Origin of the sequence: Fluoribacter dumoffii NY 23, from assembly GCF_000236165.1 — a bacterium.
Classification (GTDB): Bacteria; Pseudomonadota; Gammaproteobacteria; order Legionellales; family Legionellaceae; genus Legionella; species Legionella dumoffii.
Genome location: NZ_CM001373.1, coordinates 1,840,148 through 1,955,490, shown reverse-complemented (window position 1 = coordinate 1,955,490; position 115,343 = coordinate 1,840,148). Strand labels below are relative to the sequence as shown.

The window sequence follows — 115,343 nt, the reverse complement described above, 5'->3', positions numbered from 1 at the left end:
TTATTTATGGCCTATGATTTTATAAAAAAACTGGGCCCTTTTTTCCCAAGATGGGTAAATGCCAGAAGTTTGGAGCATACAGCCCCTGATGTTTAGGAAACTGTCTCGATGCCAGAGATGTCATTGGACATGCAACACATCCTCTGTAGGAATTTCTGGAAATAATCCGCGCACATCATATAACGCATCATATTGATGTGCGTACTACCCAAATAATCCCCCAACGTTCTTAATGTCATTTTTATTGCTTCAAAGTCTATTCAAATTAAATGCAAATGATAATCATTATCATTGACATTCGGCTTTTATCATGTAATGCTGTTCTAAAATTGCTTATTAAAATGGATAAATGATGATTATGTTTGATGAAATGAGCACGAGCTTACAGTCACACGATATATCATTAAGGTTCTGCGCCAAATGTTTAAAAAAATTTTGCCCCAGTACAGAGCAAGTAAACTCTGATATGGTGAGATTTTTTGTTCCTACTCTGGATGCATTATTTAGAAATCATTTCGCTTATATTGAGTTACCAAAAAAAATGGTTGATATAATCTATCATATTGAAGAGCATTCCAGTATTGACTTATCAGAAATTGCTAGGGTGTTGCATGTTGAGCTGGGGGATTTACCATCCTCTGAAAGAAAGGAGGAGATAAAGTCATTTTACTCCTATTTTTTATTTTATTGAGCAGCGTAAAAAAATTGATGTGTAAATATGTGTAATTCTTAGCGAAAATCAGTGTGCTAACTCCATACCAGACCTGTTACAAACTACGTCATTTGCAACGGGATTCCACGCATCTCGACTGTAATGTCTTTTGTTTTAGCACTCTCCAGAAAATTGTTGATAACCTCCAGCACATCCTTATCGATGTATTTTGAGCGGGTCCCGTCAATGATTACAGAAGCTTTGGGTGGAATTTTTCGAAATTGATGAATGATGCTCCCTTTATTTAAAAAGGACACTTCCTCAGCTAACTCCACGTGGTAAATTATGCCTTCTTCCATAACGATGCTGGTATCGTGTGAATTTAAATAATGGTTACGTAAAATAATAAAGAGGGCTACTGCAAAGCCAATGCTAATACCAAAAAGTAGATCAGTGGCCACAATTCCGACTACGGTAACAATGAAGGGTAAAAATTGCTCCCAGCCTGCTTTAAACATTTCCCTGAACACAGAGGGTTTCGCTAATTTATAGCCAATAATGACTAAAATTGCGGCCAATGAAGCTAGTGGAATCTGATTTAAAATACCAGGGATGCTGAGCACACAAATTAAAATTAGGAATCCATGCAAAATTGCGGATAACTTTGTTCGCGCTCCAAAGGTAATATTAGTGGAACTGCGTATAATTACCTGCGTGATAGGCAGCCCTCCAATTAAACTGGAAAGCATATTTCCCAATCCTTGTGCTTTTAATTCTCTGTCTGTGGGGGTAACTCTTTTATAAGGATCCAGTTTATCAGTGGCTTCAACGCATAGTAAAGTTTCAAGGCTGGCGACCAAAGCGATAGTGGCTGCTATTTTATAAACCTCTAGGTTAGTAAACTGATGAAAATCAGGTAACGTGATTACTTTGCTCATATTGGCAACCCCTTGGAATTCAGGAATTTGCACGAGCTCAGTAGGCTCTAAATGGAACGGGAGCAATCCATTTTTGTACAGCCAGGATAGTAAAAATCCGCATAAAACGACTACCAATGGAGCTTGTAACAGTTCAAAAAGCTTAAATCCCTTATTTAGCAGAAACTGCCATAACAACATTATAAAAAGCGACACAATGCTTATAATGACTACTCCATAATTGATGTGCTCAATCGCTCTTTCAATATAAAAATATTCGAGCCGACCATCGCCTAAATCAGTTAAAATAGGGGAAATATCATAGCCAATCAAATGAGGAATTTGCTTTAGAATGATGATGATCCCAATCCCCGTAAGCATCCCTTTAATTACCGCAGAGGGGAAATAATAAGCAATAATCCCTCCCCGCAAAAATCCGGCTACTACCTGAAAGATCCCGGCAATAAATCCTGCAAATAAAAAGGCTTCCCAAGATCCCAATGATTTCTGAGCCCCGAGTACTATTGCCACCAGCCCGGCTGCCGGACCACTGACCCCCAATGGGGATCCGCTAAGAAAGCCAACAACGGAACCACCCACTATTCCGGCAATTATTCCTGAAAACAAAGGAGCTTCAGATGCCAATGCAATGCCCAGGCATAAGGGTAAAGCAACAAGAAATACTACAATGGATGCTTGTAGATCATATTTGATACTGGAGAATTTTCCTTTTATCATTCAGCCTCCCTGTTTTATTCCCTTATTATAAACAAAAAATCCCATAATTTTCCTAAAAAGGGTGGGATGAAGACCTCCTATCTGAATTTAGATGCCTAGGCCATTTTTATCAAGTTTATTTCAAACTTTAATACGCACCTTGAACAATTTTAGCGTATTGAAAAAGGGTCAGTTTGTATTTAGGGCAGGTTTCTTTCGCTTCATTTCAAATGAAATTTCCCCTCCTCGCTCCAGGATAGCTGTCTTTACTAATTTAAGATCATTGGTTCCGTTTTGCAACCGTAACGATTGCAAGATGTCATTGACAGTAACCCGGGTACAATCCAGATTTTTCTTAACCAATTTTCCATTTTTAATGAGAATAATTTTTTCTCCCTTGATGTATTTCCCGATTTTATGACTTTTATAGGTTAAAAAAGCCATTATTTTATACATTACCACTATAATTGTGCAGACAATAACGGAGGGTAAAAGAGGAATATTATTGACAATAGCTTCCCCTAAAATCGCACCTAAAATAATATAGATAATAAAATCCAGACACGTATGGCTTCCATAAAGGCGCGATAAGTTGGTGCGAAAAATAACAATCGCATATAAGGTAATTAAAATGCCCCGTAAATAAAGTCCATAATCAAAAATTTCGCTTATCCCTAAAAATTTTTCCATGGTTTTTCGGCTTATTTAACGTTTCCTAATTATAGGATGCCAGCGGCCGGTTTCTCAAATGAGATAATAATTTATCTCTCGATTGGATGAGTTTTTATTGTCAGTCACCACACTAATATCATGATGTGAGCTACTATAATTAAAATAAGGAAGAGCAATCCATGAGGAAAATCATGTTTAAAAGAATAGTCTTATTTCTCGCAACTAACCTCGCAATTCTCGTGGTAATCTCTTTTATATTGAGTCTGTTCAATATTGGGCCGTATCTGACCCAATATGGATTAAATTACCAAGCTTTATTAATTTATGCAGGAATTATTGGTTTTACTGGAGCATTTATCTCCCTGTTTATTTCCAAATGGATGGCAATTCATGCTTTTAATGTTCAAATAATTGACAAACCCAAAACTGAGGCTGAATTTTGGTTGATGAAAGAAATAAGGAATTTAAGCCAAAAAAGAAATATCGGCATGCCTGATGTAGGAATTTACGATAGCCCCGAACCTAATGCTTTTGCCACTGGGTGGAATAAAAATAAAGCGCTGGTAGCCGTTTCCTCTGGGTTGCTCAATACAATGAATGAAGAGGAGTTACAAGGAGTTCTGGGACATGAACTCGCCCACGTCGCCAATGGGGACATGGTAACTCTGACTTTAATTCAAGGGGTAGTAAATACCTTTGTAATCTTTTTTGCCCGTGTTGCTGCATTTCTGGTGATGCAGTTTTTCAGAAGAGACGACGAGGAGGGGGTGCAAGGTGGTTTCGTTTACTATAGTGTTGCCCTAATCTTTGAACTGCTGTTTGGAATTCTCGCTTCCCTGATTGTAATGTGGTTCTCTCGTTATCGCGAATTTCGAGCAGACCGAGGCTCAGCAGAATACGTAGGTAGAGACAAAATGATAAAAGCCTTATACCGTCTGCAGGAACTTGAGGATAAAACGCCAAGAGATGAGCGGGCACCGGCATTTAATACTATGAAAATCTCCGATAAAGAAAGTTGGCTTGCTCTTTTTTCCAGCCATCCTCCTTTAAAAAAACGCATTGAGGCCTTACAACAATACTGATAATTTTTTATTAGGTCCTTGGCATTTTTAATCTTCAGGCACTCAAAGGTTATTGCCAGGGAAAGTGCCGAACAATGAAGTTTTTGTGATAATCATGGTGACCGTTTACTTTAAACTATTTTTTGTTACAGAGGACTTCGTTTAACGTACTTAAGTTGCCACATAAATTCCTGAGTTCAGACCTCCCAATGATTTTAATCGAGCCCGAGTGTGCTTTCATTCTCATCTTCCTCTTTTGTATTTACTTTTATGGTTCCATTTAAGCTTAGGGGGGATGTATAAGTGCCAGAAATCTGGGAGGTTTTGAAAAGCGAATAATGAGTCGGTAATTTGTAGGTTACGGGAGAGGGGGGAGTGTGGATCTTGAAAGCTTCTTCAATGGTCTGGCAATCTTCCTCGGTTTTTTCTTTAAAGTGTCCTACACCAATAACCCATAAATTAAAACTTTGAGGTACTGATTGGATCCAGGAATAAAATTTTCTTTCGCTTTCGAAGTAATGCTCCTCAAGCGGATAAATACATTTCCCCTGATTGAAATTTTTCTCAGTTAATAAAACCACCTGTTGAATTCCGAATTCTTTCAAGCGATCCCAGGCAGGTAGTTTCTCTTCCTCAATTTCAGTGAAGCCATGGTTGGGCTCAAGAATTAAACCCAATGAAGAATCATGCAGTTGCGGCGAATGTAATAACAATTCGTCCCGGGGTAAAGAATCCTGTAACTGATCCATAATTCTTATTTGTGAGGTTTCATCAGACACGATGGACAATTGCCAGATGCAGTCAATCCCATGCATATATAATGCATTTGCTACAGGCGCTTCATGCCCGGTAAAGTTAATGAACAATGTATGATCAAGGCCTTGACGGGCATCCAGTGCAGCTAAAACAGCAAGGGTAGTGTCTTTAATTTTTTTATCTATGGCTTGGGGGATGAAATGCCGGCCCTTAGGTATTACATCCGGCGAACTACTAAAATGAATATAATGTATTTCTGGGCCAAGTTTTGATAATACCTCTTCTGAGGGTTTTATCCGTTCTAATAATTTTTTTAAATTATGAATTGGTGACCGTCTGGATTCCTTATCTGGGTTTGAGTTGTTTTTTTGCACGGGGGGATTTTGTAAGGCCTTCATCTTTTCGGTAATTATTTTCAGTCGGCTTAATTCATCAAGAGGAATTAAGAAAGCATATTTCCCTTCGATGTTTTCTACGGGAACACCTAGAAATTTTTTAAAGAAATTATCCCTTAAAATATATTTATTATTTCTGCTTGCCTTGATGTCCTGCTCAACTGGGGTAGAAACCAACACGCGGTTTTCTGCTTCTAAAAATTCAATTTTATCCAGATAACAGTTGAAATCTGCTGTTTCGTCAATAACTGCATTTAAAGCGTCTATTATCAGCTTTACTTCAGGTCTCATAGGGTTTTTCATCCCGGAGTAGAATGCCTGGAGAGCAATAAATACACTATGGCTCGGACACTCTTGTGTGTACACTAATAACTATTATAGGATAAAAAACAAACAATCTTATCTCGCCATCTGTGAAATTTATACTAGAAAAACAGAAATACCGGATAGTCCGGGACTTTATCTTTTCCTTGGCTCTTCATATCCAAAAAGAGTTGCATGCTTCCCTGAATGCATCTTTTAGTATAATTTTAGGATAACCCACTAATCCACCTAAAACTCTTCAAAATGTATTTCGAATCAGATCAATTAATTTTTTCCCCCTCGGATCTTACTCAATTTATGGAAAGTCCCTTTGTCTCGTGGATAGAGCATCTTGCAGTGATTCATCCTGATTTGTTACCTGCACCTGATGAGAAAGATCAATTAATTGACGTATTGCAGCATTTGGGAAACCAACATGAGTTAGAGCTGCTCAGCCAATTTGAAGACCAAGCATGTTCTGTGGTTAATTTGCGTGAGCAGGCAAATTCCTATGAGTCTACCTTGAAGGCAATGGAAAATGGGGCAGATGTGATTTATCAAGCCCATTTACAATTCTTTCCCTTCCAGGGCTATGCGGATTTTTTAATTAAGGTAGCGGGTAAGAGCCGGTTTGGGGATTACTGTTATGAAGTTTGGGATACCAAGTGGGCCAAATCAGTAAAACCTGGATTTTTGCTGCAATTGTGTTGTTATGCAGAAATGCTCGAAACAATGCAAGGATCTGCTACGGAATACATCACTGTTGTATTAGGAGACAAGGAACAGAAACGCTTTCGCACGGCAGATTATTATTATTTTTATCAAAATCTGAAACAACAGTTTTTATTGGCACATCAAAATTTTGATCCGGCCTCCTGTCCTGATCCTGCTGCGTCTAAAAATTGGGGACGGTGGACTAATTACGCCCAAGAGTTATTAACCAAGGCAGATCATTTAATCCAGGTCGCAAATATTACCTCAGGACAAATTAAAAAACTGCATCAAGCAGGAATTAATACCATGACCGCTTTAGCCCAGGCAAAAATTTCCTCGATAAAAGGGGTTAAGCCTGAACGATTCATGCGTTTGCAAGCCCAAGCTAAAATTCAAAAGGAAAGCAGCGGAAAGGAAATTCCCTTGTATCAGTTGTTTTCTCATGTTCCAGGACAAAAACAAGGTTTGGCTTTGTTGCCGCCTGCATCCCCCAAGGATGTTTTTTTTGATATTGAAGGGTTTCCTCTGGAAGAGGGGGGCTTGGAGTATCTTTGGGGCATAACCTATTTTGATGAAAAGGCAAAGCGTCAGTATAAAGATTTTTGGGCACATAACCGCGAGCAGGAGAAAGCAGCCTTTCAAGCATTCGTACAGTGGGTATACCAACGTTGGCAAGAAGAGCCGCAGATGCATATTTATCATTATGCCAATTATGAAATTTCTGCCTGTCGCCGTTTAATGGGACGTTATGGGGTTTGTGAGGTGGAAATCGATCAGCTCTTGCGCCATGAAGTGTTTGTTGATTTATATAAAATTGTAAAAGCGTCCATGATTATTGGCGAACCTCGTTATTCCATTAAAAATATTGAGCATTTATACCGGGGCAAGCGAGATACGGCGGTGGGGTCTGGGGGGGATTCCGTAGTTGTTTATGAACATTGGCGAGAACATCCTGATGGGGAACATTGGCACACCTCCAAAATACTAAATGATCTCCGCGCCTACAATATGGATGATTGCAATTCCACGCAGGAATTGGTGGATTGGCTCAGGGAAAGGCAAAAAGAAGAAGGCATAATATATTTGGGTAACAGCGAACCTGTTGAAGTGAAGCCCAAAGAAGACTTGGGTGAGCATATCCAATTGCGCGATCGGTTATTGATGCAAGCAGAACATTTAAAAACAGCAGCGAACATGCAATTAGCGAAAATCCATTTAATTTTCGCCTGGTCTATTGAGTTTCATCGACGTGAAGCGAAACCTGTATTTTGGCGTATGTTTGAGCGATTGGGTTTAACCCGGGAAGAATTATTTGATGATATTGATTGTTTGGCTTATTGTCGGCGCACTCCCAAACTTCCTTATAAGCCGAGGCCAAAATCACGCAATTTAGCCTATGAATATTTTTTTGATCCGCAACAGGAGTTTAAAGGAAGTGCCAAGCAATATTATGTTTTGGGCGAAAAAACCGAAGGGGGGAAAACATTAACTGCGGCATATTGTGAAGACGATAGTGATTTGGAGCAGGGAATTATTGTTCTACAAATGCAAAAAGAGCCTACTGATCCAGTGACTTTAATCCCCAATGAATTTGTTGACCCTCATTCGATTCCCAAGGCAATTGCAAAGCAGGCCGCCGCATTTGAACAAGGGATGCTGGAAAACACTGCCCTACTTGATTTTTTGGGGAGAGCTTATCCACGAATTAAAGATCACCCCCCAGGAGCGCCTATAGCCCCAAGCCACCATCCGGATGAACGGTTAGCACAAATTACTCATGCGGTTTTAAATCTGAATAATAGTTATCTTACCTTACAAGGACCACCGGGAGCTGGAAAAACCTTTACAGGAAGACATCTGATTGCAGAACTGGTACGAAGAGGAAAAAAAATAGGTATTTCATCAAACAGCCATAAGGCAATCAATAATTTGTTGGTAAAGACTGCTGATTATTGTAACCAACAAGGAATAAAAGGTTTTTTTGCCTGTGCCCGAAATACCGATGGGCAAATTGACGATTTGAATATTACCCTACTGGATAATGAACAGATAATCGAATTCATTCAACCAGGGTGTGTTATAGGCACAACAGCATGGGGCTTTACCAGAGAAGAATTGGCAGATTCGTTTGATTATCTATTCATTGATGAAGCAGGACAAGTCTGTGTTGCCAATTTAATTGCGATGAGCCGTTCTACCCGCAATATTATTTTAATGGGCGATCAAATGCAGTTAGGGCAACCTTCACAAGGAAGCCATCCTGACGAAAGTGGTTTATCGGTATTAGATTATTTACTGCATACAACGCCTACCATTCCAGATTCTTTGGGGGTTTTTCTAGGTACTACCTACAGAATGCATCCGTCAGTCAATGAGTTTATCAGCGAGGCCATCTATGAAGGGAAATTAGAGACCGCACCTGGAAACGCCCAGCAGTTAATAAGTGTACCTGAGGGATATTGGGGAAGGTTGAATAAAGAAGCAGGAATTATTCCCATCCCCGTTTTCCATGAGGGCAATACACAAGCCAGTGATGAGGAAGTGGAGCAGATTGTATTATTAACCCAGGAACTTTTGGGTAGAACATTTAAAGAAAAGGATGGAGTTCAAAGAATCATCGGCTGGAATGATATTCTTTTTGTTGCTCCCTACAACCATCAGGTGAGTAAATTAAAAATTGCCCTTGGTGAACAGGCTAGAGTAGGAAGTGTGGATAAATTTCAGGGACAGGAAGCCCCGATTGTTTTTTTAAGCATGTGTACGAGTAATGTGGAGGAGTCACCGCGGGGCCTTAATTTTCTCTTTGATAAAAACAGGATCAATGTCGCCGTCTCAAGGGCCCAGTGTTTGGCGATTGTGGTGTATTCGCCTACACTATTGCAAGCCACTCCAACCAATGTTGAACAAATTGCAATGATGAATATTTTTTGCCGTCTGGTGAAAAACTGAATCCTTACAGCTACTATGCTCTCTTAAATTAAATCCTTTTATTTTTGAGCCAAAATAAGGGAGCAGTAGGAGAAAGGGGGTTTAGGCTCATCATTGGGTTGGATAATGGTAAAACCAATATCGTGTAACATCTGGCGATAGGCTGCAGTTGTTTTCATGACATTCGGGGTAAAATCATCATGAAAAATATAGCGATATTCTGAGGCAAGGCATCGATCATGATTTTCTTCTTTATAATATTCACAAATCCCTACAAAGCCATTTTTAGGTAGTGCCTGATAAGCCATTTTTAATAATTTTCTATCGGTCGCCTCATCCCAATCAAAAAGGACGCGGGTAAACAAGATGAGATCGAAGCCTTTAGGGAATTCATTTTCTTCTATGAAATTCCCTTCAATAACCCGGACTCGATCATTTAAATTTTTGGATGCAACCGTTCTTCTTGCCATTTGAGCTGGCATAGGCAAATTGTAAACTGCAGCTTTTAAATGAGGATGTGCCGTGGCAAAAGCACAAGCCATTGTCCCGTCGCCACCGCCTACATCAAGAACTGCTTTGATTTTATTGAAATTTATGTGCTCTAAAATACAGTTGATGGGTTGTTCTGCCGTCCTGTGCATCCAGTCTTCAAGCCATAACACCTCGGAATGTTTTTTGGGCGGCCAGGAAACACTGGTTTTGACTTTGCCATAACGCAATACATCGATCAGGTTTTCTTCCGAAGCCACCATCCAGCTCAAGAAAAAAAACTGCATTTCCCACCAGCGATCGCTGTGCATCAGTTTAATAAAACCCTCGGGAAGTTCATAGGCAGGTTGATTATCAATCATTATTTTTCTTAAAAAATGTTCGGAGGTGAGCAGATACAACCATTTTTTTGCCCGCAGCGGCATAAGTCCAAGTTTTTCAATAATATCCTGTTCCAAAACGTAGTAATTGTTTTCAAACAAAGCAAATACATTAAGGCTGAACATAGTTTCCACAAGTTTTAGTCGCGCCCCTTCTGCAAAGAGCGAAAAATAATTCGCATAAAAGTCGTAATTACCTTCTTCTGGTTGATTTGCGACTTCGGGTACATCCATGTTGTTTTGCAGGACACCCTCATTTTTGGAGGGCAGCCAGGATTTGAACCATGACATTATCATTTTTCAGGTGGATTTATTGAGGGAGTAATAAAAGCAAGCATAAAAAAGAAAAAGCTATTCCGCAATAGGCTGACGGCTTTACACATGAAGCAGATGAGATTATTTTTTCGCCAAAATTAAAGAATAATCAAGAGGATGCTTTTCCTCTGCATCGGCTTTGAGAGGAATTACTGTGAATCCAATATCATCTAACATGCTGAAGTACTCTTCTTTGGTTTTCATCACATGGGCTGCAAAATCATCATTAAAAAGATACCGATATTCGCAGGTAAAGCAAACATCGTGATTGTAATTCTTAAAAAATTCACAAATAGCGACCAGTCCGTTTTTGGGTAAAGCCTGGTAGGCCATTGTTAACAATTTTCTATTGACCTGTTCATTCCAGTCAAAAAGAACGCGTGCAAATAAAATGAGATCGAATCCGGTGGGAAATTCGTTGTCCTCAAGAAAATTTCCTTCGATGACCTGGACGCGATCGCTCAACTGTTTCGCCGCAATATTTTCTCTTGCCATCTGTGCTGATAAAGGCAGGTTGTATACCGCAGCTTTTAAATGAGGATGTGCTGTCGCAAAAGCGCAAGACATTGTTCCATCGCCACCGCCTACATCCAAAAGAGTAGTTACTTTTTGAAAATTAATGTGCTCCAGGATGCATTCAATGGTTGCGGTTGAAGTGTTTTTCATCCAATTCTCAAGCCAGTTTGCATGAGAATCTGTTTTTGGCGGCCAGGGGGCCGTTCGTTTGATTTTGCCAAAACGCAAAACATCCGCCAAGTTTTCCTCTTCGGTTTCAATCCAGCTATTAAAGAAAAACTGCATTCCCCACCACCGATGGCTGTGGATGAGCTTGATAAACCCGGGGGGTAACCGGTAGGCGGGTTGATTATTAATCGTTGTTTTTACCAAATAGCCTTCACTGCTGAGCAGATGCAGCCATTTTTTGGCTCTAATAGGCATTAACCCCAGTTTTTCAATAATCTCGCGTTCCGGAACTGAAGAATCATCTTCAAACAGGACAAACAAATTAAGGCCGAACATCGCTTGAATGAGTTTGAGCTTTGCCCCTTTGGCAATCAGTGAGAAATAATCGGCATAAAATTCGGCATTAGGTGAATTACTCTGCGACTCAGCTAAAGGAAGGTTTTTTTCTGGAGGTTCACTGATTGTGGGTTTGGTAAACCATGAGGTGATTTTTTTCATCTGTTTGTCAGTATTGGGCTGATAGAAGAAGCATAAAAAAGAAAATACTATTTCGCAATAAGAAAGAATAATATCAACCACATGCTCGTTTGTATTTTATCTTTGACTATTCATTAGTTCGTGCAGTTGAGTTAAAAGCAGATCATGTACTTTTTTCTTCATTTGCGTACTCAGCATCACTACAAAATGCGGACCCATATTATAGACTCTTAAAAAGGCCACTTTCTTTTTTCCCGAAACATTTGCCGAGTTCTCGGGCAGTGTCTCATTTATTGATTTGTCCCAGTCAATGTATTTGTTTTGGATGTATTCATCCTCGGTAATTTTATTAATGTAGGTATAAACCAATCGATAACGCTGATGTCGGGGGGACATAAACCGCTGATTGATAATTTCATTCTCCCATATTTCCACAAGCCGGGTATAACTCATATTTTTAAAATAAAGAGTAAAGTTGTCTTTGATTTGGGCGGCAAATTCTTGTGTGGTTAAATTTTTGTTATTGAAAAATACAGGCAACCCGGTGGCCAGATTGCCTATCAGCTCTTTGATATGGGGAATAGGTAAATTGCGGTTGGAAAAACTCATGTAAAAAAATAATTTATTTACCCCGGCTATTTGCGAAATCATTTGATGGAACACCAAAGCAAAAATAACACTGTAAGGGGAATCTTGAATTTGGTGTTGATGGGCAAACTGGTCTACCCATTTTTTTTCCAGGGTAAAACAGGTATTTCTATTTTCCAAAGTTCCTTGAAAAAGAGGTTCCAGGTGATTGTATTCATAAGGGTTAATTTGCGAGAGTCTAGTTTTTAGCTCCCTAAGAGTATTTTTAGTATGTTCCCGGAATTCAGCTGCCCGGTTCAGGGCGTTAATTTCCTCTTCTTGATTGATGCATTTTATTTCATGAGTTCCTTCGTATCTGCGAAAAATTTCTTCGCGCACTAATGCTGCAGACCATCCGTCAAGGGCGATATGATGATAGGCCATTATCAAAAAGTAATGATTTTTTTTCTTTTGAACATAAATTCTGACCAGTCGGTCGGCATGAACTGTTGTGATAAGGCGCTGCAGTTCTTTTTTTGAAAAGAATATAGGAGCTCTTAAATTAAAATCCGTTTGCATGCCGGCACTGACAAAGAAATAGTCAGAATCAATCCACTTTAATTTGCTGTTCAACATAAAGTGGTTGGCGAGGGTATCAGCGATAGCAATTTCCAACTGCCTTATATCAGAGATTCCTTGCAGACAAAGGGATGCTATAATACACAGACTTTGATCAAAATGTTCATCCAGCTCTTTGGAATAAAAGCCTCGTTGGAGCGGGTTTAGCATGACCTTATTTTGCGGGCTTGCATGGGTTAAGTTCAGCTCTACAAGGCAGGAACCAATGTCTGCGATTCGCATTTCATTGTGAATTTTGGCAACATCCAGCCATTTTCCAGTTATTCTCAGGAATTCCTCGGCCATTTCCAGATAATCAATCGATTCAAGACCTAAATCAACAATTTTCCTTTCGATATCAATAGGTTGTCTATCAAAAAAGCGTGTAAAATACTCAAATATAAATTTTGCATCTTGAGGAGTAAATTTTTTCTTCAATAAAAAATAATTGATTTTTCCACTCGATGTCAGCGGAATTTCCCGGGTAAAAATATATTCATTGGGATGCATGTAATTAGGAAAATGTGACTTGAGAAAAAATTTTATTTGCTTAAGGAGAGCGTCGTCAGGAAGCGTTTTTATGACCAGGTAGATTTTATTTTCATTTTCTTCATCGGAAAAAGTAATAAAATCCAGCTCTGGAAAAGATTTTTTTAAAGCAAATTCAAGCTCATCCAAATTAATAAGCTGAGCGTATCGTTTAATAAGACGTTGCGAGCGCGAACAAAAAAATAATTCTTTTCTCTGGTTTATTTCTTCGAGTTTGACAAAATCTTTGGTTCTCAGATAACGGCGGTTGTTGATGGTGATGTAGTGATGATGGGTCAGGTCTTCATCAAAGTACGCAGTGGATAATGCTCCGGCGATACATAATTCATAGCCTCTAGCATCTGGTAATAATTTATAATCACAGCCCGCTCTGAGTTGTCCCAGGTGAAGCCGTTCCTGTTCTGCAAGCGGTGCGTTTATCCTTTTGTAAAAGGGTAATAAGCATTCCGTGGAACCATATAAATTATAAAAAACAGTCTCAGTATTTATTTCAGCAAACCAGCGATTAATTGGCTCAATGTCGATGGGCTCACCGCTTAAAAGGACAAGACGCACGGGGAAGAGGTGGTGAAGCAGTTGGGTTCTTTTCAGCTGATTCATTAACAGTTTAAAAAAAGTGGGCGTCAAGTTAAGTACCGTGATCTGGTGATGAATGAGTGCCTTGGTCATCCATTGCAATTTGTTGGGGGAGTTGCCGCCAATAAAGGTGATGTTTGCTCCTGCAATCGCAGGTACAAACAGGGGGCGCAATGAAGCAATAAATGAAAGTTCTGAGATGAATAGAACGTGATCTTCCGGATTTATTCTGAATTCATCAAGACACCAGGATAAATAATTATGAATGGTGTGGTACTGATAATGGACTGCTTTGGGAAGGCCCATTGTTCCCGAGGTAAACAGTACAATTCCCGGGATGATGCAGGCCGTTTGCTGAATTTTCGGCAAATAATAAAAAAAGGTTTTATTCTTGGGCTGGAGCAGTTTGTTTTTAAACCCCTCGGCGAATTGGGTAATAAGGTGAGGGTGAATCCACAATAAATCGACTTGATAGGTCTTTAAATACACTTCCAGTAACTCGGATGAAGAGGAGGTATGTAGAGGGATATAAGTTTTATTGGACAGCACCAACGCATAACAGAGGCATAAGGCTTCAACGGAAGGCGGGCTCATGATCATGACTGAATGGATATTCAATTGTTCAATCCAGTCTATATAGTCCAGGATTTTTTCCAGACACTGTTCTCTTTTGAAAGTTGAACCCCCTTCAGTTAACGAAAAATTAGTGTCTGGAGCGAATAACTTCAGGGCTAAAGTTTTTGCCAGGTCATTCTGCATCGCATTGAGTGAAATCAACTTCATTTACCCCGTTTATCCCAAGATGATAAAGTAGCCGAGCTACTAAACCCTTTATTTTAAATTTTAGGGGGACTTTATGTGTTTTTCCAACCCATTAAAACGGCATCCAGTGACAAAAATCATCTGAAAATCGCCGTTTTTTTTTCGCAGTGTCTTTTTTTGTGCTATTAAGTTAAATAGAAAGCTCTTGAGATGAACATTCAGTTCTCAGAACTTGTTGGGGATCGATGAATAAGCAATAGAAGAAAAATTCAGTTCCATAAGAGTGGTACCTATCACACAAAAGATAACCAATACCTTGTTATAAGTCCCTATTATTGCTATTTTTTATTTTGGTAACAGCGCGGGAATTATGCCCCATGTGGAGTGTTAAGGTGGTAAAAAATAACCAGGAAAATAATGTAACCGATATTCTTAATGAACCTCTTGCAATCATTGGAATGAATTGCCAGTTTCCTGGGGTTGATTCAGATGTAGAAGATGTTGAGGCATTTTTCGCAATGTTGCTTAAAGGGACTTCGCCTATCAAAGAAGTGCCTAAAAGCCGTTGGAATGTTGACGAGTATTATGATCCGAATCGCGAGAGAGCGGATAAAATAATCGGCCGTAAAGGAGGCTTTCTCAATAATCCGCAATTATTTGATGCTCCTTTTTTCAAAATCTCTACAGTTGAAGCCAAACAAATGGATCCCCAACACCGTTTGTTTTTAGAGGTAGCTGTTCGCGCTTTAAACCATGCCAACATCACCCTTGGCTCTTTAAATGATACCCATACAGGGGTTTTTTATGGCACTTCCGCTCAGGATTACAGCCAATTAAATTATAAAGACCATATCGAGTTTAATGCCTATACGCAAATTGGGGCAGCAAGCAGTGCTGCGGCAGGAAGGCTCTCCCATTTTCTAAATTTAAAAGGCCCCAGCATGGCGGTGGATACAGCCTGCTCTTCTTCCTTGGCAGCACTTTATCTTGCTGCAACTTCATTAAGGACCAGGCAATGTTCGATGGCAATAGTCGGCGGGGTGCACCTGAATCTTTGTCCTGAAAACTTTATAGGGCTTACCAAAGCCAATATGTTGTCCGCCACGGATAAATGCAGCAGTTTTGATGTGCATGCAGATGGTTTTGTCCGGAGTGAGGGTTGTGGTGTTGTTATTGTCAAGCGTTTAAGCGATGCCTTGAAAGACAAGGATACAATTCATGCCCTACTTAAAAGCATTGTGATGAATCAGGATGGCGATGATGGAACCGTTCTCGTCGCACCTAACATCCAGGCACAAATTGCCCTGCATCAAGAAGTATTGGCGCAAGCGCATTTGACGGCAAATGATATTGATTACATTGAAACCCATGGAACCGGTACGGTTGTAGGTGATTCAGTCGAATTTAATGCAATTAAACACATCCATCAAGGATGCCATACCCAAGAGCAACCGCTGATTCTGGGTGCTTTAAAAAGTAATATGGGACACAGTATCGCCTCATCGGGGGTAGCATCGCTAATCAAAGCGATTGCTTCGTTAAAACATGAAACAATCCCGCCCAACTTGCATTATTCACAACCTAATAAAGCCATAGATCCGGAAAGCATCCCTGTGTTTTTCCCTATACAAGCTACACGCTTTAAGAAATCTACAAAGAAAAAGAGGTATGTACAAATATCTAACTTTGGTTTTAGCGGCACTAATGTCAGTGCCATCATTGAAGAATCCGATCATCTCCCCCCGCAGCCAACGGGCCCTGATCACAAACAAGCAAATTGTTTTGTCCTCTCAGCCCAGAGCGAGCATTCTTTAAAGCACCTCCTAAAGCAATATCCCTCTTATCTTCAAGGCACTTCGGCATCTTTGCAGGATATTTGTGTCACCTTAATCAATTGTCGCGACCATTTTAAATACCGTTGTGCAATAATTGCTGAGGATAAAGAGGATTTAGGGCGAAAAATTGCAGCGCAGGATTATGAAATCAAAAAAGCTGCAGTAAAAAAAGAGCCTCATGTTTTGAGGGATCTCGATGCGGTGCGAATTCAGGAAGCTTTTCTTAGCGGTTTTAACATCAAAATTGATGCCGATGAACTTGCCTCCAGGAAAGTTGAATTACCTCTTTATTGTTTTGATAGAAAGTCCTATTGGCATGAGCCGAGAAAAATGAATGTGCTTGACTCTCTGCGTCAACAATCCAAAGAGCAACAAATAGAATCAATCAAAGCACAGTTGGCAAAGCAAATAAAATCTTTTTTAAAAAAGGAATCGATCGAAGAAGATCAGGATTTTGGTTCTTTGGGTTTCAATCAGGAATCATTGGCAGAGCTTGAGCAAACTCTTTATGAGATGTTCTCTTATAAAATGCCGATTCCTGCTTTCTTGACCCTGGACAAATTAGCCCGGCATGTACAACAAGTCTTAATGCCAGAACCGGTATTTCGTCAACCCGCAGTTCAAGTACTCAACAACGAACCCATTGCAATTATTGGCATGAGTTGCCGTTTTCCCAAAGCAGGGAACATCGATGAATTTTTATCTTTATTGGAACTCGGCGAAAGCGGCATGTCTGATATTCCCCTGGAGCGCTGGGATAATGAAAAATTTTATGATCCAGACGTCAATGCTTTGGGACGACTCTACATCAAGCAACTGGGTTTAATCGAGAATATTAAAAATTTTGATGCGGATTTTTTTAATATCAGTCCCCGCGAAGCCAAACTCATGTCACCCCAATTAAGGGTCTTTCTGGAAACGAGTTATCATGCCCTGGAAGATGCCAATCTCCCCCTGTCTGCAATAAAGGACAGTAAAACCGGAGTTTTTGTGGGTTGCGGTACAAATGAGTATCCGCGATTATTGGCTGGCCTGGGTGTAGGTTTGGAAGATCTCAATATTTATTTCGCCACAGGTAATGTTTTAAATGCGATACCCGGTCGAGTGGCATATGCCTTTGATTTTCATGGGCCAATCCAGGCTATTGATACAGCATGTTCCTCATCGATGACTGCCATTCATGATGCATGCCTGAGTTTGCAAAATGGCGATTGTGATATGGCACTTGCCGGCGGTGTAAATATATTGTTGGCCCCAGACTCCAACATAACCCTTTCCAAAGCCAGGATGTTATCCCCTGAAAGCCGTTGCAAAACGTTCAGTGAGGATGCGGATGGTTATGCACGCAGTGAAGGATGTGGCGTGATTGTTTTAAAACGCTTAAGTTCTGCTTTGAAAGACAACGATACGATTCTTGCAGTAATCAAAGGGACCTCGATTAATAGTGATGGTAAGAGCGGTGGTTTTACCGTTCCGAACGGGATTGCCCAGGAAGAAGTAATCCGCAGTGCACTTGCTAAAGCAAAATTATCACCTGAGGAAGTGGATTACATCGAGGCACATGGTACGGGTACGCCGCTGGCCGATCCTATCGAAGCAAATACGCTGGGTAAAATTTTCAGCGATTACCACAGCCTCGAAAATCCACTTTATATGAGCTCGGTAAAAACGAATATAGGCCATTCCGAGAGTGCTTCTGGTGTGGCTGGCGTTATCAAGGCGGTTTTAAGTTTAAAAACCCATAAGTTATTCAAACACCTTAACTTTAAAAAATTAAACCCTGCCATTGAATTGAAGAATACAGTCATTCCCTTGGGTACCATGGAATGGCCTAAGAAAGAAGGTTTACGAAGTGCGGGTGTGAGTTCATTTGGATTTAGCGGCGCTAATGCCCATATCGTCTTGCAAGAAGCACCACCCGCAGAAACACAGGAGCGCATCCTCCCGCAGGAATCGTTATTGGTACTTTCTGCGAAAAGCAAAAAAGCACTTGAATTACTTTTAGTAAGTTATCAGAAATATCTTGCGAATACTCCTGAAGAGTTTGCAGACATTTGCTATACGGCGGCAACCTGTCGCAGTCATTTTTTATTTCGCACTGCCATTCAGGCGCGTACAGCGAAAGAGGCAGCCGCTCTTATGGAAAAAGGTGAATACACCATCCATGCAATTAAAAAGGAAAAAGCCAATCCATTTCCGTTGCAGCGCCGCGAATCCTTAGCGCAATTACAGTCGGATTATCAAGCAGGCTTTATGATTAACTGGGTTGAGTTCTACCAGTCATTCAATACCCAATTTAGGAAAGTGAAACTCCCGTTATACGAATTTGCCCGCGAAGAATATTGGTTTGAAACCAAAGATAAATTAAAAGATGCTCCTTTGCCTAAAGACTGGTGCTTTCAATTACAATGGCAGCAACAACCTTGTACTCGAAATAACCGTAAAAACCAGGGTAATAACTGGCTTCTCATTGGGGCGCCCCATCTTGCCCCCCGTCTTAAAGCACAGGGATTGGATATTGTTCTTGAGGATGAAAACCCTCCATTAGAGCAATTGGATGGGATTATTTTTGCAATGGGACTGGATGCGCCAACAACAACAGCTATTGAAACCAGTATCGAGTTTCAAAAGAATTCCATAAAAAAACTTTTAGCTGTGGTTAAAGAACTCGACAGTAAAGCCCTAGCTCCACAGTTGATTGTGCTCACAACCCAGGCGATCGCCGAGCTTGCAGCAGGGGAAATTAACCTGAGTAACAGCCCGCTTATTGGATTTTGCCGAACTTTAGTTTTGGAATTGCCGCAATTTAATACGGTCGTGATTGATGCAGAACAAACCGAGGATGAAAATTATCCCGGGTACATCGTGGATGAAATTAGGCATAATTACGAACAATGGTATGAACATGTAGTTGCTTATCGCGAGGGTAGGCGTCTTGTTGCCCGTTTGAAAAAAACCAAACTGTTGGATAGAAGGCGCTCTTTATACGGAGAAGGCCGCTATCTGATTACTGGTGGTTGTGGGGGATTAGGTCTGGTGACTGCCCAGGCTTTGCTTTCATCCGGTGCGCGGGAGATTATCCTTACCTCAAGGAATGCGGATAAACCTGCGATAAAAGAAGCCATCAAAAAAATTCAATACAATTATACCGGCCGCATCATCCGTACTGTAAGTGTTGATGTGACTGACAAAGAAAAAATGCGGCAGTTACTGGAAGAATTAAATGCCGATGGTTTGCTGAAAGGAATAATTCATGCGGCGGGAGCGGCGGTTAAAGCTTCCTTGCTTGACCATGAGGATAAAGATGTAGATTATCTATTTGCTGCCAAAGTCCAGGGAAGCTGGTATTTGCATGAGTTGAGTAAGCCTTTTGAGCTCGATTTCTTTGTTGTCTACTCTTCGATTTCCTCTGTATTTGGAAGTAATAAAGAATCTGTTTACAGTGGAACAAACAGTTTCCTTGATGCCTTAATTGCTGAACGTCAACGTTTGGGTTTGGTCGGAACCGCCATTGAATGGGGGCCTTGGGGCGAGGCAGGGATGGCGAAAAAACGCTCTCAGGATCAAAGTTTAAAAAACTCTTTAATGAGTAATGAACAAGGCTATACCTTCATTAAAATTCTTATCAACGATCAGATTGGCCACGCTGCCATTATTTCGCCCGAATACCTCAAGTTTATGCTGGATTTTGTTCCCAAGCCTGTACCTGCTTTCCATAAATATTTAGCCGATGAACTGATTGGGACAGAGCAAGCTGCCAATAAAGATTTGACGCCATGGCTTGATGACTATCTTCAATTAAATGAGGAAAACCGTTTCCAGGCCTGCAAAAATTTGGTGTGTGCGATATGTAATGACATTCTTGAAATAACCAATGCAGAAGACCTGGACGATGATGAAGGGTTTTTTGAATTGGGTTTTGACTCATTAATGATCACTGAGCTGGCAAGCAAGCTTAAGGAAAAACTGGCACCCACACTTAAAGTGACGGCTACCATAGGTTTTGATTATCCTTCCATCAACAAACTTGCACGGCATATGGAATCAGAACTTAACAGGCATCTGATTGCCAAACCTTCATCCAAAACGGAGACTGAACAAGAGGAAGATTCTATAGCCATTATTGGAATGAGCTGTACGTTTCCTAATGCCCCTGACATTGCCGCCTTTGAGGCTTTGCTTGAAGAGGGTAAAAACGGCATGCGTGATATTCCAATTGAGCGTTGGGATAATCGAAAATATTACGATCCGGACGTGGATGCGCCGGGAAAATCCTATGTGAATAAATTGGGCTTAATCGAAAATATTAAATGTTTCGATGCCAATTTTTTTGGAATAAGCCCGCGCGAAGCGAAATTAATGGAACCTCAGCAACGCATCTTTTTGGAATGTTCCTATAAGGCTTTGGAGAATGCGAATTATTTACCTGAGTCATTGCGCGGGAGTATGACCGGAGTATTTGCAGGTGTAGGGCCCAATGAATATTACGCGCAATTGGAAAAAGCAGGCTTCTCCAATGAAGAGTTAAGTGTTTATTCCATTACCGGAAATGTCTCCAATCTTATCCCGGGACGGGTAGCGTATACTTTTGATTTTAAAGGGCCCTCTATCAGTGTGGATACTGCATGCTCTTCTTCATTAGTCGCCATTCATTATGCATGTCAGAGTTTAAAAAATCGGGAAATTGATTATGCACTGGCTGGCGGGGTAAATGTATTGTTGTCGCCTGAGTCAAATATTACTTTATGTAAAGCCAAGGCTTTAGCCCCTGATGGTTATTGTAAAACTTTTGATGAACATGCAGATGGTTATGCGCGTGCAGAAGGCTGCGGTATCCTCTTCCTTAAACGGTTAACGGATGCCCTGCGTGATAAAGACAATATTCTGGCAGTCATTAAAGCGTCTGCCGTAAACAGTGACGGGCGATCTGCGGGATTGACTGTTCCCAATGGCAAAAGCCAGGAAGAAGTCATGATGAAGGCTTTAAGCCAAACTGACTTATCCAGTAGTGATATCAGCTATATTGAGGCGCATGGAACGGGTACATCCCTGGGAGATCCCATAGAAGTTCATGCAATCAACCAGGTTTATGGGAAGGGGCACTCTCAGGATAATCCCCTGTACCTTGGAGCAGTTAAAACCAATATCGGCCATCTTGAAAGTGCTGCTGGTGTCGCGAGTGTTATTAAAACCGTTATCAGTTTGCAAAAGAAAAAAATTTACAAATTGCTCCATTTTAAAAAATTAAATCCCCATATTCATTTAGGAGATATGCGCCTGCCCTTGCACAAAATTGATTGGGACACAGGCTCCAAGCCAAGATATGCAGGGGTAAATGCCTTTGGTTTTAGTGGTACAAATGCCCATGTTATTTTACAAGAACATCCTAAAGTCGCAGATCAAAAGACGACAGTTGAATCCGGCAAGCTCCAGTTAATGGTGCTTTCTGCCAATTCGCAGCCGGCCCTTGAGCATCTGGCTCAGGAGTATCAGCACTACCTGGCAACCACATCTGAAGAGTTTGGCGATATTTGTTTTACTGCAGCCACATGCCGCGATCATTATCCTTACCGCCTTGCTTTGGCAGCCCATGATGCCCAAGAAGCAAGCCAGATGCTAGAAACAGGCCAGTTTGCCTTGTCACATGGAAAAATCAGTACCCTTGATTTAGACAAGGAACCTGCACTTAGATCCGTGCTGACAGTTTACATGCAAGGTAAACAAGTCGACTGGGTTTTATATTTTAAGAACCAGGACTATGAATACAGGAAAGTAAGCTTGCCTAATTATGTGTTTGATTCTGTAGAATTCTGGATTGACAAGAAAACCTCTAACAAGACATCAGCCGATAGGGTCCATCCTCTTTTAGGGCAAATGTTTTCACTTCCCGGCAATGAATTTTTCTTTAGCAATAAACTGGATTTGGACCATGTAACCTATATCAACCAAAATTTTATTTTTGATAAGGTCATTTTTCCAGCTACGGCATTTATTGAGTCGGGATTGGCAGCTGCCAAACTTATATTAAAGCGTAATTCCTTTTCAATTGAAAAGTTTCACATTGAGCGTCCGTTGTATCCGAAACAAGATCAGGAGTTTCAAGTACACGTAAAACTGAAAAATGACCTCGAATATAAAATCAACATTTTTGCCAAACAAGAGGAAAATTGGCAGTTATATTCTGAAATGGAACTCAATACGCACGTACCGGCTATTACCGAATCCCTTAATATTAATGAATTAAAATCAACTGCGGATCGTCATTTTGAGGGCTCCCAAGTTTATGATTATTTCAACAAAAATGCCCTGTTTTATGGCGAAGAGCTGCGCGTTTTACAAGAGAGTTTTCTTCATGCGGAGAGTGTGCTTTCAAAAGTGGCAGTGATTAAAACCAATCAAGCCCTTGGCTATTATTATCCTCCTGTTTTGCTTGATGGCATTATGCAAAGTATTTTGCTGCTGCGAATGCATCAGAAAGAACACGCAACTTTTGTGCCTTATACTTTTGCCCGAATGACCACAATCCAGGAAGCGCCAAGAAGTGTTTGGATCAATGTAATTCAGAGAGTGTCCAGCCATGAGAATGAATTATGTTTTGATATCAAATTTTATGATAACTCAGGGTTACAGATCGGTGAGATTGAAAAATTTAAACTGAGAAAAGTGACGCAAAGCCATTTTATTCCCTATGAAGCCTATCTCCAGTACTTGTATCAACTCCGATGGAATCCTTTCAAATTTAACGTGCTTGTACAAACGCAAATGCCGGAGCTGCTAGTCATCTCCAATGACGTGGATAAAGCTAAAACCCTGTTAGGGGACCTGGATTATCAGTTAATCAGGAATGTCAACGAATTAGGTCCTATTGAAAATAAAAACATTATTTTTCTCTATCACCAGAGTCAATTTAACGACCTGTTTCATTGTTGCCAAATGATGTTCAAGTCACGGCCTAACCGTTTCATTCTGATTACAGAAAATGCCTATGCCATTCACCCCACAGATAAGGTCAACCCTTATCACACCATGGCTTGCGCTTTTTGGAAAACTTTTAGCAATGAGCTTGAACTGGGTAGTAATTATGCAATCGATTTAGGGGCTAATAGTACTTTGCCGGAAATAGTAAAGTATCTGTTTACTGGCAATAGTGTTGAAAATCAATTTGCAATCCGCGATGGGTATTATATTCCCCGTTTAAAGAAAACGCAGCTTGCAGCAAATCTTGCACAACAAGAGATGTTATTTAAAAGCGATGCAACTTATTTAATCACAGGGGGTACCGGTGCTTTGGCGAAAGCATTGATTGAGTATCTTATCCACCGAGGTGCCCATCATATTGTGATAACCAGCCGATCGGAATGCTCTCCCGAAACCAAGCTGATGATTGATCGTGCCCGGAAAAAACAAGTATTTATTAAACATTATCAAGCAGACGCCAGTAATTATCAGCAAATGGAGCACATCATTGCTGATATTGAACAAAGTTCCAACCGGCTTCAAGGAGTTTTCCACCTTGCCGGTATCGTCCGGGATGGTCTATTGGTGAATTTAACAGATGATGAGATGCAAAGTGTACTTAGTGCAAAAATGGACAGTGCCTTGATTTTGCATCAATTAACCAAAGATATTCCTCTAGATCTGTTTGTTTTATTTTCATCCTCAGCATCCGTACTCGGGGCACGGGGGCAAGCAAACTATGTTGCAGCTAATGGATTTTTGGATGGTTTGGCTTCCCTGCGGCAACATCAAGGTTTACCGGCGCTGACCATTAACTGGGGGCCCTTCCATTCAATAGGAATGACTGCAAATTTGGGACAGGCAATCCAGCAACGAGGGTTTACTTTATTAGATAGAGACAGTATTGATGTGCTTGATGTTTTATTAAAAAGCTCCTTGGTGCAAGTAGCTGTATGTCCTGTAAATTGGGATATTTATTTTAAATACGCACCCAAACAGGCATGGTTGGGAGATCTAATCAAGCATACACTCCCGGCAGATCAGCATTTTTTAATTTCTCTTCGCCAACATTCCAAGGAGGAATGTATCGCAATATTAAGTCAGGCATTGCGTGAAATTGCCATGGAGGTTTTAGGTCTGGATGATATAGAGCAAATCAAGGTTGATGATGGGTTGTTTTCTTTAGGCCTGGACTCACTGATGGCCATAGAAATTCGCAATCGCATTCATGATAAATTGCAATGCCCCACACTCAACCTGTCGATTGAATATTTTATTAACGAACCCAGTGTTGGCAAGATTGCGAAGAATATCGCCGATGAGCTGCATCATCTATTTGATTTTGAAAATAATACAGTACCCCAGGTGTCGGTAAATAGAGTAGGAGAAGAAGTCCCTTTATGTGATTTTCAATACGTTTTTTGGGTGCTCAACAGATTAGACTATCCCTATAATATCGGCACCCGCTTGCAAATTCAGGGAAAATTGAACAAGGATTATGTCGCCCAGGCACTGGATGCTGTTGTGAAGCAAAACAGTGCTTTCTGGTTGCGATTCGACAAGGAAAAGCCCACACAGGTATTAAATAAAAAGGGGCAGTTCGAATTAGTCTATAAAGATATTTCCCTAAATAATAAAGAAAAGGAGCTTGATCAGGAATTTCAAAGCAATATGAAGCGGGAAATTCCTCTCACCCGCCAACCGCTTATCGGGGTCTATCTGTACAAAATTAACAGTGATTTGCATGAGTTACATCTGATTATCCCCCACATTATTGTTGATGGCCCTTCATGCGATTTGATATTGAGCCAGTTTAAAAAATATTATCAGCAACTTGCGCAAGGCCAGCAATTGGTGTTGGAACCCGAAAAAGATTCTTACCTTAATTTTGTTAAAAAAAATAATCACCTTTATGCTGCCAATTTAAAACATAAAATTAATTTTTGGCAGAATTACAACAGGGGATTTAAAATGCTGTATTTGGGGCATAAATATTTTATGCCAGTAGAGAACCAGAAAAAGTATTTATACCATTACCCAATTGATTCACATCGGGCAGAACAATTCATCGAATGGCATCAAGCGAGAAATATCAATGTCAGTACCGGGTTGATTGCTGCCTGCCATCTCGTTTTTTATAAGCTAAGCCATCAGAAAAAAATTCCCTTTATCCAAATACACAGCGGCAGAGAGGGGAGTCAATTTAACTCTGTTGTCGGCATGTTCTCCGAATATAAACGCATAAATATCACCCTGGATGAGCGATTTAGTTTTACTGATTTTATTCGGTCAATTGAGGAGCAACAATTAAAGACCGCCACTTTTCAAAAGTGTTCCCATGTGATTAAAAACAGCGAGTTCAAAGACTCGGGATTAACCATCAGCCATTATTTATTTTATAGCTGGAACAAATTGCGTTTTGCAAAACAATTTAAAAAAACCAAACTGAATTCATTAATAGTTGATTTTTACCTGAAATATCTAAGTTGGGCAGAGGCAATTGGTTTTAATGCCTCGCTTAAAAGAAAATTGAATAAATTATTCCATTTGCATCTGCCTTTGCAAAAACCGGAACGGTTGCGAATCCTTGTGAATATTACGCCCTCGTTTTTTATTAAAGCAATTCCTGATATGGGTTTGACCAACCTTAAATTTCACTATGCAAATCACTTTGGAAGTGAAGACCGTCCTGTAAGCAATCGGTCTCTTTGGGTCTTGTTTTCCAAAAACCAGGAAGGGGAGTACCTCATTTCAATCAATGGCCCAGTCTCGGCGCATTGCAAAGATTTAATTGCACAGGAATTTAATAAGGTAATTGCCAAAATCCTGGAAAATGATGAATGGACCGTTGAAGAATTAATTCAAGGATAAGAAAAGTTAGGCCCTCTCTGACAGGAGAGGTATTCCTAAGGAGAAAAAGGAACTATGAAACCGGGACATTGTAATCACGAGCATCACCCCAGAAAGAATTCTTTAGAGGCAGAAAAAAACCATCAGGCAAGTCATCCCCACCTTAATCTGCCTCAGCATTCTGCCTCAGATGAGACGCTAAAAACCGGTATCTACACTTGTCCCATGCATCCAGAAATTCGGCAGGCGAAACCAGGAAATTGTCCGATTTGTGGTATGGCTCTAGAGCTTGAAACTGTGTCGATAGAACAAGAAAATCCCGAATACAAAAGCATGCAACACCGATTTTGGTTGGCACTTTTGTTAAGTATTCCGGTCGTGGTATTAGAAATGGGGAGCCATCTGTTTCAACATGTTCTTACGGCAAATCTCTCTGCCTGGATTCAATTTGCTCTGGCCTCCCCTGTGGTTTTATGGTGTGGTTTGCCTTTTTTCCAGCGGGGGGTTATTTCAGTCCAGACACGTCAGCTGAATATGTTCACCCTTATTGCAATGGGGGTAGGCGTGGCCTGGATTTACAGTACCATTGCTTTGCTATTTCCGGGTTTGTTTCCTATTGCTTTTCATCACCAGGGATTAATCAATGTTTATTTTGAAGCGGCTGCGGTAATTACTACTTTGGTCTTGCTCGGCCAGGTTTTGGAATTAAAAGCTCGCGAGCAGACAGGAGGAGCAATTCGCGCCTTATTGAATTTAGCCCCGGAACATGCTCGCCGAATTGATGTTCATGGTAATGATGAAGAAGTAACCCTTGATCAAGTTCGGGTCGGGGATAAGCTTCGTGTTCGTCCCGGCGAAAAAATTCCCGTGGATGGGCAGGTGCTTGAGGGACGCAGTAATGTAGATGAGTCACTGGTTACCGGTGAATCAATGCCGGTAAGTAAGGACATAGGTTCCAAAGTAATCGGGGCAACCATAAACCTGAATGGCAGCTTTGTAATGAGGGCGGAACACGTAGGCAGTGACACAATGCTGGCCCATATTATCCATATGGTAAGTGAAGCCCAGCGGAGCAGGGCCCCTATTCAACGTTTAGCTGATGTGGTTTCAGGCTGGTTTGTACCTGCAGTAATTTTGATTGCAATTGTGACATTTTTCGCCTGGTTTTTCTTGGGCCCGGAACCGGTTTTGAGTTATGGCTTACTTGCAGCAGTTTCCGTGCTGATTATTGCCTGTCCTTGTGCTTTAGGCTTAGCCACACCTATGTCTATTATGGTTGGTGTGGGTAAAGGGGCTCAGAATGGGGTCCTGGTTAAAAATGCTGAAGCGCTGGAACTTATGGAACAGGTTAAAGTGCTCGTTGTGGACAAAACCGGCACCCTGACGCTTGGCCACCCAAAATTAACCCAGATTATTACTGAAAAGGAATTTGAAGCAGATGAAGTACTTGCTTTAGCTGCCACAATGGAACGCCACAGCGAGCACCCCTTGGCAAATGCAATCGTTGCTGCAGCAAAAGAGAAACAATTGTCGCTAACCACGGTCGCAGATTTTGAGGCCATACCTGGAAAAGGGGTCATTGGTAAGATCAATGATTCACGCATTGCAATTGGGAACTTGCAGCTGATGCAAGAATATGGGGATACACCCAGCTCACTTAATGATAGGGCTGTTGAATTAAGGGCACAAGGTGCAACAGTCATGTTTATGGCTGTAGGCAGTAAAACAATTGCCATTTTGGCAGTGGAAGATCCATTGAAGCCAGACACATTTAAGGCCATAAATGAATTACAAAAGAACGGGATGCAAATATACATGCTGACTGGCGACAGTCAAATAACAGCGCAATCGGTTGCCGGACAATTGGGAATAAAAAACGTCATTGCAGAAATTATGCCAGATGACAAGCGGCGTATAGTCAGTGGTTTGAAAGATAAAGGTTTCGTTGTGGCCATGGCAGGAGACGGAGTAAATGATGCGCCGGCGTTGGCAAGTGCTGATATAGGAATTGCAATGGGCACGGGTACGGATGTCGCAATTGAGAGTGCAGGGATTACTTTGCTCCATGGCGACTTGGAGGGTATCGTGAAAGCGCGTCGTTTATCTTGCGCTACAATGAGCAATATACGCCAGAATTTATTTTTTGCTTTTATTTATAATGGATTGGGTGTTCCCCTGGCGGCTGGTGTGTTGTATCCGCTGACAGGGCTGTTATTAAACCCTGTTATTGCTGCCACTGCGATGGCATTGAGCTCTGTTTCCGTTATTGTTAATTCTTTAAGGTTACGGAAGCTTACCTTCTAGAGTAAGTTTAAGGCTATACCTGGAGTCCTTCTTTATGTCTTCTTATTGGAGTTTTTATGCCTAAAATCCTTATGAGTGCATGTCTTCTTGGCCAGAAAGTTCGCTATGACGGGGGGGATTGTTTGCAGCACCATCCTTTATTACAACAATGGATTAAAGAGGGAAACATTATCACTATTTGCCCCGAACTTGCTGGAGGATTGCCTGTTCCCAGAGCGCCGGCCGAGATTCAGGATAAAAAATCGGGCGCTGAGGTATTAAACCAAAATGCTATAGTAAAAACTGTAATGAATCAGGATGTGACTGATTGCTTCCTGCAAGGGGCGCAAAAAACACTGGAGCTGGTAAAAAAATATCACATAAGGGTTGCGGTTTTAAAAGCAAGAAGCCCGTCTTGTGGATCCGGAATGATTTATGATGGAACTTTTTCGCATACATTGATTCAGGGGGAAGGGGTTACTGCTGCGCTGCTAAGGGAGCATGGAGTACAGGTATTTGACGAAAACCATATTGATGAAGCATTACGTGCTGCCTTAGGATAAAAAACCAGCAATCTTCCATTTTACAACTACCCGATTTAGTCCTAATATTGAACAAAGAAATTAATTTCAAGGAGATTGGCCATGGAATATAAATGTCAAAAATGTGGAATGCGAGTAAAAAATTTAACCTGCGCGAAATGCGATACCCCTTTAGTCAGTGATGAAATCAAAACGGATAAAGGCAAAGTTCAAGTAGCAAAATGTCCTCAGGGATGCGGCCAGATTAAATCACCAACATGTTGTGGTCATGACATGGTATGCTCCGCTTGATTCATTCATCTTAAATTATCGAAAGCCGGATTAGCACTCCTAGTCCGGACCTATAAAATGTTTAAGGTAAACTTGCAAACAGATGGATTTGCAAATTCAGGACAAACCCGTATTTCATGCAATATTCCGCTGCATATTCATGATTGCGCTGGTTTTTTTCCAGGTGTAAAAGCCCTGGTTCCCAAAAGCTGACAGTTTCGTTAATTTCCGAGCGTTCTGCTATGGTGAGATCCCGCCCTTTTTCACGCATTGCTTGAGCACGTTGCGGCTCTTTCTGGTATCTGTTCATGGGGCTCACAAACACCTGCTTGCCGGTTTTTTCAGCCCATTCATGCGCCCATGCGGGTATTTCGCTGTAGGGTGTGTATTGACCATCTTCGGGTGCTGACATCACAAACTTTAAATAATCAGCGCGCTTCAACATTTTACTGTTAGGTTCTAGGTAGCGAATAACTTTCCCTTCTTTTTCAAGACACTTGGGACTGACAACCAAAGTTGTTTTTGCAGGGAGATCAGGAAGAATGGAAACACCATTTGATTCAATTTGAGTATATTGAAAATACGGTTGGGCTTGTTCTAAAAATGCGGATAAATTCCGCTGTAATGAAGGTTCACCGCCTGTAATCACCAGAACCATATTTTTTCCCAAACCCTGAGCCCAGGAGGGCGAGGTGAGATTTCGTGTTTGAAAAAAAGAGTGAATGACGGTGTCGGCTTCTTCCAGTAAGGAGGTAAAATCAATCCATTCCCCGGTATCAAAATAAGTATCACAAAAAGAGCACGCTAAGTTACATTTAGCCAAGCGAATGAAGTATGCAGGGTGACCACGAAATGGTCCCTCTCCCTGTAAAGTAAAAAAACGACTGGTAACAAAGAGTTCATCAGATTTCGCGTCATTAAAAAAGGATTTGCCCACCCGGTCATTCAACCCAAACATCAATATACCTTTCCTGTATAAAAACTCCTCATATTATACCCTATTATGGTGTAAAAGTGAGTGTTGATATTTTAGTTTATCCAAAGAGTGTGGCATTAGGCTTATTTTGTACGCTTGAAGTTGGAGGGCATCTGCCTTGCAGCATCCCGGAGGCACGAATGAGGTGCTATCAAAATGCAAATCAGGATTCTATCTTGAGTTATTTGCCCGCGACTGCATTAAGGCGAAACGTTTGAGTACATTCATTTTTTCTGATGCCAATTGATAAATTTTTTCAATTGTTTCCTGGCTAATTTGATTGAACAGAAATTTAATTTCATCCTGCTGGGATTTGGGTATGGGTTCATACCGATACGAACTAAGAATTTTTTTCATTGATTTTAAGTCAATTGAGTTATAGGAATAAAAATAATTGCGAGTATAGAGTTTCAAGGGAAAGGATGTATTTCTTATTCCGGAATTAAAATTTAATTTATTAAAGGGAAGTATATTGGAGCAGGAATAATGTTTTATAAAATTGATGCGATTGACATAAAAAAAATCCTGAGAAACGCCGCTCAACTTTCGGTTTACAATAGAGCAGTTAATCAGGGGAAGATCGAAACCCACATAATTGATGAACAGTAATTCAAAAACAGTTTCGATGTAGTGCTCCATTTGTCGCTCACGATGGCTTGTCAAGGCCTCCTGGATAAAATGATAGTCAAGGCCAATCCAGGGAGCGGTATCGTTATGTAAATACCATAGAATGTAATAAACCCCTTCCCATGGCCGGGTATAGTATTGTTCGGCTATTTTGTTTTGTAGTTTGCGAACCTCATGGACCAAAGATGGAGTAATAATGTAGGGAACTTTGGGTTTTAAACAAATCGCCATACCATTTGTTTTTTGATCATGAATGGCGAGTAATTCAATATTATGCACAGCAATCCTTATAAAACAGGTTAATATCTTGATAAGGTGAATAACATTTAAAAGTGTAGTAAAGAAATTGGGGTTTTACAAAAATTGCACAAATTTTATTATTTTTGACAATTTGACACCAATCGGATGTCTATTAATTTTGAAACGTGCTTCAGTTGATCACATAATTCGGACAGGGATTCTTTAGGTCCAGAGATATCAATAAGGTTGACGGCAATTGGCCCACGTGATTTATTTTCCATCTGTTCAATATTGAATCCAAGCTTTGAGATGTTCTGGGTAATTTTGCCCATAGCACCAGGAGTATTTTTGTTGATAGCCAGAAGACGGTAACAATGAGACACCTGAGTTCCAGAAAGAGAAATATTGGGAAAATTGACAGAATATTCGATAATTCCATATTCCAGATAATTGCAAACATTGCGAATCACCATTTCTGCCGCACTCTGTTCGGCTTCCTGCGTGCTTGCACCCAAATGGGGGAAACACAAGACATTAGGGTGTCCTGCGAGATTAATCGTTGGAAAATCGGTAATATAGCCCATCAAACGTTGATTATTCAGTTGCTGCAAAATGGCGTTTTCACATACTATTTGTTCGCGGGAAAAATTGAGCAAAAGGGTATCCGGTTTCACAAAAGAAATATTTTCTTCATTAATTAAGTGGGTAGTAGCGGTATTTAAAGGGATATGCAAAGTAATAATATCTGCATGGGATAGTAACCAATTCATATCCATCACTTTTTCAACCCCAGGCATTAATGCCAAGGCGTTAGTAAGGGTCATGTTGGTATCAAAACCCAAAACGTTCATCCCCAAGGCCAATCCGGCATTAGCCACTTTAACTCCTATATTACCCAACCCTATGACGCCCAGGGTTTTCCCTGAAATTTCATGCCCAACAAATTTCTTTTTCTTTGTTTCTATTTCCCGGTTTAGGAGTTGATTATTTTCTTTGGAGAGTTCGGTAATAAAAGAGCGGGTTTCATCTAAATGCCTGTAACCCATGATCATGGCTGCCATCACTAGCTCCTTGACTGCATTGGCATTTGCGCCAGGAGCATAAAATACAGGAATACCGAGCTTGGTAAGGACCTCAACAGGGATATTATCAGTACCTGTACCTGCCCGGGCTACTGCTTTTAAATTCCTGGAGAAAGGATGCCCATGTAATTTATGGGAACGTACTAAAATAACATCAGGCTCGATTGGGTTAATGCCTAATTGATATAGGTCGGGATGGAATATACTTAAGCCTTGGGGAGAGATATTATCAAGAACCTGAATAGTGAACATGGTCATTTCCCTTGATCAGAACCGCAGAATTGTTAATTTCTCTAAGCCCTTGTTCATAATAGGCAAGGTCTTGGGAAGGTAATTGTTGCAACTCGTCTTGCGTTAATCCCAAGGCGATTATTGGATAAAAGCTTGTGTTGGTGATATAAAAATCAGAGTGTTTTTTTACCCATTCTTTAGGGCTTAGGCCTGCAAAACCAATAAATCGGGTTACTGTTTCTCGTGCCTCCCAGTCACTCATTCCATCCCCCACTAATAAGGATCGTTCACCAGGACTCAGCACCGAGGCTATCTCTACAGCTTTTCCATTGGCTTTGGTCATATTGCTTTGTTTATCAAATCCAAAATACTTACCCTGCGCATCAAAATATACATCCACTGCAAGTACATGGTTTGCAGGCACCCCTAAAGCATGGGCAAATGGGACTACTGCCGCTTTAATGCCGGCTGAAATGATATAGGTCTTTTTATTCAAGCGATGCAATAACTGAATGAGTTCCGAAGCGCCAGGAGCAACATGTTGTATATAGGATGCAGCTAACTCCTCTACCTGGTTGCGGGTAGGTTGCACATAGACCAAACGCTGTTGATAATCCTTGGGGGTCATGCCCGTTTTTCCCATGCACCGAGCTGTAATCTGATGAACCTTTTCAGCAACGCCGTTTCTTGTTGCAAGGACATTAATTCCCTCAATGAGTGAGAGCGTACCATCACAGTCAAAGAAAAAAGAATCAATAGGGGCGTTTAAAGCCCAGGGATTTCTATTATCCATGAAGAATCTACCGTTATTTTCAAACGCAAATTCAATTACTTAAGTATAGATGTACTATAATCCATTTATTAAGGAGATGCCAATTAAGTGATACACGCCTGATTGGAATGCGGTGTCGAAGAAAGCAGAGCCAGGGAAGTGTGCATTATGTTAGAGATACTGACATCTTTTATTATATCCCTTCTGATTGGTTTTCTCATCGGTATTGAGCGCGAACGCAGTCATCCGGAAGGGGCCCAATTTATTGGTGTCCGAACATTTATCTTATTATCGGTTCTCGGAACTTTGATTGCCACCTTAAATCAAACGGGTCTTACAATTACGACAAGCGCTTTTGTATTTGGTATATTACTGCTCAATTATTTTCAAATCAGTACGAATCAACGTAAAAACAGTAATATAGGTGCTCTGACAGAAATTACCGGGGGGATTATTTTTTGTATTGGTTTTATGGTTCCCAGCTTGCCCTTAATTGCAATAACCCTGAGCGCCATCATTTTACTTATCCTTATTGAACGAAAAAGGCTGCATCGGTTGGCGCGGGAAAAATTCAAACCCCATGAAATGGAAACGGTAATTGTATTGGTCATTTTTACTTTGGGGATTTTACCGCTTCTTCCTGATAGAACCATTGATCCCTGGCATTTTTTTAACCCCAGGGCTTTTGGTTTATTGATTGCTACAATTGCCGGAATTCAATTGTGCGGTTATGTGGCCATCCATCTATTCGGCGAACGTATGGGGATTCCCTTAAGCGGTTTTATGGGGGGATTGGTTTCGAGTACTGCAGTGTTTGCCCAGGTTCATCAAACATTAAAGCGATATCCGCAGGCAATTCCTGCCATTTTAGCTTCCGGGCTTCTAGCCACTGTCGCCATGCTTGTTGATGTGCTTCTTATCATTTTTGTGGCCTCTCCCACATTACTTGTTTCCATAGTTGGGCCGCTCCTGGCAATGATAAGTACAGGAATTTTATTGGCAGTTATTCTGCTTTATTATCAGAAAAAAATAAATCACGATTTAACTCTATTAGCCAAGCCCCTGAATTTATTATCTATATTGCAAACTTCGATATTCATTGGATTCTTGCTGCTGCTTGTCGCAATGACAAAGCGAATTATTTCAATCAATTGGATCTTGTTGATTTCATTTTTGGGTGGATTGCTTGAAATTCACGGTATTTCACTAGCAACTGCCTTGCTTTATTTGGGCGATAAAATTGAGCTCGATCAAGGATGTTTGATGTTGTATACCGCCATTATGGCCAGTTTTATATCTAAAATAGTACTCTTATGGACTTTAACCCCTCTACGCTTTGCTCTGCAATCGACTTTATTATTAATGACAATGGGAGTAAGCGGCGGAATGGCTTATTGGTTTATGCTTTAAGCACAATGCATATGAAAATTATAAATTTCCTATAGCTCATGCGCTATTTACCAATTAATCCGGATTAAAAGGCTATACTTGAAATAAGGTAGGTTCAGGAAAAGGAATGCTCATGGATACCTATACTGCGGACATTCAACATCCCGTGACAATTCCAAGTAAAAATGTTTATTTGAATGGGTTTCTATTCATACCTGAAAAAGCTAAAGGGATAGTGATTTTTGTGCATGGAAGTGGAAGCAGTCGATTCAGCAGCCGCAATCAATACGTGGCCAATACCTTGAATGAGGGAAATTACGCAACCCTGCTCTTTGACCTGCTTACTTCCCAGGAAGATATTATCGATAATGTTACTCGTGAATTTCGTTTCGATATTCATTTATTGGCCTCTCGTCTTATTGATGTGATTCATTGGTGTACCCAAGAATTAGCTCCATACAATTTTCCAATCGGTTTATTTGGATCAAGCACCGGAGGTGGGGCTGCTCTTGTAGCAGCAGCGCAGGAGCCCAAATATGTGAGCGCCATCGTCTCACGAGGCGGCAGGCCTGATTTGGCCGGTAATTATTTACCTCAAGTCAAAGCCCCTACCTTATTGATTGTAGGAGGGCAGGATGAGGTAGTGATTGATCTTAATAAGCAAGCGATGGCGCAAATGAGTTGCCACCCCCAATTGCACATAGTCCCTGGAGCAACCCATTTATTTGAAGAGGCCGGAAAATTAAGCGAAGTCGCCAATATAGCCAAAAACTGGTTTGATCGATATTGTGGCGGAAAGTAGGGAGCGAGGAGGCTCTATGAATAAAGATGCTTTGCAAAAGCTAATAGATGAACTCGATAATACTGTAGTTCCACTGAAAGAATCCGATGAAAATTATGATGCAGTGCTTGAGCATATTGGGGATGCTCGTATTGTAATGATTGGTGAAGCATCTCACGGAACGCATGAATTTTACCAGGCCCGCATTAAAATATCCCAGCGGCTGATAAAAGAGCATGGTTTTATGGCGGTAGCAATTGAAGGGGATTGGCCTGACGCCCATCGTGTTCATCGTTATTTACAAGGTGAAGGAAATGCTGAACTTTGTGAACAGGCTTTGGATAATTTCCAACGGTTTCCCTCCTGGATGTGGCGAAATACTACTCTTCCGCCCTTTCTGAGCTGGTTACGAAAATATAACGATAATTTACCTGCCGCACAAAAAATTGGATTCTTTGGCCTTGATCTATACAGCTTGAATGCCTCTATACAAGCTGTAATTGATTTCTTAAGCAAAATCGATCCTGAAGCCGCGCAACGGGCAAAACAGCGTTATTCCTGTTTTGATCACCTGCATCAGGATCCGCAAATATATGGTTATTTAATTCATAGTGGAATTAAAAAGGCATGTATCCATGAGGCTGTAGCTCAATTAGTGGAACTGCAGCACCGGGCTTTTGAATACCTGCATCGGGATGGAATAGCAGTAGAAGATGAATACTTCTTTGCGACTCAAAATGCCCGCTTGGTAAAAAATGCAGAAAATTACTATCGCTCCATGTTAGAAGGGAGGGTTTCAACCTGGAATATTCGCGATCAACATATGGCGGAAACCCTGAATGTGTTAGCGGCTCATTTGGAAACACGCTTCAAACAGCCGGCAAAAATCATTATATGGGCGCATAATTCACATATAGGGGATTCCCGAGCTACCGAAATGGGAGAGCGTAATGAATTTAATCTGGGACAATTAGTACGGGAACAATATGACACACATTCCTATTCACTTGGTTTTTCCACTTATGAAGGGACAGTCATGGCGGCATCCGATTGGGGAATGCCGGGTGAGAAAAAACAAGTAAGGCCTGGATTACAGGGAAGTTTTGAGGATTTATTCCATCATTTAAAGCATAAGAATTTTTTCTTAAACCTGTCTGATAACAAGAAACTTGAAACTTATCTGGATATTCCTCGTTTACAACGCGCGATTGGGGTTGTGTACCTGCCGGACACAGAGCGTTATAGCCATTATTTTTTTACTCAATTGCCTTATCAATTTGATGGTTTAATCCATTTTGATTCTACACATGCATTGCAACCATTAAGCCAAGAACAGTTAATCTCCCATGAATGAAGAACGCAGGCCCTGGCGAAAGGGTAGGAGCTTGATTTGGTTTTATCCATTAACGCGGGTTTGCTATCCAGCACTGCGGCTTTGGTCTGTCACTGTTTTATATTCAGGGAAAGCAAATCTTCTTCGTTTAGCGTTTCTTTTTGCAATAATAAGGTTGCTCCTTTTTCTAAAATTTTGATGCGTTTTTTTATTATGTCTACCGCGTCATCAAATGCTGATTGGATAATTTTGCGAACTGCTGCATCAATCTCGCAAGCTGTTTCTTCACTAAATTCACGATCGTTATGGGGAAGGGTGGGCTCCAGAAACATTGAATGTTCTTTCTGGTAAGTTACTGGTCCTAGGTCTTTATCCATGCCATAACGCATCACCATGCTCCGGGCAATATCTGTTGCCTTGGCGAGATCATCTGCTGCTCCTGTTGAAAAGCGTCCAAAAACAACAAATTCGGCCGCTCTGCCCCCTAGAAGCACCATCATTTTATTTGTTAATTCTTCTTCAGTCATAAGATAGCGATCTTCAGTAGGACGTTGAATGGTATAACCAAGGCTGCCTATCCCACGGGGGATGATCGAAACTTTATGCACTTGATCCACGTTGGGTAGGGAGAGTGCTATCAACGTGTGCCCCATTTCATGATAGGCTACTGCTTTACGTTCTTCCGGATTGAGTAAACGGTTTTTCTTCTCCAAACCGGCGACAATACGTTCTACGGCATTAGTAAAATCATCCATGCTGACTGAGTCGGCATCATGACGAGTCGCAAGCAGGGCAGCTTCATTGACGAGATTCGCTAAATCAGCACCGGAGAACCCGGGGGTTAAGGCAGCAATTTTTTCCGCATCAACATCCGCATCCTGTTTTATTTTTCTCAGATGAACGTTCAATATTTCTATACGGCCTTTTTTATCTGGCCGGTCTACGAGGACATGGCGATCGAAGCGTCCCGCACGCAGCAATGCAGGATCAAGAATTTCCGGACGGTTTGTTGCGGCCAGAAGAATTAATCCTTCACTGGGATCGAATCCATCCATTTCAGACAGCAATTGATTTAAAGTCTGTTCCTTTTCATCATGCCCGCCGCCAATAGGATACGCGCCACGTGCCCTACCCAAGGCATCCAGTTCATCGATAAAAATAATTGCCGGGGCTGTTTCACGGGCATGATTAAACAGATCTCGTACTCGTGCAGCACCTACGCCGACAAACATTTCTACGAACTCAGATCCATTAATTGAAAAAAAAGGCACTCCTGCTTCACCTGCCACAGCGCGTGCGAGTAGTGTTTTTCCAGTTCCAGGCGGGCCGACTAAAAGAACTCCTTTAGGAATATGGGCCCCTATGCGGGTATAATGTTGTGGGTTTTTGAGAAATTCGACAACTTCCATGAGCTCGGCTTTGGCTTCATCCACGCCGGCAACATCTTGAAAGGACACATGGGTTTCTTTTTCCATGTACATTTTAGCTTTACTTTTTCCGACATCCAAAACGCCACCCGCCGCTGAACCCATACGTCTTATTAAAAAGCTCCATAATGCAAAAAAAAGCAGTGCGGGAATCACCCAGGACAACAACATGGTCAGCCATTTACTTTCAATTTGTCCATTGAATTTGACTTTTGCGGCTTCCAAGGCCGGTACCAGGGAGGGATCGTTAATACGCACAGTAGTGACTTGAGGTTCTTTGCCGCCATATTGTTTAATTTCATTTAGTTTGTCTTCAGGAAGGAATGTTGCTAAACCCTCCGTTTTCACGTTTGCAGTAATGTAATTTTCTTCAAGTAAGACATTGTCTATCTTATGGGCTTTCAAAAGTTTTATAAAATCACTGTAAGCAATATTGACTGGATGGGAAGCGAAAAAAAAGTTCTGGAATAGAATGAGAATCCAGAAAAAAATTAGAACATACCAGAGCGAAAACTGCCATTGTTTGTTTTCCACACGCTCTCCTAAGACTTTATTAATGAGTAGAAAAACGAACTGGTTTCATATAAGTATATACCTTTTATCCTACCATTATTTTAATGCAGCGTCTTATTTATCTCCTTAAATAATTTACACCCGTATAGGATGGGTATTAAATAGCCACATCGTTGGAATAACCGTTCTTTTGGATTTATACTAAAGTTGTTGAATATTAATTAGGCATATCTATATGTGTAATGATAAATTAGATTATAATGTTGTTTCTCCAAATTATGTCCTTGATTATCCCGACTCAAAAGATATTGAAGAATTCCATAAGCATGTGAATCACAATGATGCGATGGCGGAAATTTATTTTAAAGAGGGACAGGAGGAATTAGAGGAGGACACAATCAAGCTTTTGAAAAATAATGGTAAATATCAAAATAAAAAGCAAAATAGATATGATCTGATGCTTGTTGTGCGGGATCAGGGGAAAATGATTGGCTTTATCGAATTGAGATTAACACAGGATTCCAATTTTATATCCCAACTGTTTAGTGTATTTGTAAGTGAAAAGCACCGCAATCAAGGACTTGCCAGTTTAATGATAGTGCATGCCTTTGATTTTTTTCAAAGAACAGGACTGACAGCGATGACAGTCAGTCCTACGATTGATTCGCTTGTCGTTTATAACAAATTTGGTTTTTATCCCCTCGGCTATGATGATGTTACCATGGAAAAATGGTTTAAAAAAACTGAGGAGGAGCGGCTCGACCAGCTAAAAGAGGAGTTCTCTGATCTCTTATTGAATTTGAGTAAAGAACCCTGCCAGGAAGTCTTTGGAAATCAATGCGAAAAATCTACCAAATATCGTGGCTGCTTTAACGTTTCTCCACGGGTATCAGAGGATGCAAAAACCAATGTACTAAATTGGAGAAAAAAACCGAGTTCCCCCCCGTTAATTTCAAACAGTGACCTTGGTGTTTTACATCCCTCCGAGGATACCAAAAAAAGAAAAGCTGAAACTGAAGTGAGGGAATCCGAATCTACAGAAGAAACCACCAAAAAAAAATCGATACATAACTGATGGGGATTTCATGTATCTGGCCTGGCATGACACGGTACAACTTTAAATCTGCCTCTGCGTTCATCAATGAAACGAAACATCCTGCAATTTTTGGATTTAAGGCTATTATTTGAAATAGGAAGTTTTGCTCTGAGGTTAAATTCATTATGTCATCCGTAATGCCTCCATATCGTATGTTCCTGTGCGGTGATGTCATGACAGGAAGAGGGATTGACCAAATCCTCACTCATCCTTGTGAACCACAAATTTATGAATCATATGTTAGGGATGCACGTGATTATGTGCGGCTTGCAGAAGACATCAATGGCAAAATTCCACTTAAAAACAAAGGAGCATATGTTTGGGGAGATGGACTAGAAGAATTAAATGCAAGAAGGCCTGATTTTCGTTTAATTAATCTGGAAACATGTATCACAAAAAGTAATACCCCATGGCCCTATAAAGGGATAAATTACCGTATGCATCCAAAAAATATCGATGTCATTACTTCAGCACATATTGATGTGTGTGTTTTGGCAAATAATCATATACTGGACTGGGGTAGAGAAGGTTTTCTAGAGACCTTGGCGACCCTGGATAACGCTCGGATTAGCTATGCGGGTGCAGGGAAAAACTTGGAAAAGGCAATTGCGCCAGCAATTCATTTTGTACCGGGTTTCAAGGGCAGGACACTGGTGTTTTCAATGGGACTTACTTCGAGCGGGATTTTCAAAGAATGGGCAGCGACAAGGGAGCGACCCGGGGTATGGTTATTGAGCGACTTGGGCAAACACACCATAAATCAAATAAAAAGTGTCATTGAATATTTCAGGAAAACAGAAGATTTATGTATTGTCAGTATTCATTGGGGTGGAAACTGGGGTTATGAAATTCCTGAATCCCATCAGCAGTTTGCACATATTCTTATTGATGAACTGGGGGTAAATATAATTCATGGCCATTCTTCCCATCATCCGATTGGTATTGAGTTATACAATCAAGGGTTGATTTTATATGGTTGCGGGGACTTGATTAATGATTATGAAGGAATTAGTGGATGGGAAGAATTCAAAAGTGATTTGTCCCTAATGTATTTTTTGGCTTTTGATGCCCAGTTGCAGTTAAAGCAATTGGAGCTGGTGCCTATGGTTAGGAAGAACTTCAAATTACGTTATGCAAGCAAGGATGAATGCCAATGGATGACGAAGAAGCTTGTTCAATGTTCGCGGGAATTCAAGACCTCTTTTGAATTGGATGATCAGGTCATTTATTGTTTGTAAAAGAAAATCAGTAATGCTGGTTCCGAGTTATCATGCTATCTCAGATTCAACTGTGAGGGTTTCAGGCTGCAGCTCATAATACAGGTTGGTAAAAAGGGGCTGAAAACCGATGCGTTTATAAAGATTTAGACCATCCTTTGAGGCTTCCAGAAAGCAGGTTTTAACTTTCAACTCCAAAGCCCTTTTCAAAGCATATGCCATTATGGCACTTGCAAAACCACGCTTTTGATAGCCAGGAATTGTAGCCAAATCATCAATGCGGGCAAGATGCTCTTTCACAGTTAAGGTTAGGGACACCACCGGCTCGCCCGCAAGAAAGCCCGTAACATGATAAAGGCCTTTGCATTTCTTTAATGCCTCAGCATGTCTTAAAATATAAATCGCGGTAATTTCCGGTGTTGATTGAAAACCATGAGTCAGTGGAATACTCCAGGAATGTAGATCTTCATTCATCATCTTAAATTCAAGCGAACTATCTGCAGATTGCCAATTATTCCCTAAAAGATTAAATGCCATACCAACACCCTTGTCGGCCAGGGTAAATTCTTTTATAAATTGTGTGTGCTGTTTTGAATTGAGCAGGCTTTCTTCTGGAACAATTAAGGCCCAAGGTACATTTTTTTGGATAAAATAGGACGTGCAATGAGCAAGATCTCTTACGAATTGCTCGCTTACATGTCTTACAAAAACAGGGTTAAGCCCTGAGGCAGGCACACCAGTTTCAAATGCAACCAGGGTTTGATAGTCGAAGCAGTTTGAGCTGACAAGCGAAAAAAAATGCCTCTCCATCTCATGATAATCATCAATTAATTGCATTAAAACAGATCCAATTATAAATTTTTGGTACATTGTATCAAATTTTTGTAAAAGATAGTATGTATTGAAAAAGCTTGCTTAAGCGAAAGATTAACGGCTGCTCTGATGCATCGTTACTCTTTCGCTAATCGAGGATCATTCTACTAAGGAGAATTATTTGCTGCGAATAAGAAGAACAGGCATTGACGCATTACGAACAACACCTTCTGCAACGCTTCCTAGTAATAAATGTTGAAACCCTCTGCGCCCATGAGTTCCTATGACAATTAAATTCGCTGGCCAATTTTTCGCTGCAGTAATAATTTTGTCTGCGACGCGCTCATGTGCCGGGTTTACTTCCAGCAGTTGAGCATCACAATCTGCATTCTGTTCACGTGCGATGGTTAGCATTTTATTTAAAAGTTTTTGTCCGTATTCCTTGAATGAGGCCTCAAGTTTTTCGTAATCAACACCAGTACCCAGATAGGGGGCATAAAACTCGTTTCCAACATGGATAATCCGCAATTTTGCATGATGTACCTTGCTTAAGGCAATGGCTTCATGAAGGGCTTGCATTGATGTATCACTGTCATCAATTGCAACAAGTATATTCTGATACATTTCTATTTCCTTATACGTAGTAGTGCCATTAATCTGAAATATCTTACCTATAATCTGCAATGAAACATAGAATAAAGAGAGAAAAAATAAAAAGAATCTTAGGATGGGGCATTACATGAAAGCGGTAAGGTCCATGAAGGATAGATAAACATCGGAAGTCGATGAAACCAAATTGGCTAATGTAAGCGGCTTTTAAGCCGTTTACATTAGAAAGGAATTGATTTAGCATTTCTTCCTGAAATGCAGGGAAATCTAGTTTGATTTCAAACCCTGGTTAGGGGGGCTCATATCATCGGCACTAACTGCTGGCGTTGCAGCAAAGAAACTATGCGGGTTAGTTGTATTGGGGCTCGCTTTTCTCTTTTTTTGCAAAAGACACTGATTCAGATCCTTAACAATTTCAGGGTGATATTCTTTGGGGCGCTCCAGGTTAAATAAATCCCGGACTTCTTTAGGGGTCAGGTAGCCAAGCCTTTCTTGATTTTGCGCCAGGAATACGTCAACTAAGGGAGCAAATGCATAGGCTGGTATAATCTCCACTGTTTCATTGTCTTCAAGATCCTCTATTTTCCCATATATTTCCTGAATAAACTGTTGCTTCGCTTCCGGAGGCAATTGCTGATAATATTCATTAATATAATTTTTAACAATAAATGGAATTGTTCTTCTCTGAAGGGTAGGAAATTTAATGTTGGTCACCGGTTCGAGTGCCATCAAAAATCTCATATAAGGACCCTGGTCGCATGAAGGGTGCTCTATTTGATCAAATAATTCCAATTTCAAGATGTGAAGTGCCTCGTTACCGTCACGGATAAAAAGTTGATTAAGCGAGGGATTAGAATAATATCCGACCATTGCAATGATACCTAGAAGCTTTTTTGCATCCTCTATAGCTCGAATTTCATCGGGTTTCATTTCTGAATGAATTGGAATCACGGCCCTTGTCTGGATTGATTTTAAGTAAATAAGGGTCTTATTATAAGTATTAATCCTTGTATGGATTTCTTTGATTTCTTCTGAATCGCTTTCCCGTCTAATACCATAGATATAAGCAACAAGTTTTTTTAACTCATCAGGATCTTGTATGGAAGCAAGTGATTCCGTTATATGCTTTTCTTTTTCAGAAACTAAAAATTCGAAAAACCGACCTAGTCCTTTTGTTATTTTTTCACCTTTGTCCTCTTCTGTACCCAGAGCTTGAAGCCATTCTTGATATACTTGGTCAGCATAAAGATGATTTTCCTTGGTGTGGATTGCTTGAGGATCCTTTGTAGGATCCAAATCAGCTTTTAATAATATTTTGGTACGAATTTCTTCAAAAGGAGTTTCCTGTTCAGTTCCTTGGACCTGGTGCAGGCACTGATTAACAATTATTTCTACTGCTTCCTGAGCTTTCGGGGTTAATAGTGATTTTTTCTGGAAGTTAAGCTGCAATTCAGCAATATTTTCCAAAAAAACCATAGGTATGGGGATTTTTTTCTCCTTTAGCTTTGTCAATAAGTAGGAAATAATTGCTGAATTTTTTTCTATAGCCCAATGATCTTTTGAGCTTAATTGATTGAGTAAAACAGATAAAAAGTCAAGTTTGCGGCCATTAAATGCAATGGTTATGGAAGTATATTTAAGCCATGAGGGGAACATTTGTGATATAATTTCCAATAATTGCACTCCGGTATGCTTATTTGAATTAATCATATGCAGAGCGAATGTCATCAGAATTTTGGCATCGAGCTTTTCATCGCGAATTTCTTGAATATGCCTAAAGAAATAAATCATCACTTTTTCCAGATCAGGCATGAATATCCCTTTTTGGTCATCAGATGGACACTGTAACTTCACCTGCACAATTAATAAATTACATAAGGCCAGAGGCACTTTTAAATGAATTGCAGTTTGTTTTGCTGAATTAAGCGAAATTGTTCTAGTTAAAAACAGCATGAATTCTGGAATTGCCTGGCGCCAAGCTAAACCTTGCTGGGGTTGAAACTCTTTCACCTTTGCATGCAACACATTCAGTAAAGATATATATTTACTTATTACTTGAATCATTTCATGAGACGGAATATCCAGGGTTAGTTCCTGCAAGAGCTCATTAAATAAATTATTCTTATGCAGTTGATGATTATTTGTTAAATAAAAATATAAAAATAAATTTAATAATTCGGATTGATTCACATTTTTTTCTTTAAGAATGTGGATCAGTTTTTTTAGGGATTCATCCAGCCTTTTGGCGTCCTTGAAGAGTAATTTCAATCCAAAAAATAAAACTTCATTAGCTAAAGTAGTTTCAGGAATTATGACTTGCGTATTAATCGAGGAAGCGATGCTTGCACTTAGCCCTGCTGTCATGAGTATCTGCAGATCAGATTGGGTTTTATTTTGGAAAGTTGGGCTTGATTCCCAAGGCATCTCTGCAGGAAGCTCCGATAAGCAGAAAATTATCTTGTTGATTAAATTCAAATATTTTTCAGATTGCTCCTCTCTGTGAGAGACAATGTAAGTATTGTATTTATTTTGGGATAATGCATCCTGAAGTAATAACTCATAATCACATCCTTTAGGGATTTTTTTCAGAAGCTCTTTAAATAGATTGACGTCGATAAGAGGGTTTTCCAGGAACAGGAAAAATGGATCCACCTCCTCAGAAAAAACTAAAAAGTCTTGAAAAGCACCATCCCGAGTCACAATGGTATATAACTGGGTTATATCCAGGCTAAATTCCCCAATTTCCTGATCGATATAAAAGGAGAAAAGTAACTCATTAAATCTTTGTTGGGAGAAAGGTCTAAAACCTTCTTTCCAAAGAGCTAACAGATATTTTGCGTATTGAGGATGCAAAAAAAGGTCAAGTAAGTTCTTGTAGTCCCCATTTTCATTAACCTGTATGGGATTAGTCTTTACGTGTTCTATGATGTCTGAAAAATAGGTGTGAAGAAGTTCGAGGGGATTGGCTGTTATTTTTTCTACATCGAAGAGGTGATGGATAATCACAAAAATGTAATACTTACAAATAACCGCTTTTATTTTATCTCTTCGTAATACTTCAGCCAAAAGTGCTTCATTAGCGCATACCGATTTAACTAAAACCATGGCTTCATTCGTAGAGCCTTTTCTTCGCGGTTGGTACTTTGGCAGGTCTTCAATACATCGCTCCAGTTCATCAAGAAACCACTGAAATACAGGATCTGTTTTATGATTAATATTTTTAAAAAAATCGAATTTGAATAATAATAAAAATTCAAGAGGATTTTTTGTCTGGTCTCTAAGTTCCTCAAGCTTTTGTTTTACTTGTTCATGATTAAGCAGGTGAGTTTTATAATAAGCTTCTAGGATGGGAAAGGATTGTTTTCTTAATTTTTTAACTGACATTGAGTCCGTTGTAAAATGGTCATTTTTTTCAACTGTTTGTTTTTTTCCTTTTTTTCTACTTTTTCTACCGCTATCCTCATCAGTCGCTTGTTTTCGCTTTGTGTGCTCCGTTTCTTTCAATTCCTGATTTATAGCTTCTTCCTTAGTGTCAATTTGCATGGAGTCATTTTGTTCTAAATTTGAATCAAATTTATTATTTTTCATTTCAAGAGATTAATTATAGTCAAAGTGCGCAAAACATATCTTTCATGTTTGAACGTGTCAATAGAAATAGGCTTTGTAGCAAAGTAAATTTTATTATAAGATGAATTTGCTTTTTTGATTTTTGATTGTTTCATCTAAATAATTCTTTCATGCAAAGTTAAAAACCAAGATTTTTTAACCTTATATTGCTCAACACAATGGAATCGTTGTGGAGGAATAAATTAAGAGCCAGTCCCAAAATATAAAATGGATTTTTAGTAACACTGCACGAGGCAAGAAAACCATGAATCATGACATTTTGTTTACCCCGTTTAATCTAAGTGGACTCACGTTAAAAAACCGTATTGTCATGGCGCCCCTGACGCGAAACCGTTCACTTCATGGAATGGATACCCCTTCGGAACTTAATGCAGAATATTATGCCCAACGTGCAGATGCAGGCTTAATTATAGCTGAGGCAACACAAATTTCGCCTACTGGAAAAGGCTATGCCTGGACACCGGGAATTTACTCTGCAGAACAAATTGCCGGGTGGAAATTGGTAACGGATGCGGTGCATGCAAAAGGGGGGGCAATTTATTTACAGCTTTGGCACGTAGGGCGAATTTCACATTCTTCGCTGCAACCAGGGGGGACTGCTCCGGTTGCCCCTTCTGCTATTGCAGCAACTGGCCAACGCACTTTTATCGAAAATGGGACTTTTGTCGAAGTGGGAACACCGCGTGCATTAAAGATTGGGGAAATCCCTGGAATTATTGAAGATTATCGGGTGGCTGCCAGGAACGCAATTTTAGCCGGATTTGACGGAGTTGAAATTCACGCTGCCAACGGCTATCTTATTCATCAATTCTTGTGTGACGGTACAAATCACCGCAGTGATCAATATGGTGGCCCGGTTGCAAACCGGTTACGTTTTGCATTGGAAGTGGCAGAGGCAATTGTATCTGAAATTGGTGCACACCGAACAGGAATTCGTATTGCTCCAGTAAGTCATGCTAATGGAATTACAGAAACATCACCCTCCGCTGTATTTTTTCCGCTTGTACAGGAATTGAACCGATTTAACTTGGCTTATATTCATGTTATTGAAGGAGAAACTCAAGGACCCCGAGAGTTTTACGGTTTTGATTTCCATGCCTTACGTAAAGAGTTTGCTGGTCCCTGGATGGTAAATAATGGCTATACTTTGGAAATGGCAGCAGAAGCGGTTTCAAGTGGTTATGCTGATTTAATTGCTTTTGGGAGATACTTCATTTCCAACCCTGATCTGGTCACACGATTTGAAAAGAACGCTCCCTTGAATGAATTAGACCGGGCAACTTTATACGGCGGGGGGGAAAAAGGTTATACAGACTACCCCTTTTTACCATAATGCTAAGAAAGACGAAATGAGATGATGTTGAAACAATTACTCTTGATTTTTTTTATTATTATTCTAATTGTTTCATTGTCTTACTCATTTCAACGTTATTTCATTTATTTTCCCTCTCCTGAGCAGCCGAACCTGAAAGTTTTTCAAGCAGAAGATATGCGGGTCATCAAACTTTCTACTGCAGATGGATTGACTTTAAATTCCTGGTATAAACCATCTAATGGCACAAAACCGACGATTGTCTATTTGCATGGCAATGCAGGGCATATCGGGTATCGGATGTATCTGGTTCGACAGTTGTTGGCAGAGGGTTTAGGCGTATTATTGCTAGAGTATCGGGGATATGGTGGAAATCCCGGCAAGCCCACTGAATCAGGGCTGTATGAGGATGCCCGAGCGGCTATTAAGTTTTTGCAACAACAAGGCATCCCGGCAAATCATACAGTACTCTATGGGGAATCATTAGGGACCGGAGTCGCTATACAAATAGCTACCGAATATTCTGTATGTGCTTTGGTTTTGCAATCGCCGTACACATCATTCACCGCTTTGGCACGATTTCACTATCCCTGGATATTTATGCCTTTGAGGGATAAGTATGATTCTCTCTCTCGTATTCAAAAAATTCACGCTCCTGTTTTAATGCTGCATGGCAAGCTGGATAATATTGTGCCTTATCAACAAGGACTTGTCCTTTTTGAGCGTGCCAACCAACCTAAAAAATGGATTGAATTTCCGGATAAAGGACATCAAAACTTATGGAGCCCACTTTTTGCCCGGGAGGTCATCCATTTTATTAATTCTTATTGTGCGCATGGTACATAAAAAGATGCCTCAATAAGTTGCTTCCCTATTTTTCTGAGTAAAATATTTACAAATACCCTTTCCTGGATTAGTATTCCCTGCAGGCTTTATGGGACGCCTATACCCACGAAAGAGGATCTCACCCTGTTTAGAGTAAGTTTATTTATTCATAAACCTTTTTGTTGCTGGAAAAGTGGGTGTCTGGCAGATAACAAAGGGGAATTACATGAATAACCAACACCATTCATTCCGCGTTGAAGAATATAAAATTCAAGCGTCTATTTTGCTAAAATCCTTATATTCCACGCATGCTGAAACAGCACTGAAAGCGGCGAAGCGCCTGCAAAATTTGCCGGAATTTGCAAATTTTACCCTTACGGAAATAATTCAGGCGAATATAAAGCGTAAACATGCACTTACAGTAGTTGCGGTGGGAAAAGGTTTTGCTTCATGGAGCGAGTTGAAATGCCAATTGCCATTTATTCGGGGCGGATTTCTGAATCATTGGTTTGCCAATTACGCAGAAGCCAAATCATACCAGCGTGCACAGCGAGGGTTCTTATTGCCATTTAAAAAACAATTTTTTATTTGTGATGCGCATTACATTCGCAACCTGGGGTTGAACCCCGAGGATCCGGATTGGGAACTCATCGGCTATGACTGGGCAAATCCTGACCAGCAGCAGGCTTGGCAAAGATTGTATAAAAAATGGATGGATATTCAAAAAAGAAGATAAACTTTAAGATTCTGCTGCGATCCACGTGTATCTCAGCAGAATTATTACGGGTAAAATTTTTTGTAACTTTGTCTCAAGTGTCTTGCAGTAGGAAAAAAAATTAACATAGAATGGATTATGCTTTTTCTATTAAGAGGTTATGGATGACCCATTTGAAACATATTCTTGTAACTTTTTTCATGGTCTCATTGAACCCGGGATTTCTTTTCGCACAAACAAATACAAAGGTTTGTGATGGCAGTCTTTCCCATCCTTGCATTGTAACAGACAGCGAATATTCTTCCTCCCCACTAAAATGGTTGCGAGAGGCAGCGATGATTGCCTCTGCTTATCCAGGAAATATACAAGGTATTGCCGAGTTAACTATTTCTGGCAGTGAGGAGCCCAGTGAAAAGGGATGGAAGGAGATTGCTGAGTATATTGCCAGACGTGGAGGCAAAAAAGTATTGGTAGTTGATTTACGTCAGGAAAGTCACGGCTATATTAATGGAAGGGCGATTACCCTAGTGAGTGAATACGATTGGATAAATCGTGGGAAAACTAATGCCCAGAGTCTTGCAGACCAGGAAAATTGGCTTCAATCCTTAAAAAACCAAAAAAAGCTTAAAGGTGTTTTATCCTCCCAACAATTTGCGGCCAAGGAATATTCCAGCGGAAAAACCCTGCGGGTGAAGGTGGTAAAAAATGAGCAGGAAGTAGTATCCGGATTGGGTTTTAAATATCATCGTCTCTATGTGACCGATCATACTGCTCCCTCTGATTCAGAGGTGGATGCATTTCTAACCCTGATAAAAAATGCGCCTAAAGATACCTGGCTTCATATTCATTGCCGGGGCGGCAAGGGGCGGACTACAAGTTTTTTTGTGATGTATGACATGTTAAAAAATGCCGATAAAGTAAGTTTTGAAGAAATTATTGCACGTCACGCCTCAATACCCCCATATTATAATCTGTTTGAAGTCCACAGGGCAGAACCATTTCTCACCCCTTATTATGAACAGAGAATTATGTTTCTATCTCGTTTTTATCAGTTCGCGCTACAGGTTTTGAAAGGATATTCTGGAACCTGGAGCCAGTGGAACAGAGATAATGCGATAGACTCCACGGCCTAGGTTGCCCATTGATAAAGAACGTTCTCATTCCGAAACTATTCCAGGTTAAAACGCCCTCTTCCTTCTAGGGGGATGGATTTTCCTGGGTTTTCTTGTGGATAGTGGTATACCATTTCTCTCCAAGAATTATTTGCTCCCACCACTCCTGCATCCCCGCCTCACTCATTTGCTCCCATTGGACAGGATGTAATACCAAGCCATCAGCCATTCGTTTTGATAAATCATACATAGCAAGACGCTTGGGAAGGGAGTCTTTTTCCCATGCAAAAACAGCCTCCTGGAAGTCTTCATATTGTTCGAAGTGTGCATTGAGGGTGAGTGCATCCTGGATTGCCAAGGAAGCCCCATTTCCTACATGTGGACGTAATACGGCGCTTGCATCTCCCAACAACAGAGCACCTGGAGTTACAAGTCTATGGACGCACACATCCACAATTTTCTGCATAAAGGGTGCGGGGGTATCAAAGATGACTTGGGCCGCGACCTCGGGCAATTTTTCTTGAGCTAATTGATATAGATGGTTTTTGGCTTTAATAGAAAAATTGCTTAAAGAAGTCGAACCCAGATTTTCCAGATCGGCAAGCGCTAATTTTTCATAAAAAACCCAGTTCAATTTATTCGTCTGATGGTGGTATACCGGATAAGTTAACAGGTGTCCTTTATCATAACAGTAGTAAGGGACCTGATTACGGAAAATGTTTTTATTTTTAAGCTGCTCAAATTCCACTGTACCGCGCCAGGCGATATAACCTGAGTATTCTGGCTGTACATTGGAGATTAACCTTCTTCCTATAGATTGGACCCCATCAGCAAATACAATCAAATCAAAAAGCTGCGTTTCACCAGACTCCAAAGTAATCAGGCCAGTTCTATCTTTAATCTGAACATCAATGACTTTCATCCCATGGCGGTATATTGAGTCGGGTATTCTTTTTCTGAAATTGGTAAATAAAGTATCCCAGTGTAAGCTGGCCATGGAAATCTCTTGTTCCCATAAGAACTTACCGTAAACCGGCTCGTTTTCGGAGGTGGAATAAAAACTGCGGCTAGTGAATTGGTGAGCTAAGGTGTCGGGATCAATAAGATTTTTGGCAATTAAAGTATTCAACAGTTCTATTGAAAGCGTTATGCCTGCTCCGCGAGATTTTAAATCATGGGCTCGCTCAAAAATGGTGATTTGAAATCGGTTTTTTAACAATAAAGCCAAAGCGCAACCTGCAATAGAACCACCGATAATAGCGACTTTCAATATTAATTCCTTTCTGAAATTGAAAAAATACGAGGGATTATATAAAGCGGGCAAACAAAATCAATTAAGAGTAGAGATTTTTTTTTCAGCCAGGTACCGGTAAAAAGAAGTTTGTTAGTGTGTTTTTGTGTGGAAAGTTGCCATTGGAGGAGGATTAGTTGGATGCCGCGAACAAGTCGCGGCACGTAGGCGGCGGAGGTCGACACGAACCAGGTTGTGGCACGTAGGCGGGGACCGTCGTCACGTTGCAAGTCGCGGGCGGGTATACTCAGTGGCTTATTTAAAAATGAGCTACGAACCGCAAAATTCCATTGGTGCCTTGGGCGCGATTTTTAGCGTCTTGCTCGGAATAGACATTTAAAAAGACAAAATGATTTTTGTTAAGGCTATATACCATTCCTGGGCCAATTGCCCACACACTTTCCTTGCGGTCAGGAACCCCAACCCCATTCACGAGTGTGTCGGTAATTTGATTGAAAAAGTAGCCATTTACACCGACAGTAAGTTTTTCTACTATGGCATAACCTACAGCAATATCTGCAAAGACAGCCTGTCCTGCCTGGGTAGTGTGAGCATTGGGTCCAAAGGAAACATTAGGGCTATGATTCACTCCATTCCAAAGATAATGAAATCGTGCCGCCGTGGACAATTTGGGTGTCATCCAAAAGGTAAATGCCCAGTAGGGATTTAAAGACCAGAAATGGCTGCTGGGATTGATGGCATTGATACTGCTGTATCGTCCAATTGGTGCAATCACATCCAGTTCGATGCGTGAAACAAATAAGGGTCCTTTGCCATCTTTCCGCATTATCGGCTCAAACTGCAGGGCAGGGCCGACCCACAAATCACCAGGACCATTTTCAGCTTTCAGGACTGTATTTCCCAAGCCATCATTGACGCTGGCATTGACTACCCAGGGCAAGAGCGCGGAAAAACCCAGATTAGCCCCGAATACTTTTTTGGTGGTTACATAAATAAACTGGGTAACATTGGCAACAACATCCAGATCAGTGCGGGGCAAAGCAATTCTGTTGCCATTTTTATCGTTAAAGCGATTGGACGTATAGTATTGAAAATAATCCTGGAAGTAAAAACCAGGTCCTGAAGGTGGGCTACCATCATAAAAACTGGTATAACCCAGATTCACCACCGGCTCGTCGTAAGCCAGGGCCGATGATGCGGCCAACAGGATTACGAAACTAAAACAACAACGCAGTATTCCTTTCCATAGCATAAAAAAAGTCCTTTCCGAAACTGCCCTTAGGTGGTGCACAATTTTTCTTCTTAACAGTCATTTATTTTCTTATCAAGTGCTCATGCCTTAAAACTGATACATTAACTTTCCACGACCTACTTTTTGGGGATGATGAGATGAAGGTCATTTTTCATTGTAAACTATTTGGCATAGTCCTTTTACTTAAATTATGTCTGAACTATTCTGGAAGAACAATATTAAATGGAATGAATTTGTCATAAAAATCAACAAGTAAAGGAAATTAACTAGAGGCATCACTCTGTATAAGGAAAAGACAACCGAAGAGGAAGTGCAGATGCAATAAGTGGATGCTGGGCTGCGCAAATCAATTCTTGCAGAACAGGAGTTCTCCTTTTATGCAGCATAAGAGCTCAGGGGCTTCGCTAAATTTTATTGATGAATCCAGATACCGCCCCTTGTTCATTACTTTATTTCCACACCAGGATTTCTGGTGCCTTGCGGGGTACCGCAGGGGGGGCGCTTGCTGGAATTCCTACAATAATCGGTGCAATTGCGGTGATATCAGAGGGGAGATCCAGTTTCGTTTTCCACTCGGGTGTATTTAGCGCTGAAACAGCAAGACCAATAACACAGGTTCCAAGCCCTTGGGCACAAGCCGTTAGCATCAGGTTTTCCGCAGCTAACCAGCAATCTGCGGCAACAAAAGGACCATGATATTTACTGTAAATCACAATGAGGGTATTTGCATTATAAAAGGCATGGAAATCCGGATTGTTTACCAGGTCTTGTAAATGCTTCATTTGCGTTTTCGGATAATTATGGGCCTCAGTATAAATCAAGGCTTTCACACTGTTAGATAAACGATTTAGCATATCCTGATCTTGAATTACAACAAAAGACCAGGGTTCCTCATGCATGGCAGTAGGTGCTTGAACTGCAGCATCAAGCAATGAATGGATAACTGATTTATCCAATTTCTGCGAGGTGTAATTACGGACAGCGCGACGGTTATAAATTGCATCAATTTCGCTCATTTGCGTCTTTTCTTCTCTGGTTTTTTTTGAAGTAGCCATAAGTTTCTCCATTTAATCAGTTACCCTCTTCCCGAAAGAGTAATAAATTCCGTTTCCTGTCGACTATTTCATTTTCGATTGTGTTTTGATTATCTTGCCAGGAACCATGAACATTCCTTTTCCTAAATGATGAATGGTCTGTAGGTATTCATCTGTTTGAGAAATCCATGCCTCTACCACTTCAAGAATAAAAAAATTATATTTTTTCATCAGTTGGGAGTCGGTGACCTTGCATTCAAGATGAGCAGAACATTCATCAATAGAGGGTGCATGTACTTGTGATGATGCAGCTGGGGTGAGATGAAAGGTTTTAAATTTGTCAATTTCCTTCCCGGAGGTGTTACCGCAGGCAACCACCTGTTCTATTAAATTCACTGTTGGAATGTTGATAACGCATTCCCGGGAGGTCTTCAGGAGATGAAAAGAATAGTTATTTTCACTGATCACGCAACCAATGATGGGTGGTACAAACTCCATCATTGTATGCCATGACATGGCCATGATGTTTTTCTTTTCTTTAAGAGAGGTCGAAAGCAATACCACGGGACCTGGCTCTAAAAGATGATAAACCTCTGCTAGGGAATAAGGTTGTTTTTTCATAAACAAAATAATTCCTTTTATAGTTCTTAAATTCTGGTTCATCTTCTTGCTTTGTCAAGTTCTAAGAGGTAAACCTGAAATTGGGGCTTTCCATAACCAGAAGCGAATTAAAATGTCCTGGTCTGTTTCAAATTAAATACCTGGCAATTGAGGAGTTGGCTCATGCGACGCGTGCTCTATCAATTTATGATTACTTTTAATTGCCTGATGAAACATAGAATAGTAGGTGAGTAAAGTATTTGGTGAATTGCCGGGCAAACGGGACGCTTTAATAGCATCAGTACGAGTTTGCCCCTCGGGGTCTTTGCGAATGTCACGCATTTCGATCAGATCAGCAGTCACATTATGAGCATCGGACTGGAGAGTACCTTGCAGGCGCCTTCCTTTGTGAGCAAACTGGGCCAGATGAATTAATTGTTGTTTTTTCTCAGGGGATGCTTCTGTATTTCCTAATCTGAACAAGGCATTGGCTGCAATAGCATTGGGTGCTGATTGTTTTAAACGAGTCAGCAACTCCTTATCCTGATTTCCTGCATAACTGGATAAATTATGTTTCCAGACCGCTCTGTCGGCATCAGTTTCAGTTCCTGAAAGCAGGGAAACATGCATGGCAATCGTCTTGTCACCATTTCCTTTTTTAAAGAATCCAGTAAACATACCAAGATATTTTAACAATTGCCGGCCTCTTCCGTCGCTTGTGCCTGCGGTTTGAGGTTTTACAACAGTTAATGCTTTACGTTCAGCGGGTATTTCTTTGTATGCAGCTGCAGGATTCATATTCCAATGGATTAAATAAAGCAAAGGCGTAATCACCAGAATCCTAACCAAAGGTTGAATTAAATAATGAACTGTTTCTTTAATTCCAGGAATTAATTTACTGTAATTAAATAATGTTCCCAAAAGAGGTAATTTGTCAGTGACCACCTGAGACATATTGCTTAAGGTTCGGTCGCAAAAAAGATTGACCTGAATGCCCTCAGGATAATTTTCAGAACGATAATCTTGTAATTTTTTGGCGGTTTGGGCGGCAGTGGCTGCACCGATTGAAAATCCGGACAATTCTATGTGAGCAGGGTCTACCCCTTGTTTAAGTAATGCAATTACCTGGGCGAAAAGGGCATTAACCAAATCATCTTCAGTCATGGTAATACTGCCGCTTCCCTCTATACCAGGATGATTGTAGGTTATTGTTTTTAACTCAGGATGATTGACACTCAATTGCGCCAATTCACCAAAAAAACGTCCGCAATTTCCTGAATTACCGGAACAATGGATGCGGTAATATCGATCTTCAGCAGCTATTGTATCAAAGTGCTTGCTTGTAAAAACAAATGTTTCGAGAGTGGAGTTTCTTCCAAAATCAGTTTGATAAGCAGTTTGGATATATTGCGAGTCTAATTGTGAGGCCTGTTCGAATCTCTTTATTTTGGGATTTTTTGTGAACCAATTTAGCCAACTGGAATCCTCAATGCCTTTTTTTGGTGCGTCTTGAAAATCCTCATTGAAAATTTCTAGCGCGGTTCGAGAGTCTTTCCCTGTTTTCCGTGCAATAAAGCCGACTATCGATTTGAGTCCTGGTAGTTTTCTTAAGGTGCTGAGTGTTTGCGCAGGAAAAACTCCACATGCCATGAAGAATTGCGTGGGTATGAATAAAAGAATGTGGCCAACATTTTTTAGCCGTTGAAGGGATGTAGGGGCATAAAAATTCTCTTGTTCAAGCGCTTTTTTCCTCGATTCTATTGTCGTAGGGACAGACACGAATGACAAATCCTTATAAAGTGCAATAATTATTAAATAAAGTAAATAATTTGGCTTGGGTAAGATATCGGAAGTTATTATAGGATTAGTTTAATATGTAATCAACAGGATCTTTCTTGAACCATTTTTAAAGGATCACAAAGTCCACGCCCTAATAGAAAAGCCATTTGGAGAATAAGGATGCACTACCTCTATCCAGATCCAGTAAAACCTGGGGATACTATCGGGCTGGTTACTCCATCAAGTCCCATGATCCCTGGTTTACTGGAAATTGGGGTTTCCTATTTGCAGCAAAAAGGATTCCAGATTAGATTAGGGGTGCACGTAAATGCCGTTGACCGGTTTTTAGCGGGAGACGATGAATACCGCGCCAAAGATCTCATGGATTTTTTTAGGGATGACGAAGTCAAAATGATTATGGCTATGGGGGGAGGATATGGATCACAGCGGTTGTTGCCCCTTCTGGATTATGGGCTTATCCGTTCCCGGCCCAAATATTTGAGTGGGTTTAGCGATACAACTGCCTTGCAAGCTGCATTATTAAAAAATGCCGGTATGATCTCTTGCACGGGTTTCGTATTTGGTGATTTGGCAACAGGTCAACTTGACTCCTTAATTGAAAAAACACTTTGGACATGCCTTAAGGGTGAGCCCTTTCAAATCAAAAAGGGGCAAACCATGCAACCCGGAATAATTCAAGGTAGGCTAGTCGGTGGAAATTTGGAATCCTGGGTTTCATTAATGGGCACCCCGTACCAACCTGAGGTGAGAAACTGTATTTTATTACTGGAAGATGTTGGTGCCGAACCTTACCAAGTGGATAGCCGTCTCTCTCAACTGGATTTGGCTGGCGTGTTTGCAGAAGTTGGTGGAGTGATTTTTGGCCAATTTGCACGGTGTACTGCAAAATATTTTCCCAAACGGGACGGGACGGTAGAGGATGTGATTGAAGAGTGGTCTTTAAAAATCAAAGTACCATGTATTAAAAATTTTCCTTATGGCCATGTTACTCGACGCTGCGTGTTACCTCTGGGAAAAGAGGCAGTTTTAAATGCGGATCAGTGCACTCTTTCGATCTTATGAGTAAATATTCTACTTCAGTGTTATATTGTACGATTTTAATTTAATGGAACTTGAATGTTGTTTTATGAAATAGTAAAAATTATGCAAAATGAGTTAGCTCACCCCCATCAATACAACAATCCTGAGTTACTTTATCAATCTCTGGAGAGAGAATATTTAAGAGAAATTAATTCTCTGGTTTATCAATTAAACCATTCACGGGATGAAGAGGCCCGTAACCTTTTAGCCAAAATTCAGGAAACAGACAGACTGTACCTTAAGGCCAGAGGCTTGGACATTATTGCCCATATCTTATTCAGCCGTCATGGCGAATGCCGTCTTTTGGGACAAAAAAAATTGGGTTTAAGCCCTAATACAGCCATTTCAGAAGCTGCTGAGCAAAATATGGCCACAACCAATCAATTGAGCGGGGCATTATTATTTTATCCACTCCACAATCAAACCCCATTAATTGCTGTATCTCCTATGAATCGAGCGATGCAAACTGCAAGTTTGGTGCTCCCCAGGGAAATCAGGAATGCTGATATAAGGGTATTACCTTGTTTAACAGAAATTAGTATTGCCCCTTCTGGTTATGATGTTCGTTCCTTGGCAGATATGCAGACCTTATATAATCAGCTTTCTTTTTGGACCTCGCCTATTAAGAAACTGCTTTTAAAGCTTTCCCTATGGATGTACAGTGATCAAGACTTCAGTAAGCTTTATGAAAAAAGAAGGCGTGCAGCGGAAAAAATTCAGCAGCATGGCAATGAAATTCTTTCAGACGACGATAAGCCGGATGTGGTGCAGAGTCTAAATTTCCAGGGCAGCAAAATAAATGAAACCAGGGCGGTAATCGAAAGGCTGGATCATCAAGATGGGTGGTTCTTTGGCCATGGGAAGAATTTCCGGGCTTTTTTTGAAGATGTTTTTAATATCAAATCTGATTTTGACTATGGAGAAACCCGTAGGATATACAAGACAGTTGTTAATGGTACTTCATCATTTCACAGCCCGCCCTATGTTTTGGTTATCAGTCAGAAAAATGGAACAATAAAAGCTAAGTATACAGGAGCTTCCTGTGTTCCAATTTCAAAAAAATCAGCAAATGCGACTCTTCCCGCTACCGGGGAAGTTCTTCCGGATATATCCAGGGCAATGTCCCAACTTGGAAGCTCGCTAGACCATAAAGCGATTGCAGAGGCCATACCCGAAGCAGCAGAATGTGTGGCAAAAACTCCCTGTAGCGAATCTCAGATTCCTGAATACAGGCCTTTAATGAATAAAAGCTGATTTTAATTTAAAACGGATTCCGATTCGATTTACGTGCTGATGCAATAAATGCTAAATTATCAAGAGAGTAGACTGATAAAGGGGATCGAATGCAATGTTTGATGCACTGATTTTTGATTTTGACGGAGTTGTTTTAGACAGCGAACCCCTTCATTATGAAGCCTATTGCCGAGTGCTCAATCCATTGGGAGTTACCCTAAGTTATTCGGAGTACAAGCAGGAATGCCTGGGTTTGGCCGATAAAGAAACCTGTCCAAAGCTACTGCGTAATAAGGGATTGGATTATTCCGAAGCTGAAGTGCAACAGCTGATTGAGCAGAAAATAGAAGCTTATACACATATTATCAATACGTCTGATTCATTGCCCCTGGTGACTGATTTCGAACAATTTATTTTTAAAATGGCTCCCAAGGTAAATAAAATCGCCATTTGCAGCGGCTCAACCCGGGGTGAAATAACGGCAGTGCTCTCCAAGGCCAGGAAGGGTAAATTACACGCTTATTTTGATACCATTGTCACCGCGGATGATGTACAGGTTGGAAAACCCTCACCCGAAGGGTATTTATTAACCGCCCAGCGTTTAAACATAGCCCCGGGACGGTGTTTGGTCATTGAGGATACGCTTCATGGGGTAAAGGCAGCGAAAGCTGCAGGAATGCAGGTAATTGGTTTGATGACCACCTATGACCGGCAGGAATTTTTAATTGCTGATAAAGCGGTAACCGGCTACAGGCAATTACTGGCCCGGGCTTGGTAATATTTTGGAGCTTTCCTGACAGAGACTATAGCTGCAACCCGTGCCTGCCCCAGGCTTTATTGCATCGCTAACCAATCCTCATAGGTTAGCGCGAAACGCAAATGATCACACCATATGCCATTTATATTGAGATAGCGACGGGAGAATCCTTCTTTAAGAAATCCATTTTGGCTCGCTAAATAGAGGGATGAACTATTAGTAGGCTGGATGTTTGCTTCAATCCGATGCAGTTTCAAGGTTAAAAAAATTTCTTTTAACACCAGTTTTAATGCCTGACTCATTAAACCCTGACCTGCATATTTAACTGATGCAAAATAGCCCAGGTAAGCACTTTGAAATACTCCGCGGACTATTTCACTAATATTAAATACCCCGATAATTTCCTCATTTCGATTTAAGGCTAAAAAACACCGGCAATTGTCTTGCTGCGACTTCTTTAAATAAATTTGGAATTCCTCAGGAGTTTGAGGTGCTTTAACAAAAGGGGAGTGAAATGCCTTGCTTTCTTGCATGGTTTGAAGAAATGGAGCTTCATCAAGCTTCTCTAATTGTCGCAAATGAATTGTAGGAACCATAAAAAGAGCTAACGGAAAAAGGAAATTCTATCATAATCCTGATGAAGTGTTTATAGGATTTTCTGAGGACAAGTCATCCGGAATGTTTCAAAACTGGTGAAGTCCTTAGTTTGAATCACCTTGATATTTAAGATAAAATCGCGCAAAAACATAACAGGTTACTGTCATCATGCCGCTCATTGTTAGTTTATCCTCTATTCATGCAGTACATCCGATAAATACATGCATTCAATCATTTGAAGAGCTTTGCAATTACTATTCCACAGGTTATTTCAGTTCCTGCTCCAGTTTTTTTCAGTCCTGGACAAATTATGCCTGGCTTATGTACCATTTCACCGTAAATGATTCCAAATTAATTCAGCCTTATCGACTGGGTAAACTCAGTACAGAACAGTTTCTCGAGCGTTTATTGCAAATTTTTTCCTTCCTTAAGAATGCAGCTCCCGAGCTTGGTGAGATGGAAGAGTTAAAGAGCAAACACATGTATTCCCAAACTTTTGCGCTGATGCTCTTGGAGAATGCATGGAATTCCCAAATTGGTTGGGATAGGGCAAAAGCAGAACATCTTCCTGCTCTGATTCGTGAAGCGCAGCACATGGATCCCAAAGAAGGGGTTTCTCAAAAAGAAGCAGACTCACAGCCTCAAATGGATTCCATTTATTTTATAGCGAATACTAATGAGTTGCATGTGTTACAGATTCTCCGGATGCTGCGAAAAGAATATCCCTCGATTCCTTTTTATCAGGAGGTGGACGTAAGCATTAGAGAAGATAAAACCCCTGTAGAAATTGCACCCGGCATGTTTCTTTGTTTGTCTTATCGCTATCAACTCTATAAAACACAAGAAGAAATGCAAAAGGTGAACCCCGGTTCAACAACGTCTTTACTGAATTATTTAGTTACCAAACAATTAAAAGAAACTCCTGCTTGTGAACTGCGGGTTATTAGCCAGCATCAAGCGGATTTGGTTGAAGCACTGCGGGTAGGCATAGATGAGGAGCATATTTACCAAGCTGAGGACTATTTTGCAGTACAAATGGCAAATATGAAAAAAACCAACTAAAACAGATGAACAGTTTTTTAAATTCGATATTAATCTTTTTCTTGATAGGGAGCTCAGCGAGTATGGCGATGGACATAGTTACCATAGAACAACCTCAATACATCCATGTTTTAAAAAATAAAGCCCATGAAGTTTCCTTTCCCTTAAGTGAAGAAGATAAAAATTTGATTGCTGCCATGAAAAGTAAATTACAGCAATTAGGGGGAGTTGGTCTGGCTGCACCTCAGGTTAATTTTTCACGACGTATCATTGCCGTGTATATCCCTGAGGAGGCGGGATTACTGCGGGATAATGTTAACCAATTCTATCCCATGCACATTATGATTAATCCGAGTTTCGAACCAGTGGCAAATTCTGGGCAGCACTATGATTTCGAAGGATGTTACTCGGTTTCCAGTAAATCCGGAAAAGTTCCCCGTTATGAACAGATCATTGTCAGCTACTATGACGAGTCTGGGACGTTTCATCAACAACAGGAAGAAGGATTTTATGCCCGGGTTCTACAGCATGAAATTGATCACTTAAATGGCTTTTTAATTTTGGATCGACTCACCCCCGATTGTGTCCAAGGTCCGGTGGAAGAAATGATGGCTTTACGGCGGGCGGCTTTGCCTCCGGAAAAAAGAATTATTTTCGATCAGGTAATGGCCAGAAAGATGAAAAAATAATGTTTGGACTAAAAATTAAATTATTCGTTGTCCATTAGCAGGAGATTTGCCCTTTAACATCTCCGCTAGATTTTGTGATGGCAGCTGTTCTTTTGCTTGTTGATATCCTGTTTCGATAATTTCTTTAAATTTTTTAAAATCCAGAATTCTGTATTTGTCTACTTTTAAAGTAATGCCATAGTCTGCCATCGCCATCATTTTTGCGGTATTTTGATGCGAGCTGATTGTTAACAGCCGCAAAACCAACTCCCCCAGGTTAATAGGAAACATGGCCTCTTTTCCCATGAATTTATTGTAAAGCAATTTCCAACCAGAAAGTGAATAGGGTAAAGGACTCAATTTAAAAAGTGAGTTGTTGTTGATATTAGAGGCAATTATTTTACTGCTGTGGGAATGCTGCCTCATAACGTCAGTGGGAATGTTATTGAGTACGCCGCCGTCAATAAGCAGTTTGTCATTAAAAGAAACCGGTGGATAGATAAAGGGGAGCGAGATACTGGAACGAATTGATTCCCACAATAGTCCGCGGTCATGGACATATAAATTCTTGCTCACCAAATCGGTGGATACACAAAAATAGTTAAGCCATAAGTCTTCAATTTTACTGTTCTCACCATAAAGGTCGATAAGGCTGTCTGTTGCTCTTCTTCCTGTAGCAATAGAAATATAAGGAAAGGTAAAATCAATTCTGGAACCTTTAATTAAATAGTTTTCCACCAATTTCAACAGCTCACTCGAAGAATATCCCATAGCAAAAGCGGCAGCAAGAATAGCCCCCATACTCGTTCCGGCGACATAGTCTACGGGAATCCCCCGTTCTTCCAACAAACGATAAACCCCTATATGAGCAAGGCTTCTGGCACCTCCACCGCTAAGTACCAAAGAAATTGTGTTGTCGGTTAAGACTCGCATCATACGTGAAACACCTGCCTCAGTATTCATTTGAATGTGGAAATGGGCATTAACAGTTCTTTTTTCCAACCAGGTTTGGGTATTTTGAGGAGGTTTGTCTGAATCATGAAGAAGCAATAACACGCTTCGTTTTACAAAATTATGTTGCCTGTTTACATGGAATTCAACTTCCGATAAGTCCACATCATATCTGCCAGCGAGCGCGAGGAAAGAGAGCGAATCTGCTTGACGGATGCAAAATTTAGTCCAGTGGGTCAACGTTTCATCGGTAAGATAAAAAATAAAGGAATATTCATGTTCCAGCTGATTAATCCATAAAATTCCTTCATTACTCATATTTCCATTTGCATCCAGGAGATTTTTCTTTTTTTTCAGGAAACTGCTGGTAAGTAAAAAAATTTTTTCCCCATAAGAGAAGCGAAAGATCATTTCTTGCAATTGAAATTCCAAATCAGGCATTGGCCTTATAGGAATTAAGGCAACTGATTTATTACGCAAGGGGGCAGTATGAATTCCTTGCAGCGAATTGGTTAATCGTTTAATTGTAAATTGAGTAATTTTATTCAATAACTCAGGATAGCTTTTGCATAATTTCAAAAAATTTTTTTTTGATAATTTTAGAATAATGCTGTCACGTAACGTGTATACATTCGCCGAACGAGGTAAATCGGACAAAAGGGCCATTTCTCCAATTATTGATCCTTCCTGTAACTCACCTTGAAAAGTCACATTCTCTTCATTATCTGTTATTTGATAATAGAGGCGGCCTTTTATAAGAATATAAAGATCATTCATCAATTCGCCCTTTTTGATCAAAAGGGTATCGCCTGGCCGGGATTCTATTTCCAAAACACGAGACAGTTTTAAAAGACAAGCGTCGCTCATTAAACTGAAAGGTTCATGCTGTTTAATAAAGTCGAAAATCTCTTTTGATGTAAACAACGACTGGAACATATCGTATCTTTATTCAATAATTATTTTTAGTATAGACATTCTTTGGCTTAAATAGGCCTTGCTCCAGATAACTGTTAAATTATTTTTCAGCAGGATGAGACCTTAATTTCTTGCTGGCAGACCCCGATTAATTCCCTGGGTATAGGAATTGATGAAAATCATTATTTTTCAAAGGTAACTTGACAAAATTAAATGATAGTTTCTAAAATGCAATTGGCTAAATGTATATTTAGCCTATCGCTTATTTAACTAACTCTAAAAGGAATTAAGTAAATGAATAAATTACAATTAACAGGCGTTGCTCTTGCAATCGGTGCTGCTTCAATGTTTGCGATTGCTCCTGCTTTTGCTGCAGACGAGGCTTCTTCTGGCATGGTTAAATGTCAAGGTGGAAATGCTTGTAAAGGTCAAGGTGCTTGCAAAACTGCTGATAACGCTTGTAAAGGTCAAAATTCTTGCAAAGGCAAGGGTATGGCTGAAATGACTAAAGAAGATTGTCAAAAAGCTGGTGGTACTGTTGTTCAATAATTGCAATTGAATATCGCTTTACACCAGACATGCATCGCATGTCTGGCTTCACATTTTTTCCCGGATTGATATATGGATAGCCCAATACATGAAGTGACCCGAAAAATGCCTTTTTTGGGATTTGGACTGGGGTTACGGCCTGATTATTACGAAGAAATCCTCGAACAAAAACCTGATTTGGACTGGTTTGAGATCCTGACTGAAAATTATATGGTTCCAGGTGGAAAACCACTTTATTATCTGGATCAAATACGAGCTCACTATCCTATGGTGATGCATGGTGTTTCTCTCTCTTTAGGCAGTTCTGACCCTTTGAATAGAGAATATCTAAAACAACTGAAAGAACTCATGATACGCGTCGATCCCGTCTGGATCTCTGATCATCTGTGCTGGACGGGTGTTAATGGAGTCAACGCTCATGATTTATTGCCTATTCCCTATACGCAAGAGGCAGTAAACCATATTGTTTCTCGCATTCATCAGGTACAGGATTTTCTTGGGCGCCCTATTTTAATTGAAAACGTATCCAGTTACCTTACCTACAAACAATCTGAAATGTCGGAATGGGAATTTATTCTCGAAATTGTACGCCAAGCAGGGTGTTATATATTATTAGACGTTAATAATATCTATGTGAGTTCTGTTAATCATCAATTTAATCCCATGGATTACATTCTTGCCATGCCTTCGGAACGCATTGCCCAGATCCATTTGGCAGGCCATTCGAATCATGGGGACTACATTATCGATACGCATGATGCGCCAGTTATTAAACCCGTCTGGGATCTGTATGCAGCTACCTTACAAAGACTGGGGCCAATATCAACGATGATTGAGCGGGATGACAATATGCCTCCTTTTGCTGAGTTGCTTGCGGAAATCAACCATGCAAGACGAATTGCGGAATCTATTTTGGTAGAAGAGGTGGCTGTATGAACGAATTGTTACAGTTGCAAGAACAGTTTCAAAAGTTTTTATTATCCAGTCAAAGCGGTATTCATGATGCTATAGTGCAAACAGAAGCAGTCTCTGTGGAAACCCGTTTAGGCATTTATCGTGATGCTTACAAACTCAGGCTTATTGAAAGCTTGAGTACTAATTTTCCCGCTTTGTATGCTTATTTGGGAACAGAAGAGTTTAACAAGCTTGCAGCTTATTATATCGATGCCCATCCTTCTTCTTATCGATCCATTCGGTGGTTTGGCGATTTATTATCTGATTTCATCAAGCATAATTATCCACAATATCCGTATTTAGCTGAGCTTGCAGATTTTGAGTGGAAAATGAATTTTGCTTTTGATGCGGCTGATGCGCCACGGGTGCAAATTGAAGATATGGCAGTTGTCCCCCCTGAGTCATGGGCAAATTTAAAATTTACCCTCCATCCTTCATTGCAACGAATCCATTATTTTTGGAATGCAATTCCCCTTTGGCAAGCCTTAACCGACGATCACGAGTTGCCTGAATTGCAACAAAATACTGAACCTGCATCCTGGGTTTTATGGCGGACATCCGAATACATTCTTCGTTTTTACAGTATGACTCAGGAAGAGAATTGGCTTTTGGAGGGATTGTCTCAAGGATTATCCTTTGGAGCGCTGTGTGAAGGGCTCTGCCAATGGATAAAACCTGAAGAGGTAGGTATGAGTGCCGCTTCTTATCTGAAGGGGTGGATTCAGAAGGGTATGTTATCGGAATTAAAGATCGCAAACTAGATGCTAAGGGAGCCAAAATTTTTTGGCTCCGTTATTTATAAAGCTGAGCGTAATTGCTTGTACCTCAAGTGACAGTTCCCTTATTCAAATAATCGAGTCATTCATTTCCTTTGATCAGGTTTTTTTGCGACTCATCAAGGTGAGGATGGGGGGCAAAATAGAAATAAAAATAATCCCGTAAATTACTATAGAGAAGTTTTCTTTTACCAGGGGAATTGATCCCAGGAAGTAACCTAAACTTATCAGGCTGGCAATCCATAATAGGGCACTAATTAAATTGTACAGTGAAAAATGCATTAGTTGCATCGCTCCTATCCCGGCAACAAAAGGAGCAAAAGTGCGGACAATAGGAAGAAAACGGGCAAAGATTATCGTTTTGCCCCCATGTTTTTCATAAAACGCATGGGTTTCCTGCAAGTGCTTTTTATTAAGCAGCCAGGACTTATCGGCAGTGAACACCCGAGGACCAAGCAACCGACCTGCTAGAAAATTGATTTGATTTCCTAACACAGAAGCAATAAATAGCAGCAAGAATAAGATAGAAAACTGTAAGGGATGTCCGGGTTGTGCTGCAATGCTGCCGGCAGCAAAAAGTAAGGAATCTCCAGGTAAAAATGGGGTTACAACAAATCCGGTTTCACAGAAAATGACTGCAAACAAGAGAAAATAGGTCCAAAATCCGTACGTGGAAACGAGGGTATTTAAATAAACATCAATATGAAGTATATAATCAAAAATAGTGTTCAAATGCATTTGATTTTTGTAATTGAGTAAAATTAAGGTAAGTATTCTTACATACTTATTTATTAATTAATATATTATTTATCACTATAAGATTAGACCTCTTCTCTAAAAATTATAGGGAGAGTGAGGGAATTATTCTAAACGAGTTGGAAAAAATGACCTTATGAATACTTTATTTCACCTTGCATTCCCGGTACATGATCTTGCGCTGGCGAAAGATTTTTATCAGCATAAATTGGGATTTGAATTGGGCCGTGAGTCGAGGCAGGCAGTAATTTTTAAATTCGGCACTCATCAAATTGTGGCTCATAAAGTGGAATTTCCTACACCCCTTCAGGACGGTATTTATCCCAGGCATTTTGGTTTGATTTTTTTGGAACGACATGAGTTCGATGTCTTTTTGGAACAAATTAGAAGGACAGGGATTTCTTTGGAGATTCCATTGAAAATCAGATTTGAGGGGACTCGTATTGAACATCGTTCCTTTTTTTTAAAAGATCCCAGTAATAATTTGCTGGAATTTAAATATTATCAATTTGCCTCAGCAATTTTTGATGAAAAAGACTTTAAAAAAATTGGTGAATCATCCCAAAACTGATTTTGGGAGTTACCCAGGAGCGGCCCTAGAAATTTGTTTGTTGGCGCGAACCACTAGGTCTTCGTGAATATTTAGCAATGGCCATTCCTTCAATTATGGTCCCAGAGGAACTTAATTTAGTTATAAACCCTTTACACGATGCCTTTGCTGATGTGAAAAAAACAGTCCATTCTTTAGGGAAATTTACTGCTCCCCATAGATAAGCACAAAAAATTGGAGTTCATTAATCGTAGACAAAATATGGGGATTGGTAGGCTCAATTTAATAAGTCTGATTATCCGAAAACCAATTATCGAAGTAGGGAGAGGTTAAATCTGAAAAGTCTGATTCATCGTACTCTCTGACTCAAAACTGTAATTCATAAATAAAACTCTGAGCAATTTTAATGGTCATATTATATTATTATGATAAAGAGTTTAGCGAGGTCTAGACTAAACAACCCAATATGCACCAAAAAAAGGTATAGTTGATGGACAGAACTTCTAATGATCCACTGCACGGCATTACCCTAGAGGCTATCTTGAATAGTTTGTTGATTTGTTATGGCTGGGAAGGCCTGGCGCAAAGAGTCAAAGTTAACTGCTTTTCTTCCAACCCTAGTATCAAATCAAGCCTTAAATTCCTGCGCAAAACACCATGGGCAAGAAAGGAAATTGAAACCCTTTATCTTGCTTCCTTAAAGGATAAAAATTGCGACAACTCATAATTATTGGAGTAATAAATAATATGAAGGATGTTTTTCTCCTCATTCTGTATCAATATAGGACATGGGGATTACCTTAGGCGAACGGGCAAAATCTGCCGGGGCAATAAATCCTTGACTATTATAATCGATAGTAATTCCAACAGACTTGTAACAGATGGATACATATTCAGAACAAATAAATGCATGGGTGGAAGAAACCTCGGGACTGGCGTTGTCAAACCCAAAAGCGTTCATGCCTATTCGTGCTGCAATTTTAAGTATTTCCTCGGTATTATAGGGATAACCCAGTAAATCAACAGCTTGTTTGGATAAATTTGCAAAAGAGTCTGTAGGAAAGCCCTGATAACGTGCTATCAATAATCTTCCGGGATATCCTTGCCCGCGTCCATTGTAGTTACGGACATAATTACTTAGAGGAACGGTGCGTACGCCAATAGTTTCGACGCTTTCCATAACCATGATTCGATCAATGTTTTCCAGTCTTACAATAAAGGCTATATGACTCCATACACTATTTGTCGCCCCTTTTATCATTGCCGACATCAAAGAGTTTCCGGAAGCAAATAAAAGATCCCCAGTGTGTAGGGAACTTCTTACGTGGTCATATTTGCTTGCACCTACATCAGGAAAATTGTCTTGAGGAAAACCATCCATAGTTACTCCTGAAAATTAAGATAATGATAAATATATCCCTTGTCCTCCCTTTTTTAAAGACAAAAACTTCACCGATAAAAAGTTGAATCACAGCATGGGGCGCTTTACAATGATTTTCCTGAGAGTGGATTTTTGCCAAGGATGCTTTGTGCGTTTTTTATTTCCAATCTGTTTGTTCTTAAGTGCCATTCTTTTATTCAGTATCCAGCCCATGGTGGCGAAATCTTTGTTACCTGTTTATGGCGGCACACCAGCAGTTTGGATTGTATGTATGCTTTTCTTTCAAATAATACTGCTGGTGGCTTATGGATATGCGGCAGTGCTTAGTTTCTTTATTAAACCTATTGTCTGGCGTTTGACACATAGTTTACTCGTTATTTATAGTTTGGCCGCTTTGCCTCTTTTGTTTCGCCCCGTGATTCTCAATAGTTCTCCTGAATGGAGTATTTTATGGGGGTTGCTAAGCCAAGTAGGAATGCCCCTGATTGTGATCAGTGCCTCGGCCCCTTTGCTACAATTTGCATACAGCCAGACCAGGGAAAAGGGCGCGGCAGATCCTTATTTTTTGTATTCTGCCTCTAATTTGGGCAGTCTTTTGTCTTTATTACTTTATCCTTGGTTGCTCGAACGTTTTGTTGGTTTGGCAAGTCAGTATTACTTATGGAGCATAGGTTATATATTCTATGTGGTTCTTTTGTTTATTGTTTTCTATGCCCAGCGTTATCAACCTCAGGAAAAACCAAATTCAAGCATTAAAGATTGGCCTTGGCCAAGTATCTTCTACTGGATTTTTTTTAGTTTTATTCCTTGCAGTCTTATGCTGGGGGTGACCCTCTATATCACTACAGATATTGCGGCAACACCTTTATTTTGGGTAATGCCTTTAGCTTTGTATTTGCTAACTTTTGTCCTTATTTTTACAAGCAAACCGCTGATTTCATTCACATGGATAGCACGAAACAGTATTTTCTTTCTGATCTTTCCAATAATTGGATTTATTTTACATGCGAGTCAAATAAAAGCCTGGCAAAGTATTGTGTTTCATTTAGTGAATTTTTTCATCTTATCTCTACTTTGTCATGGCCAATTATTTTTGCATAGACCCAAACCCCAATTACTTACCTTATTTTATTTTTGCCTTGCTTTGGGTGGGGTATTAGCGGGGGTATTCAATGGAATTTTAGCCCCGCACTTATTTAATCAGGTTTATGAGTATCCTCTAGCACTTCTGCTCAGCTTGTTTGCTTTGCCAAATTTGACAAGAAAACGCAGGTGGTGGATTCCCGGGGTGGTTCTGATCCTTCTGCTGTCACATTACTTTATTCTCAATGTCCGCTGGCCAGGAGGTTTTTCATCTTTTCAGGTTTGCGCCCTTTTAGCATTAATTTTTCTTGTAATTTCACAGAAAGATAGAACCAGTTTAATTTGTTCTTTGTTCCTATTATTTGGTTTTATTTTTTCACCCTTATTACAAGATGATACGGTTTTAGTGCAGGAACGTAATTTTTACGGCGTAAAAAAGGTAATTGCCAAAGAAGGGGTCCATGCCCTGATTAACCAATCAACAGTGCATGGGTTACAGGCTATGAATGAGAAAAAACCTGACGGGTTGAGCTCTTATTATGGGGCCATTAATCCCGTCATTAATGCCATGCAACAGAAATGGAACTCTTTGTCCGTTACCATCATTGGCTTGGGTATCGGTACGGCGATTTGTCAATTCAGAAGGGAGGATCAGATTAAAATAATAGAAACTGATGATCAGGTGATTGAACTGGCAAAAAAAACACAATTATTCACATATCTTCGCGATTGCCCCGCACATGTGAGCATTATAAAAAATGATGGACGCTTGGCGGTAGAACAATTACCTGATCACTCGCAAACTCTGCTTCTGATAGATGCTTTTAATTCGGATGCCATCCCGGTGCATTTATTAACACTGGAAGCATTTACCTTGTACAGGCAAAAAATTATTAAAGAGGGCGGTATCCTGATTAATTTAAGTAATCGGCACTTGCAATTATTGCCGGTGATAAATGCTGCCGCCCGATCCTTGGAATTTATGGTATTTTACGCAAATAATAAAGGGATTCCCTCGCTAGGCCAATTTGACTCGGAGTGGGCTTTTTTGACCTATAATGAAAATCTTGCTTTTCAACTTATGAACGCTCGCAATTGGCGTTTTGAGGGAGGCGACCAACAATTTTTGTGGACAGATGATTATACCAATGTGATTCCTTTATTGAAGTGGTAAAGTGCATCTGGATGCTGCGGATTAAACGGCATTGGTATTGGGAGAACCGGGTTTAGGCAACCCAGGTTTACAGAAAGGATTGAGTTTGTATGAAATCAATCAAATTTCGGCCAGGTTGCCTTTGGTCTCCAGCCAGACTTTTCTATCGCCAGCTCGTTTTTTATTTAACATCATGTCCATAATTGCTTCAGCCCCCTGCTCATCATCCAGAGTTAATTGCACCAGGCGCCTGGTATTGGGATCCATCGTTGTTTCACGTAATTGAATGGGATTCATTTCGCCTAATCCCTTGAAACGCTGGACATTGATTTTAGCTCGGGATGTTTGAGCCAGGTGGTTGAGGATTCGATTTTTCTCTTCATCATCCAATGCATAATAAACTTCTTTACCCGCATCGATTCGATAAAGAGGGGGCATGGCAACAAATACGTGGCCTGCCTGGACCAGCGGTTTAAAATGACGTAAAAACAAAGCACAAATCAAGGTGGCAATATGGGCCCCATCGGAGTCTGCATCTGCGAGAATACATAATTTACCATAGCGAAGGCCGCTCAGGTCTGATGAGCCAGGATCCACACCAATAGCTACGGAGATATCATGAATTTCCTGCGATGCTAAAACGTGGGCTGAATCCACTTCCCAGGAATTAAGAATCTTTCCACGTAAAGGCAAAATTGCTTGAAAATCTTTATTACGGGCTTGTTTTGCAGAACCTCCTGCGGAATCCCCTTCGACTAAAAATAGTTCAGCCTGACTGAGATCGGTAAGCAAACAATCAGCCAGCTTGCCAGGAAGGGCTGGGCCTTGGCTTACTCGTTTGCGTGCTACTTGCTTGGCTTGCCGTAAACGTTTTTGGGCGCGTTCAATTGCCAAAGAGGCAATAGCTTCCCCCTGGTTGCGATGCTGATTGAGCCAGAGGGCAAAAGCATCTTTAACCACATTGCTGACAAAAGCAGAAATTTGCCGGGAACTTAAGCGCTCTTTGGTTTGGCCTGCAAATTGCGGTTCCTTCATTTTAACGGATAATACATATTGGCAGGGTTCCCACAGATCGTCAGCGGTCAGCTTTATTCCTCGGGGTAATAGATTTCTTAATTCACAAAACTCGGCCATTGCATCAAATAAACCGGAACGCAAGCCATTGACATGGGTACCGCCCTGAATGGTGGGAATTAAATTCACATAACTTTCACTAAAACCGCTGCTTCCGCCTCCTGACCAAACCAATGCCCAGTCAACGGTTGCTTCATCACTTTTGAATTCGCCTGTAAATGGTTCTTCGGGCAGGTAGTCCCCATCAGGTAAGGATTGATTTAAATAATCGATGAGTCCCTGCTCATAACACCAATGCATTTCTTCATTGCTTGCTTTATTGATAAACGTCATGGACAAGCCCGTACACAGTACTGCTTTTGCCCTAAGCACATGAGTTAAATGTTTTACTGAGATACGCGTGGTATCGAAATACTTGGGATTGGGCCAAAAACGAATGATCGTCCCGGTATCCCTTTTTTTTGTAACGCCAGCTTCGTTTAATTCACACAACTTGTCGCCGTTAGCAAAAGACATTTGATATACAATCCCGTTGCGTTTGATGGTGACATCAAGCCGTTCGGAAAGGGCATTAACTACAGAGACTCCCACCCCATGTAATCCGCCTGAAAAACTGTAATTTTTATCAGAAAATTTACCCCCGGCATGCAGGCGCGTCATAATGACTTCAACACCGCTCAACCCTAATTGCGGGTGTAGGTCTACAGGCATACCGCGGCCATCATCTTCTACTTCAATAGAACCGTCTTCGTGCAGCGTTACACGAATGTGGCTTGCAAAGCCTGCCAATACCTCATCAACACTGTTATCGATTACTTCTTGCGCTAAATGGTTGGGGCGTGCTGTATCGGTATACATGCCGGGACGCCGTTGAACAGGTTCGAGGCCGCTTAAGACTTCGATTGCTTGGGCAGTATAGTTTTCAGACATGGGTATTTCTCAAATAAAAGTTAGGTTTATTTTACCATATATTATGCTACAGTAGGATGAAAGACGAATATTCCTTTTGTAAATCTATTATAAAGATCCCCTTTTCCGCAAGCGGGAACAAATCAGGACAGGGTCATTGGTGCCTGGATTTTGAGGGTGTTTGCAGTCCGGCAAGGATGAGGAATATTTTGTTCCTGGTTGATGCGTTACCTAACCCGGATGAAACAGAAAAGACATGCAAGAAACAAGTGCTGAAATTCATCAATTATCTGTAGCTTTTCAAGATCACCACAAAACGGTCTCAGCTTTGGATGAGCTCAGTTTTAATTTGCATCCTGGTGAAACACTGGTTTTACTAGGGGAATCAGGATGTGGGAAATCGCTTACTTCCCTTGCATTGATGCGTTTGTTGCCTGGAGCAGGTGTTTATGGCCTAAACAGTTCAATCCATATGGATGGACAAGATATTCTCGATTTACCAGAACAGGTGATGCGGCAGCTAAGGGGACGTAAAATCTCCATGATTTTTCAAGAGCCAATGACAGCACTTAATCCGGTAATGACCATAGGTGAGCAATTGGCGGAAGCTTTGCTGAGATGCAATTCATTTACTGCGCAGGAATTACAGCAAGCATTGTTGGCCTCGCTTTACGAGGTAGAAATGCCTCAGCCGGAAATTAAAATTCATCAATACCCGCATCAATTGTCTGGCGGACAAAAACAACGGGTAGTAATCGCTATGGCGTTAGCATGCAAGCCTGATATCTTAATCGCGGATGAACCCACAACTGCTTTGGATGTGACCATTCAGGCCCAAATCCTTTCCCTATTGAAAAAAGTGCAAAAATCACATCAGATGAGCTTATTGCTGATCACTCATGACCTTGGAGTACTGAGGGCCATGGCTACTCGTGTTTGTGTCATGTATGCAGGGCAGGTGGTAGCCCAATCCTCTGTAGATGAATTTTTCTCGCGTAAGAAGCAACATCCTTATGTGCAGCAATTGTTGGCTTCAATACCTTCTATGGCAAAACGGGAAGAACGCCTGTCGGTCATTCGGGGATTTGTGCCGGCCTTGGAGGAAATGCCGGCCGGTTGCCGTTTTCATCCGCGCTGCATTTATGCATTTGCTCGATGTTCAACAGAGGCGCCGCAATTACAAGAACAAAAAGGACAATTAGTACGCTGTCATTTGTATCCTGAATTCGAAGAATTACCGCCTTTGCAAAAAAATAAAGTATGTTGGAATGAAAGCGCAACCGAAGTAAAAACAATACTCTCTGTAGACAATTTATCCGTTGATTTTGTCCAGACAAAAGGGATATTTAGCCGCCATAAAATTTTATTTAAGGCAGTTGATGGGCTTTCATTTCATTTAAAACAAGGAAAAACGTTAGCCTTGGTAGGTGAATCTGGATGCGGTAAAACAACGACGAGCCGTGCTTTATTGCGTTTATTACCTGTTTCTGGAGGCGAAGTACTTTATAAAAATCAAAATGTGCTGACCCTCAAAGGGCGTTCATTAAGGGAATACAGGAAGAAAGTACAAATCATTTTCCAGGACCCTTTTTCTTCGATGAATCCGCGGATGACTATAGGTGAAATAATTGCTGAGGGCATGCATGCCCAAGGAATGAAACAATCAATAATCAGCTCAAGACAAAGAGAATTGTTAAATCAGGTGAACTTGCCTGTCAGCAGCTTGCATCGTTATCCCCATCAATTTTCAGGTGGTCAGAGACAAAGGATTTGTATCGCCCGGGCTTTGGCTACAGAACCGGATGTTTTAATTTGTGATGAACCAACAAGCGCTCTTGATGTTTCTGTTCAGGCGCAAATTCTTAACTTGCTAAAGGACTTACAACAGGAAACTGGCATATCTTATTTATTCATTACCCATAACATGGGAGTAGTTTCCTATATTGCTGATGAAGTATTAGTCATGAAAGATGGGGTAGGGGTTGAGTTTGGAAGTTGTGAAATGATTTTTAAGAGTCCTAAAGAGATTTATACCCAACAGCTTTTAAATGCCGTTCTGGATGTTTTCTAATTTATATCCCAAAACCAACGCTAATTATTTTATTCATTAAAAATGTGATATATTTTGCGCACTAAATGGATAATAAAGTCTTAGTATTTATTATTTGGGGGGCATGGTTACATGAGAATCACTGTGGGCAATTATAATTTTTATACGATCAAAGATTTTACTACCCATTTGGAAACTACATACGAGCAAGAGCAGGTTTCTGGCGAAGTCACCATTTCAATGGAATGTGATGCATTCGTCCAGGAACACTTTGATGAGCTGGTTCGGTTTCTTTTGAGTCCCGAACGAACCCGACTGTATAAATTCGAATTTCCCCCATCCCAGCCCCATTATCAGTTAACCTTCGACAATGTATATCTCGTAAGCAAACGCCAAAAATTTTCTCTTGAATTCCAACCCCAACTTACAAGGGTAACTGACGCGGCAGGCGTGTTTGAACCTCTTAGCCCCAAGATTCGAAAAGCAAAAAAGAATTGGTTGGAAGGAAGTAAAGGTGCTGCTATTAGCCTGAAGTTTCAACAACCGTTACAAGAGCCCAAACTTCAAGAAAAGCAAAAGACAGTCCAAAGAAAACCTAAAGAGGGAGAGCCGGTTTTAGAGGCAGTTGTTGAGGCAGAAAAAATAAATGCAGAGGATCTGGGAGAGTTAGTTGAGCGCGATAGTTTAGACAGGGCAGAGTGGCTTGATTTTACGAAAAAACAATTCCCTGTCCATACTCCGAATTTACCTGAGGTATGGGACAGGCTGGTAGGAAAAAATGCCAATCAGGTAAAAGAACAGGATAGAAAAATTACTCATGTACAAGCTGTTGCCATGCAACAGATTATCCGAAATTATCCTGAATTTTCCTATGGGTTGCTTTTTGAAAATTTACCCGCAGGATTCTATATGCAGCCCACCCTTGATGGTAAAAATGTGTTGTGCTTTAGTGAGGAGCCGCAATACCAACATGCTGGGCAAATAACTCCTCTGACCTTAATGCCCGATTTTGCTCAAACCAAGGCACGCTCTATTCATGGTACTTACCACCAATTTAGTTTTCTGGAAAAAGATTCTGACAATCTGGAGCGATATGATATAGAATTTACTCATTTGCTCAGCAGTAAGAGTTCACCGGAACAACGCCAAGCCGCTTTTCTTTATTTCATATCAAAATTTACCCAACAGGATAAACTCAAGTTCGAGCAGATAAGCAGCTTATTAAAGATGCTGCCTTTATCTGACCTTAACTATCAAGGACTGGCTCAAGTAATGACTCATGCCGGGGCCGATGGTGTTTTACTTTTATTACATCACTTGCACATTTTAAGCGACAGGGAGCTTTTTAAAGATTTTAATGAGCTGTTTCTGGATAACCCAGAAAATTATCTGGCATTAATGTCCGCTCAGGGGCTTGCAAACCTGCAAAAATTAGCTGAATTAAGCAGCGAGCAAAAAACATGGTGGGTAGCTTTGGTTTCTCAACACAAAGCAGCTGGCGCTCGTACAGAATTTAATGAATTATTTAATGCTTATGATTATTTCCTGGGGCAGCTTGCGGAAAAGAAACTGCAACTCCCCTTATCTTGTGCTTTGGAACATATCAGGCACATGAAACCTGCATTAGATCGTTTACTGTTTCTTATCAACAACAGCAGTGATCCGGAAGAACAGCTGATTTGGCTTGACGGATTAGATTTTGATGTTCAGGGTGTTTATTATGCATGTCGCTATGGCCACTATAAGTTGGTATCACGGCAAATGGATTTAAAGCCTGCCACCAACAACGCTCCCCTTGATTACAGCGTCCCTTCTGTGCCCCATGAACTGAGCACCCTGTTTGTTGTACCGCATCATTCCTATGAAGAGCTTCTGGCTTATTTTTATCGTTTTATCGGCCAACAAGAATGGGCTTTCAATCTTGATGTATATCAATCTCTGGAGAAGGAAATTTCCGGAAATAATAAATTATCCACTGAGAATAAAGCATTATTACTCAATATTGTTGCATTGGTGACTACAGGCAAACGTGCTTGCACTCATACTGAAGATCCTGATTTGTGCATTAAAAATTGCATCAATACCTTGATTGCAATCGCCGAACAGCTCCATGAGGACTTGCACTATAAATCAGCACTAATTTCGCTGTTTGCCGAGGCACTGGCAGGTCATAGCCGGGAGTCGATGCCTACAGCGAGTGAGTTGAACGCAATAATTGAAATCTTGCTACTTACCCAAAGTGCGGAGATCGAACCCTCAGATCAGGCTGGACTGCAATTTTACGAGATGAGCCTTCTTGCTTTGAATCTTCTGAAGGATTATGGTGATTCAGCCTTATTGATTTTTGATAATTATAAAAGCCGTGCTGCACTAGAGCAGACAAATGCTTTACCCGTCGAGAAGTTTTCTTGTTTGAATCTGCTTAAGCATTTGGTTGCCCCATCTAAACTGAATAAATTCCTGCCAGACCTTTTTCAGGATCAACCGGAACTATTGCCTCGTTTCATTGCTCTCTTTTCTTTATTAAGCGATGAAATACCCAATGTTTCGCAACATGATGCGGAAGATAGTCAATTTGAGACCAGGATAAAGATTCTTGCGGGGGCGATACACGATTTGCAGCCTGAGCATAGGAAACTGCTATTAGCCACTTTTAACGGAATAAATATAGAGGGCTCCTACGGTCTGCCTTCTTTGGAACAACTTATTGAAGTGGTTGACTCAGTCAAACTGGCAGAAGAACAATTAAATGAGATCAAGGACATTGAGGATCAAAAGACAAGTATTCTTGAAATAGTAGGTACAAAATTGCCTCATCTGCAAATTGGGAAAGCAGAGGTTCATGAACCCGTTCTCAATCTTTTTAGTTTGATGAGGCACTGTTATGAGGAATGGCAACTCGAAGACAGACTTGCGAGTTTGCCAGAGAAACTAAAAGGGTATTTGGAGTCCTGGCTGGATTCCCACCTGGTAGTTCTCTATTACCTGAAAAATTACCCCCAAAGCACCCATACAATTCTTAATCTTTTGCAGGAGGAAGAACAAGAAGTTAAGAGTTTATTAGGGAGCAGGCGTTTTTCCTGGGCACTATCCGGCCTGCCTCAAGCCAAATTAAAAATGGCTGAGGTTTTAGGTGATGAGTTTTTTTCGGAAAACTCATTTTTAGCTGTCCTTCAACCCAGAATAGAAGCAAGTTTGCAATCAGGTTTGAATAAGGCCCTACATTCTTTACACCTAGAAAATAAAGATTTTGAGCTTTTTTTAATCAACCATATTAACGACTTCGATCCTGATCTTCCTATGGAAGAGGCATTTCTGGAGTGGGGACGGCAAATTGATGAGGTGAATGGTTTACTCAATGCTCTAACCCGGATAAAAAATAAAAATAATATCGATTTTCATCGCTGTATTTCTTTGTTGTCTGAGGTAATTAAACCTACAGTATCTGGAAAAAAAGCACTTTCGGTAGTGCAGGTGCGCGATCTGCTGAATACTTTAAGCCAGGATGTTCCTCCTTCAATCGCCTCCCCTTTATCCATATTATGCAATGCATTAAACAACACATCCCATTATACAGCAGAGCAATTAAATCGAGTGTTAAGTGAGGTTGATTATTTAACAAAATACCGGGGATTACTTGGACAAAAAGCATATGACTCTTTGTTGCATAAGTCATGTACCTATAATTTAACGCAAGAATCTTTATTTCCCTTAAAGGAGTTGATTGGAATCCATTCCTTGAATGGGGTGGATAAAGAACTGTCTGAAGGGTTATTCACAAGCTTAATTTCTTTAATAAACAATGCCAATCAGCAAGTCGATGAACAATTACTAAAACAAATTATAGATAAACTTACATCCATACTTGAGAAGAAAGCGGAAGTATCTTCGTTGTATCCTTTGCTCACTTTATTGATGGGATGCGCCAATGGAAAAGAACAGTCACTCCCGGATTTAATCGACCGATTAACCCATTTAACCAACTCTGATTTAACCATTTGCTCAAAAATATTGCTTATACTTGGGAAGCAGACAACAGATGAACATAGCCGCTTATTGGAGGTGATGAAATCCCTGGAGGCAAATCAACACCATCTAAAGAAATTTGAAAAACTTTTTGTTACACCCCCTTATCCTCAATTAGAACCCTTTCTCCAAGTATTAAATGCCCAGGCAATTGATTTGATGGCCTTTATTGAGGTATTTGACAAGGATCCCCAAGCCGGGCGTGCGCCCCAAAAAAATGAATTTGATATTGTTGTGAAAGACAGTGAGCAAATTCTTGATGAGCAATTTGATGTCTCAAAAACTGAACGAACGATTGCTTCTATCCAGGATATCGCCGAGGGAACGCTCCTAGGCGAGCAAGAACAATATGATTTGGCACAACAAATAAGCTACCTCAATGCAATCGGACGAGCTGAGCCTTTTACTTTAGTTGTTGATAAAGAGAAACCAACCCAACGCATTATAAAGCATTCAAATCTGACTCAAGTCAGCCGTGCCCAATTGCGTGAATTATCCGATATATTGATTGACTCCCTAAGAAAACCGGGTCTGAATGCGGATGAAAAACTGAAAGCCGAACTCAAGTTGCTTGCGGTGTTGCGTGAACAGTATTTCCGGGCTACTGGAACATTTGCGAATGCAACCCAGCTTCTTTCCATTCTAGTATCTCTTAAATGCCAACGTAATATGTTAATGGAGCTGGATACGGAGGAAGCGCCTGTTACCTCAGCATTACTTGCGGTCATGCAATGGGTACAAGCGGATGGAGGGACAGTTGATGTATGCACTAGCAGCCAGCAAGTGCAGATTTTGAATGATAAAAATCAAGGTATTAAAAATTTCTTTGCCTCTTTGGGTATTGATGCAAGCAGTATTAAAGCCAATTCACCCAAAGGAACCTATCAGATTGGTGGAGTAAATTATTCCACAGCAGGCGACCTGGCTTTGTATCGTTTGCAAGCCAAAGTTGCTGATGAACATTTGCTCGCATATAAAAATGGACATCCTCTACCCAGTCATTTAATCCTCTGTGGTACTGATTTTTCAAAATTTGATGATAGGACTACATACTGCATGGTTCAGGATAATGGTGAGCAGTATTCCTATACCTGGGTTTATCCTCTAATTGATGAATTTATCAATCACCGAGCATTTAAAACTTTATATCCGGGAAAAGTTTTGAGTGAAGAGAAGGATAGAGAGCAGTTAAAAGAATTTTTGGACAAACATGCACCTACAGGTCTGGATAAGGTGCAGTTAAGCTCATTACCGGATGAGCAATTTGATTTATGGATCAATGCCGCTATAGAAGCTCAACGCCTCGTTGAAGGGGAAGATTTTAGTGTTTTAACTTCTAAAAATGGACTCCATTTTGCTATCCCTCTGAATCAAAAAGAATTTCAAGAGGGTTTTACTTTTATGTCGCAACAATTCCTGCACGCTCGCCTGAAAAGGGAAAATCCGGATTGCGATTTTATTATTGAACCCGAAATGACTCTTGTTCATTCTACTTCTCTCAGGGATTTGATTTATGATTACCAAAAGCAGGGTCGGATTATTGGTCTTTCCAAAACCTCAAGCAAAAAGGATGAATTAGAGAAGCAATGCATTAAATGGGGCATTGAGACGCAATTCGCAATATCATCTCATCAAAAGAATCGTGCCTTGGCGAAGGAACATGTTTCCAGGATTCTGGATGCCGTTAAACAAGCCGAAGAAGGACAACCTGTAGTTTTAATAGCTGAAGATGATAATGAAGTAAAACGTCTTGAGTTCGAACTAAAAAACCATTTTAGTACGAAAAAAATTACTGCACTAACAGGCACTGAATCAATAACCTCCCAAGAACAAGGGATTAAAAATAGTTCAGGTAAGAATGAATCAATTACTATTGTCTCAGCAACCTGCCAAAATGATGTTTTTAATACCAGACACCCTAAAGGGTTTTTAACCATTCAAACCCGTTTGGATGCTACTGGGCCAATGGGGCAGCTTATCCAAGGTTTTGTAAGTCACCAAAAAAGAGGAAGGCATATTGCAATTTATGAGACTCGTCAGGGATTTGATTTTTATTCCTGTGCCTATAGCTCCATAGATGATTGCACGAAAATGTTTGCGGAATTGGGGGAGTTAGAAGAGGAATTGCAAGAACAGGCTGCAGTGGAACAATTTTTCACTCATAGGGTTTCCGAGATCCAGCAAGCAGTTTTACACCAGTTTCAGGAGTGGAAGGAGTTTCTGCATCTTGTTTTTCCCAAGTCGGAATGGAGGAATCTGGATGCCCGATTGCTAAATCAAAAAAATGATTTAACGCGTATTTTGGACAGGCAATGGGTCCAGTTACTTGAATATTTTGATTTACAAAAAATATATCCCTACCATCAGCGGGATTGGGAAACTGGCAAGGGCGTGCCTATAGAAAAATTGAATGAAGTCTTGCGTGCCTATGAACATGCGGTCAATTCAGTTTGGGAGGAAAAACGGGCCCTTCTTAAAGAAATGGCACAATCAGTCATTGCAGAAGACCCAATTAATACTTTGCGTTGTCATTATTTAGACGGAGTATCCCTAACCGAGCAACTCAAACTCAATCACTTGTTCATCCATAAAAACAATCAAGAAATGCTTGTTGGAAATAAAAAGACCACCAGAACCCTTCTATCCGGATTGGATGTTAACGGCGCGATGTTGCGATTTGCCGATGGTGATGTAGACTCCTATCGTGCGGAATTTGTCAAAACCCTGATGCAATCATGTGCCAAAGATATCTATCGCCTCATCGAAAACACTACTCATCTGAATAAAAAAGTGAAAGCCATGTTGCTGGAGCAGGTAGCCCATGCAAGAAATTCAAACACTCTCCTGTGCATTTTACTCGATTATGCAAATGTATATTTGCCTGAAGATCAATTTGCAGAAAAATATGCCATGCAACCCGTAGTCAAAGAGTTGTTGCGAATCTATAAAGAGGCCGGACTTCCAAAAACAGCTCCCCTACAGAACTTGCAAAAAATTTATGTGGATAACGTAGAGGCAGAACTGGTCGACGATTTGGAAACTGCTTTATCCTGGGCCAAGGAGCAAAATCGTGGTCTTGGGTATTGGCTGGAACGTTCGGCGGTTAGAACTGCTGCCGAAGCCATACTGGATGCAGTACAGAAATTAAAAACAGCGCGGAATCTAGCTGAGAAAAAAGACGCCATCAGAAATTTGTATCGGGTTTTATCGCTACACCAAGCTCAACTGGAAGATTTATGGATATTTTCTTTCGGCCATAAAAATACACGTACCTTAATTCAAGATACGTTAACTACCCTTAATGAATTAACTACTTTCGGGGCAGGTGAGAATGAATTGGATGCCGAGTTTCTGCACGAGTGCTATGAAGAGTCCCTTTATGAAGTATTAAAAGGAAAGTTGATTCATTCTATTGAAACCATCGAAGAGGACACTTCCTGGTTGCAAGAAAATGAGGAATGGCAAACTATAAAAAATACCTTGGATGCAATGCTTACCCAGAATAAGACTGTTTATGTTTTCCAAGAAATGTATCTTTTGCTTTCCAAAAAAATTGAAGAAGCCGCCGCCCAAAATTCTCCCCTGCAAAATGCTTTCGTTCACATGCGGGGAACAATGCGCACGCTTTTTGAAGCTTTCAGTCAGGAACATAAAGAATTACTCACCACGAGTACGTATCTGACCAGTAAGGCTGAACATATTAAACTCAAATTAAAAAGCATCGGATATCATGCCAAAGAGGTAAACCTCAGGAAAGGAAACTGTGGTTTTTCTGAGTATTTTGATTTGGTGATTGAAGGTCCTGGTGCGCATGATTCATTTGCAGATTTCATTCACTACAACTCACGTGCCAGTGAGTTGATTAAAGAACGAGAGATTTTGCTAGACGAACTTAAGCAAGCTGACAAGGAAGGCGTAATTCTTTGGCAGGTGATAAATGAACAGCTGCCACTACTTAAACCAAGAGCAAAAACAAAAGCAGACAAAGAGCGTTTTCCCGAGCAGTTTCAGGAACAAGTGCATGATATTCTTGTTTTAAAGGAAAGAATAGCTGCAGAGCAACCTGAGGATTTACTTTCTTTTCCTGAGAAAATTCGTAACAATTTTCTCGATAGAGAGTTAGTCAAAACGTTTAGATTTCCTCAATTACAGTCAGATGAAATTGAGAAAATTCATGATGTGATGTTAAAAATCGCATTTAGAGATTTGCATGAACGAGTCATTGAGGGAACTAAAAAGAAATCTTTATTAGGTACTGCTTATTCTTATGTCTCAAGTTACGTTTTTACCCCTGAAACCATGGAGGATTGGGAATTTGAATTTAATGTGCTGGTCAACAGGCCTACAGAAGATTTGGAGAATGCTTTACGTCCGGATATTGAACAAAAATACAGTAAACTGGCCAAAAAGCTGAGTGCATTACAGCAAAAAACTACGGAGAAAATTGAGTCGCTAAAAAAACAAATTGATTTCCTCAACGAGAAAATTGAGGATGAAGAGAAAAAATCCGGGGTATATGTCAAGCGGTTTACTCATTTGACGGAGCTGATTGAGTTTGAGGATCAACTCATGAATTATAAAGCGCATGAAGAGGTGAATTTGCCGCCTCAAAAGACCCCAGAATTTATTGAACCGCTGGAAGCAGCTCATCCAGTGCAAAATATAATGGAATTGTTCATGATTTAAGGCACTGGAAGCAAACTGGGAAACAGTAGGCCCCTGAAATTGAGAGGGCTCTCCCAGTTTCTTCCTGTCTTTACCCATCTGATTCAAGCATGTATTCGGTATTAAATTATTTCGAAATCAAGACCTCTTTTGTGTTCAAATATTGAACTATACTCAAATTGAGACGATGTTAACTTTGGAACCGCCATGCTATCTCAAGATGTAGTCACAATAATCAATAACATCAGCGAGAAAATCGCAACATGTAATTTTGAATCCTTAACTTTTGAAGATATTAAAAATGCATGTTTTTTGGTAATGGGCCATATTGAACATCTTAAAACCTGCACTACATTTCCTCTGCAAGATAATTCCAAGGAAAAAGAGCTGGTCGCATATAAACGTAACGTGATTCATTTAGTGGAGTGGCAAGCACGTTTTATTGAAATGAAGAAAAACATCGTGTTAGGAAATTACATTGCCGATTTGGATTTTTTAAGTGAAATGATCCATTCAATACCAGGGGTTCTTGGTGAAGTTTATAAAGGAAAAATAGAAAAAATTAACTGCTGTGTTTCGAGTATGCTAGTTTATATCAATACGCTTAAAAACAAATTACTCGCAGCAAATTGCTTTGATGTTGCCCTGGCAGCCCATCTTCAATGTACTTATGAGATCACATTCTTATACTCCAAATTACTCGAAATACATCATTCTGCAAAAATGCGTTACTCGGTGGTTATTAAGGGATATTTTGAAGCAACTCAGGAAACATTTGAGTACTATCTAAGGGAAATCACCTATTTTCGTGATCTTGAGATTATCAATGCTAAATGCTTGAGTTATTGTGTTATGAATTACCTCCCCAAGAATGTTCGACATTAAGTCAAATCCATTTTTTTTATTTAACAGGCCTTATTTATCCATAATTAACTCAATAAGATTAAAAAATACTATACTTAGTTAAAATATGATCATGGTATAGTCTGATGGGAAGCATTTATATCTCGCCGGATGAGCATTTAAAACGTGTAATGGGCAACCCCGGCGATGCAATTTTGAAACAAATTGAATTATCAGAGGCAACATATCCTTTGTTAATCTCTTATTTGAGTTGGCTCAGAAGGCTTAATGCTATCCAAAATAAAAACGATGTTGTGCGTCAGAACGAACAAATTTTTAGCGAATTTATACATTTATGCGAACACAACCTTCTCTTTTTTCTTACTGTTACGGGTCGTTTTGATGTAATTCGCAAGCTTTTTGAAGATAAAACTCTTTTGGCAAAAGAAATTGCTCTGCTTGATGAGATAGAAAAAGAACAAACCAAGGCTGCAGCAGCAAATCTCCAGAATTTTGTGTATGTACCCAAGAAAAAAGAATCATCGCCTCTCCAGCAACCTGAACCGCCTACTCCCCATCTTCCTCCTGCATCGGAGTGGGAAAAATCCCTGTTTGGTTTAACCAATATGGGTATGTATCAATATTATGAAGAGGAGATGAAACGGATTACCTATGTATACCATATGAAGCAAATCAAACTGATGGATACTTCTTTTGAGGAACATACAACCTTGATGCGAAAAGCACTCGATCTTATTACGCAAGATGAACATATTACCGAAGATAAAAAGCAAAAAGCATTAAAAATTTACTACAGTCTCATTGCTAAAAAAGAAGAAATGCAGGCCCAATTAAATGCACTTCATTCTTTAGAAGAAGGACAGTCCCACCCTGAGCATATCGAGCTTATTGAAGCACATCGTCAAATTAAAGAGGAACAACTTAAAGAAGTTCAGGAAGTTCTCGAAGATTTTTTTGCTGAAATTCGTAATGATTCGCCTCAATTGCAAACAATTTATGAAGAACATCAGGAAATGATGCGGAGTTTTAGAGAAGAAAGTCAAACCATTCAACTTGAGTATGAGCAGGAAAAACAGAAAATAGCGGTCCATTATGAGAATGCGCGTTTACATGCGTTAGAAGATCTGGATATAAGTTTAAATTCAATTATCGATGAATTAAACAAATGTCCTGTTGATGAATTGGGTAATGAGCAAATTAAACAATTGGATCACGGTATTGCTCAATTGGAAACCTATAGAGAGAAATTTAAAAAGGCTGAAAACTATGAGGGAATCCAACTTTTATTAGGGCAATGCAATAAAGAGCTAGAACGTATTGCAGGTATTGTTACACCGATATTGCCAAAAAAAGAAAAACAACGTTTGGAACTCAATATAAATTTAATGAAACAAATGGCTGCACCAGCAAAAGATGAAATCAAACAGGCGACGTTAGATTCAGGCTCTCCCTCTTTGAAAAACGAATCTCGGGAGAAAGAAAGTGCCGCCTCCTTTCCAAATCCTCCCCTGCATTTGCACGAGGAGCAAAAAATAGAGTTGGAATCCCCGAAAGATGTGGTTGTGCAGGCAAACATGGAACCACACCCACCCGTCATTCCTAAGGGGGAAAAACTGCAAGAGGCTCCTCTGCCTGAAAAGCAACACGTTGAGGCGGACTCTCAAGCATCTGTTGTGACCGAGACACATAAGGAAATTTCCCAACCTGCCGTTGCAAATGCAAACCTACTTAAAGACGTTTCTTTATCAAAAGAGCAGACAGTGGTAGTGGAAGCCCACACCCCAGTGGTTGAGCAGATGGGCACGGAGAGCCCTCAATCTTTAATTGCTAATGGGAAACAGCCTCAACCCGAGCCTTTACCTGAAGAGCAAAAAATTGAGACGAGCTTAGGTATTCCTGACCAGGCATTGCCCCCCAGGGAATCTCAGGCAAACGCTGCTGAAGAAACTGCAAAAAATACGCCCAAATATCGTTTTTTTATGAACTCTTTAAGAGATCGAACCGAATTTATTAATTTTGATGCGGAAAAACAACGTAATTATGAGTCCGTATTAAAACAATTATCCAGTATTTTAAATGAAGTGCAGGAAGAGTTTGGCCCACAAGTTTCAGCAAAAATAAAAGTAGTCGAAAGTCTGGTCAAGGATGCACAATCGATAGGATTTGATAAGGCTAACCCATCGCATATTCAAAAGATTTGTGATGCTTGTGATTTAGGGATTGATTATGAGCCATTGGATCAGATAAAAGAAGACCTTTCTTCTATAGTTCCATTCAAAAATAATCCCCAAAATAATGTTGGGATGTAATACGTTTTGTACAACAATTGATTTTCTATACCACAAGATGCCTTTTTTTTGGTATAATATGTCCTATTTTTTATACTAGGGAGAAAATTATGTCACCTCAAGAAGAAGCATTATGGCAAGCTGTGGCTGAAAAAAATTATGGGAAAGTAGAGAACCTGATTAAGGAATACCCTGAATTGGTGAATGCAGTAAATACCAATGGACGGACACTTCTTATCCGGTTAGTCCTTGCAGTTGTACCCCCACTTGAATTGATTAAGTTTATTGCCAAACAACCTAATCTCAGTTTTGAAAATCCAAGTCCTGAGGCTACTCAAACAACGATGGGAGCTATTTTATCAACAGGACGACCCGAGATTTTGGAAATTTTTGCAAACGATCCGCGTATTGTTTTTGATGGAGATAAATTAACTTACGTCACTGCCAAGAAAAATATGGATAATGCGAAACAAGCGAAGCTGGAGAATTACACCAGAATGTTTCATATCATTCGTGATGCCTCAATTCGCTATGCAATCGCACAAGATGATCCCACAATCCTGGAGAAACTGGAAAAAGCGGGTGATAATCTGGCCCAGAAGTTGAGTGATGGCAAACTTCCAGTGCGTCTCATTACCAGAGAGAGTCCTGCTCCTAGAGCAAAAATATGGTTTCAATCGCAAATTGGCAAAAGTGGAGTGAGTATCGCGGCTCATAGCGAATCGTTTTTTAATCATGCTCAGGAAATGCAAAAAGCAGAAGCACAAATGGATGAGCTTGATGAGGATAAAATTCAGAAAGAAGAGGGCTTACTTAACAGAACTTATAATAGCGCCCTTGAAACTATGGGAAGAGTAGCCTCCTACTTTAGTTTAAGCAGTTAGTAACAACCGGGTGGTTTCGTCATTCCGAGAGGAAGTTTCATTAGGGTATCTTACCCTGTTTCAGAGTGATTTTTCCTTTTAGAATGACGTGCTTTTTAAAGGCATCGAGTTGGGTTACCCTATTCATTCACAAGAGAGGGCTGTGCCTCTCAATATAAATACAAAGGAATCGGTGCATTGTGTGGTATCAACGTGATGTGAAGGATGTGACCCTCCATCTCTATGTCCAGCCGGGTGCCAAGAAAACAGAAATTATCGGCATTCATGAGGGGGAGCTTAAAATCCGCTTAAATACACCGCCCATCGAAGGCCGCGCTAATAAAGCGCTCTTGCAGTATATCGCACAGCTTTTTAAAGTACCTGTAAGGCAAGTGATATTAAAACGCGGGGATAAATCCAGGCATAAAACACTTCTAGTGATTGATACTGGGGTAGATCCTGACGATTTGTTTTGAATCAGGGCCTAAATTCTGCCATAGTAAGTAAAGCCCATAATGACTCCTCACTGTAATGAAAATCGAACAATTTTCTTTAGCTTTCAATACTCCAGGTCGTGGTACTCAGGATATTACTGAAAAAGTAAAGACGCTTCTGTGCAATACTACAATGAAACAAGGTTTATGCCATTTATTTCTCAAACATACCAGTGCCTCTTTGCTGCTTTGTGAAAATTATGATCCTCAGGTTCGCATTGATCTTGAAAGTTTTTTGGTTCGACTGGTTCCAGATGGTGATCCTCTTTTCAAGCACATAATGGAGGGCACGGATGATATGCCGGCACACATTCGCACGGTGTTAACTCAAAGCAGCCTGAGCATTCCCATACATAATGGTAAATTGGCTTTAGGTACATGGCAGGGAATTTATCTTTACGAGCATCGTTATCAACCTCAAGAACGTCATTTGCTTATCACTGCGATAGGAGACGAGTTGAGTTTTTGATATAATGGTATCTTTTGCAAGGAAAAAATATGAGCTCACTACCTCAATGCCCCCAATGCAATTCAGAATACACTTACGAAGATGGGAATCAATTCATTTGTCCGGAATGTTCCTATGAGTGGTCAAAGGACCTGGCGGAAGAGCAAATACAGCAGGAGCACCGCATTGTCAAAGATGCTCACGGTCAGGTACTTGAGGATGGGGATACGGTAACAGTAATTAAAGATCTAAAAATAAAAGGATCCTCACAGGTAGTAAAAGTGGGCACTAAAGTAAAAAATATTCGTTTGGTCGAAGGCGATCATGACATTGATTGTAAAATCGAAGGAATTGGTGCCATGAAATTGAAATCTCAATTCGTTAAAAAGGGGTAGGGAGTGGAATTTCCAATACGCCGTATTTCCTTTTTATTTTATGAAGGAATGACAGCCCTGGATGCAATTGGGCCCTATGAGGTACTTAGCCGGTTGCCAGAGGTCATAGTGCAGAGGGTGTCCTTAAAAAAAGGTCCAGTACGTTGTTGTACTGGACTTACGCTGATGGCCGAGCATTCATTAGCCGATATTTCGCATACGGATGTTTTATTGATTCCTGGTGCTGGTAATGCAACCGCGCTGCGTGAATTTCCCGAAATCCTCACTTGGATCAAAAAAATTCATGAAGGCTCCTTATGGACAACCTCAGTCTGTACGGGAAGTTTGATACTGGGGGCTGCAGGGGTTTTATCAGGAGTCAAGGCTACGACTCATTGGGCTGTAATGAATCGCCTGGAACAATGGGGAGCCATTCCTACTCAAAAGCGATTTGTAGAGGATGGAAAAATCATTACTGCAGCCGGAGTTTCAGCAGGTATTGATATGGCCTTCTATCTTGCTGGAAAACTTACCGATGAAACGGTAGCACAAAGTCTGCAACTGGGTTTGGAGTATGATCCTGAACCTCCTTTCAATTCAGGATCACCGGATAAAGCCCCGCAGGTGATTGTGCAGGCGCTTCGTGAACGTTTGAAAAATAAATTTGAACCGGAGTAATCAGGGTAATACATAGCTTATTACAGCAATTAATCCCGCGATGGCAATTATTGGATGAACTATCACTACCAGTTTGGGAACCGGCTTTCCTTTCTTTAAAAGTGAAAACAAAGTTAAACCGCCAAATGCGGCAATAATTAAAAGAATTAAACCGATGATGAGGGGGGTAGCTTTCCCAGTCATAAAAGCAAGCATGTAAACAATTAAAATTATCAATCCCAATGCAGCAAAAATACCATGAAATTTTTTTACGACGTCTTTCACGGGTCTGTCTTGGAGTATCGCTGTTAAAAGAAAGAAACCAAAAACTGCTGCAACAAGAAATAAAACAATAGCAAGTATTAACATATAATCTCCCGATTTTAAAAATCACACTTAATAAAAACTTACCCTGGAACTCGCGCAAGAGCTGCATCACTTTGTTCAAAAGCCCCAGGATCTATGTTCTCCAATTTATAAAGAAACTTATTCAGGTGTTACGTAATTTTGTTTTGTCTTGGGTAAATTGAGAAGCTCCTCTTCTAAATCATTGTTTGAACTATCCTTGGTTGGGGATGGCGAAAAATTGATGGTTGGCGCCGGGTTATTCAAGGCCTCTGTTAAACTGATAAATTTATATCCATTCTTTTGATACATTTCCAAAATATCACCTAATACATAGCTATTAAGAAGGTTCGCATGGATGAGTAATATTTGTTTCTTTCCTTTGCCACTTTTCTCAGCTTTTAATGTTTGTTTCCATATATAAGCCAGATAACGGGGTTTTATTTTTTGAACATAATTTGCTCGGGAACGATAGGGAACTTTATAAAGCATTTCATTGAAATCGAAATCTTTACTGTCAATGGTTACGGGCGCAATAGTGTAATTATGTTCTTTAAGGTAATCATATACTTCTTGCTTTTTTTCTTTATTGCCTTCTGCCAGATAAGGGTAACGGAAATATTTTGGGTTAGTCATTATCGGAGTGAGAATTTTATCGGCACGCTCCACATCGGCTATGTATTTTTTGGCACTGGTTTGATTTAAATCATAATGGGAATAAGTATGGTTACCCAACATAAATCCTGCCTGGCGAAATTGTTCAAGGAAATCCCACTGTCCTTTTTCAATAGCGCCCGCTATTACAAAACCTATGACTGGCACTTTATATTTTTGAAAAGTCTGCACAATTTGCGTAAAACGCTCAGTAGAACGTTGGCGATTTCCAGGGGTATTCATTCTTGAGGCAACCAGAGGTAAATCGTCCATGGTGATTGCAATTTCTTTTTCATCGGCAAAACACACTGATGAAAACAAAGCAATAAAAAGAAAGAGTAATTTAAGCATTGATAGTCCTTATCAAGTTCAACAATGGGGATGGTATCATATTTTCAAGGAATACATTAAAAGAAGATAGAGCAACTGTAAACACGATTAATTATCATGTGTCACTGCCGCAAGACGTTTGTTAAAACGACGTTATTTATTTTGGAAATTTCTACATTGGTAGACATGAAGCGCATATTCCTTGTGTCGGAAAGGGTACGTGGAGCTAGGGATTTTTTGACATTGATCAAAATGCTCTTGCAAACAGGCCAAACGGTCATATCGGCCAATGTAGAATGCTTCTTTTAAGGTTTTATTCGCGATCTGATTTTTAATGTCGACACCCCATAAATCATATTGATTTTGCGCCGTACCACAACCTAAAGTATAAATAGAAGGTTTATTGTGAAGGAAAAAAAGCATGCGCGCTTCAAACCAGCCTGAAGTAAAAACGGTTTGCGGTATTTGCGGGTACTCTGAATTAAATTTTTGGATTAAATGATAAAAAACAAGTTTTTTTGAGTTGATAAAGCTAAATTTGGACGTGTTGTCGATTAAAACGAAAAGGCTGATTAACCCATAGCAAGCAATTAAAGCCATGGCAATTTTTCGATAAATTGAGGTGGTGACAAAATATCCCCAGAGAAGGGTGCTGCTAATTAAATAGGGTGTAAGCCATAAATCCCGGATTTCAGCTTTGCTTGCCGTATACAAGTAAAAGCCAAGAAATGTAAAGCAAACAATTCGGCATAATCTCACAATTAATGCTGTTTTCTCATTCTTAACGTTATTGCGTACCAGAAAAGGAGGAAGAAGCATAATGTTCAAGGAGGGAATGAATGAATTAAAAAAAGTCTTAATTGCATTGAAAAAAGGATTTACTGCAGAACTGAGCTTATGTGTGGTTAACTGGTAAATGAAAGATTGCCAGTGATTCTGATAATTCCACACAATCACGGGGCTAAAAATAACAATTGCCAATAAAATTGCACTGTAGAAATGTTTCGTTTTAAAAAGTGAACGATAAGTGCTGGTGATTAAAAAAATGAGTAAGGAAAGGATTAAAACGATACCCGTGTATTTGGATAACATCATCAATCCGGCACTGATTCCTATAAGATAGAGGTTGCCTGTTTTATGTGTGTGGATAAATTTTATCGTGTAATAAAGGGTTAATGCCCAAAATAATGTAAGCGGGGTATCGTAGGTGGTTTGTTTCAGGATATCCAGGGTGACCAAAGGAAAAAACAGCCAGGTCAACATCGCTATGCAGCTTCCTTCGCGGGACATGAAAAATCGGGCACTTTTATAAATAATGAAGCTGGTAGCCGCCGTTGTAGAAATCCCGACAAAGCACAAAGCAAAGAGATTCTCACCAAATAATAAAGTGGATCCCCTGATAAGATAGGCAATCATGGGCGAGCCGTCATAGTAGGATAATGCGAGGTGACGACTCCAATCCCAATAGTAGTACGTATCAAGGGATAATATATTTACAGGTGCCAATAATAATAAAAAAACAAAATATAAAATAAGGTAGGGGTAAATCTTTTTTACGCTTAAGAAGCCCCCTGTAATTGCATTTTTGGGAAGGGAATCTGAGAGATATCCTTCACTTTGAATAGCAGGTGAACTGATTTTCTGGCGCTTTCTTATCATGAAAAGGTTGCCTTTAATTGCTTGGAAGAAGTTTTTCTGACCAGATGTGGCGTGAATAGGTATAATAATTTAAAAGAGATATCAAGCCTATCCCGATACTCATAATCACATTTTCCCGCAATGGGCCTCCCCCAAAACAAAGAACCCCAAACTTTAGCCAATAACTTTGCAGATTAATAATGAATAACGAATAAATAGTGAAAATAACGAGGCGTTTTATTTTCGATAACCGTGGGATTTTATTTTTGTCACCGAAGGTAATTTTACTATTCAAAATGAAGTTATTTATGATTGCTGCACAAACTGCAATTTGAGAAGCATCAAAAGGTGAAATCTGTACATATCCGCGCAGGACGTTATAAACAATAAATTGTACCGCTATACCCAATGAACCCACAAGGCACATCTTTAAATAGCGTTTTATGGCATGGTAACGCAAAGTGAACACCACGCGTAAGGAATCGACTATACTGTTTTTGGGTAACTTGCTGTACCCTTCGTTCCGGTCAATAAAATCAATGGGGAACTCACGAATCCTGGCTTTATTTTTATGCAGAAGCCACAATAATTGCATTTTGTATGCATAATGATTCGTAAGAAACCTGTGGGGTAAAATTTTTAAAAGTTGTTGCCGGCGTGTAGCACGAAAACCGCTGGTAAAATCCTTATACCTGGGAGTAAGAACTGCCCGGGCAATATAATTGCCCAGAATGGAGAATAATTTGCGATGTAATTCCCAGTCTTTGGGAATGCTGCCCCCAGAAATATATCGGCTTCCCAAAACACAATCGCAAGTTTGCAGCATTTCCAAAATAGGGGGAATGTATTTGGGTTGATGGGAAAGATCGGCATCAAACTCAAAAATAATATCTGCGTTCAGGGAAGTTAAAGCATAATTCATGGCTTGCAAATAAGCAGAACCAAGGCCAGATTTTATGGATTCATTACGTAAATGCAATTTTGGATGGTTGCTTTGTAAGGAAGTAACGATCTGTTGAGTATTATCTGTCGAGGCGCTATCAAAAATTAAAATATGAACATCATACCCCTTTACTGATTCTACTGACGTAAATACTTGTTCGATAGTGGATTGAATCACTGACGCTTCGTTATGTGTCGGAATGATAATTACTACTTTCTCTATTTCTGATGAGCTTTTTTCATTGAAATCAGAGGAATTGTTTGCGTCAAAAATCAACTTTATATCTCGAACTTAGGGATATTTGGGCAATGAGTTTATCAATTAGTTTTTAGAAAAAAAAGAGGTTCTCTTGTTCTTAAATAAATCTTTTGTTTTTTCACTTATCCGGCTTTTTTCTTTTTTAACTCTTTTTTTGCTGAAACTTAACACTATTGTTTTAATTTGTTTTTGGTAACTCATAGTACAATTGAATCATTCACCTCAATTCATCCGAATGAGTTTTTTATGGGAAAAACAAAAATAAGTCTCATAAAACATACTTTTTTTAATAATTCATCTAAAAAAATTGCATTTTCTTTTAAAGAAGAAGATTTTGTTTTGGATCGATTAAAATATGAATTTTCGTCTCTATATCAAGTACTTCTGTCCAATAAAAATCATTTGGGTGAAGAGCATCTCGTTATGGAGTATCTATATTATTTGTGCAATGTGTTAATTTCCTATTATGAAATGGATTATGTTGGCTCTGATTTGCAACAATTTAAACAGTTTCGCAAGGAAATAGAAGCTTATTATCAACACAATTCATTCCATAAAAACCAAATTCCCACTCATCATTTTCCAGATTTTATGAGGGAGATAGGGCACACACGCTTTGAAGATTTTTTTTCTTCATTCACCAGTATATCGAGGCTACGTCACTACGTGGGCAGAATTAATACAGTTCGCTCGCAGTTTTGTTATAGCCGTGGTTTTGCAAATTACACGATTTTTTATCTTCAAAAGAGCTCTTTTTCTAAAGTAATCCAGGATTTTAATAAAGCAGTTGGTAATCAATACAGTTTTGTCGAGGGAATTAATTTCTTAGACAAGTCGCGTGAAGCCATCACGGACTTGGGAATTTTACTCTTTTCACTTCGATTTCTTATTCATTTAATTCTTTTGATGAAACACATTATTGAGTCCGCAACATGTGAGGAGTTATCAACAAAAAAAGTGTTGAAACAGGAAATGGAAAAACGTGGATTCACCATGGCAAGTGATTTGGTGTGGGCTGTAGTCGGTTTACTTACCACCTACAATCAGTTTTTTCATATTAGCCAGGCAGCTGCTTCAGTAATTACGATTGCCTTTCTAACCTTCGATACTCTCTTGTTTTTAGCCCAATGGCTTTTTGAAGCGAGTCAATATCAGGAGCGATTGCAGGAGTTGCAGGGGCAATTACACAATTCAACACCCTTTGAGCGCAGTATCATTCAGCGTCAGATTGATGTGTTACAAGACGAATGGGAGGCTCAATGCACCTATTTTGCAATCAATATTCTTGCCGCCAATCTTATTGCTACCAGTTTTGCAATCAGTTTGTTATGCACAGGCCCATTGGCCCTAGCTGGGCTTGCATTGCTAAGTTTAATAGGTAATGCCTTGTATAATTCTGCGGAAGAATATAAAAAATACCAAAAATCAGCAATTGCAGTCCGACGCGAATTAACAAATGGCAAGACATTGGATGATGACCATCATCGCCAACTCCTGGAAAAGCTCAATGGGGAATGCGGCAAAAATTATGAAGAATTTTGGAAAAATCTAGCGTTTAATGTGGGGGGAATTGCTTTTATTATTACCGCAGCCGCGGCCTCCTGGCCAGTTGCTCTCGGTGTAACTTTCATCTATATGGGTTATCGGTTATATGATACCTATCAAAAACAGCAGCATCCGCTGGAGAATATATCTCAAGATATTTATCGCCTGTTACCTCAGGAAAATCCCGAAAGAACCCCTCTCGCATGTAATTAAATTCAAGTCAGCTTACAACAATCTCAACTAACAGGAGAAACCATTTTGTTCTTGAGATTTTTCTGTATTTAAAAATACCAACTAAACTGTATGTATCAAAGTATTCATTCTGAAGGAATAAATTATGGCTGTGACCACGGGATTATCTGGAAATGAAATTTATTGTTTGCAGCTTAAAAATTATTCCCCGGGCTGCATCGTTGTTGGCAACAGCGTCCATTCTCTAGGAATTATTGGAAGTGTAGGCTCCGGTTTTAAAGCGATTTTGGGCGGGGAACTTACCCAGATTACTTCACTTATAGAAGAAGGTAGGGAAACTGCATACAAACGCATGTTAACAGAAGCTGCCGATAAAAATGCGACAGGAATTACTGGGGTTACCAGCCAACTTATTGTGCATGGTTCCAATGTGGAGTTTTTATCCATAGGTTCCATAATTTATGCGGACGGTGGGGCAGATAAAAACAAATTTTCAACCTCAGCAGATGGACAGGAGTTATATGCACAACTGGATGCGGGCTATAAACCGATTTGTTTTGCCTTTGGCAATGTGGCCTATTCAATGGGTTTAGGCAGGGGCTTACTCGGTAGTTTTAAAACCTTAGGGCGTGGTGAAATCAAGGAGTATTCTGATATTTTTAATAAAACCCGTCATTTGGCATTAAATCGAATTACAGCTCATGCACGCCAATACAATGCAAATGCAGTACTTGGCATTAAGACTACCGTTCTGCCTTTTGGCGGGGTCAATGAAATGTTAATGATAGGAACAGCTTCTCATAATCCGCAACTGGTTCCGGTTGGTGATCATGATGTAATTTCCAGTGACATGACCAACATTGAAATGTGGAATATGGCACGTCTAGGTTATGCGCCCATGAAGCTCCTTTTAGGTACTTCGGTGTATTCTTTAGGTTTGGTGGGAGGGATTACCTCAGCCATCAAAGCTTTTGTCCGTGGAGAAATCAATGAGTTGACCCGCATGATTTATCATGCTCGCGAGAATGCACTAGCTATTATCAATGAGGAAGCGCAATCTATCGGTGCGGATGATGTAGTAGGGGTCAAAACTTATGTGTACCAATTAGGTAATGGATTGATTGAGTTTCTGGCTATAGGTACGGCAGTGAAAAAAAATACGCGCATCAAAACTGAATCAGAACAACTACCTCCGCAAGCAATCATCGTCGATAAAGATACTTTTTATGACTCAACCAATTCAGACAGTATGAACATCAATGTGAACAGTGGGGCGAAACCAATTAATAGAGGGAATTTATCACTCTTCATCCCCCTCTGTTTTATTATCGTGTTACTCATCATCCAATTTGTCCTTAAGCACTTCGCCTCAATCGCGGGTTAGATTCCAGGGAATTAATAAGTCCTTAATCTAATTAATTTATAATAAAGAAGCATTCCCTATAAACCTGCGCATCATTACCTTGCATCAGGTGACTAGTAATTTCCGGCGCTATCTCTCAAATCAGCATAAATTTCCTAATAATGTTTTCTTAATAAACAAAGAGTATAATTAGTGTATGTCAAGTTCAATAATTGTCCGGAATGGGTCAATTTTAGAGAGTATTTTTATGTTTAGCAAATTAGTAGAACAACGACTTCAAAGTGTCTTAAATAATTCTAATCGAGAAGAGTTTAATGCCGTTATTGCGGACTCCTCTAAACTTAAAACACCAGGTGAGGAAATTCAATTCCTCCTCTCTTATCTAAATGGAATAATTGGGGATGATAAAAACAATGCAGTTGTAAAGCTCATGGGTGAGCTGTTGAATAGCTATTTAATCTTTGCCAATCCCTCCAGAGAAGATTGCAAAAAATTAAAAACCCTCCTGGAAAGTTATCAATCGAATGTTGATAATAGTCCAGTTTATACTAAGCAACTGCAACGGATGAGGGAAAATTTGTCCCAACAAATAGACCTAAAGGAAACCCCGGAGTTCAAATCAACGCTTTTGAAAAATATGAGTCTGAGTGCGTGTGTTCTCATTACTCGGGCTTTGCTGGCAAAAAACAAATCTTTAGAAGGCGACTACATTGATTTAATGATTGAAAAATTAAAAAAAGTCTCACCTTCAGATTTAGAAAAGACTCCTGTTCTACGGCAAAATTATCTCATTTTGATTAAGGAATTGAAAAAATCCAATTCGGAAACCCACCTGCTCGCCCTTGAAAAATTAGCTCGTCCCATCGTTTCAATGCAAATCGGGGAGGAAGCCCAGGGGCATGTTGAGGGTAACAATATTAATATTAGCGTAATTGAAAAGGAAATAAGAAACATAAAAATACCGGCGGATATCGCAAGCAATTTAAAGACTCTTAAAAAATACGGTAAAGAAGTGCAGGAACTTGAAGAAGAGTTAGAAAAAATTGAAAAATTTTTATCAGCAGAAAAACAAAAGGAGCAAGTCCACCTCCAATATTTTAACGAAGCAGAAAAGATATATTCTGGAGAGGATTTAAGTAATTTTGAAAAATTAGGCGAAACCTTGGTAAATAAGAGCTCAGAGGCAGTGCAATTAAGTCAGTCCAGATATCAAGAGATCAATCGCCGCATTGTAGAATTTTCCCAACGAGTTGCACTCCTGAGTTCGCAGGCAGAGGAAGAGAATAAGGGATTAAATAAACAATATGAGGAAATTGAAAGAAAATATAGAGAATTTTATTCCGATCAGGAAAGCGCTTTAGCCCAATTAGAAATTATAAAAGCACAAAACGATGAAAGGCTTAATTTTTTAAAAGAAAATAATTTGCTGGTTAATACGGATGCTTTAGACGAGGCTTTAAAAATATTTGCCGGCCTAAAGCATGTCAGTGCAACTTTTAAAGAGGTTGCGGGTCAATTTGAAGAAGAATTACGCGCTTTTGACCCCTCGCAGGAGGATTTAGAAGAAAAAAGGCAAACAATAGCAAGACTTTCAAATAAATTGCATAAGCTCTCTGAACAATTCCAGATGCAAAATACTTTAGTGACTTTAGGAGAGCAGCTAAAGAGTTTGCGTCAGGAAGTCAATTCAAGCATCAAGAACGCTGGAGAAACTAAGAAAAGTTTAGTTCTGGAAGGTGAAACTGCAAAAAGCGAACAACAAGAAAAAGAAAAAAATGCCGAAGCTCTTGCTGAACAGATAGAGAGTTTACACAAAGAGCAGGGTGCAAACTGGAAAGATTTGAAATCATCTCTTAAAAAACAAAGTAAGGAAATAGACACTAAAGAGAAGGATATCCAGTCAGATATCAAGGCTAATAAGGAAAGGATAGATAGTCTGAGTACTTCTATCTTTTGGTATGGTTTACCCATTATCAGCTTCATTTTTGCTGATAGATTAAAAGCAAGGCAAGTTGAACGAGCCACTCTGGTCGGTGAGAATAAAAACTTAAAAGAATTAAGTTCTAGCTTGCAAACAATAAAAAGTACAGGAGAGAGGATTGCTGCCAGTGAAACACCGGTCACAGATTTTGGTTCCCTTAAAAGTGCTTACAGCGAAATGCGAAAATTGGTGGCAAAAGATCCGTCAAACTCACTTTTCGAGTTTGCTTCCAAGCTTTATGATTTAGATGAATCTTCCTATGTTACTGTGAATAGGCACATAGCAGAGCTTACAGAGCAAAAAAATGCACTCTTGCTTGAGGCAGAAACAAAAAAAGCCACTGTAGAAAATCTTGATAAGCAGATTGCTGAAATTCAGGAAAAAATAGACTCATTAGAAAGTCACAAAGAAAGGACATTAAGAGATCTACTTCTTAAAGAGCACGGAAAGCAAGTAGAAGGTATTGATCTTGGGAAAGTAGAAAACAAGCAATTTCTTCTGCATCTTCAAACAAGTGTCCAAACCGGCAATTTAGAGCAAATTAGATTGATCCGGGAACACTGTATTCATTTGGATGCCGCTAATTCTAATGGAAATAATGCCTTACATTTTGCCGCTCATAAAGGGGAAGTTGAGGCTGCACGCTTATTATTAAGCAGAAATGAGGCATGGCACTCTAAAAATAAAGACGGTAATACCCCGCTTCATTTTGCTGCGATAAGCGAAAATCCCCAAATGGTTGGCTTGTTGTTGGCTGACCTGGGGAATAAAGACAGTAATTTTAGAAATAATAAAGGCAATACTCCACTGCATTTAGCTGTTTCAAAAGGGAATCTTGAGACAGTTGACCTACTACTCAAGGACTTAAAAACTAAAAATCTGGAGTGGAATCTTCCTAACGCTTCCGGGCATACACCCTTGGATTCGGCTGTTTTCCAGGGAAAAACAGTGCTTGTGAATTTATTAATAGATGATTTAAGAGAGAGGAAGGCTCACTCCAAGGCTGCAGATCAATTTAATAATCTGTTGTTCATGGCCTATAAAAAATACTCTGAGGCTGAAGAACCTAATAAAAAAGAGAAAAGAAACAATTTTGAAGTCATTATTCAAAGGTTAAAGGAAGAAGGGGCTCAATTTGATTTAAGTAAACAGGATCGTGCTGGAAATAATATTTTTCACCTGGCTGCCAAGAGTGGAGATATTCAACGAATTAGAGAATTAACCAATCAGGAAAAAAGCTTCTTTAGCCAATTTATGAGTAATCCAAGGGATTTTTTTGTGAGTAACCCGATCAATAAGGGAAATGCCGACGGTAAGACGCCACTGCAATTAGCATTGGAGAATGATCATCTTAGTGCAGTTCGCTTATTGATTCTTTCTGGAGCAAAGATAGACAAACAAACTTTTGCAACAGAAAAAGGAACACTGTTTCTCGCAGAAGTTTCACCTGAAGAGGATAAGGAAATATATGCCAGGTTCGTAAAAGAAGGGTTAATAACTTCTCCATCTAAGGGGGCAGTAGGCACATCACAATTGGCAGAGCAAACTTCGACAGTAGATGCCAATGCGGAATCAGCAGAGGATAATGGCGAAAAAAGATTGGCAGAGGAAGAGGAAAGGTTAGAACGAGAAAGGTTAGCAGAAAGGGCGGTGGCGTTTGAAAGCAAGGTAAAAAAACTTGGTTCTCTGGATTTAACTGAAAAAAGAGTAAGGGATGCATTGATAAAAGAAATAAAAGCTGCACCCTTTCAAGAAAAATCGCGCTTAGCCAATGCTAAAGACAAAAATGGAAATACTCTTCTACACGTTTTAGTTAATCAAAAGGAAGAACAAGCAATAAAAGAAGTTTGTAAATATGCAGATGTCTATATTAAAGACAGGAACAATAAATCTGCACTCACATTAGCAACAGAGTCTATGCATGAAAAAAGTGGTTCCCTTAGGGGGGTTGTTGGGAGTCTGGCAGGTAAAAAAATCGGCGACTCTAAAGAAGCGAAAATTTATCAAGCCTTAGCTGAAAAAGCGCATAGACAGGATTCAGCCCAACTCAAGTCACTGCAAATAATGTCTCAAATGCAATTAGTATTACAGCAATTATTACCACAGCATAAGGCCCTAATATTAGCGCTCAAAATGAAAAACGCAAACGTAAGTCAATGGGAGCCGATCACAAGGAACGCTGCAATCGAGGCAGATAAAATTGTTAAGGCCATGTATAAGACTAAAGATACAAAAGAGCATAAGATTATACAGCCTCTCGAATCTCAGACAATTGTGAAAAAACAAAAAGAAATGATGGGGCTAATTCAGATTGTAAAAGAAGATATAGCGTCCATGGAAGCTCAATTAAAATCGATAAAAAATACTGAGAAATACCAATGGCACTCCAGTACAGAGGATACGCCTTTACATGAAGATATTAAACGAGGCGAAATTGATATCTGGGATCAAAGACTTAACGCGAAAGCGTTAGCGGAAAATATTAATAAAATGAGTGGCGGTTATCCCCCTTTACATTTAGCGATTCTCTATGCAAAATCTAGTTCTTCTCAAGAAGAGCAAGAGACAAGCTTGCAAATGGTTAAGTTTCTGATTGAAAAAGGTGCAGATATCAATGCTCAAAATACCAAGGGAGAAACAGCATTACATTTACTGGCCCAACGAAGCGACCCGGCAGCACTGGAAATAATGAAATTACTCAAAGCACGTGCAGTCCAAACTGAGGTAGTCGATAAAGATGGAAATAATGCCCGCCAGATAGCAAAACGAGAAAACAACCAGAATTTTCTTAATCTGTTCCCGATCCAATGTAAAGAGCTCATTAATAAAGCGGTTACCTTTTTCACAGCAACGGAGCAAGAACGCGCTAGCAATCCCACACAAACTAAAAGTGCAGAGGGACCAGTAGTTGTAGATAAGACAAATTTATTTAAACAAATGAGAAAGAAAAAACAAGAGGAACAACAACAAGAGCCAAAATCCGATCCCTTGAAAAACGGTTTTTAACCGGGGGTTTAATAGGGGAGCGGCTAGTAACGGATTAATGGAGGAGTTTAAACTTAATGGATTATTTTCTGTTTTCTATGTTGATAATAATTCCTTTATTATCAACATAGTCCCCCCCAAATTCTATTGATTTAGTCTCCAATCCCCTTCCATTGGGATACCAGTTTACTGAAAATTTACAATGACATGTAATATTTGCTTAATGTGATTAATTTATAATCAATATATGGCATTAGAAAGTGAGGCATATATGTCAATGAGTAAACACACGATTGGAAAAAAAGTTAATTCCAAAAAAATAAGCAAAAGAGGTGCTAAGAAAGTCAAAGAAGCAGTAGATATTACTGATATGCCCCAAGGTAATTTTAAAATTGAACAAGCCCTAAAAGAAAAAGCAGATGCATTAAAAAGGGAATTAGTATCCAAGGAAAAATCCTATCAATGTGTGGAAATCAATGAAGATGCAAAACTCTGGATGCAGGAATATACGAAGATTCTTGCACGTTTGCAGGAACAACTGCAAGCAATTGATCAGGAGCTGGAGCTAAATAAATTTTCGTTCCGAGAGCAAGACAGGGACAAGCGTATCCAATTGCTTGAAAAACACAATACATTGATAAGTGATGCAATTCTAAAATTAAGCCCCATTGCGTCCCAACTTGATCTTATCGAAAATAATTTATTCCCTTCTCAACCTTCATTCAAAGATTATCAACAAAATAAAACAACCCTTAATGAGTTATTTACCTCATTATTACTCCGTGCTGATGGTATTGAACAAAAGCAAAAGAACCTTGATGAAGGGTTGAAGGGTCTATTGAAAGCAGATTTGGAATTGTTACAGCAGCAGCTTCAGGAAATAAAACTATTAAAAAAGAATGTTGATCAAATGTATCAAAAACAATCACAACAGATGGCCTTTATACCAAAAGAGTTATTCACGGAAGTGGCTAACCAATGCTATATCCTTGATAAGAAAAAATTTAATTTTGATCAAGTTTGCAAACTTATTGAAGATAAAATAGAAATAGCAAAACAGGATGCCGTAATCCAGCAAAAAGTTGAGGAACTTAAAGGACTTCATGAGCGATTAGTGAATGTAAATTACACGCTCTATATGGCTTCAACTCGGGCGATGAGTGAAAGAGGCGATTTAATTCAGGATATTTTAAAGACAGAATTAAATACCGATGAAAGAAGCCGTCTTGTTTCTTTGTTTAAATTTAACCCAGAAGATTATGAAATTAGACTCCCTTTATCATCTATGAAATGGGATGATGATATAGCTTCCAGGCAGGAAATGAAAAATGAGCGAAGTAATTTGATTGCTCGATTAGAAGAGAAAAGAAAATATGTGGAGCATATTCAAAGCAAGATAACTGCCCATCAACAAGAAATGAAAGGTGTCATTGGCGAAGATTTAGAGTACTGCCTCAAAAGAGCTCGTCTCTATGATGCATTGAAACAAACTAATTCTGCTAGGCTTCGAGGTGACTCTTTTCGACATTTTGAAAGATTGCAAAGCACCATGGCGTATGATTTTGCTAAAGGTTTAAATCAACCAGAAATGCCAGTGCGTTTACAAGATTTACTGAGTTATGGTTTTCAATCGAAGTCTCCTGATGATTCCTATGTGATAAGAGAGGTGAGAGAGACAAGTAAAGAATTAAAAATTTTGCAAGACGAATTTTATCAAACTTTTCCTACGTTGGATGTTAGGGATAATTCTTTTATTTATAATGGTAAATCATATCCTTCAGACTCTGAAGTTGGAGAGCATGTAAAAAATTATGTTTTAGCAAAAGCAAAAATTGATGAAGTTTTTCGAAATGGGGAACAAAAAGTAAGCTACGCTGAATATATTGATTTTTCTCAAGAGTTGCAATTGTTACACGAAAGTAAAACCAAAATTGTGCAATATCTGGAAGCGATTGAAAAAGAGCAGGCCAAAAACAAGATAAATCTTTTAGATATAAAATCTCAACTCAATAAGAGTTATGCACCAATTATTCTAGAAGAAGGAAAATTTAAATACAAAGGTCTTTCCTATGCTTTAAATGATCCGACTCATCAATTAGTCAAAGAATATAATGAACTATATCAAGAGTTATCTGAAGCATTGAATAAAGAGTTCCCAACAGATTCTAAATCATTCCGTGCGACTACAGAAAAATTTTCTTCTTTAAAAACAAAACAAAAAGATATTTTTGCATTCATTGAAGCCCAAAAACAAATGAAAGAAGAGCTTTTGGAAATCCAAGGAAATTTTTTAAGTCAGCCTCAACTGACTTTGCAGGGAAAAATATTAAATTATAAAGAACGTAGCTATGGTTTGGATGAATCAACATCTAAGGCAGTTGAGGAATATAATCGTCTTTATTTGGAATTAACCCGCTCATTTGATAAAGAACTTTCTCCTGAATCCATATCATCAAAAGGAATAAATTCACAAGTATTTCAACAGTTAAAAGTTCGATTTAGCCAATTAGAAGAACAGAAAAAAGTAGTTATGGATTTTGTTGCTATTCAAACTCAAAAAGAAGAGTTCATTGAGAGATTAGATAAATTCGCAATACTCCAAGTTGTTGATACCAATAAATTGTCTTACAAAGGAAAAATTTATCAAGTAAATGAAAAAATAAAAAAGCAAGTTGATGAGTATAACAGAATCTATACTACACTATCTGAATCTTTTGGACCTAATTTTGATAAAAATAAAATAAAAGAAGTGGAGCTTCTATTCGAACAATTAGAACGTGCAGAAGGTCCTTTTTCCAGAATTCAGGAATTTGATAAATTGACTTTGCATCTCCAAGAACAAAATGACCTGATAAATAATAAGCTTCAGAAAGTAGAAAAAATTCAACAAGAAATAGATGAGAGAATTATAGAATTGTTTCCAGATGAGGCAAAGAAACTTTATTTTAAAGATCCTGTGCAAGATGTACCAATAAGTGAAGAAGACGATCCAATGCTTGCAACATTAAAAAGTTTAAAGATAATATTCAGAAACCATCGCGAAGCCATAATTCGATTAAAAAGTGAAATTGAAGATACTCAAGCTGCTTTATCTTTTGATAATCTGGATACATCAAAAGAAAAATTAAACGCTTATCACCATAGAATGAAAGAAGGCGCCGATACTTTAGTTAATGACCTTAAAGACACCTTTACGGAGCACTTACTCCGCTTTTCCTCAAATGATACTCTGATGCAGGTTATAAATTGGATTCAAAAGGAAATTATAGTGCCTCTTTACAATGTAATTGGAAAAAAACAAGAAGAGACTTCTTATAAGCCTGGATTTTTTGCGCCCAAAGTGGAAAAAAATCTCCATGATTTTCGAGAAAAAATCCTTCCAGATCTTACGGAACTTCAAACATCAATTAAAAATGCCGCACCTGCAGCATAATATCAACCAAATTTTTCAGCTCATAGTTTCTTTTGAAATTATGAGCTATCATTCAAATTCCACTCATTTGATAAGGAAATTACCATGTCACAACATTCTATGGGACAATTCTGCTGGAATGAATTAGCTACTGCAGATGTACAAAAAGCGAAAGAATTTTATAGTAAGGTGTTAGGGTGGAAATTTAAAGAAATCCATTCTGGTGATATGACCTATACTATCGTGCAAATCGATGATAAAGACATTGCGGGTATATGGCAGATCCCGACAAAGCAACAAAACGAAATTCCCCCGCACTGGATGGCTTATATTCTAGTGGATAATGCGGCCGATACTTTGGCAAAAGCAAAGCAAAACGGCGCTGAGGAAATTAAAGAGGTTACCCACGTAGGGGATATGGGGCTTTTTGCAATTATTAAAGATCCCACCGGCGCCCACATCGCCTTTTGGGAAACCAAAAAGTAAGAAATTGTTAGATAACTCCCGGACTAGCAAAGCCTCAACTAATCCGGGATTTGTTCCTGAGTCTTCACTTGTTCAATTAATATTGAACCCATTCTTGTGTAGGTGAATTCTCCATGGGCAACAACTCGTATGTTTTAAAGACATCTCCGTCCCGGGATAGCAGAATTGCAATTGCCCTGGTCTTTTCGAAATGAGCAAAAATAATCATCATCATTACCGTAATGGGTACGGAAAGAAACATGCCCAAGATTCCCCATATAGCCCCCCAAACTGCTAAGGCAATTAATATTACTAATGGACTAAGATTCAAGGAGTTGCTTAAAAAGCGTGGTTCAATCAAATTGCCGACGATAAATTGTACTGCTCCCAAACCTACTGTAATCTCGGTAAAAGGAATCCATCCAGTAAATTGCACGATGGCAAGTGCGGCAGGAAATGCAATGGCGATTATTGCACCGATGTTGGGAATATAATTGAGGAAAAAAATAAGAAGCGCCCAAAATTCCGCAAAATCCAATCCGACCCACTTCATAATAATCCAGCTGAAAACTCCGGTAATGATACTTAAAATGGACTTTATGCCCAAATAGGTTTGGGTATTATTTACAATATGGTTAATGATGTTGTTCATCAGTAGACGCCCTTCGAGGGTAGGAAACAGGGCATCAATTTTTTTGAGGAAAAAATGTTGCTCCACAAATAAAAAAGCAACATACAACAAAATGAGTACAGTTGAGCTTGCTAAGGTAGTAAATACACCATAAACATTAACAAAAATGGTTTGAAAATTCAGGGATTTGATTATGCTATTAACATGAGCCAGAACTTGAATATTAAATCGTTTATCAATGTCGTTAGAGAGTGTTATTAAATTATCCTGATAGCGGTTTGAAGCTGCGATTACGTCATTTACATTATTTGTAATGATATTAATTAAAATGACGATAAATAAAGCAACTGCAGCAAATGCAAAAATCATACTGAGCCAATTGGGGAGAAGGGGGCCGTATTTGGGCGTGCGTTGAATGATGTTACTTATAGTATTGAGCATATGCCAGATGAAGACAGCAATAACAAAAGGAATAAGGACATGGCTTCCCACAATCAGGAAATAACCTACTATCCATATGACAATTAACCCGGATGTGAAGAGAAGCATACGGCTCATTGCAAGCTCCTAGGAAATGAGTGGTTTGAGTGAAGCATTGTTAACTATTTGAATTAGTTTGAACATAAGACAATTCCTTTTGATTTTTTTATGGTTCCATACTATAGCATTAAACACTTATGAATAAGAATATAGAAATTTTTCATTGAAAGTGATTGATTTAATACAGTGAGACCGCGGGTAAGCTCCTTCTATTCCCGGGGTCGCTTTCAACCATTTATTGTTAGGAAGAGGGGAATATTCCTGAGAGACAGCTGCACTCATCATCCTCATCAGAAGCAGTTGAATAGTAGTCATTCAATATATCATTTTTTGCATTTTCAATTTTATTTCTAAAATCTTCATCTTTACCCAATTTATTGAACTCTATATCAAAAATCTTCCCACATGCAAAATATTCAAAAAGTGAATTGATATAGGATTTTAATTTGTTGCATATACCAGGAGCTGCCATTAAAGTGGTTTGATATTTACAAATGGCGTAGTGACAATCGTTGGCAAACTCTTGAACGAGGCCTCGATATTGGAAAACTCTTATTTCTTTATATTTTCGATTGAAATTTTCTGTGGCTGCATTTAACTTAGCTTCAAGCTGTTCTAACGCCTCCGTGATTTCAGCAGAATGTTTCTCTTTTTTTTCAGAATTTAACCCATTAACTAACTTTTCAACGGTATAATAGAAATCAGGTTTCACTGACGGTGAAAGTGTTTTCTTTACACTCGTTTTTGTATCTTTGAAAAATAGTCCTACTCCCCAAGCCATTTTTTCACCCCTTACTTTCGTTATTAAAAAAGGATAACTTTCTTTAAATAATGAGAAAACTAGGCGCAACTTTAGCACAACTAGATTGCAAAACAATAGGTATTGCCAAAAAAAGATCAGAATGCTTCTAAAAAATATTCCATTAGTGCAAAAGTTTACCAATAAAATTTCATTGGGTAGCAAATTCCATTTGGTTCTATTAATGAACAAACAATGCTAAAGTGGGTACCAGTACATGAACAACAATCCGAATCGTAAGAAGCCGAAGTCAATGGGGAAGGAACACAGGGCTTCTCAATGTAAATACAAATAAATCATGTCGACAAGAGGATAAAATATGGCGAATTATAATTCGGTACGTCCGGAAGATATCTTAGCCGATGGAGAGGATAGCACTTCAATCCATGGCAAAACTATCAGGAAAGGAACAATTGCTGCTTTTTTAGCGAACATCAATGTTTTTGAACATCCCAACACATCAGAAAAGCAAAAAAATGAAGCATTTAAGGTAATGCAAGAATTAGCGCCTGCAGTAATTGCGGCAGGGTTGCATCAGCATGTTGTTTTTAAAAACAAAGAAATTCAGCAATTACTTATTAATACCGCGCAAAAGGGTTAACTCTCCCTAAAAAGACGTGAGGCGATCTGCATACCTTAATCAGGATCGCCTATACTATGTAATGAATTTGCCCATTTATCATTAATTTCATGAATTCATCCAAATATCAGAGTCTTACCTGGGCACATCCGCTCGTACAGGATTGGTTTATCCAAAAAATAGGTGAGCCCACCGAACCACAGGAACAAGGATGGCCTTTTATCATCGCAGGTCAGGACACCTTGATTTCCTCACCAACTGGTTCTGGAAAAACTTTGGCTGCTTTTTTGGCATGTCTGGATGGCTTGGTACGCCAAGCAATTCATGGAAATTTACAAGATAAGACCGAGGTATTGTACATTTCTCCCCTCAAAGCATTAAGTAATGACGTGCAAAAAAATTTACTTTTACCCCTTCAGGAAATTACCGGGTTAGCCAGGGAACGCGGTATCCTTTTACCTGAAATTCGCGTGGCGGTTAGAACTGGGGATACACCAGCCAGTGAGCGCCAAAAAATGCTCAAACAGCCGCCGCATATTTTAATTACCACACCGGAATCTTTTTATATTTTATTAACTGCAGAAAAAAGCCGCATCAATCTTGCGGGTATTCAAACAGTGATTGTTGATGAAATTCATGCTTTGGCAAATAACAAACGCGGGGCACATTTAGCTTTATCACTTGAGCGTTTAGAGGTACTCACCCCGAAGCCGTTTATCCGCATTGGTCTTTCGGCTACCCAAAAACCTTTGGAAACCGTGGCGCATTTTTTAACCGGAGCTAAAAAGACACAGGTGAAATTAGTCAATATAGGCCATGCACGTCAGTTGGATTTACAGGTTGTGGTGCCTGAAAGTGAATTAACCGCTGTGGCCTCAAATGAAATGTGGGATGAAATATATGAAAAAATTGCTGCCTACGCCTTGGAAAACCGCTCTACTTTAGTTTTTGTTAATACCCGAAAACTGGCGGAACGGGTTGCACACCACTTGGAACAACGCCTGGGTGAACATAAGGTTTTGGCTCATCATGGAAGTTTATCGCGGAAACTTAGGTTAGAAGCAGAAACCCAATTAAAAAAAGGGGAATTGCGCGTATTAGTGGCTACCGCTTCACTTGAATTGGGAATAGATATAGGAAGCATCGATTTGGTTTGTCACATTGGCTCTCCCCGTGCTATAGCAACGGCATTGCAGCGTATCGGTAGGGCAGGGCACTGGCATGCAGCAATTTCCAAAGGGCGTATTTTTGCCACCACCCGTGATGAATTGTTAGAGTGCGCTGCCCTTGTTCATGCAATCCGCCAAGGTGATCTGGATCAATTAATTATCCCCCAGGAACCTTTGGACATTTTAGCGCAACAAATAGTCGCCGCATGTGCTACCCAGGACTGGGAGGAGAATGAACTCTTTTGCCATTTTAAAAATGCTTATCCTTATCATCAGCTTACCTGGGAGCGGTTTGATGAACTTCTTACTATGCTGTCAGAAGGGGTTTCAGGATCACGAGGCCGTTATGGAGCTTATCTTCACAGGGATCAGGTGAATCATGTCATTAAAGCCCGGCGAGGGAGCCGTCTTGCTGCGATTACCAGTGGCGGAGCCATACCTGATAATGGTTTGTTTACTGTAATTGCGATGCCTGATAATGCAATGGTAGGCACATTGGATGAGGATTTCGCTGTAGAGAGTAATCGGGGGGACATTTTCTTACTAGGCACCAACTCCTGGAAAATTCTGCGTATTGAAAATGGGCGTGTACTTGTTGAGGATGCCCATGGAGCTCCGCCCAGTGTGCCTTTTTGGCTTGGTGAAGCTCCCGCACGCAGTATTGAACTTTCTCTGCATGTCTCGCAGATGCGGGAAAAAATAAGTGAATTATTGCCCGAAAAAATCCCGCAAATTGTCGACATCAAGCATTACCCTGAAATTAAAGCTGCGATTTTGTGGTTAATGAATCATTGTGGACTGGATAATTCGGCTGCAGAACAATTGCTGGAGTATGTACGTTTAGGGCGGCAGATCCTGGGGGCGGTTCCGACGCAAAAAACTGTGATTGCTGAACGTTTTTTTGATGAAAGTGGGGGGATGCAATTAATCCTGCATGCCCCTTTTGGTGCCCGCATCAATAAGGCTTGGGGATTGGCTTTACGCAAAAAATTTTGCCGTTCCTTTAACTTTGAATTACAAGCTGCAGCCACAGATAATGGGTTAAATATCTCTTTGGCTGAACAGCATAGTTTTCCTTTGGCGGATGTGTTTCGGTTTTTACACACGAACACCTTAAAAGAAGTGGTCACCCAGGCTGTATTACAATCGCCTTTATTAGGTATGCGGTTTCGAGCTGTGGCCTCACGCTCCCTTTCATTATTACGCTTTCGTGGCGGCAAAAAAATTCCACCCAACATTCAACGAATATTGGCAGATGATTTATTGGCCGCTGTCTTTCCAGATGCAGCAGCATGTCAAGATAACTTGGGTGGGCGGGATGTCGTGCTGCCCGAACACCCGCTGATTGAAGAGACAATGAAAGATATTCTTACAGAAGCTTTGGATATCGATGGTTTATTGCAAGTGATAAAAGCTATTGAGTCCCGTGAGATTACCTGTGTCGCAGTAGATACTCCGGTACCATCCGTATTTTCTCATGAGATTCTAAATGCCAATCCTTATGCATTTTTAGATGATGCTCCTTTGGAGGAGCGCCGATCACGAGCAGTTGAAATGCGCCGGGTTCTTCCTGAATCATTGTTGGAAGAGGTAGGTAAGCTGGATCCCAAAGTAGTTACCGAGGTTCAAGAACAAGCATGGCCCGATGTCCGATCAGCTGATGAATTACATGATGTGTTACAGACCATGATTGTTTTTCCAGAAACAATACACCTGTCAGAATATCAATCCACTTTACCAATGTGGCAAAAATATTTTATTGAATTACAGCAACAGGGAAGGGCGGTTTTAGCTACGGCTGGAGGAAAAAATTATTATGTCCCTGCAGAAAAATTAATGACTTTTCGCAACATTTTTCCCCAGGCATATTTCGCAAATGAACTGGTTGCTATTGAGAAAGAGCCCTGTTCACAGGAGGAAGGAATCTTGAAAGCACTCCGTGGCTGGCTTGCACATACAGGTCCAGTTACGGAGAAAGTACTCACGGAGTGTTTGCAATTTTCTTCAGTGGATGTCGAACATGCATTAATAAAATTGGAAGCCAGTGGTTATCTATTACGGGGGAATTTTCGTGCAGAGCATAAGGGTGAAATTGAGTGGTGTGAGCGTCGTTTATTGGCACGTATCCATCGTTACACCACAGAATCGTTGCGCAAACAAATAAAACCAGTTACCCAGGCGCAATTTATGGCATGGTTGCTCCAATGGCAACATGTTTCAGCGGGTAATCAGCTGCGAGGCGAGAGCGGTTTATTGGAAATAATCAAACAACTTCAGGGATTTGAGCTTCCTGCAAATGCTTGGGAATCAGAAGTCTTTCCTGCTCGTGTTCATAGTTATGATTCGTTGATGCTAGATAAACTGTGCATGAGCGGGCTTGTCGGATGGGGGCGTGTGTCGCCTCATCCTTCCATCATGGTTGCGGAAGAGGACTCGAAAAAATCAAGGCGATTATCGCCTGGACGAAATGCACCGATCACTTTTTTTGTCCGGGAAGAGGCTGATTGGATGCCTCCCCATGCCCTTGTTGATAATATCGAAGAGGTAGACTGCTTAAGTCATCCGGCGCGTAATATTTACCAATTTTTACAAAAATACGGTGCTTCATTTTATGCTGATATTGTACGTGGTACTGGAAATTTAAAGGTAGAAGTAGAAAATGGGTTATGGGAACTGGTTGCAGCGGGTATGGTGACCGCAGATAGTTTTGATAATGTGCGCACCTTGCTGCGTACCAAACGAAAACACAGCAGCCGACATCGACACAGGCCATTGTTCCCCCTGGGGACGGGGCGTTGGTCTTTATTGCATGTGCATGCACAGGCAGACCATGAAAAGCGAGTCGAATCTGCCTGTTGGATGCTTTTGAAGCGTTATGGTGTACTATTTCGTGATTTGTTGGCGCGGGAGAAAAATATTCCCCGTTGGCGTGATTTATTGATTTTCTTGAGGCGGCTTGAGTTACGGGGTGAAGTTCGTGGCGGGCGTTTTGTGGATGGATTTTTAGGTGAGCAATTTGCATTACCTTATGCGGTGGATTCCTTACGCGCCATACGAAACGAAGAGCTTGACCAAATGGCCCAAACGATTTCATCAGTAGACCCTTTGAATTTAGTGGGGATTGTATTACCCGGCGACCGGATTTCTGCGGCGATTAAATCAGAAATCCGGTTTGTTGGGGGGCAAGCTCTCGTTACCTGATGTGTTTCATTTTCCTCAGAATTTATTTTTTATATTTTTTAATTAATTCATTACGTTTTATTTTCAGGTGATCGCTTAATCCCACCTGGTAGGTTTCCGGCTTATTATGTCGTTTGTACCCTTCGGGTAATTGGCTTAAGCGTGCTTTGCTGTATTGGGCAATTTCCTGCAATGATTTTGCTGGCATTAACCGTTTGCCATGTTCCATCATTTTGTGGAGTAAGGGCTCAAACTGGTAATGATCATGAGATATTAATTGTTCCATTTCAAAAGGCGCGTAGACTCTGTCCAAGTGGGTCTCATCGATTAATCCAACGACATCCATGCCTAAAAATCTCTCTTGCTGTACTAAACGAAAGACTTGTTTTTTATAGGGTAAGGTAATTTTGGTCGTGGATTCAGAAAGTTTCAGCCGCGGTTTTTCGTTAGCAAAAGCTAATTTATAAACTCCATCCAAAGCAGCATCCGGAGCGCCAATAACCAAATTGGTTCCCACCCCGAAAATATCAATGGGTGCTTTTTGCTCGCGCAGAGTTTGTATTCTTTCCTCGTCTAATTGATTGGAGGCCACTATTTGAACATAATGCAAACCTGCATCATTCAGCATTTGTCGTGATTTTTTTGCCAATTCTGCCAAATCGCCGCTATCCAGTCGAATGGCTTGTAATCGATGCCCACGTTGCTCCATTTCCTTGCCTATGCAAATTGCATTAGGTACACCGCTTTCCAACGTACTGTATGTATCCACCAGCAAGGTGCAATTATCAGGCCATATTTCAGCAAAATCCCGGAATGCATCCAATTCACTGTCATAACTTTGTATGAATGAATGAGCCATTGTTCCCGAAATGGGAATATTATAATCACGTCCTGCGCAGACGTTGCTTGTCGCATCAAAGCCACCAACAATCGCTGCCCGGCTGGCATAATAACCCCCCGGACCCTGGGCTCTGCGCAACCCAAAATCAACCAGTTTACAGTCGCCGGAAACATGTCTAATCCTGCTGGCTTTGGTAGCAATAAGAGTTTGAAAATTAAGTAAATTTAAAAGAATCGTTTCAATAAGTTGCGCCTCGATGATATTGGCTTCAATCGTCACAATAGGCGATGTAGGGAACACTATATCTCCTTCCATGTGCGCATAAACAGTTCCCTTAAAGCGGAAGTTTTTCAAATAATTGAGAAACTCTGGATGCATTCCCTTATCCTGTAAAAAATGAAGGTCGCGATCATTGAAGTGATAGTTTTCTAAAATGTCCAATAAATCTGATAAACCCGCAAAAACAGCATATCCAGAGTTAAAAGGAAGTTTTCTGAAAAAATAATCAAAGACTGCAGTATTTGTATGACCTTTCAAAAAATAAACCTGGGCCATGGTCAGTTGGTATTGATCTGTATAACTTCCGGTAAAATCAAACATGTGCAACGATATCCTTTTTCTTACAAGTCCACTAGATAGAAATTCGATTATATAACCATAATTTCAATTCAAAATACTCTTCCTGAAAATTTCTTTTATGAGTTATCAGTAGTGAAAGAAATAAAGGCAGTTGATTGAATATACTCGTGCAGAGAGGCAAATTCAGGGCCAAGACGGAATTTTTGTTAGCAACTTAATCAAAATATCAGTCAATTGTGTTAGTTGTTGACTAATATCTGTCATGTGTTAGATTTTAATTCATTGAAAACCAATCTTATTTTACTTAAAACACTATTTGCCCATGGAGTGAAAGGATGAAGGTCTACCAGCTTAGGATACTTATTGATGAATTGAAAAATACTAGTTTATCGTTAAAAGCACCTCTTGAAACCCGTGCCTTGAAACTAAAAATGGATGATTTGTTGGATCGATATGAGGAAGAAGAGGATGTTACTCCGGAAATGGTACGTTCTCTAAAAGGGATAATTAATCAATTTTGGAAGGGCGTACTGCGTATCATTCCTTGCGAACAAAGGGAGCTGTGGACCATCACACCCTTTGTTGAGCCTTGGCTTAAATTTCAATGTGCACTGGCAAGCGCAGGTTTATTAGAGGCTGATTTCCATCATTTGGGAGTGCACCAGGAATTACAAAATTATTATACCAGCTTGTCGGTAAAAGGGGATCCATTGAATGTCAACAAACTTATCCCCTTAATCATTTGTGCTGCCCGTATGCTGGGTTATGCTGAGAACCATGAACTCGAAAATTATCCATTTTCCAAATTAAGTCAAAAAATTTCTGCGAACAGGCCACAGGAAATAGAAAAAATCGAAGATATAATGTTTCTTTTACGAACCCTTTTTTATTTAATGCATAAACATTGCACCGTGGAACAAATCGCTTTACTCCCTTCCTTGATCCATTTTCGTTACCCTACAACAGATGAGGAGCGACGCTCTGAATTGGCAATTTTTAATTGGCTTACTCAACAAGTATCCGGATGTGCTCAATTTTTCAGTACCTATGATAGATTCATTAACATGCGGTCAATTAGAGAAATTGATGCCTTGCATCACATTACTGATTTATTGCCAACCGGACGAAGAAATTATCTTAAAGCGACAGACACGAATCGCTGGATTTATTCTTTTATTGCGAAATTCAGGTGTGAACCCCTTTTTGAAAAGGATAATGAGGAAGCAATAGAGGAAACAATTCGCCTATTAAAAGTTGATTTTAGTAGCAATAGAGATAATTCTCTTTCCCAGATTTTGGATTTTGCCAACTCAGTCAAAAATCAAGAGCGATTATTGCCCGGTTGGGAAGCAAAAATTGTTCACGCAGCACTATATGCATTTTGCATGGAAAAATATACGGACCAGTTTGCAGCAGATAAGCACCCCAAAGATACTTTTTCAGCGCGATGCGGGTGGGAATTACTAAAATGCAATGCAGCAGAAAAAAGAAAATTGGCAGCTGCTTCGGGCAAGCCGGTGAAATTGGGTTTTTTTGAATCTTTGGCTGCCAATCAGGGACGATTAAAAAAATTGATTGATTTCCTCGAGGCTAATTCAGATATGGGGGATACCGGCAGGTGTATACCAACTAATTAGTATTGCCTCAGCTCCCGCTTTACGGATGCAAATTTATAAGGAATATATGGGGAAATGAGCAACAGTTTTTAAATTTCGCCTCTTAGGTTGACATATTATAAAAATTATTCTATTTGAAATTTGCTTTTCCATATTGCGTAACATATATTTATTAGTAACTTCGGTGCCTTAAAATCATTTAAGTTTATTAAGAAAAGGAGTTCTTATGCGTGCCAT

At 39.9% G+C, this 115,343-nt stretch carries 77 protein-coding genes (2 of these 77 running past the window's edge); 46 read left to right on the top strand and 31 right to left on the bottom strand.

From position 1 onward, the window contains the following. Positions 1-96 carry the final stretch of a nitric-oxide reductase large subunit gene (locus KYQ_RS08685; protein WP_019349878.1) on the top strand. 2,226 nt of this gene lie to the left of the window's left edge, so the window shows 96 of its 2,322 coding nt (coding positions 2,227-2,322); the start codon falls outside the window, past its left edge; its stop codon occupies positions 94-96. Between the two features lie 262 nt (positions 97-358). Continuing rightward, the gene (locus KYQ_RS08680; RefSeq protein ID WP_231294530.1) at positions 359-691 is read left to right on the top strand and encodes a hypothetical protein; all 333 of its coding nucleotides are present in this window, start codon (positions 359-361) and stop codon (positions 689-691) included. Positions 692-774: 83 nt separating this feature from the next. On the opposite strand, the gene KYQ_RS08675 is transcribed toward KYQ_RS08680, so the two are convergent. Together KYQ_RS08675 and KYQ_RS08670 are read right to left on the bottom strand one after the other, a co-directional pair. Beyond that, a complete protein-coding gene (locus KYQ_RS08675; protein WP_010652962.1) occupies positions 775-2,307 on the bottom strand; it encodes a SulP family inorganic anion transporter in 1,533 nt (510 codons plus the stop codon). 168 nt (positions 2,308-2,475) lie between these two features. Then, positions 2,476-2,976, bottom strand: coding sequence for a DUF421 domain-containing protein (locus KYQ_RS08670; protein WP_019349876.1), 501 nt, complete (start codon positions 2,974-2,976; stop codon positions 2,476-2,478). 173 nt (positions 2,977-3,149) lie between these two features. On the opposite strand from KYQ_RS08670, the gene htpX reads away from it, so the two are divergent. Next, on the top strand, positions 3,150-4,040 hold the full coding sequence (gene htpX, locus KYQ_RS08665) for a protease HtpX (protein WP_010652964.1): 891 nt from the start codon (positions 3,150-3,152) through the stop codon (positions 4,038-4,040). A 194-nt stretch (positions 4,041-4,234) separates the two neighbouring features. On the opposite strand, the gene KYQ_RS08660 is transcribed toward htpX, so the two are convergent. Next, positions 4,235-5,461, bottom strand: coding sequence for a hypothetical protein (locus KYQ_RS08660; RefSeq protein WP_019349874.1), 1,227 nt, complete (start codon positions 5,459-5,461; stop codon positions 4,235-4,237). Between the two features lie 276 nt (positions 5,462-5,737). Between KYQ_RS08660 and KYQ_RS08655 the strand changes: the two genes are divergently transcribed. Next, complete coding sequence (locus KYQ_RS08655; RefSeq protein WP_019349873.1) at positions 5,738-9,136, top strand: TM0106 family RecB-like putative nuclease; 3,399 nt, start codon at positions 5,738-5,740, stop codon at positions 9,134-9,136. Between the two features lie 38 nt (positions 9,137-9,174). Here KYQ_RS08655 and KYQ_RS08650 read toward each other — a convergent pair whose 3' ends face one another. The 3 genes from KYQ_RS08650 to KYQ_RS08640 all read right to left on the bottom strand — a co-directional run bounded on the left by KYQ_RS08650 (position 9,175) and on the right by KYQ_RS08640 (position 14,553). Further along, positions 9,175-10,218, bottom strand: coding sequence for a methyltransferase (locus tag KYQ_RS08650; protein ID WP_231294642.1), 1,044 nt, complete (start codon positions 10,216-10,218; stop codon positions 9,175-9,177). Positions 10,219-10,380: 162 nt separating this feature from the next. Continuing rightward, positions 10,381-11,481: a methyltransferase gene (locus KYQ_RS08645; protein ID WP_276558985.1), complete on the bottom strand. Its 1,101-nt coding sequence runs from the start codon at positions 11,479-11,481 to the stop codon at positions 10,381-10,383. A 96-nt stretch (positions 11,482-11,577) separates the two neighbouring features. Then, positions 11,578-14,553: an AMP-binding protein gene (locus tag KYQ_RS08640; protein ID WP_010652969.1), complete on the bottom strand. Its 2,976-nt coding sequence runs from the start codon at positions 14,551-14,553 to the stop codon at positions 11,578-11,580. A gap of 356 nt (positions 14,554-14,909) precedes the next feature. Between KYQ_RS08640 and KYQ_RS08635 the strand changes: the two genes are divergently transcribed. From KYQ_RS08635 to KYQ_RS08620, 4 genes are all read left to right on the top strand, one after another. Then, a complete protein-coding gene (locus KYQ_RS08635; RefSeq protein ID WP_019349872.1) occupies positions 14,910-26,195 on the top strand; it encodes an SDR family NAD(P)-dependent oxidoreductase in 11,286 nt (3,761 codons plus the stop codon). A gap of 54 nt (positions 26,196-26,249) precedes the next feature. Further along, complete coding sequence (locus KYQ_RS08630) at positions 26,250-28,478, top strand: copper-transporting P-type ATPase (RefSeq protein ID WP_010652971.1); 2,229 nt, start codon at positions 26,250-26,252, stop codon at positions 28,476-28,478. Positions 28,479-28,534: 56 nt separating this feature from the next. Further along, positions 28,535-29,020, top strand: a complete 486-nt coding sequence (locus KYQ_RS08625) for a 2-thiouracil desulfurase family protein (RefSeq protein ID WP_010652972.1) — start codon at positions 28,535-28,537, stop codon at positions 29,018-29,020. An 81-nt stretch (positions 29,021-29,101) separates the two neighbouring features. Then, positions 29,102-29,290 carry a hypothetical protein gene (locus KYQ_RS08620; RefSeq protein WP_010652973.1) on the top strand — a complete coding sequence of 63 codons (189 nt, stop codon included), beginning with the start codon at positions 29,102-29,104 and terminating at the stop codon, positions 29,288-29,290. 61 nt (positions 29,291-29,351) lie between these two features. Here KYQ_RS08620 and KYQ_RS08615 read toward each other — a convergent pair whose 3' ends face one another. The 4 genes from KYQ_RS08615 to KYQ_RS08600 all read right to left on the bottom strand — a co-directional run bounded on the left by KYQ_RS08615 (position 29,352) and on the right by KYQ_RS08600 (position 33,218). Next, entirely contained in the window at positions 29,352-30,227 is an 876-nt protein-coding gene (locus KYQ_RS08615) for a 7-carboxy-7-deazaguanine synthase QueE (RefSeq protein WP_010652974.1), read from the bottom strand. 189 nt (positions 30,228-30,416) lie between these two features. Beyond that, positions 30,417-31,151, bottom strand: coding sequence for a hypothetical protein (locus KYQ_RS08610; protein ID WP_010652975.1), 735 nt, complete (start codon positions 31,149-31,151; stop codon positions 30,417-30,419). A 98-nt stretch (positions 31,152-31,249) separates the two neighbouring features. Next, complete coding sequence (locus KYQ_RS08605; protein ID WP_010652976.1) at positions 31,250-32,446, bottom strand: 3-phosphoglycerate dehydrogenase family protein; 1,197 nt, start codon at positions 32,444-32,446, stop codon at positions 31,250-31,252. Then, positions 32,424-33,218 carry an HAD-IB family phosphatase gene (locus KYQ_RS08600; protein ID WP_010652977.1) on the bottom strand — a complete coding sequence of 265 codons (795 nt, stop codon included), beginning with the start codon at positions 33,216-33,218 and terminating at the stop codon, positions 32,424-32,426. The genes KYQ_RS08605 and KYQ_RS08600 overlap by 23 nt, the downstream gene beginning before the upstream one ends. Positions 33,219-33,365: 147 nt before the next feature. On the opposite strand from KYQ_RS08600, the gene KYQ_RS08595 reads away from it, so the two are divergent. From KYQ_RS08595 to KYQ_RS08585, 3 genes are all read left to right on the top strand, one after another. Then, positions 33,366-34,607 carry an MgtC/SapB family protein gene (locus KYQ_RS08595; RefSeq protein WP_010652978.1) on the top strand — a complete coding sequence of 414 codons (1,242 nt, stop codon included), beginning with the start codon at positions 33,366-33,368 and terminating at the stop codon, positions 34,605-34,607. 112 nt (positions 34,608-34,719) lie between these two features. Continuing rightward, positions 34,720-35,388 carry a dienelactone hydrolase family protein gene (locus tag KYQ_RS08590; RefSeq protein WP_019349871.1) on the top strand — a complete coding sequence of 223 codons (669 nt, stop codon included), beginning with the start codon at positions 34,720-34,722 and terminating at the stop codon, positions 35,386-35,388. A gap of 16 nt (positions 35,389-35,404) precedes the next feature. Beyond that, positions 35,405-36,721, top strand: coding sequence for an erythromycin esterase family protein (locus tag KYQ_RS08585; protein WP_010652980.1), 1,317 nt, complete (start codon positions 35,405-35,407; stop codon positions 36,719-36,721). Positions 36,722-36,810: 89 nt separating this feature from the next. On the opposite strand, the gene ftsH is transcribed toward KYQ_RS08585, so the two are convergent. Then, positions 36,811-38,661 carry an ATP-dependent zinc metalloprotease FtsH gene (ftsH, locus tag KYQ_RS08580; RefSeq protein WP_010652981.1) on the bottom strand — a complete coding sequence of 617 codons (1,851 nt, stop codon included), beginning with the start codon at positions 38,659-38,661 and terminating at the stop codon, positions 36,811-36,813. 214 nt (positions 38,662-38,875) lie between these two features. On the opposite strand from ftsH, the gene KYQ_RS08575 reads away from it, so the two are divergent. Continuing rightward, positions 38,876-39,715 (top strand): GNAT family N-acetyltransferase, encoded by an 840-nt coding sequence (locus KYQ_RS08575; protein WP_010652982.1) that lies wholly within the window; start codon positions 38,876-38,878, stop codon positions 39,713-39,715. 146 nt (positions 39,716-39,861) lie between these two features. After that, on the top strand, positions 39,862-40,974 hold the full coding sequence (locus KYQ_RS08570) for a CapA family protein (protein ID WP_019349870.1): 1,113 nt from the start codon (positions 39,862-39,864) through the stop codon (positions 40,972-40,974). A 30-nt stretch (positions 40,975-41,004) separates the two neighbouring features. On the opposite strand, the gene KYQ_RS08565 is transcribed toward KYQ_RS08570, so the two are convergent. The 3 genes from KYQ_RS08565 to KYQ_RS08555 form a co-directional block, all read right to left on the bottom strand. After that, on the bottom strand, positions 41,005-41,790 hold the full coding sequence (locus KYQ_RS08565) for a GNAT family N-acetyltransferase (protein WP_010652984.1): 786 nt from the start codon (positions 41,788-41,790) through the stop codon (positions 41,005-41,007). 153 nt (positions 41,791-41,943) lie between these two features. Next, positions 41,944-42,390, bottom strand: a complete 447-nt coding sequence (locus tag KYQ_RS08560) for a universal stress protein (protein WP_010652985.1) — start codon at positions 42,388-42,390, stop codon at positions 41,944-41,946. 252 nt (positions 42,391-42,642) lie between these two features. Then, positions 42,643-45,963, bottom strand: a complete 3,321-nt coding sequence (locus tag KYQ_RS08555; protein WP_019349869.1) for a hypothetical protein — start codon at positions 45,961-45,963, stop codon at positions 42,643-42,645. A 283-nt stretch (positions 45,964-46,246) separates the two neighbouring features. Between KYQ_RS08555 and KYQ_RS08545 the strand changes: the two genes are divergently transcribed. The 4 genes from KYQ_RS08545 to KYQ_RS08530 all read left to right on the top strand — a co-directional run bounded on the left by KYQ_RS08545 (position 46,247) and on the right by KYQ_RS08530 (position 49,987). Beyond that, complete coding sequence (locus KYQ_RS08545) at positions 46,247-47,335, top strand: alkene reductase (RefSeq protein ID WP_010652987.1); 1,089 nt, start codon at positions 46,247-46,249, stop codon at positions 47,333-47,335. Between the two features lie 24 nt (positions 47,336-47,359). Then, entirely contained in the window at positions 47,360-48,160 is an 801-nt protein-coding gene (locus tag KYQ_RS08540; RefSeq protein ID WP_010652988.1) for an alpha/beta hydrolase, read from the top strand. Between the two features lie 205 nt (positions 48,161-48,365). Then, the gene (locus KYQ_RS08535) at positions 48,366-48,875 is read left to right on the top strand and encodes a hypothetical protein (protein WP_010652989.1); all 510 of its coding nucleotides are present in this window, start codon (positions 48,366-48,368) and stop codon (positions 48,873-48,875) included. Positions 48,876-49,018: 143 nt separating this feature from the next. Further along, entirely contained in the window at positions 49,019-49,987 is a 969-nt protein-coding gene (locus KYQ_RS08530) for a fused DSP-PTPase phosphatase/NAD kinase-like protein (RefSeq protein ID WP_019349867.1), read from the top strand. Between the two features lie 64 nt (positions 49,988-50,051). On the opposite strand, the gene KYQ_RS08525 is transcribed toward KYQ_RS08530, so the two are convergent. From KYQ_RS08525 to KYQ_RS08505, 5 genes are all read right to left on the bottom strand, one after another. Next, the gene (locus KYQ_RS08525) at positions 50,052-51,236 is read right to left on the bottom strand and encodes an FAD binding domain-containing protein (protein ID WP_019349866.1); all 1,185 of its coding nucleotides are present in this window, start codon (positions 51,234-51,236) and stop codon (positions 50,052-50,054) included. A gap of 280 nt (positions 51,237-51,516) precedes the next feature. Next, a complete protein-coding gene (locus KYQ_RS08520; protein ID WP_019349865.1) occupies positions 51,517-52,470 on the bottom strand; it encodes a SphA family protein in 954 nt (317 codons plus the stop codon). Positions 52,471-52,919: 449 nt separating this feature from the next. Further along, a complete protein-coding gene (locus KYQ_RS08515; protein ID WP_010652993.1) occupies positions 52,920-53,525 on the bottom strand; it encodes a nitroreductase family protein in 606 nt (201 codons plus the stop codon). Between the two features lie 63 nt (positions 53,526-53,588). Then, positions 53,589-54,125: a flavin reductase family protein gene (locus KYQ_RS08510; RefSeq protein ID WP_010652994.1), complete on the bottom strand. Its 537-nt coding sequence runs from the start codon at positions 54,123-54,125 to the stop codon at positions 53,589-53,591. A gap of 132 nt (positions 54,126-54,257) precedes the next feature. Then, a complete protein-coding gene (locus KYQ_RS08505) occupies positions 54,258-55,883 on the bottom strand; it encodes a hypothetical protein (protein ID WP_010652995.1) in 1,626 nt (541 codons plus the stop codon). Between the two features lie 180 nt (positions 55,884-56,063). On the opposite strand from KYQ_RS08505, the gene KYQ_RS08500 reads away from it, so the two are divergent. The 3 genes from KYQ_RS08500 to KYQ_RS08490 all read left to right on the top strand — a co-directional run bounded on the left by KYQ_RS08500 (position 56,064) and on the right by KYQ_RS08490 (position 58,995). Next, the gene (locus KYQ_RS08500) at positions 56,064-56,966 is read left to right on the top strand and encodes a S66 peptidase family protein (protein ID WP_010652996.1); all 903 of its coding nucleotides are present in this window, start codon (positions 56,064-56,066) and stop codon (positions 56,964-56,966) included. A 54-nt stretch (positions 56,967-57,020) separates the two neighbouring features. After that, on the top strand, positions 57,021-58,238 hold the full coding sequence (locus tag KYQ_RS08495) for a histidine phosphatase family protein (protein ID WP_019349864.1): 1,218 nt from the start codon (positions 57,021-57,023) through the stop codon (positions 58,236-58,238). 94 nt (positions 58,239-58,332) lie between these two features. Continuing rightward, positions 58,333-58,995 (top strand): HAD family hydrolase, encoded by a 663-nt coding sequence (locus KYQ_RS08490; protein WP_019349863.1) that lies wholly within the window; start codon positions 58,333-58,335, stop codon positions 58,993-58,995. Between the two features lie 56 nt (positions 58,996-59,051). On the opposite strand, the gene KYQ_RS08485 is transcribed toward KYQ_RS08490, so the two are convergent. After that, the gene (locus KYQ_RS08485; RefSeq protein WP_010652999.1) at positions 59,052-59,570 is read right to left on the bottom strand and encodes a GNAT family N-acetyltransferase; all 519 of its coding nucleotides are present in this window, start codon (positions 59,568-59,570) and stop codon (positions 59,052-59,054) included. Between the two features lie 169 nt (positions 59,571-59,739). Here KYQ_RS08485 and KYQ_RS08480 point away from each other — a divergent pair, with 169 nt between their 5' ends. Further along, positions 59,740-60,633, top strand: coding sequence for a hypothetical protein (locus KYQ_RS08480; RefSeq protein WP_010653000.1), 894 nt, complete (start codon positions 59,740-59,742; stop codon positions 60,631-60,633). Positions 60,634-60,695: 62 nt separating this feature from the next. Then, complete coding sequence (locus tag KYQ_RS08475) at positions 60,696-61,301, top strand: peptide deformylase (protein ID WP_010653001.1); 606 nt, start codon at positions 60,696-60,698, stop codon at positions 61,299-61,301. A gap of 15 nt (positions 61,302-61,316) precedes the next feature. Here the strand turns inward: KYQ_RS08475 and KYQ_RS08470 are convergent, their stop codons facing one another. Beyond that, positions 61,317-63,167: a cyclic nucleotide-binding and patatin-like phospholipase domain-containing protein gene (locus KYQ_RS08470; protein ID WP_019349862.1), complete on the bottom strand. Its 1,851-nt coding sequence runs from the start codon at positions 63,165-63,167 to the stop codon at positions 61,317-61,319. A gap of 273 nt (positions 63,168-63,440) precedes the next feature. Between KYQ_RS08470 and bufA2 the strand changes: the two genes are divergently transcribed. The 3 genes from bufA2 (at position 63,441) to KYQ_RS08455 (ending at position 65,410) form a co-directional block, all read left to right on the top strand. After that, complete coding sequence (bufA2, locus tag KYQ_RS08465; protein WP_010653003.1) at positions 63,441-63,695, top strand: BufA2 family periplasmic bufferin-type metallophore; 255 nt, start codon at positions 63,441-63,443, stop codon at positions 63,693-63,695. A 72-nt stretch (positions 63,696-63,767) separates the two neighbouring features. Beyond that, entirely contained in the window at positions 63,768-64,631 is an 864-nt protein-coding gene (gene bufB, locus KYQ_RS08460) for an MNIO family bufferin maturase (RefSeq protein ID WP_010653004.1), read from the top strand. Beyond that, on the top strand, positions 64,628-65,410 hold the full coding sequence (locus KYQ_RS08455; protein ID WP_019349861.1) for an HvfC/BufC N-terminal domain-containing protein: 783 nt from the start codon (positions 64,628-64,630) through the stop codon (positions 65,408-65,410). The genes bufB and KYQ_RS08455 overlap by 4 nt, the downstream gene beginning before the upstream one ends. A gap of 114 nt (positions 65,411-65,524) precedes the next feature. On the opposite strand, the gene KYQ_RS08450 is transcribed toward KYQ_RS08455, so the two are convergent. Next, entirely contained in the window at positions 65,525-66,163 is a 639-nt protein-coding gene (locus KYQ_RS08450) for a DedA family protein (RefSeq protein ID WP_010653006.1), read from the bottom strand. A gap of 154 nt (positions 66,164-66,317) precedes the next feature. On the opposite strand from KYQ_RS08450, the gene KYQ_RS08445 reads away from it, so the two are divergent. Together KYQ_RS08445 and KYQ_RS08435 are read left to right on the top strand one after the other, a co-directional pair. After that, positions 66,318-66,752 carry a VOC family protein gene (locus KYQ_RS08445; RefSeq protein WP_010653007.1) on the top strand — a complete coding sequence of 145 codons (435 nt, stop codon included), beginning with the start codon at positions 66,318-66,320 and terminating at the stop codon, positions 66,750-66,752. A 469-nt stretch (positions 66,753-67,221) separates the two neighbouring features. Continuing rightward, complete coding sequence (locus KYQ_RS08435; RefSeq protein ID WP_010653009.1) at positions 67,222-67,458, top strand: VF530 family protein; 237 nt, start codon at positions 67,222-67,224, stop codon at positions 67,456-67,458. A 39-nt stretch (positions 67,459-67,497) separates the two neighbouring features. Here the strand turns inward: KYQ_RS08435 and KYQ_RS08430 are convergent, their stop codons facing one another. Next, the gene (locus KYQ_RS08430) at positions 67,498-68,112 is read right to left on the bottom strand and encodes a YiiX/YebB-like N1pC/P60 family cysteine hydrolase (RefSeq protein ID WP_010653010.1); all 615 of its coding nucleotides are present in this window, start codon (positions 68,110-68,112) and stop codon (positions 67,498-67,500) included. Positions 68,113-68,221: 109 nt separating this feature from the next. Here KYQ_RS08430 and KYQ_RS08425 point away from each other — a divergent pair, with 109 nt between their 5' ends. Beyond that, positions 68,222-70,369: a fused MFS/spermidine synthase gene (locus KYQ_RS08425; RefSeq protein ID WP_019349860.1), complete on the top strand. Its 2,148-nt coding sequence runs from the start codon at positions 68,222-68,224 to the stop codon at positions 70,367-70,369. A gap of 99 nt (positions 70,370-70,468) precedes the next feature. On the opposite strand, the gene parE is transcribed toward KYQ_RS08425, so the two are convergent. After that, on the bottom strand, positions 70,469-72,352 hold the full coding sequence (parE, locus tag KYQ_RS08420; protein WP_010653012.1) for a DNA topoisomerase IV subunit B: 1,884 nt from the start codon (positions 72,350-72,352) through the stop codon (positions 70,469-70,471). A 235-nt stretch (positions 72,353-72,587) separates the two neighbouring features. Between parE and KYQ_RS08415 the strand changes: the two genes are divergently transcribed. From KYQ_RS08415 to KYQ_RS08375, 9 genes are all read left to right on the top strand, one after another. Then, complete coding sequence (locus KYQ_RS08415; RefSeq protein WP_019349859.1) at positions 72,588-74,402, top strand: ABC transporter ATP-binding protein; 1,815 nt, start codon at positions 72,588-72,590, stop codon at positions 74,400-74,402. A gap of 111 nt (positions 74,403-74,513) precedes the next feature. After that, positions 74,514-83,093, top strand: a complete 8,580-nt coding sequence (locus KYQ_RS08410) for a hypothetical protein (RefSeq protein ID WP_029489018.1) — start codon at positions 74,514-74,516, stop codon at positions 83,091-83,093. A gap of 186 nt (positions 83,094-83,279) precedes the next feature. Then, positions 83,280-83,957, top strand: a complete 678-nt coding sequence (locus KYQ_RS08405) for a hypothetical protein (RefSeq protein WP_010653015.1) — start codon at positions 83,280-83,282, stop codon at positions 83,955-83,957. Between the two features lie 104 nt (positions 83,958-84,061). Continuing rightward, on the top strand, positions 84,062-86,245 hold the full coding sequence (locus KYQ_RS08400) for a hypothetical protein (protein ID WP_019349857.1): 2,184 nt from the start codon (positions 84,062-84,064) through the stop codon (positions 86,243-86,245). An 89-nt stretch (positions 86,246-86,334) separates the two neighbouring features. Beyond that, the gene (locus KYQ_RS08395; protein WP_010653017.1) at positions 86,335-87,108 is read left to right on the top strand and encodes a hypothetical protein; all 774 of its coding nucleotides are present in this window, start codon (positions 86,335-86,337) and stop codon (positions 87,106-87,108) included. A gap of 179 nt (positions 87,109-87,287) precedes the next feature. Then, a complete protein-coding gene (locus KYQ_RS08390; protein ID WP_010653018.1) occupies positions 87,288-87,563 on the top strand; it encodes a DUF167 domain-containing protein in 276 nt (91 codons plus the stop codon). Between the two features lie 55 nt (positions 87,564-87,618). Beyond that, positions 87,619-88,050, top strand: coding sequence for a secondary thiamine-phosphate synthase enzyme YjbQ (locus KYQ_RS08385; RefSeq protein ID WP_010653019.1), 432 nt, complete (start codon positions 87,619-87,621; stop codon positions 88,048-88,050). Between the two features lie 29 nt (positions 88,051-88,079). Next, positions 88,080-88,424: a zinc ribbon domain-containing protein YjdM gene (locus KYQ_RS08380; protein ID WP_010653020.1), complete on the top strand. Its 345-nt coding sequence runs from the start codon at positions 88,080-88,082 to the stop codon at positions 88,422-88,424. Positions 88,425-88,427: 3 nt separating this feature from the next. Further along, entirely contained in the window at positions 88,428-89,081 is a 654-nt protein-coding gene (locus tag KYQ_RS08375) for a DJ-1/PfpI family protein (RefSeq protein WP_010653021.1), read from the top strand. Here KYQ_RS08375 and KYQ_RS08370 read toward each other — a convergent pair whose 3' ends face one another. The 4 genes from KYQ_RS08370 to KYQ_RS08355 form a co-directional block, all read right to left on the bottom strand. Further along, entirely contained in the window at positions 89,082-89,429 is a 348-nt protein-coding gene (locus KYQ_RS08370) for a hypothetical protein (protein ID WP_010653022.1), read from the bottom strand. Between the two features lie 117 nt (positions 89,430-89,546). After that, positions 89,547-90,410: a polysaccharide deacetylase family protein gene (locus tag KYQ_RS08365; RefSeq protein WP_019349856.1), complete on the bottom strand. Its 864-nt coding sequence runs from the start codon at positions 90,408-90,410 to the stop codon at positions 89,547-89,549. A gap of 132 nt (positions 90,411-90,542) precedes the next feature. Further along, a complete protein-coding gene (locus KYQ_RS08360; RefSeq protein WP_019349855.1) occupies positions 90,543-92,048 on the bottom strand; it encodes a glycosyltransferase family 39 protein in 1,506 nt (501 codons plus the stop codon). A 13-nt stretch (positions 92,049-92,061) separates the two neighbouring features. Then, the gene (locus tag KYQ_RS08355; RefSeq protein WP_019349854.1) at positions 92,062-93,246 is read right to left on the bottom strand and encodes a glycosyltransferase family 2 protein; all 1,185 of its coding nucleotides are present in this window, start codon (positions 93,244-93,246) and stop codon (positions 92,062-92,064) included. A 228-nt stretch (positions 93,247-93,474) separates the two neighbouring features. On the opposite strand from KYQ_RS08355, the gene KYQ_RS08345 reads away from it, so the two are divergent. The 5 genes from KYQ_RS08345 to KYQ_RS08325 all read left to right on the top strand — a co-directional run bounded on the left by KYQ_RS08345 (position 93,475) and on the right by KYQ_RS08325 (position 105,192). After that, on the top strand, positions 93,475-94,986 hold the full coding sequence (locus KYQ_RS08345; protein ID WP_019349852.1) for a hypothetical protein: 1,512 nt from the start codon (positions 93,475-93,477) through the stop codon (positions 94,984-94,986). Between the two features lie 124 nt (positions 94,987-95,110). Further along, positions 95,111-96,349 (top strand): heavy metal-binding domain-containing protein, encoded by a 1,239-nt coding sequence (locus KYQ_RS08340; protein ID WP_010653027.1) that lies wholly within the window; start codon positions 95,111-95,113, stop codon positions 96,347-96,349. A 226-nt stretch (positions 96,350-96,575) separates the two neighbouring features. Beyond that, positions 96,576-101,315 carry an ankyrin repeat domain-containing protein gene (locus KYQ_RS08335; protein WP_019349851.1) on the top strand — a complete coding sequence of 1,580 codons (4,740 nt, stop codon included), beginning with the start codon at positions 96,576-96,578 and terminating at the stop codon, positions 101,313-101,315. 226 nt (positions 101,316-101,541) lie between these two features. Next, complete coding sequence (locus tag KYQ_RS08330) at positions 101,542-104,727, top strand: hypothetical protein (protein WP_231294529.1); 3,186 nt, start codon at positions 101,542-101,544, stop codon at positions 104,725-104,727. An 84-nt stretch (positions 104,728-104,811) separates the two neighbouring features. Continuing rightward, on the top strand, positions 104,812-105,192 hold the full coding sequence (locus KYQ_RS08325; protein WP_010653030.1) for a VOC family protein: 381 nt from the start codon (positions 104,812-104,814) through the stop codon (positions 105,190-105,192). 76 nt (positions 105,193-105,268) lie between these two features. On the opposite strand, the gene KYQ_RS08320 is transcribed toward KYQ_RS08325, so the two are convergent. Together KYQ_RS08320 and KYQ_RS08315 are read right to left on the bottom strand one after the other, a co-directional pair. Next, entirely contained in the window at positions 105,269-106,360 is a 1,092-nt protein-coding gene (locus tag KYQ_RS08320) for an AI-2E family transporter (RefSeq protein WP_010653031.1), read from the bottom strand. A 223-nt stretch (positions 106,361-106,583) separates the two neighbouring features. Then, on the bottom strand, positions 106,584-107,123 hold the full coding sequence (locus KYQ_RS08315) for a hypothetical protein (protein ID WP_019349850.1): 540 nt from the start codon (positions 107,121-107,123) through the stop codon (positions 106,584-106,586). A gap of 337 nt (positions 107,124-107,460) precedes the next feature. Between KYQ_RS08315 and KYQ_RS08310 the strand changes: the two genes are divergently transcribed. Together KYQ_RS08310 and KYQ_RS08305 are read left to right on the top strand one after the other, a co-directional pair. Next, positions 107,461-107,742 carry a hypothetical protein gene (locus KYQ_RS08310; protein ID WP_010653033.1) on the top strand — a complete coding sequence of 94 codons (282 nt, stop codon included), beginning with the start codon at positions 107,461-107,463 and terminating at the stop codon, positions 107,740-107,742. An 89-nt stretch (positions 107,743-107,831) separates the two neighbouring features. Continuing rightward, complete coding sequence (locus KYQ_RS08305) at positions 107,832-112,091, top strand: DEAD/DEAH box helicase (RefSeq protein WP_019349849.1); 4,260 nt, start codon at positions 107,832-107,834, stop codon at positions 112,089-112,091. Positions 112,092-112,113: 22 nt separating this feature from the next. On the opposite strand, the gene KYQ_RS08300 is transcribed toward KYQ_RS08305, so the two are convergent. Then, complete coding sequence (locus KYQ_RS08300) at positions 112,114-113,511, bottom strand: nicotinate phosphoribosyltransferase (RefSeq protein WP_010653035.1); 1,398 nt, start codon at positions 113,509-113,511, stop codon at positions 112,114-112,116. Positions 113,512-113,825: 314 nt separating this feature from the next. Between KYQ_RS08300 and KYQ_RS08295 the strand changes: the two genes are divergently transcribed. Both KYQ_RS08295 and KYQ_RS08290 read left to right on the top strand, forming a co-directional pair. Continuing rightward, on the top strand, positions 113,826-115,127 hold the full coding sequence (locus KYQ_RS08295; RefSeq protein ID WP_010653036.1) for a hypothetical protein: 1,302 nt from the start codon (positions 113,826-113,828) through the stop codon (positions 115,125-115,127). 205 nt (positions 115,128-115,332) lie between these two features. Continuing rightward, positions 115,333-115,343, top strand: the 5' portion of a protein-coding gene (locus KYQ_RS08290; RefSeq protein ID WP_010653037.1) for a hypothetical protein. The gene runs 406 nt beyond the window's last position; 11 of the gene's 417 nt are visible here — the first part of the coding sequence; the start codon lies at positions 115,333-115,335; its stop codon lies beyond the right edge, outside the window.

Coding starts and splice junctions, on each gene's coding strand:
- KYQ_RS08340 (WP_010653027.1), top strand. CDS start 95,111: ATGGCTGTGACCACGGGATTATCTGGAAATGAAATTTATTGTTTGCAG.
- bufA2 (WP_010653003.1), top strand. CDS start 63,441: ATGAATAAATTACAATTAACAGGCGTTGCTCTTGCAATCGGTGCTGCT.
- KYQ_RS08480 (WP_010653000.1), top strand. CDS start 59,740: ATGCCGCTCATTGTTAGTTTATCCTCTATTCATGCAGTACATCCGATA.
- KYQ_RS08660 (WP_019349874.1), bottom strand. CDS start 5,461: ATGAGACCTGAAGTAAAGCTGATAATAGACGCTTTAAATGCAGTTATT.
- KYQ_RS08335 (WP_019349851.1), top strand. CDS start 96,576: ATGTTTAGCAAATTAGTAGAACAACGACTTCAAAGTGTCTTAAATAAT.
- KYQ_RS08515 (WP_010652993.1), bottom strand. CDS start 53,525: ATGGCTACTTCAAAAAAAACCAGAGAAGAAAAGACGCAAATGAGCGAA.
- KYQ_RS08305 (WP_019349849.1), top strand. CDS start 107,832: ATGAATTCATCCAAATATCAGAGTCTTACCTGGGCACATCCGCTCGTA.
- KYQ_RS08635 (WP_019349872.1), top strand. CDS start 14,910: ATGTGGAGTGTTAAGGTGGTAAAAAATAACCAGGAAAATAATGTAACC.
- KYQ_RS08370 (WP_010653022.1), bottom strand. CDS start 89,429: ATGTTAATACTTGCTATTGTTTTATTTCTTGTTGCAGCAGTTTTTGGT.
- KYQ_RS08545 (WP_010652987.1), top strand. CDS start 46,247: ATGAATCATGACATTTTGTTTACCCCGTTTAATCTAAGTGGACTCACG.
- KYQ_RS08670 (WP_019349876.1), bottom strand. CDS start 2,976: ATGGAAAAATTTTTAGGGATAAGCGAAATTTTTGATTATGGACTTTAT.
- KYQ_RS08490 (WP_019349863.1), top strand. CDS start 58,333: ATGTTTGATGCACTGATTTTTGATTTTGACGGAGTTGTTTTAGACAGC.
- KYQ_RS08605 (WP_010652976.1), bottom strand. CDS start 32,446: ATGTTCACTATTCAGGTTCTTGATAATATCTCTCCCCAAGGCTTAAGT.
- KYQ_RS08630 (WP_010652971.1), top strand. CDS start 26,250: ATGAAACCGGGACATTGTAATCACGAGCATCACCCCAGAAAGAATTCT.
- KYQ_RS08315 (WP_019349850.1), bottom strand. CDS start 107,123: ATGGCTTGGGGAGTAGGACTATTTTTCAAAGATACAAAAACGAGTGTA.
- KYQ_RS08445 (WP_010653007.1), top strand. CDS start 66,318: ATGAATACTTTATTTCACCTTGCATTCCCGGTACATGATCTTGCGCTG.
- KYQ_RS08380 (WP_010653020.1), top strand. CDS start 88,080: ATGAGCTCACTACCTCAATGCCCCCAATGCAATTCAGAATACACTTAC.
- KYQ_RS08540 (WP_010652988.1), top strand. CDS start 47,360: ATGTTGAAACAATTACTCTTGATTTTTTTTATTATTATTCTAATTGTT.
- KYQ_RS08675 (WP_010652962.1), bottom strand. CDS start 2,307: ATGATAAAAGGAAAATTCTCCAGTATCAAATATGATCTACAAGCATCC.
- KYQ_RS08680 (WP_231294530.1), top strand. CDS start 359: ATGTTTGATGAAATGAGCACGAGCTTACAGTCACACGATATATCATTA.
- KYQ_RS08595 (WP_010652978.1), top strand. CDS start 33,366: ATGTTAGAGATACTGACATCTTTTATTATATCCCTTCTGATTGGTTTT.
- KYQ_RS08620 (WP_010652973.1), top strand. CDS start 29,102: ATGGAATATAAATGTCAAAAATGTGGAATGCGAGTAAAAAATTTAACC.
- KYQ_RS08405 (WP_010653015.1), top strand. CDS start 83,280: ATGCTATCTCAAGATGTAGTCACAATAATCAATAACATCAGCGAGAAA.
- KYQ_RS08320 (WP_010653031.1), bottom strand. CDS start 106,360: ATGAGCCGTATGCTTCTCTTCACATCCGGGTTAATTGTCATATGGATA.
- KYQ_RS08450 (WP_010653006.1), bottom strand. CDS start 66,163: ATGCATTTGAACACTATTTTTGATTATATACTTCATATTGATGTTTAT.
- KYQ_RS08585 (WP_010652980.1), top strand. CDS start 35,405: ATGAATAAAGATGCTTTGCAAAAGCTAATAGATGAACTCGATAATACT.
- KYQ_RS08395 (WP_010653017.1), top strand. CDS start 86,335: ATGTCACCTCAAGAAGAAGCATTATGGCAAGCTGTGGCTGAAAAAAAT.
- KYQ_RS08535 (WP_010652989.1), top strand. CDS start 48,366: ATGAATAACCAACACCATTCATTCCGCGTTGAAGAATATAAAATTCAA.
- KYQ_RS08560 (WP_010652985.1), bottom strand. CDS start 42,390: ATGTATCAGAATATACTTGTTGCAATTGATGACAGTGATACATCAATG.
- KYQ_RS08640 (WP_010652969.1), bottom strand. CDS start 14,553: ATGAAGTTGATTTCACTCAATGCGATGCAGAATGACCTGGCAAAAACT.
- KYQ_RS08365 (WP_019349856.1), bottom strand. CDS start 90,410: ATGCTTAAATTACTCTTTCTTTTTATTGCTTTGTTTTCATCAGTGTGT.
- KYQ_RS08520 (WP_019349865.1), bottom strand. CDS start 52,470: ATGCTATGGAAAGGAATACTGCGTTGTTGTTTTAGTTTCGTAATCCTG.
- KYQ_RS08470 (WP_019349862.1), bottom strand. CDS start 63,167: ATGTTCCAGTCGTTGTTTACATCAAAAGAGATTTTCGACTTTATTAAA.
- KYQ_RS08385 (WP_010653019.1), top strand. CDS start 87,619: ATGAAAATCGAACAATTTTCTTTAGCTTTCAATACTCCAGGTCGTGGT.
- KYQ_RS08570 (WP_019349870.1), top strand. CDS start 39,862: ATGTCATCCGTAATGCCTCCATATCGTATGTTCCTGTGCGGTGATGTC.
- KYQ_RS08615 (WP_010652974.1), bottom strand. CDS start 30,227: ATGTTTGGGTTGAATGACCGGGTGGGCAAATCCTTTTTTAATGACGCG.
- KYQ_RS08655 (WP_019349873.1), top strand. CDS start 5,738: ATGTATTTCGAATCAGATCAATTAATTTTTTCCCCCTCGGATCTTACT.
- KYQ_RS08310 (WP_010653033.1), top strand. CDS start 107,461: ATGGCGAATTATAATTCGGTACGTCCGGAAGATATCTTAGCCGATGGA.
- KYQ_RS08495 (WP_019349864.1), top strand. CDS start 57,021: ATGTTGTTTTATGAAATAGTAAAAATTATGCAAAATGAGTTAGCTCAC.
- KYQ_RS08430 (WP_010653010.1), bottom strand. CDS start 68,112: ATGGATGGTTTTCCTCAAGACAATTTTCCTGATGTAGGTGCAAGCAAA.
- KYQ_RS08330 (WP_231294529.1), top strand. CDS start 101,542: ATGGCATTAGAAAGTGAGGCATATATGTCAATGAGTAAACACACGATT.
- KYQ_RS08400 (WP_019349857.1), top strand. CDS start 84,062: ATGGGAAGCATTTATATCTCGCCGGATGAGCATTTAAAACGTGTAATG.
- KYQ_RS08415 (WP_019349859.1), top strand. CDS start 72,588: ATGCAAGAAACAAGTGCTGAAATTCATCAATTATCTGTAGCTTTTCAA.
- KYQ_RS08530 (WP_019349867.1), top strand. CDS start 49,019: ATGACCCATTTGAAACATATTCTTGTAACTTTTTTCATGGTCTCATTG.
- KYQ_RS08410 (WP_029489018.1), top strand. CDS start 74,514: ATGAGAATCACTGTGGGCAATTATAATTTTTATACGATCAAAGATTTT.
- KYQ_RS08575 (WP_010652982.1), top strand. CDS start 38,876: ATGTGTAATGATAAATTAGATTATAATGTTGTTTCTCCAAATTATGTC.
- KYQ_RS08325 (WP_010653030.1), top strand. CDS start 104,812: ATGTCACAACATTCTATGGGACAATTCTGCTGGAATGAATTAGCTACT.
- KYQ_RS08425 (WP_019349860.1), top strand. CDS start 68,222: ATGATTTTCCTGAGAGTGGATTTTTGCCAAGGATGCTTTGTGCGTTTT.
- KYQ_RS08475 (WP_010653001.1), top strand. CDS start 60,696: ATGGCGATGGACATAGTTACCATAGAACAACCTCAATACATCCATGTT.
- KYQ_RS08300 (WP_010653035.1), bottom strand. CDS start 113,511: ATGTTTGATTTTACCGGAAGTTATACAGATCAATACCAACTGACCATG.
- KYQ_RS08345 (WP_019349852.1), top strand. CDS start 93,475: ATGGGAAAAACAAAAATAAGTCTCATAAAACATACTTTTTTTAATAAT.
- KYQ_RS08510 (WP_010652994.1), bottom strand. CDS start 54,125: ATGAAAAAACAACCTTATTCCCTAGCAGAGGTTTATCATCTTTTAGAG.
- KYQ_RS08600 (WP_010652977.1), bottom strand. CDS start 33,218: ATGGATAATAGAAATCCCTGGGCTTTAAACGCCCCTATTGATTCTTTT.
- KYQ_RS08650 (WP_231294642.1), bottom strand. CDS start 10,218: ATGGATGTACCCGAAGTCGCAAATCAACCAGAAGAAGGTAATTACGAC.
- KYQ_RS08565 (WP_010652984.1), bottom strand. CDS start 41,790: ATGCAATTAATTGATGATTATCATGAGATGGAGAGGCATTTTTTTTCG.
- KYQ_RS08435 (WP_010653009.1), top strand. CDS start 67,222: ATGGACAGAACTTCTAATGATCCACTGCACGGCATTACCCTAGAGGCT.
- KYQ_RS08295 (WP_010653036.1), top strand. CDS start 113,826: ATGAAGGTCTACCAGCTTAGGATACTTATTGATGAATTGAAAAATACT.
- KYQ_RS08645 (WP_276558985.1), bottom strand. CDS start 11,481: ATGAAAAAAATCACCTCATGGTTTACCAAACCCACAATCAGTGAACCT.
- KYQ_RS08455 (WP_019349861.1), top strand. CDS start 64,628: ATGAACGAATTGTTACAGTTGCAAGAACAGTTTCAAAAGTTTTTATTA.
- KYQ_RS08485 (WP_010652999.1), bottom strand. CDS start 59,570: ATGGTTCCTACAATTCATTTGCGACAATTAGAGAAGCTTGATGAAGCT.
- KYQ_RS08500 (WP_010652996.1), top strand. CDS start 56,064: ATGCACTACCTCTATCCAGATCCAGTAAAACCTGGGGATACTATCGGG.
- KYQ_RS08360 (WP_019349855.1), bottom strand. CDS start 92,048: ATGATAAGAAAGCGCCAGAAAATCAGTTCACCTGCTATTCAAAGTGAA.
- KYQ_RS08590 (WP_019349871.1), top strand. CDS start 34,720: ATGGATACCTATACTGCGGACATTCAACATCCCGTGACAATTCCAAGT.
- bufB (WP_010653004.1), top strand. CDS start 63,768: ATGGATAGCCCAATACATGAAGTGACCCGAAAAATGCCTTTTTTGGGA.
- KYQ_RS08625 (WP_010652972.1), top strand. CDS start 28,535: ATGCCTAAAATCCTTATGAGTGCATGTCTTCTTGGCCAGAAAGTTCGC.
- KYQ_RS08555 (WP_019349869.1), bottom strand. CDS start 45,963: ATGAAAAATAATAAATTTGATTCAAATTTAGAACAAAATGACTCCATG.
- parE (WP_010653012.1), bottom strand. CDS start 72,352: ATGTCTGAAAACTATACTGCCCAAGCAATCGAAGTCTTAAGCGGCCTC.
- htpX (WP_010652964.1), top strand. CDS start 3,150: ATGTTTAAAAGAATAGTCTTATTTCTCGCAACTAACCTCGCAATTCTC.